This is a genomic window from Halomonas sp. IOP_6, assembly GCF_021151565.1.
GTDB lineage: Bacteria > Pseudomonadota > Gammaproteobacteria > Pseudomonadales > Halomonadaceae > Vreelandella > Vreelandella alkaliphila.
Genome location: NZ_JAIRBO010000004.1, coordinates 227,674 through 343,016 on the forward strand (window position 1 = coordinate 227,674; position 115,343 = coordinate 343,016).

At 53.7% G+C, this 115,343-nt stretch carries 108 protein-coding genes and 2 pseudogenes (2 of these 110 only partly in view); 49 read left to right on the forward strand and 61 right to left on the reverse strand.

The window, feature by feature from the left end; all coding sequences use genetic code 11:
- Positions 1-289 carry the 3' portion of a MerR family transcriptional regulator gene (locus K7H08_RS09460; protein WP_144979945.1) on the forward strand. 170 nt of this gene lie to the left of the window's left edge, so only the last 289 of its 459 coding nucleotides appear in the window; its start codon lies off the left edge, out of view; it ends in the stop codon at positions 287-289.
- A gap of 28 nt (positions 290-317) precedes the next feature.
- Here K7H08_RS09460 and K7H08_RS09465 read toward each other — a convergent pair whose 3' ends face one another.
- The 4 genes from K7H08_RS09465 to K7H08_RS09480 all read right to left on the reverse strand — a co-directional run bounded on the left by K7H08_RS09465 (position 318) and on the right by K7H08_RS09480 (position 3,907).
- On the reverse strand, positions 318-1,100 hold the full coding sequence (locus K7H08_RS09465; protein WP_016916429.1) for a ZIP family metal transporter: 783 nt from the start codon (positions 1,098-1,100) through the stop codon (positions 318-320).
- Positions 1,101-1,212: 112 nt separating this feature from the next.
- A complete protein-coding gene (locus K7H08_RS09470) occupies positions 1,213-2,202 on the reverse strand; it encodes a M23 family metallopeptidase (protein WP_016916430.1) in 990 nt (329 codons plus the stop codon).
- Positions 2,202-2,879 carry a DsbA family protein gene (locus K7H08_RS09475; protein ID WP_016916431.1) on the reverse strand — a complete coding sequence of 226 codons (678 nt, stop codon included), beginning with the start codon at positions 2,877-2,879 and terminating at the stop codon, positions 2,202-2,204. Before K7H08_RS09475 ends, K7H08_RS09470 begins: the two co-directional genes overlap by 1 nt.
- 113 nt (positions 2,880-2,992) lie before the next feature.
- A complete protein-coding gene (locus K7H08_RS09480) occupies positions 2,993-3,907 on the reverse strand; it encodes a cation diffusion facilitator family transporter (protein ID WP_016916432.1) in 915 nt (304 codons plus the stop codon).
- Between the two features lie 204 nt (positions 3,908-4,111).
- Between K7H08_RS09480 and K7H08_RS09485 the strand changes: the two genes are divergently transcribed.
- Positions 4,112-5,032 carry a bile acid:sodium symporter family protein gene (locus K7H08_RS09485; RefSeq protein ID WP_027957952.1) on the forward strand — a complete coding sequence of 307 codons (921 nt, stop codon included), beginning with the start codon at positions 4,112-4,114 and terminating at the stop codon, positions 5,030-5,032.
- A 110-nt stretch (positions 5,033-5,142) separates the two neighbouring features.
- Here the strand turns inward: K7H08_RS09485 and K7H08_RS09490 are convergent, their stop codons facing one another.
- A complete protein-coding gene (locus K7H08_RS09490; protein ID WP_027957951.1) occupies positions 5,143-6,912 on the reverse strand; it encodes a hypothetical protein in 1,770 nt (589 codons plus the stop codon).
- An 80-nt stretch (positions 6,913-6,992) separates the two neighbouring features.
- Positions 6,993-7,235, reverse strand: a pseudogene (locus K7H08_RS09495) (ATP-binding protein); the annotation flags it as partial.
- A gap of 26 nt (positions 7,236-7,261) precedes the next feature.
- Here K7H08_RS09495 and K7H08_RS09500 point away from each other — a divergent pair.
- On the forward strand, positions 7,262-8,821 hold the full coding sequence (locus K7H08_RS09500; protein WP_231657766.1) for a recombinase family protein: 1,560 nt from the start codon (positions 7,262-7,264) through the stop codon (positions 8,819-8,821).
- Positions 8,822-8,861: 40 nt separating this feature from the next.
- Here K7H08_RS09500 and K7H08_RS09505 read toward each other — a convergent pair whose 3' ends face one another.
- Positions 8,862-9,908 (reverse strand): helix-hairpin-helix domain-containing protein, encoded by a 1,047-nt coding sequence (locus K7H08_RS09505; protein WP_231657767.1) that lies wholly within the window; start codon positions 9,906-9,908, stop codon positions 8,862-8,864.
- Positions 9,909-10,233: 325 nt separating this feature from the next.
- On the opposite strand from K7H08_RS09505, the gene K7H08_RS09510 reads away from it, so the two are divergent.
- The 5 genes from K7H08_RS09510 (at position 10,234) to K7H08_RS09530 (ending at position 13,189) form a co-directional block, all read left to right on the forward strand.
- Complete coding sequence (locus K7H08_RS09510) at positions 10,234-10,677, forward strand: hypothetical protein (RefSeq protein ID WP_231657768.1); 444 nt, start codon at positions 10,234-10,236, stop codon at positions 10,675-10,677.
- Between the two features lie 10 nt (positions 10,678-10,687).
- Positions 10,688-10,978, forward strand: a complete 291-nt coding sequence (locus tag K7H08_RS09515) for a hypothetical protein (RefSeq protein ID WP_231657769.1) — start codon at positions 10,688-10,690, stop codon at positions 10,976-10,978.
- Positions 10,978-11,808, forward strand: a complete 831-nt coding sequence (locus K7H08_RS09520) for a hypothetical protein (RefSeq protein ID WP_231657770.1) — start codon at positions 10,978-10,980, stop codon at positions 11,806-11,808. The genes K7H08_RS09515 and K7H08_RS09520 overlap by 1 nt, the downstream gene beginning before the upstream one ends.
- 373 nt (positions 11,809-12,181) lie before the next feature.
- Entirely contained in the window at positions 12,182-12,805 is a 624-nt protein-coding gene (locus tag K7H08_RS09525) for a recombinase family protein (RefSeq protein WP_231657771.1), read from the forward strand.
- 210 nt (positions 12,806-13,015) lie between these two features.
- Positions 13,016-13,189, forward strand: coding sequence for a hypothetical protein (locus tag K7H08_RS09530; protein ID WP_231657772.1), 174 nt, complete (start codon positions 13,016-13,018; stop codon positions 13,187-13,189).
- A 197-nt stretch (positions 13,190-13,386) separates the two neighbouring features.
- On the opposite strand, the gene K7H08_RS09535 is transcribed toward K7H08_RS09530, so the two are convergent.
- The 4 genes from K7H08_RS09535 to K7H08_RS09550 form a co-directional block, all read right to left on the reverse strand.
- Positions 13,387-13,761, reverse strand: coding sequence for a hypothetical protein (locus K7H08_RS09535; RefSeq protein ID WP_231657773.1), 375 nt, complete (start codon positions 13,759-13,761; stop codon positions 13,387-13,389).
- A 53-nt stretch (positions 13,762-13,814) separates the two neighbouring features.
- A complete protein-coding gene (locus K7H08_RS09540; protein WP_231657774.1) occupies positions 13,815-14,186 on the reverse strand; it encodes a hypothetical protein in 372 nt (123 codons plus the stop codon).
- Between the two features lie 162 nt (positions 14,187-14,348).
- A complete protein-coding gene (locus tag K7H08_RS09545) occupies positions 14,349-15,206 on the reverse strand; it encodes an antA/AntB antirepressor family protein (RefSeq protein ID WP_231657775.1) in 858 nt (285 codons plus the stop codon).
- Between the two features lie 219 nt (positions 15,207-15,425).
- Positions 15,426-15,914, reverse strand: a complete 489-nt coding sequence (locus K7H08_RS09550) for a hypothetical protein (protein ID WP_231657776.1) — start codon at positions 15,912-15,914, stop codon at positions 15,426-15,428.
- A gap of 737 nt (positions 15,915-16,651) precedes the next feature.
- Between K7H08_RS09550 and K7H08_RS09555 the strand changes: the two genes are divergently transcribed.
- On the forward strand, positions 16,652-17,008 hold the full coding sequence (locus K7H08_RS09555; protein WP_231657777.1) for a KilA-N domain-containing protein: 357 nt from the start codon (positions 16,652-16,654) through the stop codon (positions 17,006-17,008).
- A gap of 478 nt (positions 17,009-17,486) precedes the next feature.
- Here the strand turns inward: K7H08_RS09555 and K7H08_RS09560 are convergent, their stop codons facing one another.
- Both K7H08_RS09560 and K7H08_RS09565 read right to left on the reverse strand, forming a co-directional pair.
- Positions 17,487-17,852, reverse strand: a complete 366-nt coding sequence (locus K7H08_RS09560) for a hypothetical protein (protein ID WP_231657778.1) — start codon at positions 17,850-17,852, stop codon at positions 17,487-17,489.
- An 865-nt stretch (positions 17,853-18,717) separates the two neighbouring features.
- The gene (locus K7H08_RS09565) at positions 18,718-19,032 is read right to left on the reverse strand and encodes a MarR family winged helix-turn-helix transcriptional regulator (protein ID WP_231657779.1); all 315 of its coding nucleotides are present in this window, start codon (positions 19,030-19,032) and stop codon (positions 18,718-18,720) included.
- A 715-nt stretch (positions 19,033-19,747) separates the two neighbouring features.
- Between K7H08_RS09565 and K7H08_RS09570 the strand changes: the two genes are divergently transcribed.
- The gene (locus tag K7H08_RS09570) at positions 19,748-20,272 is read left to right on the forward strand and encodes a hypothetical protein (protein ID WP_231657780.1); all 525 of its coding nucleotides are present in this window, start codon (positions 19,748-19,750) and stop codon (positions 20,270-20,272) included.
- A gap of 249 nt (positions 20,273-20,521) precedes the next feature.
- On the opposite strand, the pseudogene K7H08_RS09575 reads toward K7H08_RS09570, so the two are convergent.
- The 6 genes and pseudogenes from K7H08_RS09575 to K7H08_RS09600 all read right to left on the reverse strand — a co-directional run.
- Positions 20,522-21,169: pseudogene (locus K7H08_RS09575) on the reverse strand (magnesium chelatase domain-containing protein); the annotation flags it as partial.
- An 86-nt stretch (positions 21,170-21,255) separates the two neighbouring features.
- Positions 21,256-22,161, reverse strand: coding sequence for an ABC transporter substrate-binding protein (locus tag K7H08_RS09580; RefSeq protein ID WP_198348777.1), 906 nt, complete (start codon positions 22,159-22,161; stop codon positions 21,256-21,258).
- 170 nt (positions 22,162-22,331) lie between these two features.
- Entirely contained in the window at positions 22,332-24,449 is a 2,118-nt protein-coding gene (locus tag K7H08_RS09585; protein ID WP_370687207.1) for a TonB-dependent siderophore receptor, read from the reverse strand.
- 181 nt (positions 24,450-24,630) lie between these two features.
- The gene (locus K7H08_RS09590) at positions 24,631-25,599 is read right to left on the reverse strand and encodes a helix-turn-helix transcriptional regulator (RefSeq protein ID WP_231657782.1); all 969 of its coding nucleotides are present in this window, start codon (positions 25,597-25,599) and stop codon (positions 24,631-24,633) included.
- Positions 25,600-25,648: 49 nt separating this feature from the next.
- Positions 25,649-27,784 (reverse strand): TonB-dependent receptor, encoded by a 2,136-nt coding sequence (locus K7H08_RS09595; protein WP_231657783.1) that lies wholly within the window; start codon positions 27,782-27,784, stop codon positions 25,649-25,651.
- 187 nt (positions 27,785-27,971) lie between these two features.
- Positions 27,972-28,313 (reverse strand): accessory factor UbiK family protein, encoded by a 342-nt coding sequence (locus K7H08_RS09600; protein ID WP_038479490.1) that lies wholly within the window; start codon positions 28,311-28,313, stop codon positions 27,972-27,974.
- Positions 28,314-28,676: 363 nt separating this feature from the next.
- On the opposite strand from K7H08_RS09600, the gene K7H08_RS09605 reads away from it, so the two are divergent.
- From K7H08_RS09605 to glnK, 3 genes are all read left to right on the forward strand, one after another.
- Positions 28,677-29,015: a P-II family nitrogen regulator gene (locus tag K7H08_RS09605; protein WP_038479487.1), complete on the forward strand. Its 339-nt coding sequence runs from the start codon at positions 28,677-28,679 to the stop codon at positions 29,013-29,015.
- Between the two features lie 45 nt (positions 29,016-29,060).
- The gene (locus tag K7H08_RS09610; RefSeq protein ID WP_038479484.1) at positions 29,061-30,308 is read left to right on the forward strand and encodes an ammonium transporter; all 1,248 of its coding nucleotides are present in this window, start codon (positions 29,061-29,063) and stop codon (positions 30,306-30,308) included.
- Positions 30,309-30,511: 203 nt separating this feature from the next.
- On the forward strand, positions 30,512-30,850 hold the full coding sequence (glnK, locus tag K7H08_RS09615; protein ID WP_009098335.1) for a P-II family nitrogen regulator: 339 nt from the start codon (positions 30,512-30,514) through the stop codon (positions 30,848-30,850).
- Positions 30,851-30,993: 143 nt separating this feature from the next.
- Here glnK and K7H08_RS09620 read toward each other — a convergent pair whose 3' ends face one another.
- Positions 30,994-31,770: a ferredoxin--NADP reductase gene (locus K7H08_RS09620; protein ID WP_038479478.1), complete on the reverse strand. Its 777-nt coding sequence runs from the start codon at positions 31,768-31,770 to the stop codon at positions 30,994-30,996.
- 183 nt (positions 31,771-31,953) lie between these two features.
- On the opposite strand from K7H08_RS09620, the gene K7H08_RS09625 reads away from it, so the two are divergent.
- On the forward strand, positions 31,954-32,880 hold the full coding sequence (locus K7H08_RS09625; RefSeq protein WP_009723195.1) for a LysR family transcriptional regulator: 927 nt from the start codon (positions 31,954-31,956) through the stop codon (positions 32,878-32,880).
- Between the two features lie 36 nt (positions 32,881-32,916).
- On the opposite strand, the gene K7H08_RS09630 is transcribed toward K7H08_RS09625, so the two are convergent.
- The 8 genes from K7H08_RS09630 to phnD form a co-directional block, all read right to left on the reverse strand.
- Positions 32,917-34,773 (reverse strand): methyl-accepting chemotaxis protein, encoded by a 1,857-nt coding sequence (locus tag K7H08_RS09630; protein ID WP_038479474.1) that lies wholly within the window; start codon positions 34,771-34,773, stop codon positions 32,917-32,919.
- A gap of 320 nt (positions 34,774-35,093) precedes the next feature.
- Positions 35,094-37,211, reverse strand: coding sequence for a methyl-accepting chemotaxis protein (locus K7H08_RS09635; RefSeq protein ID WP_120386070.1), 2,118 nt, complete (start codon positions 37,209-37,211; stop codon positions 35,094-35,096).
- Between the two features lie 10 nt (positions 37,212-37,221).
- A complete protein-coding gene (locus tag K7H08_RS09640) occupies positions 37,222-39,093 on the reverse strand; it encodes a methyl-accepting chemotaxis protein (protein WP_231657784.1) in 1,872 nt (623 codons plus the stop codon).
- A 105-nt stretch (positions 39,094-39,198) separates the two neighbouring features.
- Complete coding sequence (locus tag K7H08_RS09645; protein WP_038479465.1) at positions 39,199-39,630, reverse strand: host attachment protein; 432 nt, start codon at positions 39,628-39,630, stop codon at positions 39,199-39,201.
- Positions 39,631-39,717: 87 nt separating this feature from the next.
- Positions 39,718-40,527, reverse strand: a complete 810-nt coding sequence (gene phnE / locus K7H08_RS09650) for a phosphonate ABC transporter, permease protein PhnE (protein ID WP_038479462.1) — start codon at positions 40,525-40,527, stop codon at positions 39,718-39,720.
- Positions 40,521-41,330 (reverse strand): phosphonate ABC transporter, permease protein PhnE, encoded by an 810-nt coding sequence (gene phnE / locus K7H08_RS09655; RefSeq protein ID WP_038479459.1) that lies wholly within the window; start codon positions 41,328-41,330, stop codon positions 40,521-40,523. The genes phnE (K7H08_RS09650) and phnE (K7H08_RS09655) overlap by 7 nt, the downstream gene beginning before the upstream one ends.
- Positions 41,317-42,123 carry a phosphonate ABC transporter ATP-binding protein gene (gene phnC, locus K7H08_RS09660; RefSeq protein WP_038479456.1) on the reverse strand — a complete coding sequence of 269 codons (807 nt, stop codon included), beginning with the start codon at positions 42,121-42,123 and terminating at the stop codon, positions 41,317-41,319. Before phnC ends, phnE (K7H08_RS09655) begins: the two co-directional genes overlap by 14 nt.
- 57 nt (positions 42,124-42,180) lie before the next feature.
- Positions 42,181-43,170 carry a phosphate/phosphite/phosphonate ABC transporter substrate-binding protein gene (gene phnD / locus K7H08_RS09665; protein ID WP_231657785.1) on the reverse strand — a complete coding sequence of 330 codons (990 nt, stop codon included), beginning with the start codon at positions 43,168-43,170 and terminating at the stop codon, positions 42,181-42,183.
- 157 nt (positions 43,171-43,327) lie between these two features.
- Here phnD and K7H08_RS09670 point away from each other — a divergent pair, with 157 nt between their 5' ends.
- Positions 43,328-43,921: a histidine phosphatase family protein gene (locus tag K7H08_RS09670; protein ID WP_095603449.1), complete on the forward strand. Its 594-nt coding sequence runs from the start codon at positions 43,328-43,330 to the stop codon at positions 43,919-43,921.
- Here the strand turns inward: K7H08_RS09670 and K7H08_RS09675 are convergent.
- From K7H08_RS09675 to hemE, 8 genes are all read right to left on the reverse strand, one after another.
- Entirely contained in the window at positions 43,918-44,307 is a 390-nt protein-coding gene (locus tag K7H08_RS09675) for a RidA family protein (RefSeq protein ID WP_095603450.1), read from the reverse strand. The two genes, K7H08_RS09670 and K7H08_RS09675, sit on opposite strands and share 4 nt — an antisense overlap.
- A gap of 102 nt (positions 44,308-44,409) precedes the next feature.
- The gene (locus tag K7H08_RS09680) at positions 44,410-45,138 is read right to left on the reverse strand and encodes an amino acid ABC transporter ATP-binding protein (RefSeq protein ID WP_009723183.1); all 729 of its coding nucleotides are present in this window, start codon (positions 45,136-45,138) and stop codon (positions 44,410-44,412) included.
- An 86-nt stretch (positions 45,139-45,224) separates the two neighbouring features.
- A complete protein-coding gene (locus tag K7H08_RS09685) occupies positions 45,225-46,325 on the reverse strand; it encodes an amino acid ABC transporter permease (RefSeq protein WP_095603451.1) in 1,101 nt (366 codons plus the stop codon).
- 21 nt (positions 46,326-46,346) lie between these two features.
- Positions 46,347-47,537 carry an amino acid ABC transporter permease gene (locus tag K7H08_RS09690; RefSeq protein ID WP_038479441.1) on the reverse strand — a complete coding sequence of 397 codons (1,191 nt, stop codon included), beginning with the start codon at positions 47,535-47,537 and terminating at the stop codon, positions 46,347-46,349.
- Between the two features lie 91 nt (positions 47,538-47,628).
- Entirely contained in the window at positions 47,629-48,654 is a 1,026-nt protein-coding gene (locus K7H08_RS09695; RefSeq protein WP_038479438.1) for an amino acid ABC transporter substrate-binding protein, read from the reverse strand.
- Between the two features lie 265 nt (positions 48,655-48,919).
- Positions 48,920-49,930 (reverse strand): amino acid ABC transporter substrate-binding protein, encoded by a 1,011-nt coding sequence (locus K7H08_RS09700; protein WP_038479435.1) that lies wholly within the window; start codon positions 49,928-49,930, stop codon positions 48,920-48,922.
- 92 nt (positions 49,931-50,022) lie between these two features.
- On the reverse strand, positions 50,023-50,883 hold the full coding sequence (gene speE / locus K7H08_RS09705) for a polyamine aminopropyltransferase (RefSeq protein WP_038479432.1): 861 nt from the start codon (positions 50,881-50,883) through the stop codon (positions 50,023-50,025).
- Complete coding sequence (gene hemE / locus K7H08_RS09710; RefSeq protein WP_231657786.1) at positions 50,883-51,995, reverse strand: uroporphyrinogen decarboxylase; 1,113 nt, start codon at positions 51,993-51,995, stop codon at positions 50,883-50,885. The genes speE and hemE overlap by 1 nt, the downstream gene beginning before the upstream one ends.
- A gap of 230 nt (positions 51,996-52,225) precedes the next feature.
- Between hemE and ribA the strand changes: the two genes are divergently transcribed.
- From ribA to trhA, 4 genes are all read left to right on the forward strand, one after another.
- On the forward strand, positions 52,226-52,861 hold the full coding sequence (ribA, locus tag K7H08_RS09715) for a GTP cyclohydrolase II (RefSeq protein ID WP_030071109.1): 636 nt from the start codon (positions 52,226-52,228) through the stop codon (positions 52,859-52,861).
- A gap of 226 nt (positions 52,862-53,087) precedes the next feature.
- Positions 53,088-54,317: a formamidase gene (gene fmdA / locus K7H08_RS09720; RefSeq protein ID WP_089040306.1), complete on the forward strand. Its 1,230-nt coding sequence runs from the start codon at positions 53,088-53,090 to the stop codon at positions 54,315-54,317.
- 90 nt (positions 54,318-54,407) lie between these two features.
- A complete protein-coding gene (locus K7H08_RS09725; RefSeq protein WP_038479420.1) occupies positions 54,408-54,740 on the forward strand; it encodes an FmdB family zinc ribbon protein in 333 nt (110 codons plus the stop codon).
- Between the two features lie 84 nt (positions 54,741-54,824).
- Positions 54,825-55,523, forward strand: coding sequence for a PAQR family membrane homeostasis protein TrhA (gene trhA, locus K7H08_RS09730; RefSeq protein WP_198348785.1), 699 nt, complete (start codon positions 54,825-54,827; stop codon positions 55,521-55,523).
- Here trhA and K7H08_RS09735 read toward each other — a convergent pair.
- The 5 genes from K7H08_RS09735 to K7H08_RS09755 form a co-directional block, all read right to left on the reverse strand.
- A complete protein-coding gene (locus tag K7H08_RS09735) occupies positions 55,520-56,146 on the reverse strand; it encodes a glutathione S-transferase family protein (protein WP_038479414.1) in 627 nt (208 codons plus the stop codon). The two genes, trhA and K7H08_RS09735, sit on opposite strands and share 4 nt — an antisense overlap.
- Positions 56,147-56,208: 62 nt before the next feature.
- Positions 56,209-56,970 carry a co-chaperone DjlA gene (gene djlA, locus K7H08_RS09740; RefSeq protein ID WP_038479411.1) on the reverse strand — a complete coding sequence of 254 codons (762 nt, stop codon included), beginning with the start codon at positions 56,968-56,970 and terminating at the stop codon, positions 56,209-56,211.
- A gap of 29 nt (positions 56,971-56,999) precedes the next feature.
- Positions 57,000-58,925, reverse strand: a complete 1,926-nt coding sequence (dxs, locus tag K7H08_RS09745; RefSeq protein WP_231657787.1) for a 1-deoxy-D-xylulose-5-phosphate synthase — start codon at positions 58,923-58,925, stop codon at positions 57,000-57,002.
- A 29-nt stretch (positions 58,926-58,954) separates the two neighbouring features.
- On the reverse strand, positions 58,955-59,851 hold the full coding sequence (gene ispA, locus K7H08_RS09750) for a (2E,6E)-farnesyl diphosphate synthase (protein ID WP_231657788.1): 897 nt from the start codon (positions 59,849-59,851) through the stop codon (positions 58,955-58,957).
- Positions 59,845-60,141 (reverse strand): exodeoxyribonuclease VII small subunit, encoded by a 297-nt coding sequence (locus tag K7H08_RS09755; protein ID WP_038479402.1) that lies wholly within the window; start codon positions 60,139-60,141, stop codon positions 59,845-59,847. Before K7H08_RS09755 ends, ispA begins: the two co-directional genes overlap by 7 nt.
- A gap of 283 nt (positions 60,142-60,424) precedes the next feature.
- Here K7H08_RS09755 and serA point away from each other — a divergent pair, with 283 nt between their 5' ends.
- Positions 60,425-61,669, forward strand: coding sequence for a phosphoglycerate dehydrogenase (serA, locus tag K7H08_RS09760; RefSeq protein WP_009723168.1), 1,245 nt, complete (start codon positions 60,425-60,427; stop codon positions 61,667-61,669).
- A gap of 74 nt (positions 61,670-61,743) precedes the next feature.
- Here serA and K7H08_RS09765 read toward each other — a convergent pair whose 3' ends face one another.
- Complete coding sequence (locus K7H08_RS09765; RefSeq protein WP_095603456.1) at positions 61,744-62,433, reverse strand: pirin family protein; 690 nt, start codon at positions 62,431-62,433, stop codon at positions 61,744-61,746.
- A 223-nt stretch (positions 62,434-62,656) separates the two neighbouring features.
- Here K7H08_RS09765 and trhO point away from each other — a divergent pair, with 223 nt between their 5' ends.
- From trhO to ybiO, 5 genes are all read left to right on the forward strand, one after another.
- On the forward strand, positions 62,657-63,616 hold the full coding sequence (gene trhO / locus K7H08_RS09770) for an oxygen-dependent tRNA uridine(34) hydroxylase TrhO (protein WP_038479396.1): 960 nt from the start codon (positions 62,657-62,659) through the stop codon (positions 63,614-63,616).
- A gap of 106 nt (positions 63,617-63,722) precedes the next feature.
- Complete coding sequence (locus K7H08_RS09775; protein ID WP_231657789.1) at positions 63,723-64,529, forward strand: enoyl-CoA hydratase; 807 nt, start codon at positions 63,723-63,725, stop codon at positions 64,527-64,529.
- 117 nt (positions 64,530-64,646) lie between these two features.
- Positions 64,647-65,468: an IclR family transcriptional regulator gene (locus K7H08_RS09780; protein ID WP_231657790.1), complete on the forward strand. Its 822-nt coding sequence runs from the start codon at positions 64,647-64,649 to the stop codon at positions 65,466-65,468.
- A 46-nt stretch (positions 65,469-65,514) separates the two neighbouring features.
- The gene (locus K7H08_RS09785) at positions 65,515-65,946 is read left to right on the forward strand and encodes a YqaA family protein (protein ID WP_231657791.1); all 432 of its coding nucleotides are present in this window, start codon (positions 65,515-65,517) and stop codon (positions 65,944-65,946) included.
- 228 nt (positions 65,947-66,174) lie between these two features.
- Positions 66,175-68,556, forward strand: a complete 2,382-nt coding sequence (gene ybiO, locus K7H08_RS09790) for a mechanosensitive channel protein (RefSeq protein ID WP_231657792.1) — start codon at positions 66,175-66,177, stop codon at positions 68,554-68,556.
- A 92-nt stretch (positions 68,557-68,648) separates the two neighbouring features.
- On the opposite strand, the gene K7H08_RS18505 is transcribed toward ybiO, so the two are convergent.
- Both K7H08_RS18505 and K7H08_RS09795 read right to left on the reverse strand, forming a co-directional pair.
- Positions 68,649-68,744 carry a BCCT family transporter gene (locus K7H08_RS18505; RefSeq protein ID WP_442908340.1) on the reverse strand — a complete coding sequence of 32 codons (96 nt, stop codon included), beginning with the start codon at positions 68,742-68,744 and terminating at the stop codon, positions 68,649-68,651.
- Positions 68,745-69,089: 345 nt separating this feature from the next.
- Positions 69,090-69,836, reverse strand: coding sequence for an SDR family oxidoreductase (locus K7H08_RS09795; RefSeq protein ID WP_231657793.1), 747 nt, complete (start codon positions 69,834-69,836; stop codon positions 69,090-69,092).
- A 204-nt stretch (positions 69,837-70,040) separates the two neighbouring features.
- Here K7H08_RS09795 and folK point away from each other — a divergent pair, with 204 nt between their 5' ends.
- Entirely contained in the window at positions 70,041-70,487 is a 447-nt protein-coding gene (folK, locus tag K7H08_RS09800) for a 2-amino-4-hydroxy-6-hydroxymethyldihydropteridine diphosphokinase (protein WP_231657794.1), read from the forward strand.
- A gap of 74 nt (positions 70,488-70,561) precedes the next feature.
- Complete coding sequence (locus K7H08_RS09805) at positions 70,562-71,383, forward strand: flagellin N-terminal helical domain-containing protein (protein WP_120387312.1); 822 nt, start codon at positions 70,562-70,564, stop codon at positions 71,381-71,383.
- Positions 71,384-71,412: 29 nt separating this feature from the next.
- Here the strand turns inward: K7H08_RS09805 and K7H08_RS09810 are convergent, their stop codons facing one another.
- Entirely contained in the window at positions 71,413-72,966 is a 1,554-nt protein-coding gene (locus K7H08_RS09810) for a BCCT family transporter (RefSeq protein ID WP_038479378.1), read from the reverse strand.
- A 343-nt stretch (positions 72,967-73,309) separates the two neighbouring features.
- Positions 73,310-74,053, reverse strand: a complete 744-nt coding sequence (locus tag K7H08_RS09815; protein ID WP_038486415.1) for a DUF481 domain-containing protein — start codon at positions 74,051-74,053, stop codon at positions 73,310-73,312.
- A gap of 208 nt (positions 74,054-74,261) precedes the next feature.
- On the opposite strand from K7H08_RS09815, the gene K7H08_RS09820 reads away from it, so the two are divergent.
- The 10 genes from K7H08_RS09820 (at position 74,262) to urtE (ending at position 86,200) form a co-directional block, all read left to right on the forward strand.
- Positions 74,262-75,947 (forward strand): ATP-binding protein, encoded by a 1,686-nt coding sequence (locus K7H08_RS09820; protein ID WP_198348794.1) that lies wholly within the window; start codon positions 74,262-74,264, stop codon positions 75,945-75,947.
- A 33-nt stretch (positions 75,948-75,980) separates the two neighbouring features.
- Complete coding sequence (locus K7H08_RS09825; protein WP_231657795.1) at positions 75,981-76,712, forward strand: response regulator; 732 nt, start codon at positions 75,981-75,983, stop codon at positions 76,710-76,712.
- Between the two features lie 193 nt (positions 76,713-76,905).
- Positions 76,906-77,901, forward strand: a complete 996-nt coding sequence (locus K7H08_RS09830) for a Bug family tripartite tricarboxylate transporter substrate binding protein (protein ID WP_038479367.1) — start codon at positions 76,906-76,908, stop codon at positions 77,899-77,901.
- Positions 77,902-78,007: 106 nt separating this feature from the next.
- Complete coding sequence (locus tag K7H08_RS09835; RefSeq protein WP_038479364.1) at positions 78,008-78,490, forward strand: tripartite tricarboxylate transporter TctB family protein; 483 nt, start codon at positions 78,008-78,010, stop codon at positions 78,488-78,490.
- 49 nt (positions 78,491-78,539) lie between these two features.
- Positions 78,540-80,039, forward strand: coding sequence for a tripartite tricarboxylate transporter permease (locus tag K7H08_RS09840; protein WP_038479361.1), 1,500 nt, complete (start codon positions 78,540-78,542; stop codon positions 80,037-80,039).
- A 386-nt stretch (positions 80,040-80,425) separates the two neighbouring features.
- Positions 80,426-81,778: an urea ABC transporter substrate-binding protein gene (gene urtA, locus K7H08_RS09845; protein ID WP_038479358.1), complete on the forward strand. Its 1,353-nt coding sequence runs from the start codon at positions 80,426-80,428 to the stop codon at positions 81,776-81,778.
- A gap of 101 nt (positions 81,779-81,879) precedes the next feature.
- Positions 81,880-83,493, forward strand: coding sequence for an urea ABC transporter permease subunit UrtB (gene urtB / locus K7H08_RS09850; RefSeq protein ID WP_120386088.1), 1,614 nt, complete (start codon positions 81,880-81,882; stop codon positions 83,491-83,493).
- A 24-nt stretch (positions 83,494-83,517) separates the two neighbouring features.
- Positions 83,518-84,660 carry an urea ABC transporter permease subunit UrtC gene (urtC, locus tag K7H08_RS09855; protein WP_231657796.1) on the forward strand — a complete coding sequence of 381 codons (1,143 nt, stop codon included), beginning with the start codon at positions 83,518-83,520 and terminating at the stop codon, positions 84,658-84,660.
- On the forward strand, positions 84,657-85,493 hold the full coding sequence (gene urtD, locus K7H08_RS09860; RefSeq protein WP_198348797.1) for an urea ABC transporter ATP-binding protein UrtD: 837 nt from the start codon (positions 84,657-84,659) through the stop codon (positions 85,491-85,493). The genes urtC and urtD overlap by 4 nt, the downstream gene beginning before the upstream one ends.
- Complete coding sequence (gene urtE, locus K7H08_RS09865) at positions 85,493-86,200, forward strand: urea ABC transporter ATP-binding subunit UrtE (protein WP_038479346.1); 708 nt, start codon at positions 85,493-85,495, stop codon at positions 86,198-86,200. Before urtD ends, urtE begins: the two co-directional genes overlap by 1 nt.
- 83 nt (positions 86,201-86,283) lie before the next feature.
- On the opposite strand, the gene K7H08_RS09870 is transcribed toward urtE, so the two are convergent.
- From K7H08_RS09870 to K7H08_RS09885, 4 genes are read right to left on the reverse strand one after another with little or no spacing between them, the layout of a single operon-like run.
- Complete coding sequence (locus K7H08_RS09870; RefSeq protein ID WP_231657797.1) at positions 86,284-87,204, reverse strand: metal ABC transporter permease; 921 nt, start codon at positions 87,202-87,204, stop codon at positions 86,284-86,286.
- A complete protein-coding gene (locus tag K7H08_RS09875) occupies positions 87,201-88,295 on the reverse strand; it encodes a metal ABC transporter permease (RefSeq protein WP_120386093.1) in 1,095 nt (364 codons plus the stop codon). Before K7H08_RS09875 ends, K7H08_RS09870 begins: the two co-directional genes overlap by 4 nt.
- Positions 88,296-88,298: 3 nt before the next feature.
- Positions 88,299-89,081 (reverse strand): metal ABC transporter ATP-binding protein, encoded by a 783-nt coding sequence (locus tag K7H08_RS09880; protein WP_231657798.1) that lies wholly within the window; start codon positions 89,079-89,081, stop codon positions 88,299-88,301.
- A 23-nt stretch (positions 89,082-89,104) separates the two neighbouring features.
- Positions 89,105-90,067 (reverse strand): metal ABC transporter solute-binding protein, Zn/Mn family, encoded by a 963-nt coding sequence (locus tag K7H08_RS09885; RefSeq protein WP_231657799.1) that lies wholly within the window; start codon positions 90,065-90,067, stop codon positions 89,105-89,107.
- 474 nt (positions 90,068-90,541) lie between these two features.
- On the opposite strand from K7H08_RS09885, the gene K7H08_RS09890 reads away from it, so the two are divergent.
- The 4 genes from K7H08_RS09890 (at position 90,542) to K7H08_RS09905 (ending at position 93,611) form a co-directional block, all read left to right on the forward strand.
- A complete protein-coding gene (locus K7H08_RS09890; protein ID WP_231657800.1) occupies positions 90,542-91,426 on the forward strand; it encodes an urease accessory protein UreD in 885 nt (294 codons plus the stop codon).
- Positions 91,427-91,523: 97 nt separating this feature from the next.
- The gene (locus K7H08_RS09895) at positions 91,524-91,805 is read left to right on the forward strand and encodes a hypothetical protein (protein WP_231657801.1); all 282 of its coding nucleotides are present in this window, start codon (positions 91,524-91,526) and stop codon (positions 91,803-91,805) included.
- A 19-nt stretch (positions 91,806-91,824) separates the two neighbouring features.
- On the forward strand, positions 91,825-93,339 hold the full coding sequence (locus K7H08_RS09900; RefSeq protein ID WP_231657802.1) for a PepSY-associated TM helix domain-containing protein: 1,515 nt from the start codon (positions 91,825-91,827) through the stop codon (positions 93,337-93,339).
- Positions 93,336-93,611, forward strand: coding sequence for a DUF3325 domain-containing protein (locus K7H08_RS09905; RefSeq protein ID WP_231657803.1), 276 nt, complete (start codon positions 93,336-93,338; stop codon positions 93,609-93,611). Before K7H08_RS09900 ends, K7H08_RS09905 begins: the two co-directional genes overlap by 4 nt.
- Here K7H08_RS09905 and K7H08_RS09910 read toward each other — a convergent pair whose 3' ends face one another.
- The 5 genes from K7H08_RS09910 to K7H08_RS18470 all read right to left on the reverse strand — a co-directional run bounded on the left by K7H08_RS09910 (position 93,612) and on the right by K7H08_RS18470 (position 99,873).
- Complete coding sequence (locus tag K7H08_RS09910; RefSeq protein WP_231657804.1) at positions 93,612-94,661, reverse strand: FecCD family ABC transporter permease; 1,050 nt, start codon at positions 94,659-94,661, stop codon at positions 93,612-93,614. It abuts the gene before it with no gap.
- A 3-nt stretch (positions 94,662-94,664) separates the two neighbouring features.
- Positions 94,665-95,666, reverse strand: a complete 1,002-nt coding sequence (locus K7H08_RS09915; RefSeq protein ID WP_231657805.1) for a FecCD family ABC transporter permease — start codon at positions 95,664-95,666, stop codon at positions 94,665-94,667.
- Between the two features lie 14 nt (positions 95,667-95,680).
- Positions 95,681-96,658 (reverse strand): iron-siderophore ABC transporter substrate-binding protein, encoded by a 978-nt coding sequence (locus tag K7H08_RS09920; RefSeq protein WP_231657806.1) that lies wholly within the window; start codon positions 96,656-96,658, stop codon positions 95,681-95,683.
- A 7-nt stretch (positions 96,659-96,665) separates the two neighbouring features.
- Positions 96,666-98,810 (reverse strand): TonB-dependent alcaligin siderophore receptor FauA, encoded by a 2,145-nt coding sequence (gene fauA / locus K7H08_RS09925; RefSeq protein ID WP_231657807.1) that lies wholly within the window; start codon positions 98,808-98,810, stop codon positions 96,666-96,668.
- Positions 98,811-98,937: 127 nt separating this feature from the next.
- On the reverse strand, positions 98,938-99,873 hold the full coding sequence (locus K7H08_RS18470; protein ID WP_231657808.1) for a helix-turn-helix transcriptional regulator: 936 nt from the start codon (positions 99,871-99,873) through the stop codon (positions 98,938-98,940).
- A 373-nt stretch (positions 99,874-100,246) separates the two neighbouring features.
- Between K7H08_RS18470 and K7H08_RS09935 the strand changes: the two genes are divergently transcribed.
- The 6 genes from K7H08_RS09935 (at position 100,247) to ureG (ending at position 104,711) form a co-directional block, all read left to right on the forward strand.
- Positions 100,247-100,549 (forward strand): urease subunit gamma, encoded by a 303-nt coding sequence (locus K7H08_RS09935; protein WP_009723133.1) that lies wholly within the window; start codon positions 100,247-100,249, stop codon positions 100,547-100,549.
- A gap of 38 nt (positions 100,550-100,587) precedes the next feature.
- Positions 100,588-100,908 (forward strand): urease subunit beta, encoded by a 321-nt coding sequence (locus tag K7H08_RS09940; protein WP_198348903.1) that lies wholly within the window; start codon positions 100,588-100,590, stop codon positions 100,906-100,908.
- On the forward strand, positions 100,905-102,620 hold the full coding sequence (ureC, locus tag K7H08_RS09945; RefSeq protein ID WP_231657809.1) for an urease subunit alpha: 1,716 nt from the start codon (positions 100,905-100,907) through the stop codon (positions 102,618-102,620). The genes K7H08_RS09940 and ureC overlap by 4 nt, the downstream gene beginning before the upstream one ends.
- Positions 102,621-102,770: 150 nt before the next feature.
- Entirely contained in the window at positions 102,771-103,343 is a 573-nt protein-coding gene (locus K7H08_RS09950; RefSeq protein WP_231657810.1) for an urease accessory protein UreE, read from the forward strand.
- A complete protein-coding gene (locus K7H08_RS09955) occupies positions 103,333-104,055 on the forward strand; it encodes an urease accessory protein UreF (RefSeq protein ID WP_231657886.1) in 723 nt (240 codons plus the stop codon). Before K7H08_RS09950 ends, K7H08_RS09955 begins: the two co-directional genes overlap by 11 nt.
- Before the next feature lie 23 nt (positions 104,056-104,078).
- Complete coding sequence (gene ureG, locus K7H08_RS09960; protein WP_038479289.1) at positions 104,079-104,711, forward strand: urease accessory protein UreG; 633 nt, start codon at positions 104,079-104,081, stop codon at positions 104,709-104,711.
- A 67-nt stretch (positions 104,712-104,778) separates the two neighbouring features.
- Here the strand turns inward: ureG and K7H08_RS09965 are convergent, their stop codons facing one another.
- From K7H08_RS09965 to K7H08_RS09985, 5 genes are read right to left on the reverse strand one after another with little or no spacing between them, the layout of a single operon-like run.
- Positions 104,779-105,018 (reverse strand): formate dehydrogenase subunit delta, encoded by a 240-nt coding sequence (locus K7H08_RS09965; RefSeq protein ID WP_231657811.1) that lies wholly within the window; start codon positions 105,016-105,018, stop codon positions 104,779-104,781.
- Between the two features lie 11 nt (positions 105,019-105,029).
- Positions 105,030-105,857: a formate dehydrogenase accessory sulfurtransferase FdhD gene (fdhD, locus tag K7H08_RS09970; protein ID WP_231657812.1), complete on the reverse strand. Its 828-nt coding sequence runs from the start codon at positions 105,855-105,857 to the stop codon at positions 105,030-105,032.
- Positions 105,854-108,745, reverse strand: coding sequence for a formate dehydrogenase subunit alpha (gene fdhF, locus K7H08_RS09975; RefSeq protein WP_231657813.1), 2,892 nt, complete (start codon positions 108,743-108,745; stop codon positions 105,854-105,856). Before fdhF ends, fdhD begins: the two co-directional genes overlap by 4 nt.
- Positions 108,742-110,298, reverse strand: coding sequence for a formate dehydrogenase beta subunit (locus K7H08_RS09980; protein ID WP_231657814.1), 1,557 nt, complete (start codon positions 110,296-110,298; stop codon positions 108,742-108,744). The genes fdhF and K7H08_RS09980 overlap by 4 nt, the downstream gene beginning before the upstream one ends.
- Positions 110,295-110,789: a formate dehydrogenase subunit gamma gene (locus K7H08_RS09985; protein ID WP_231657815.1), complete on the reverse strand. Its 495-nt coding sequence runs from the start codon at positions 110,787-110,789 to the stop codon at positions 110,295-110,297. The genes K7H08_RS09980 and K7H08_RS09985 overlap by 4 nt, the downstream gene beginning before the upstream one ends.
- A 129-nt stretch (positions 110,790-110,918) precedes the next feature.
- Between K7H08_RS09985 and K7H08_RS09990 the strand changes: the two genes are divergently transcribed.
- Positions 110,919-111,974: a substrate-binding domain-containing protein gene (locus K7H08_RS09990; protein ID WP_231657816.1), complete on the forward strand. Its 1,056-nt coding sequence runs from the start codon at positions 110,919-110,921 to the stop codon at positions 111,972-111,974.
- Between the two features lie 360 nt (positions 111,975-112,334).
- Positions 112,335-114,125, forward strand: a complete 1,791-nt coding sequence (locus K7H08_RS09995) for a methyl-accepting chemotaxis protein (RefSeq protein WP_415964756.1) — start codon at positions 112,335-112,337, stop codon at positions 114,123-114,125.
- Between the two features lie 166 nt (positions 114,126-114,291).
- Here K7H08_RS09995 and K7H08_RS10000 read toward each other — a convergent pair whose 3' ends face one another.
- Positions 114,292-115,343: the 3' portion of a TRAP transporter large permease gene (locus tag K7H08_RS10000; protein ID WP_125752651.1), read on the reverse strand. It continues 211 nt past the right edge of the window; the window shows 1,052 of its 1,263 coding nt (coding positions 212-1,263); its start codon lies beyond the right edge, outside the window; its stop codon occupies positions 114,292-114,294.

Genomic DNA, 115,343 nt, shown 5'->3' on the forward strand with positions numbered 1-115,343 from the left:
TCGTCATGCCCGTGACTTTGGCTTTTCGGTGGAGTCAGTGCGAGAGCTTTTGGCCATGTCAGATCAACCTGATATGCCTTGCCAAGAAGTCGATGCCATCGCCACGCATCACCTAAAGAAAGTGGAGTCCCGCCTTCAACGACTGTCCATACTGCGTGAGGAGCTTCAACGGATGATCACGCAGTGTGCCGGTGGTAAAGTGGAAAGCTGCCGAATCATTGAGGTCATCAGTGATCATCAACTCTGTATCACTGAAAAATCGCACGGAGGGGCTCTCGACTTGGGTTAGCACTAACGCTACGCCCCACGCCCAATGGTCAGCCCAGCGAAACATCCAAAAACAGCATGAGTACCAATCCGATGGAGAGGCCCAGCGTGGCCTTTTTTTGGTGCCCGCTTCGATGAGTTTCGGGAATAATCTCATGACTGATCACATACAACATCGCCCCCGCTGCAAAGGCCAACCCCCAGGGCAGTAGCGCTTGTGACATGCTGATGACTCCAGCGCCTAATAAGCCACCCAACGGCTCAACAAGCCCCGTAAGGGCGGCAATCGTCCATGACCGCCAACGTGAATAGCCCACGCCTAGCAGTGATACTGCTACGGCCAGTCCTTCTGGGGCATTCTGAAGTCCAATGCCAATCGCTAGTGGAATGCCTCCTTCGCTTCCCCCTGCGCCGAAGGCCACGCCAACGGCTAGCCCTTCTGGCAGGTTGTGTATCGTAATGGCAATAATAAACAACCAGATACGACGTAGTGAGGCAGCCTCTGGCCCTTCTCGCCCCTGTTCGAAGTGCTCATGAGGTAAGAGTTCGTTCAGTAGTGCGACCATTCCAATCCCTAGCAAGATGGCCGCACAGGCAATGGCAGCAGGTACCACGCTACCTCCGTAACGCAGCTCCGAGGCTTCTAAGGAGGGTATGATCAGTGAGAAGAAAGAGGCCGCTAGCATGACGCCAGCGGCGAACCCCAACGCTAAATCGCGAACACCACGATTCGGTCTTTTGGTAAACAAGATAGGAAGCGCCCCGACAGCCGTCATCAAGCCCGCGGCAAGGCTTCCCAATACCCCCATTGTGACGAGAGAAACCTCTTCCATACCGATTACCTGTCTTGTGGTAGATGAGTGATCACAGCGCTAGGGTTCCATAACGAGGCAAGCACACGTTCACGTTACTAACAATCCATGCAACGTTGCTAAGCACGGGTGGTTACGGCTCGTTAAACGAGATCAAGTCATAAATGGACGCCGTGCCGATAGCTTGTTCCAAGCGATCTCTTGCCTCGTAAAGTGACGCTTGATATTCACCTTGAGTCGGCTGCTCACCCAACATGATGCGTTGACCTTGACCAAGGGGATCAACAGGCTGGTTATTGACTCTCACTTCGTAATGCAGGTTGGGGCCCGTGGCGACCCCGGAGGAACCTACCTCTCCGAGCGACTCTCCCGCATTGACTAAATCCCCAACCACTAGCTGTGGGGAGAATCGGCTAAGGTGTGTGTAGCGACTAATGGCCCCTGTGTCGTGCTCCACCTCGATCACCTGCCCATATCCCCCTTGGCGACCCATAAAGAATACGCGCCCAGGTGCGGTGGCAATGACCGGCGTTCCTGTCGGCGCAGCCAAGTCAATTCCATTATGAGGACGCATCCCTCCATACACAGGATGTCGCCGATTCCCAAAGCGAGACGTTAAGCGGGCACTAAGCACGGGCAACCGCAACGTGCCTAGCAGGGTGTCGCTTTTGAAAAGAGCTACGTCCCCCTTTTGGGTGACCGGCCATATGACCTCCAAGGGCTCTGCCTGATCAGGCAGAGCGGCATAACTGAGGCGTGGTGGCCCAACACGGGCGCCGTCCTGGCGTCGATCTTCCTCCCACACTAATTGAATACGTTCACTGCCAGAAAACTCCAGCGGCGCTGCGATAAACTCGCTGAGCAGTGTTTCCAGTTTAGTGGCGAAACGCGTTGGGACACCTTCTGCTGCCAAGGCCTCGTAGAGGGTGGTATCAATGACGACATCACGCCCAAAGGTTAGGGTATCAACGCTATCGAGCGGTAATGTGCCTTCTTGCTCGCTAGCCGCCTGTAACTTGACAGGGCTAAGTTCAGACGGAGGCAATGACAGATGCGTTTGCCAATTGGCTTCGGCTAGCAAGGGGTAAAAGCCCACAAAGCCTAGTAACCACCAGCGCTGCATCACTGGCCATCCTCTTCCCCAGAGATCTCCGCTACTTCACTCTCAACGGCATCAATCAGCTCTTGCATACCAAAGGGGTCTAAAGGCTCGCCATTGACAAAAAAGGTAGGTGTTTGGCGAATCTGATTGGCTCTGACATCCGCCATGTCTTGGTCAATCACCGCCTGCACCTCAGCAGAAGTCAGTTGCTCTTCGGCAGCCGCTAAATCAAGGCCTCCTTGGCTCGCGATATCGAGGATAGCGGATTCATCAAAACTGCCATGTGAAGCCCATTGATCCTGGCGAGCCAGCAGCCTCTCCAGTACCGGTTCAAAGACGCCCTGACGACGAGCAACTTCTAATACCCGAATGGCCTTATCAGATACGTCGCCGTGGAAAGGAGTGTAGCGCACGATGAGCCGCACTTTTTCTGGGTAGGTTTCCAGAATACTTTTTGTCAGGGGATAGAAAGCACGGCAGGCTTCGCAAGCCGGATCGAAGAATTCCACAATCGTCACCGGCGCGTCTTCTCGTCCCAAGATGGGGGAGTGTGAGCGCACCAAGGAGTCCTCTGCCTGGACACTGCTCTCCTTTGCTGCCTGAGCTTGCATATCTAAGAGGGCAGGTTTCGATACGGCGACGATCGCAGCGGTCAGCATTAACGTACCGGCCAATATAAAAGACGCTTTTTTGAACATGTTTCTCTCTCTTTCTCAACGATGGGGTGGAAAAGTAGGGTTGAAAAATAAGCCAATCGCTATGGGAGTAAGCCGCTCGCTAACTACCTGAGCCGGGAGTCGGCCTCGGTCTATCACTCGTGCCCATATAGATTGGCATTTTGATGCGCGTGGTCACTATGCTCAAACTCTAGGCTGGAATGAGCAATACTGAAGCGCATTTTAAGCTGCTCCTTGATCTCTGCTTTGACGGATTCAAGCTGCTGCCAGCCGGTTTCTGTCAGAACCACGTGGCAGTCAAGGGCTGCCATGTTTTCCTGCATCTGCCATAGATGCACATGGTGAATATCCTGGACTCCCTCGATATCTCGTACGGTCTCAACGACTGCCTGCCCGTCAATGTCCGGGGGAGATCCCAGCATTAGCGTACGGATAGGGCCGCCAATTTCAGAGAAGGCTAGGTAAAGAATATATAGCGCAATCCCTATCGTGATCGCGGGGTCCACCCAGCGCATGTCGTACAGTAAAATAAGCGAACCACCGATAATCACGGCGATGGAGGCAAACGCATCCGATAAGTTATGCAGAAAAAGGGCGCGGATATTGACACTCTCTTTTTGCATTGACCACGTGAGCATGGCGGTAAGGGCATCGACGACGAGCGCGACGCCACCAATAATCACGATCGTCCATCCCTCTATCTCAGGGGGATCGACCATCCGCATAGCGCCTTCGTAAATCAGGTAGACACCGACAATAATGAGGGTGGTGTAATTGATGAGTGCTGCCACTATCTCGATGCGGCCATAGCCAAAGGTCATATGCGCATCGGCAGGCCGTCTGGCGATTTTACGAGCAGCAAAGGCAATGACTAATGCTGCCATGTCAGAAAAGTTATGTAACGCATCAGCGATCAGCGATAGGCTCCCCGCCATAATGCCACCGACGATTTGAGCGATGGTTAAGAGCCCATTGGCCCAAATGGAGATGCTGACGCGCCGGTCGCCAGAGGCAGGATCAATGTGGGGATGATCATGATGATGTCCCATCTGTTACCTTCTCTCGAATTATCTGTTCTTGGTACTATAAAACCTCTAGCAACTAAAGCTTCAACCCTTGAGCATTATCTATTTGCATCGCTGGATTGGGAAGCACGTCCCTAGCTACCAAGGAGCCTTTGTGTGCTGGGCCGAAGGTGATCATGTTTTAGGTGCGGGGCTCAATCCACTTCAACCGGTAACGTCCAATCCACCATGGGTAGATTCATTTATTTTGTCGAGGCGCACCTTGTCTGGTTTGTAATCGTCGTCGCGGGGGGAGGCTTACTCTTTCCGGCCACCGGAATAATGCTTAAGTTCGCGATTGGGCCATTACTGGCATTACTGATGTTGATTATCAGCCTCACATTCGATGCGCATGCAGTGCGCATCGTGTTCCGAAAGCCGTCACGGCAGTTGTTGGCATTGGGGCTGGTCTATGGGCCTATGTCGATTGCCGGGTGGCTAACGGGCCGTCTATTTTTTGGAAGCGGCCCGCTGGCTGCTGGCCAAACCTTGCTCGGCACGCTGCCGACAGATGTGTCTTCTCCTCTTTTGGTACTGATGGCGAAAGGCAATGTGGCGCTTGCCGCTGTTTTCAACGCAGTCAACACCGCGTTATGTCCGTTTATTGTTCCCTTCCTGTTTTTATGGCTCACCGGCCTTCAGTTAGACGTGCCGCTTGGATCAATTATTCTTGAATTAACACTAATCGTGCTTCTTCCTACCGTGATTGGGGTCAGCTTGCGTACAAGGTTCTCGGCTTTCTTTGCACGGCATGATTCAGCGTATGCAGGGATAGGGTCGATTCTGTATCTGCTGATCCTACTCGCCGTGGTCGGGCCGAATGCCACCACGATCATTGGCTATGGCTGGTATGCGTTTGTGATTGCGGGCGCGGCCCTGTGCCTCAATTTGATTGGGTACCTGGTAGGTATGTCCTCACGGTTACTCACCTCTGATCGCAAAGAGGTGATTACCTATCTTTTCACGGTCAGTAAAAAGGAATTCAGCATCGCTGCAGCGTTTGTCGCTGCTTCTGGCTTGCCATCAGAGATCGCAATTCCAGCCGCTTTTTTTGCCGTGATTCAAATGATCACTTCGCCCATCGCAGCGAAGATCCTCGCCCGCCACTGAAGGGATGGCCGTATCGGCTCTTCGTCAGAAGAGCAACCTGCACACGGGGTGTACAGGTTGCTCTTACCGACAAAACAGACACCGCTACTCATAAAGGTGGCAAATAGTACCTATGCTAAGTCACTGCGACCAATACTGACCTTGCTAAAAGCATTTAACACAGAGGCTTCGCAGGGTATCTGTTCCTTTTTGGATTTAGGGTGCTTGAACGTATCGGCGAATCCTGGGCAGTGACCAACTAGTTTTTGGACAACACCTTCTACGTGCCGCACGTTAGACAGCACTTGGCGTAACCACTGCTCGAAGCTGCCTTGGTGGCTCAGCGTGAAGACTAAACCTTTATAGGAAGGAGGCTTGGATGCCTCCTCGCTACCGCCAGCTCTGGGTTTTGGAGGGCGTCGTTGGATCTCCATGAGATAGAGCGTTTGATCTAACACATGCACCCGAACGACGAGCACCCCGCGAGGTACCTTGGTCTGAGTATCAATGTAAACCCAATTAGCGACTGACGTTTCCACCTCCTCGTCTATTTCGAAAGGTTCGAGGCTGATTAACCGAGGGTCAGGAGAAGTGCTGAATCCGTCTTCAAAGGTAAACCAGCTAACGCCACGAATCGTTGCGGGATAGGCCGATTGTAAATAGAGAAGCGCATTCCACATATCACGTAGAAAGCCCTGTGATTCCAGTGTAATAGGAGCATGAATAGACGCTTGTCCCACTCCCTTCCCTGACCCATGTGGCTCCCCAGTGGAGAAAATGGTTTCGTCACCCGGAACGGGGACGCCTCGTGTATCGGGCACGTTTTTTCGGGTATATCGTTTATCCAAGACGGCGCGAGGCTTACCTAAAATAACGAATTCGTCCTCAGTAAGGTCTAGCCAGGAAGAACCATGGTCGGGCTCGTCATCATCCGTCAGGTCAATGACATCGGGGATGTCTTGAAGCTGATGATAGGGGAACTGAGAGGGGGCATCGTCGCCATCGGTGGCTGGTACTGTCGTTGATTTCTCTCTTTCACGGTGGATCGTGGCACCATCGGGCTGCGTACAGCCTAATATCTGCAAGCCTAGGAATGTGTTGCCACCATCAATTGGAACGCCAGAAACAGAGATTTCCCCGCTGCCTTGAAACCATGGAGTGACTTTTAAAAGCATCTTATCTTGGGGGAAGCTGGCTTCAGTCTGCGCATAAATATCTCTGGCAGCTTGTTCGGCATAGGGGTCGTACAGCATGTGCGCGAGCAAAATCGCATCGTGCCTATGAACACGATATGTAAATCTGACAGGCCAGGTACCTGGCGATGGGGGCGCATTAAGCGGTCGATAAAGCCGTTCTTTGACCTCCTCCCAACAGTAAGTGGCGAGCACACGCTTGATTTCAGATGATCGACCGTAAACGCGTGCAAAAAATTCGGTGCAAGGGATGAGCAGATGTTTGCCATCTGGGAGGTCAAATTCAATCAGGTACGATTTGTGTTTTCTGTCCAGCGGTAAATAGCTTGCCTCATGAAAGGAGGTATAGAGGCTGCGCCCTGCTTTGTGCAAGTCGTCTAAGGAGACAATCCGCCAGCCGCCCGGAGAGAACGAAACAGGGAATGTTTTCTCCTCAAATGCGATGCGGGAGTTGCTCACGCCCTTTTCCCAGACGGAGCCGATTCTCAATAGTCCGACATGCGTTAAGACCGTCGTTCGCTTAATCACGTCTCCTAATTTGTTCTCCTGATCAATAGGTCTTAAAAATACATAAATTTTAGGGACGCTTTGTGAGCGGATATTTTTGAAGATAGGCCCGTACCACCAAACGACCAAGCGCTCAGTTTCGTCTTTAAGGGTGCCATCTTGAAAGCTAAAGGTTCTGGATTGTTTGAGAGAAACGGTCACAAGGGCGTGCTCTATGTAAACTCAACATAGAGATTGTCGCAGCAATTATTGTTTAGTCGCAACAATTGTTGAAAATGACACCCACCCACTAACGCGGCGGCGCTGGCGCTGTGGTGGGGCTGGCGAAAGGGGCGCTGGCCCCAGTCTGCTTCAAGCGGTAGCCCACAGACTGAACGTACAGCGGCCACCTGCAGCGCATCGTCTTCGCAAAGCGGCGGCAAAATGCCCGGTAAGCGGCTAGCGAGCATGGTTTTTCCGGTGCCAGGAGGCCCTGCTAGCAGCAGGTTGTAGGCTACGAGACCCATAATGTAGGATGCCCGCCTGAAGCGCACCAAAGCGGAGCCCAGCCATGACGGAACACCAACAGCAGAGCCCCAAGGCATACAGCTACCTCCGGTTTTCAACTCCTGAGCAAATGAAGGGGGATAGCTTTAGGCGTCAATCCCGTCTAGCGCAAGAATATGCTGACCAACACGGGTTAGACCTAGACGATCATAGTTTTGAAGACCTGGGTATTTCGGCTTATCAAGGCCGTAATCAGGAAGCAGGTTCTTTGCGACTATTTCTCAAGGCTGTCGAAGAGGGGGCAATCAAGCCCGGTTCGTATCTGCTAGTTGAATCGCTCGACCGGATTTCCAGGCAATCGGCTAGGAAAGCCTCCAACCTTCTTGGTGATATCTGTGATATGGGTATAACGGTTGTCACCTTGTTTGATGGCAAGTCGTATGATCAAGAGTCTCTCGACCGAGACCCAGTTGCCTTCATCATGGCCGTACTTATCTTCATGAGAGCCAACGAAGAATCAGCGACCAAGGCGCGTAGGCTACGCTCAGCCTGGGAGACAAAGCGAAAGAAGATCGCTGAAGGTGAATCTGTTCGCCTAACATCCAGAGCCCCCTATTGGCTCCGACCAGCTGAGGAAGGCGTATCTTTTGAAATCATTCCCGAGCGTGGAGAAGTTGTCCGGCATATCTTTTCGCTGGCGCTGCGAGGAGTAGGAAAAAAATCAATTGCGGAAAGTCTGAATAGTGAAGGCATTCCTGTGTTCGGGCGTGGCAAGCTATGGCACCCCAGCTACATTGACAAGGTTCTAAATAACCCCGCAACTTATGGAACTCTGACTCCATTTACTAGCCGAGCTGAGAGAAAGGCGGATAGAAACGCCTGTGAGCCTGTAGAGGGCTATTATCCTGCTGTGATTGATAGAGAGACCTTCGAGAGATTTCAGTCGCTCAAGGCCAGCAAAGCACCGAGACGCGGAAGGCACTCGACGCAAGAGCTACAGAACGTCCTTGGAGGACTCGCTAAGTGCCCCCTTTGCGGAAGTACCATGGCTAGGGTGGCAAAGAATGTTGCTAAGGGCTGGGTCTATCTCGCCTGTCAGCGAGCAAGGACAGGAGCTGGGTGTAGTTACAACGCAGTCCGGTATGATCTCATTGAGCCAGCAATTCATGCTCAGCTAGGCCAGCTAATAGCCGAATGCCCAACGGGCGATGACTCTGTGGATGACGAGATTGAACAGGTACGGAACAACCTCGAAGGTGTCGAGGGGGCGCTATCCAACATTCTAGAATCCATCGAAAACGGTCTAGACCCTAAGCTGTATCCTTCTCTGGGCGAGCGTCTATCCGAACTACAGAACCAACGGGACGAACTCAAGGAAGAACTGTCTGATTTAAACCAACGTCAGAAGACATTCAGTGGTGATATGGCAACCCGCCGAGCGGTAAATCTCGGTAAGGTAGTGCGAGACCATCCTGAGGACAAGACGTTAATCAACGCCCACATGCGGGAGTGCTTCTCTGAGGTTGTCGTGGACTTCCTCTCAGGTGACCTTGTGTTCCACTGGAAGCATGGTGGTGAGACTCGGCTACTATACAAGGTGCCAGCCTTTGAGATGGATTTGTAGATGAGGAGGCAGAGAGCACATGTCATTGGATAGCCTCATTTCAGATTCCACAAAGTAATCCACTATTCAGGACGTCTTTAAGATGGCCAGTACTAATACCACTAACCTGAGTGAGTTCAAGTGATGATGCCCAAGGACGTCCTTTCACGATTGAATCTGCTCGGGCTGGGCCGACATGAGGTAGTTCGGAGAGTTGAGACGGGGTGCTGGAATTTATATCAACACAGTCCCCAGCACTATCAGTTATAACGCTAGCTGCTGCTACAAGCCCAAGGCGGGCGCCATTAATACCTATATAAACTGGGGCATGGTCAGAGATTCGATCACGAGCCTCCAGATGTTCTATTTGTAATAATTCTGGGAATTTTAGTATGCCTCGGTCGCTTATATTGAGGCCTTTTCCCTCGTGCCAAATATTGTCATAAAGATTTGCGTACTCACCAGCCGTAGTAGACAAGGTGGTTTGACCGTTAACAATAGCTGGCACCGCACCCAGGCTAAGGAGTGATGCCCACTTTTCGTGATCAGGTTGGAGATTAAAATCACCCAGCAACAGTCGTGGTGTACCCGCAGCCACCTCTTTCAGCCAAGTCCAGTAGTCGGCTAGAGCTTCGATCTCAGGTAGCCGATCACTAATCGAGTCACCATAGACAACATGCACGGTTGCAACAGTTATTACCTGATCATCATCTAAGTCTCGGAAGCGAGCAGAGTATGGCTCTCGAGAAAAGACATCTCCATGATCCAGGAAGACAACGGCACTATCTTCATAAGCCACCTCGCTGTTCCTCCACAGGAAAGCATAATGTTCTGTATATGATGAATGGCCCAAATCGTGACTGGCCATTGATGACCATTCTTCGCCAGAAATTACTTCAACTTCGCGCTCTAGTTGAGCAAGGGCGGAAGTATCCATCAGCTCTTGGATTGCCAGTAGATCAAAATTATTGACTACTTGAGCTACATGAGCGAATGACTTGTCATTGTTCCAACCCAAATGTTTGATGTTCCAGCTTCCAATAAGTATTTCCGCTTGTGCTAGGGCTGGTAACAGAAGAAGACTGCCAAGGAAAAACCTTAATTTCATAACTTATCTCTAATAGGAAGAATGGGTTGTAAAAGGGTGTCTAGAATAATAGTTCAACAGTTATCTTCTAGAAAAATCCAGTATCCTTTAGCTTGATCAATGGAATTGCTAAGGTTGGGTATTAAATTTTTGCATTGGCTTTGCTATCTGAGTAAACAATTAAATCCTTATTAAAAAATCGCTTGCTGTAAGCTCTGTGGCCTCATGTGTCGCTCAATATAGCTTTTTATTGTCAGCCCTAACATAGCATATTACGATGTGGTTGATGCATTTTCAACTTGGCTTAATTTTTCATTAATCATTTTATAAAAGAAGGAAACAGATCATGAGTGAAGAACACAAAAGATCTCAAGTAACAGAACAAAAAAATAGTATCCCAACTGAAATTCATCTTGGGCCTAATACTTCATTAGATCTATCCTGGCTTTCTGAAGAAGAAAGAAAACAGTTGATGATAGAGCATACTAAAGGAATGCTTGATCTCGGCAGGAAATCTCAAGAATTACATGTGGATTCAGGGGCATTGAAAAGAACTCTTGATGACTTGTCAAGCACTTCACGTGAAGCTTCTGAAGATGGGAATTCAGTAACTATATCTCATACCCAAACGACTAGTATTGGGCGTACTGAAGTTCTAATGGGTAATACCGAAAAGGCTCAAAAGGGGCGGCTAACGAAAAGCCAAACAGGTGAGAAAGACTGGACGCCATACTATATTGCCGGAGCTGTAGTTTTAGTAATTGTAGTAGCAATGATAACAGGAGGGTAGATTACCTTTTATGAGTATAATACTAATTACAGAAAACAAAACAAGAGATACTGCAATGCAGGAGCTTGATGCCATAGCTAGAGTTCAGCATGATAACCATATTGATCCAACAGTTTATAAAGAAATAGTCGGTTGCATTGATAATTATTTTTCCCGTCTTGATAGGCTTAATAAAGAAGGAACAAGTATAGAGCTATTGCAGTCTTTTTTGATTAATGGGAAGGAGCTGAAAATTCGTTTAAAGCATCCTGCACCTTCAGGTTTTATTTACCAACTCTCACGTTTTTTTAGGAGAGGTTGATGGGGTATCGTCAGTCAAATAATCGCAAAAGATATAATGCTAGAAGTCGGAGTCGATATGCTTCTTCTGGTTATGAGAAAGCTCGTGAGCATATCATGCAAGCAGAGAAACTTACGAAAGAGCTTGGAGGCACAGACCAAGATGTAAAAAACTATTTCTTCTCTTTGAACAACCAGAAAATGAACGAGATATTAGATATTTATGAAGAGAACCATGGTGTCACGGCTAGAAATTATGCTGAACAGACCATTCCCAAGTGGCGTTCAGGCAAAGTAAAAATGAGTGGCATGGTAGCTGAAAGACTGTTCAGTCTATTGCCTCCCACTATGCCTATCGAACAGAAATACAAGCTGGCTGAAAACTTATGGCGCTATGTTGCTCCCTCATCCACGCGTTATGTTTATTTCGGAAAAGACGTTGATATTAATGAACTATCTTTGCTAGTCGAAACTCATTTTAAAAATAAAGCTACTGCGTATCATATACCAGATAGCATTCAAAACCGCTTCAATTGGTTGGCTTCTGGTGATGTGAATTTAAAACAGGAACTTCTTAACTACTTCATGAATAAAGAGAGAGATCTGGTAGCTCAAGAAATCCGTGAAAAAATAGCGATTTTGATTAATACCTTTAATAACAAGGGCGCTAACAATTCCTTCAACGCCAATATAAATCTTTCAGTTGGCAAGCATACCCTCCACATCATTTTCAATGAGCGCGTAGAGGGAGTGTCAGATTCAATACCACCCCCCAAGGCGTCTCCTTTCAATAACTGGTTCGTCTATTTAGGAATCGCAGCGGTCATACTTTGGTGGATGTCAGTCAAGTAGATAAGTTTTTCTAGGCTAATAACTTGTGGTCAAGCTCCAGCTTGTGCTTTGTAAGTGGAGTTATCAGTAGCTGTCAGTTGGGCTAAGTAGTGTGCAGTTCCGTTTGAAAAAAAAAAATCATCCCACCGCAAATAAAGAGCCGATAAAAATAAACAATGAGTTAATCTGTATCAATAGCTTATGTCGATTAGATGGCGACTCAAGTGGTTGTGGTATTAGCTGTGTAGCTAGTGCCCATTTGGGTACACCTCTAGGAACACATCTCTGAAGGCTCATTATCCGTATTCATATATGCGGTTTGACAACCCAAACGAGCACGCCTATTATGAACACACTCAAAAGAACACAAGGCGATCATTAGGGAGTCGTTAGAATGTCTTTCATCCGTGCTTACCTCCGAGCATCCACAGATGACCAGAACGCGAGCCGTGCCCGTGAGGCGCTGAGTACCTTCACTCAAGAGAAAGGCGCTAAGGTCGCATCGTGGTACATCGAGAACGCCAGCGGCACTAAAGCTGACCGTACCGAGCTGGCAAGGCTTATCGATGACTCACAGCCTGGAGACATTCTCCTCGTTGAACAGGTCGACCGCCTTACACGACTAACCAAAGGTGATTGGGATCGTCTCAAGGGAGCCATCCAGAGTGCTGGTCTAAGAGTTGTTTCGCTAGACCTACCCACCAGCCATACCGCCATGACTGTCGATGCCAGCGACGACTTCACAGGACGGATGATTGATGCCGTCAACGCCATGTTGCTAGACATGCTAGCGGCTGTCGCTCGGAAGGACTATGAGGACAGGCGAAGGCGTCAAGCTGAGGGCATCAACAAGGCGAAGGAACAGGGACGCTACAAGGGTCGTCCAGTGGATGAGCAGAAGCATCAACGTATTGCAGAGCTGAGGGAACAAGGCTTCAGCGTTCGCAAAACGGCAGAGATCATTGGTTGCGGCATCAGCACCGTTCAACGTGCCGATAAGAGAGCAGCCACTGGTTAAGGCAGGAGATGCCTGGACAATGTGAAGGGCAGGGCCACGCTAAGCCCTGTCTTTTCGTTGATATTGCATCCACCAAGCGAACTATTCCTTTCAGTGATTTAACCCACTAAATCAAAGGCTTGCTATTCTCTTGGTTTGGTCTTTAATGTTCTTTACGTGCGAGGAAATAAGTCCATCGCCATCGTAGGAAGACCAACAAGGAGAAACCCTATGAAGCTCAAGGTAGAACGATGGGGAATTGGTGCGGACGCTGGTAGCTTTATCGTTAGGCTAGTCGCTGGCGACATCTTCATCCGTGTCCCTCTGGTCGGCCAAGTAGCCTGGAACTCATTAGGTTTGTTCTTTGATCGATGGGAAGTCGCCAAGCATGATCCGGTACTGTAACGCCTGATTCTTAGCGCTTAAGAGGTGGGTGTCCATCAGCGTCGTTTACTCCCCATGGGTATCGAAAGGTCGGCTTTCTGATAGGCCACAGTGGCTAGCTAGGTAGGGCTATGGGGAGTTTTAGGCTCTCTATATCTATCAATACAGGCTCAGATTTTTGTGGTGAAATAGTCCGACCCTCTAACGCTCCCCGTTGGTTAAACCTCAAGAAAACCAGGGTCATTGGTATCCACAGCTTCCCCACGGACTAACAAAAAGTACAGGGCTATAGCTGTCTCCAGAGCCTTGGTCTCCTCTTTAAAGGCGTCACCAACGGAGCTTCTACACGGGCCATTCACTTGGGACTTTCTCAGCTGGAGCATAGCCCTTCGTCCAGGGCAGTCCTCACACTGGCTAAACGTCTGGGCATCAAACCGCATCAACTCATCAAGAACAGCCGGAGTTATCAGCAAGCCATTCTCGACGAGATGAACAGGAAGGTTTCTCCTACAGACGGTCTTGTAGAGATGCCGGAGTTTCGTCAGTGGGGCTTCACCCTTCAGTTTATCGACGGATTGTACTTCGAGTGTCATATTACCTCTCTCGCTTCTTCGTCTCTCACCACTTCAATATTGGCATCGCTCGGTTACTGCCTCGCTTTCGCTTTGAGCGACAGTTCAGCCTGATGAGCCTCCAAGTTAACTCCATGCTCCTGACAGGCACGAGTAACGGTAGTCCTACCGACGCCGAAGACACGGCACGTTTCAGTGACGCTGACCCGGTTCTCTCTCCGATAGTCAGCGATAGCCTTCCAGTCTTTCTTGAAGGAGGCTCCACCAGATGGGACAGGTGATTGGTAGGACATACCGGCTTTACGCCAGAGTTCTTGGACATAGGCGGCGCTGAGCCCGAAGTGTTCAGCAGTCTTCCGCTTGGAAGCCTTATTCTGAAGACGCCACTGAATGACGTCTTGATGATTGACCTTACGTTTTCGGCCTCGATTATTTGCTGTATTCATTGTTTTGTGTCTCCTTTATTGTCGTCAATGTCCTTTCGGTGAGGCGTCCTCGACGAACTGCTATCTCGGCATTCATAGCTGAAGGTTGCTGCCCGATGACAGAGCGGCGACCACAAAGCTCCCAAGCAGACCACGATCCAAACGATGGTAGTGCTACTCATTTCATGCTATCTCCTTCAAGTCCTCACTGAGGTACTTGCCAGGGTCAACTTTTTCCGCGAACACCTGACGAACCTTGTCCTTGATCTGCTCTCTATCGGTAATTCCTACTTGAAACAGGAAGGCAGCGGACTTGAGAGCGTCACGATAGATTTCAATGTCACCTGCATCGAGCACGTCCCGAATACCTTTACCCTTGGCTCCGGGGATTTCATTGAGAGCCTCACGCCACTCGCTACCGCTCATCCCACTAATTACCTCAGCGACCATCCCTTTCATGAACCGCTCGGTTTCTTCGGCAAAGCTCTTTGAGCCAGCCAGGGAAACAGCGGAATGGAAAATTTGCTTGTCAATTCTGTTGAGGTGTTCGATACGAATGGGCCTATAGCGTTCTAGTCTGAGAACACACTCTTCCATGTCGAGGAAATATTGGCGTATATCACAACCTTCAGCCGTGTTGGCTTGCATGGCGAGTTGGGCGGCCACATCACGGGAGAGACGATAGTCGGCTCGTGGACGTCCTCGCTTGCCGGTGACCTCATAGAAAGGAGCGATCTCGTCTGAGAATGTTTTTACGCTTTTTTCCGTAAAATTCTTTTGATCCATCATCGGCTTGATGTAGTGCTCAGCCCAGTCGTTGAACCTGCCGTGAGGCTTACCAATCTTCTCCCAGAGCTTCCGGGCGTCTATCTGTGGTTCTTGTCTGTCAGACTCTTCCACAATGGGAAGCATACGGCGAACCCTCATCAATCTGCTGGCCGTATCTTGGTTGAAACCGAGCGATGACGTCAGGGTCTTCTTCGGTAGCTTATTAATGTCGACCTTGATGGATCGACCAGTTCGAGTGAGTTTGTTACTCATGCTGTTGATTCCTTATTTGTGAACACACCGCTCCGGCAAGCACACCCCCTTACTGGCCCACGAACTCCCCAACAGTAGGGAAGCCAGAAGGGCAAGCCAGAGAGGTGTGCTCACAGATACGGGTTCGTGTGAAAAATGCGTCATGCGTTAGAAGCGTTTCAGCCTTTAGAGGCTCGATAGACCTCGCGCTTCAACTGGAGTAAGCAGTTGTGTGGTCTGCTAGCTTGTCAATGGAATAGGAAGGAGTTGCCATTCGCCCTCGTCCCATGCTTCTTTCGAGAGGAGGTCTATGGGATGAACGCCACACTCTTGCAGCTCGAAGTGATCCCTCGGACAGAAGTGTTCAAAGATGAGCTCGAAGAGTTCTTCAGGTGTAAGATTCAAATCATCCAGCGCCATATCGGTGGCGCGTTCTAGCGCAAATACATACCGAATGAAGTCTCCAGCGTGGCTAGTGGAAAGTGGGTATATATTCTTTCTAAACATATCTATATTGTCAGCCTCGAAAGAAAGGCCATGAGCGGCAGCCAGTACGATAGCCTGAAGAATACCTACCGGTACTCCATGCTTAGAGAGCTTGGCCTTCACTTTTTGTATTCTGCGAATACCTTTTATGAACATTTCTAGTTCAAATGCAGAAGTTTCCTCCGAGAAGATGCACTCGACCGGGATTAGTTTCATGGATGCGTCGTTAGAAAAGATGCTCATTGATTGCTCCATTTTGGTGGTTCACCTCAGCGAGCCCTCCACTCTCCAAACCACAGACAAGCCCAGCGATAGGCAGCCGATGAGGTAAGAGATTGGAGATACGACAAGAGGTATGAGGTTTAACGAGTAGTTAGCCAGCGGCAGAAGCTGGCGGGGTTACCCACTGGATGAGGGGAAGTTGTTTACTCCCTGAGTGGGCTGGTTCTTCCTTAGGTGCAGGGTAATTGTTTGGTTATATCGCTCGACGAGATTTATTCATTTTTGTTATGGCGAGATTGGCAATGTTTTGCCGACGGATTGGAGACGCACGCCAGGGGAAGGAACGCTGACTACAGGGCTCTGGGACTTCCGGTCAGTTTGCTCAGTCGGAGCAGCACATCGTGACTGCTGTAGATAGACCGAGAGGTAATGAATCAGGCTTACTGGAAGTTCTCGATCAGGAAAGAAACCTAACCTGTGTCCGAGCCAAGCGGCATAGCCGCCTTGCCGCCTTGCTTGACCCATCCTTAAGTTGTCCCGTCAGCGCAAACCTTGAACCTAACTGGCGTGAGTGACGGATGACCTTAAGGTTTTGCCTACGGAAGGCCCTGTTTAGTGGTTGGCACCACGGTTGATTACATCACCTACAGCGGAAACTGGTAGAGCAGCGTGGGACATTTTTTGCCCTTAAAGAGTGTGTGATAGGCACGTTATGGCCCATCCCACAGAAGATGTTTAGTCCGATGCGTCTTCAGTACATGACACCGAGACTCAAAGACTCCGCCGTTCGTATCGATAGCGAAGGCCGCTTCAACATCAACGATCTCCACAAGGCAGCCGGTGGTGAGAATCGTAAGCGTCCTAGCCTTTGGGCATACAACCAGAATACCCAAGAACTTATCGAAGAGTTAAAAGCAGGAAATCCTGCTAATAAACCCATCGTGGGTAAGCCGGGTCGATACGCTGGCACCTTCGTCGTTAAGGAGTTGGTCTACGCCTATGCCATGTGGATCAGCCCCAAGTTCCGCCTGAAAGACAGAACCAACCAACCCAACCGCAAGTTCCGCAGATTCCCAGAGTTACATCGTCCCGATGAACCTACAGGCTGGCGCTAAACTGTACGGACACATGGCCTCCAGGGACTTCCTGATCGCTATGGGAGTGAACAGTAGGAGGGGCTTCCAGATGAACAGCCAGAGCAGTCAAGTGGTGAGTCTTGTGGATCGACTGGCGTGACTAACTGGAAGCATCAGCTGCGGAGCAACGAAGTCCACATTGTCCGTACCCACGAGCGCTAGCGAGCTTACTGGTTCATGCAGTGAGGTTACTTCAAGATACCCACTGGACTTGCTTTCGGCCCTCCATGGCATCAACCAGTGAACAACCTTGAAGCCCCATCCTATCGAGGTCTGGTAAGTGGTGATGGTGGTACATCACTCATTACATCCATTCCTACCGATCAAGCCGAGAGGTTATATGAAGGTTGTCGTGGAGTTTTTCTTTTAGATTCATCTTGATGATCGTCCAATAGTTTCCCTAATACTGCGTCCGTTAGAAAAATCTATCAAGCATCTGATTTAAATACATTATTATCTATACTCCTGTTTGAATACACTCATCTAGCCAATCATCTGGGATCATATCCATGGGGGAATCGACAAGCCCTTCTTCAGCATTTTCTGTGGGGTTTTGCACATCTTCAGTCCCCAACGACTGTGCCAAGAAAGGAAGCGCTATCTCACAAGCCTTGACGTACTTACGTGCCTGACGGTCTCCCACATCAAGCAGCTCCTTGATTTCTTTCGTGGTGATAACACCAAGCTCTTGGAAGATAACGTACAGGCTGATTTTGTTGAGCGGTATGTTCCTCTCTTTCTGGTTGTGGTGATCGAGGTTCGCTATCCCAGACAGAATATCTGAGGCAGGACAGCCTAAATCACCGACCGCCCGTCCTCGCATGGCTGATCGTACGGTATTATTGATACGCTTCTCCCGATTGCTCCCCTTGCGGGATGAGTTAGAAGCCTTTTCGAGCGTCACCGCTTTACCACTGAACTGGGCACGGAGCTTGGCTGTTCGGCCCCTCCCTAACCGCCTCGTCAGGTTCGGCATCTGCTCTATCGGGTGGACTGGCCCATTGCATGTACCAAACGGCCACGCATCACTGGGCAGGTTGTCGATCTTTTGGAGGCTTCTCTCGTATCGTTCCTTGAGCGCCATCCCACGGGCCACCATTTCTTCATATCCCGGTGTCCCGCTTCTATTATGTATCTCAACATCAGACCGGGCATGACTGTTAGTGCTCCTAGCCGTTGCGGCATTCATGTTCATATCGCGTATTCCTCGCCAGTGGAACCTCCCACCAGCGAGCCCAACAGAATCCCATAGGCACAGGTCTACCTGACCGGACATACGAAAGGCCCAGTTATGCGCTTGGTTAGTTAAGTGGTGCTACTGGTGAGAGTTCAGGTAAGTGATAGGTGGTTGGTGGGGGAGATGTGCTCCTCCTTAGGTGCATGGTAATTACACGAGATGGGCACGCTCCTCCTTAGGTGCAGGGTAATTCCCAATAGGTGGGCGGCCCGGAGAGTGGGCTTGTGAGGCTCTGTGAGAGATTCTAGGGGAAAGCAGTAGGTTAGCAGCGGAAGGAGTTCTATGGGTGACAGAGAGCTTATAGGCGGGAGATATATTAGAGGGGCTGAATTGAAGCTCTGCTTGATGATAATCAGGTAGGAGTGAGGTCGTCTGTGAGTATGCTGGTTTAATACCCACAGACAGGGAGGGTGTAGGTCTTATCAGCTGTGGTCACTGTCATTGCTCAGGATCAGCGCAGCATGTTCGCAAGGGTCGCGGCCAGTTTCTCACCCTTCTCAGTTAGATACGCCAGTTTCCTTCTGCGCTCTTCAGGGTCTTCCTCCGTCCAGACCAAACCTAAGCCAGGCTTTTCGGCAGTCTGCCATTCAGACAACACAGCAACGCTTCGTGAGCAAGTTGATTGCTCGATATTGGTTTGCTTCTGAAGTTCACTTATTGATATCCCAGGATTAGCAGCGATATAGGCAAAAAGGTAAGCTACTTTCACTGGTAAGTCAGACTCAAGCTTGCGAAATTCCTCCACGATGTCCCATACGCGTTGCATGGAAATTCTTTCGCTAGGGGTCAAGCTTGATAGCTGATGTTCCATTAAACACCTCGGCTTTGTTGTCTAGAGAAATCGTAGGCTTTGAAACCTTACGTTTCAAGCTGTGTTGCTCCATTGGTAAGGGGGGCTTGTAGCTTCACATTGGCTTCTTGGAATACATTCTTAAAGTAAGACGATGGCTCATTCAGGAGTCAATCTTTACGTTATCTCATAATTTTATTAATTTACTTTAGCCGCTATTCTCAGGTCGTTCGGAACATGGCGTTCTTTGATAGTCGCCCGCTGCGTGTTAATTGACTGGTCCTCAGCGTTGGCTCAAACATAAGCGATATTGACTGACATTAGGTTGCTCCCGCATGGTGGCTCAATAACTATGGCTCACAATGCAGGGAATGGCTCAATAAATACCAACACCTATGAGCCAATTATCAAAACGGTTCAGAGGTTGGATCATAGGGTATACCTTTTGAGCTATGTAAATGTTGAGCTAGTGTATGCTAGGGTGTTTTGTAAAATTTTACCTTTAAGGTACATTGACGCAGAAAATATAAGTTATCATTTAGTTTCTATTATTTTCTATATGATTATTTTATAAATTACCTGCTTGACAAAGTGGATGTTACCTATCTTGATTAACCTAGAAGTGGATGCACTAGATAAACTGAGTTTTGCATACTTTTGTAAGCGGTATGTAGATTAATTGGAGTGAAAAATGATGAAAATACCATCTCTTATTTTGGCGACAGCCACTTTTACCTTTTCTAACTTTTCGCTATCGCAAGAGTTTTTGGGAGGCGTCGAAGTTGGCATGAGCCCGCAAGAGGTTGTTAGGACTGTAGAAGGAGCCAAGATGTTTGAAAATGGGAGCTTTCTTTCCAATGGAGCTACTGAGTTAGTTAGAAATAAAGATTACGAGGTGGTAGGTGAGACTTTTATACAAAATTTTTACTTCATTGATAATAGACTTGATCAAATTACACTGAACCTTAAAAGAGAAAGAAGTTTCGTGGATACCCTATTCGTTTTTGAGGCGCTAGTTCAAGCTTTGCGTGCCAAATACGGAAATGAAATAAACCACACTGTGAGAAGGAGGGGGGTATTCAAAAAGGCTGAAGCCGATTGGTTTACGGAGAATGGAGTTAACATCGGTATCTATTCAACGGCGGTTGAAGGTTATAACGCCATGTTAAATGTAAATTATCAAGCTAGAATATCAGAATCTGTAGACAAACTATAAAAATACCGCTGAGTTTAAACTAGATATTTATATAGTACCCATCAATCTAAATAGTGGTGTTACATATACATATACCGTCCACGTAAATTGCTTTATAGGCATTACGTCTTTTCATTGCGGCACAGGGGTCTTGAGAGCAGCTACTGGTACCGTCTTCTAAGACCGTGTTTTATGTGCCTCATTATCAATGAAATAGATTTTTCATATATAACACATTGATTTTTATGAGGGTCTCAAAAGGTATGGTATGAGCAGGTTATGGCCACCAGCGGCCGCCACTTCCAGTGCGCGGCGTGCCTGCTGCTGACCGCGAACGTCGGCTAAGTCGGCAATGGGGGCCGTGGATCTCACCGAGGCAGACAGTTGGTGGGGCGGTATTTTCTCTTGTCCCAGCAAGTGAGCAACGACCTGCCATAGGGTGTCGGCAGGTAAAACCGGTAAGTCGCCTGCTAACGCGGCTTCGTCGGCACAGGCGCGGGGAATAATCAGTGCTTTGTTGACGCGCCGCGTGGCGAGAGCAAAGGGTAATACGCCGGGTACGGCGCGTAGTTTGCCATCCAATGCCAGTTCGCCTGCGCACTCCATGCCTTCTAGCGCATCTACTGGAATCTGGCCAGAGGCGGCCAGAATACCGAGTGCAATCGGCAAATCGAAGCGGCCACCCTCTTTAGGTAGGTCGGCGGGGGCAAGGTTGAGGGTAATGCGCTTGGTGTTGGGGAAATCAAACCCGGCATTGATGAGCGCGCTGCGCACCCGCTCGCGGCTCTCTTTGACAGCGGTTTCCGGCAGGCCCACCAGCGTTAGTCCCGGCAAGCCGTTGGCTAGATGTACCTCGACATGCACGGCGGGTGCTTCCAGCCCAACCCCTGCGCGCGTGGCCACAATGGCTAGTGTCATGGCGCTCCCTCGCTAGTTTTTTATTCCTGACATAACCCTACGTTAATTGGAACGTTTAAAAATAGCGTGTGCCTGGAAAACTGACCTTAGTTAACAGTTGAGTCGGTTACTTGAGCTGGGCTGCCTGCCGACAGTGCAGCAAACAACTCTCTTGCAAAACGCTGGGCAGAGGGCAGTGCGCCAAAGCTCCATACCGGCGGTAGGCGAACTATCCTGTCATGCCTGACGCTGGGAAGTTGCTGCCACAGGCCGCTGTTTGCAAGCTGCTCTTCGACTCCGATGGGCAGTGGATCGATGATCACCAGCGTTGCTTCTGGGTAGCGCGCCAGCGCTTCAATCCCCACCAGTGAAAACCCCCAGGCATTGGTCGCTTGATCCCAGGCATTGGGGAGGTCGAGCTGCTCCAGCACGGCGTTGTATAAGCTGTTTTCCCCAAACACCCGCACGTGACGGGCATCCATAAACTGTACCATCAGCAGCGTCGCAGTTTCAGACTGAGATAGGGGGCGAGATTCGCGCAGCGTGGTCATCAATATTTGGGTCTCTTCAATAAGCTGCTCGGCCTGGGGCTGGTGCTTGGTTAACTCGCCCAGCTCACGGGTCAGGGTTTGCATCTCTTGCCAGGTATCGGTGCCGGGCGAGTAGAGCGAGAATGAAGTGACCGGGGCAATGCGCTCCAGGCGCGGTGTTAAACCGGCAAACATGGGCGAGATCAACGTCTGTTCCGGAGGCACTTGGGCCAGCAGTTCTAAATTAGGTTGGGCGCGTAGTCCCATATCGGTGGCACTGTCGGGTATCTGTGGCTCGCCCACCCACTGGTGATAATCACTCTGTTGGGCAACGCTGCTAACCGGCGCATCAATGGCTAGTAGTGTTTCAGCGATGGTCCAGTCCACCGTGGCCCACTGCGCCTGGGCAGTAGAAACGCTCAGCATACAAACGGCGAACAGCCCGCAGCGCGCGAGCAAAGAGAACAGGTTAGTGTGGCGCATGGTGGTGAGAGGCTATCCAGAAAATAAGAACTGTATTTAAACGATAATATTTATTGTTTGCAAACCTGTATTCAAGGAAAAATGCCCAGGCTGAGTGGCCTGGGCAGGTGGGGTTACAATAAATTAGCAATACTTAGATAAGTGCTTGGAACGTCGCTTAGCACAAGCGTTTAGAAACGGTAGTGAACGCTGGCGGTCACACCGCGCTCGGCGCCGAAGTAGCAGTACTCCAGCGAGTTGCAGGAGGCCACGTACTCCTTATCCAGCAGGTTGTTCACATTGAGGCGCGTTTCCACCCCTTCAACGCCGAGTTGGCTTAGATCGTAGCCAATAGTGGCATCCACCAGGGTGTAGTCAGGGACAGTTTCAGTGTTGGCTCGATCGGCGGCAATATCCGCATAGTGGCGTACGCCAACACCGACATCCACGCCGTTTAGCCAGCCCTTATTGGCCTCGTAGTGGCCCCACAGCTGTACTTGGTGGCGTGGGGAGTAAATCGCGTTGTTGCCCTGGTTGCCATCATCGCTTTTAGCGTAGGTGATGTCGGTGAAGCTATAGCCTGCCTGAACCGAGAGGGTATCCGTTAGCTGGGTTTGTGCTTCCAGCTCCAGTCCTTGAGATTCAATTTCACCTACCGCGCGGTAAGGGTCGGATGGCTGCACCTTGGTCGCGACATTCTCTTGGCTGATATGGAACAGCGCTGCACTGAATTGGCTGGCGCTGCCGTTAGGCTGGAATTTTAGGCCGGCCTCCCACTGTTCGCCTTCCATTGGTTGAAGCAGGTCGCCACTCTCATCGACGAAACTAGTGGGGGTGAAGGCAGTGGAGTAGCTTAGGTAGGGCGCTACACCATTATCAAACAAGTAGACCACACCGGCGCGGCCGCTGAACTGGGTATCGCTAAGTGAGCTGGTGTCACCGCTATCGCGGTTGGTATTGTCGATATTTACCCAGTCGTAGCGGCCGCCTAGCGTAAAGCGCCAGTTATCGACGGCGATTTGATCCTGTAGATAAACACCCGTTTGATCGATCTCGTGGCGTTCGCGGGTAGGTGCGTAAAATTCAATCGGCCCGCTACCATAAACAGGATTAAAGGCATTGACGGGGTGGAAATACCCAGTGGGCCACGATACGTCGTTTTCCCGCTGCTGGTAATCAACCCCAACGAGCAGTGTGTGATCCATAAAGCCGCTGCTGATAGTGGCTTCAAGCTGATTGTCGATAGTCCAAGCTTCTAGAGATTCATCGCTACCAGAATAGTAGCGGGTTAATTCGTCAGAGGTGGGTGACGTCCAGCCATAGCCATAGACTTGATTAAGCACCACATCGGAGTTGAGATAACGCAGTAGCTGGCGGCCCGTTACGTCGTCATTAAAGCGATGCTCCAAGGTATAGCCAGCCATGCGCTGAGTACGCTCGTAGGCGTTGTAGTCGGCTTCGCCATCAAAGAAGTTGTTACTGATCTGCTTGCCGTTCCTGGGTACTACCGCTCCTTCATAGGGCACGCCGGAGTGGTAGCCGCCTTCGGGTTCATCCTGTAGATAGGCCTCAACCGTTAGGCTGGTGTCGTCGGTGATATCCCAGCTTAGCCGTGGCGCAATGGCATAGCGCTCCTCTACGGCGGGGCCAAACTGGGTGTCGGCGGTACTGGCAATGCCGGTCAGGCGAAACGCTACTCGCTGCTCTGCGCCAATCGGCCCAGTGAGGTCAAAGGCGGCACTGCGCTGGTTATTATTGCCTACCCGAAAACGTAGCTCACCGCCTTGTTCAAATTCAGGGCGCTTACTGTTTAGCGCCACCACACCACCCGGCGACGCGCGGCCATAGAGCACCGAGGCAGGCCCGCGTACCACTTCAATGCTGTCTAGAAACCACGGATCGATGCGCATACTGCTATGGGAGTTGGCATCGCCCATCACTTTAAGACCATCTAAGAACGTGTTGCTCAAGCTGCCGTCAGAAAAGCCACGTAGTACCAGGTAGTCGAAGCGGTTGGAGGCACCCACCTGGTTGCTGTAAACACCGGGCGTGTAATCGGTGGCGCGCTGAACGGTGCTGACCCCACGGTGATCCATTTGTTCGCGGGTAATGGTAGAAACGCTTTGCGGCGTTTCAATAAAAGGGGTGGTGACTTTAGTGGCCGCCTGCTGGGCGGTTACCGTCACAGTGCCTAGCGCTGTACTTTCCAGTGTACTTTCCTGCGCACTTGCCTGAGCGTAAACCGATGGTGCCGCGAGCGCCGCGAGAACAGCGGCACTGAGCGGAGAGCGTAACAAACGGCGAGGCATAAAAGACATGGGGGTGTACCTGCAATAAGAAGCAATTAACTAATGTGTTAATGAGAATTATTGCGTTTAATTGCTTTGAAAAGGTATGCGCTATGACAAAGAGGTTATGCGTGCTGCCAAAAAATGCAGCGCAGGGGAACTTACGGCAAGACGTTATGGATAGTACGTTATGGATAGTACGTTAGCGATACTTGAAGACTTCATGCGGCGTGACACCAAAGGCCCGCTTATATGCTGTAGCAAAGTTGCTGGCGTGGCGGTAGCCGCAGGCGTGGGCAGTTTGCTGCACGCTATAACCTTTGCGCAAGTACGCCTGAGCTTGGGTCAGGCGACAACGCCGTAGGTAGTCGAATATCGAGCAGCCGTAACAGCGCTGGAACTTGGTGCGTAGGCTACTAGGGCTCATAGCGGCATTTCGGGCTAACTGCTCCAGCCGGTAATTCTGGTTGGGATAATGTTCGAGCTGCTTGCGCAAGAGCTCCAGGCGTTGGTGGTCGCGATGCAAAAGGTCTGGAGGGAGGCCTTCTTGTGTGTTTTTGTCACCGGGTTCCAGGCCAGCGGCAGGCAGGCCATGAGCTAGCAACTGGAACGCAAGGCCTTGCCATAATAGGCACAGCCGTTCTGCTGGCCAGTTCGATGCCAGTGCTGTCTCTAGGCTATGGCGAAGGAGCGGTGGTACTTGCCAAGTGTGTAGCACTGGGGTGGCTGGAGGGGCAACGTTAACAGGCGAGGAAGAGAGAGGCTCGAGACCATCTAGAATCGACACGTTGAGGGTGCTTAAGCGTTGTGGTGCAGGCTGGAATACCTCAAGCCTGGTCTGCTGGTTGAAGTGTGCACTGAAGGCGTCGCCAGCCTGTAACTGAAATGACTGGTGGCCGAGCCCCACATGGATGCAGCCCTCAAGTACCACACTGAGAAACCACGGAGCGGTACGACGGGAGGTGGAGGCATAAGCGTGCAGGACATCAAGATCTGAGTGCGTCACGCGTAGGGCCGGGGTGATCTCGATATCCATCACACGCCCGCGAGCTACGTAAGGCGATGGGGGGCGGTCAGGCGCTTCGGGAAAGCGGTAATCGATCCCGAAGCGCTGACCAAGGGCCAGCAGGTCATAGGTGGTGAGTGGCGCGAGTGTGTCGAGTGTCGCCATTCCCATTACCTCGCTGTTGAGCGGCTGCCTGCGAGTAGCGGGGCGGTGCTTAATACGCCATCGACCAGTTCAGGGTGTAGGTACGTCCGCGCCCTTGATAGTCGTAGAGGTATTCTGGACCGTAGTAGGGCGAATAGAACATGGCGGCCCGCTGGCCCCAAACGGTGGAGTACTGATCATCGAGTAGGTTCTGTATGCCCAGACTCACGGTGCCAAAATCGGTCTCCTGGCTGAGCGATAGATCGAGGGTAGTGTTGCCATCGATCTCACGATCCGCATCGTCTTTCAGGTCGAAAGTATGGCTGGCTTGCAAGCGCGCCGAACGCACGTAGTCGGTCCAGCCGATAAAGGCAGTGGAAGAGGAGAGCGAAGCATAGCGGGCGTCACGCTTCTCCCACTCCCCTTGGTCGTTCTCCTGCTCGGAGCGCACCAAGTGTAGGGTGCCGCCGACCTCCAGGCCGTTGTCGAAGTAACGGGTTACCGCGCTCTCTAGGCCAAAGTCGCGCTTCTTTTCGTCCACTACGCTGACGCTCAGATCCTGGGCGTTCTCTACCGCTTTGTCCGACCAAGCGTAGTAGAGTGCCGTTTGAGCCATCCAGTTACCCCCCTGGTAGCGCCAGCCTAGCTCCACCTGATCTGTCTCGATGGCAGATAGAGGGTTGTTATTGACACTCACCTCGGGGCTCTTGCCGTAGTATTTGGCGGGATCTGGCAGCTCGAAGCCCTGGCTAAACTGCAGCCAGTTCTGGTGACCGTTGCCGTAATCGTAGAGGGCGCTGGCATTCAATAGCGTGGCTTCGTAATCGTTCTTACCGCCGGGAATACCCTGGAAATCGTCCACTTCGACATCCATATGCTGCTGCCGCAACCCTGCGGAGAGCTTAAGCGCCTGGGTGGCTTGCCAGTCACCTTGGACGAAGCCCGAAAGCCCGTCCACCTGATAGCCTGGATAGCGGGGCTCAACACTTGAAGCCTGCTGCACCAGACCACCGGTGGTATCCGAGATATCGGTATCGAACAGCATCTGGCTGGCATCGAATTTTTCTCGATCCAGGTCGAGCCCGTAGGTCAACGAAACGTCATCACCCAGGCGCGACTCAAATAGCGCTTTAATGCCGCTTAAATCAGTGTTTTGTTGCGATGCGCGAAACTGCAGACCGTCGGCGACTGGGTAGGGAAATGCCTGAAAACTGGACTCTTCCTCCCGGTGAAACGCCTGCAGGTAGAAGTTTTGCCCCCACAGGTTAGCGTGGTGATAGTTGACGTTGACCAGCTTGCGGTCGGTTTCCGGATCGCGCTGTGAACGGTAGCCGTCGCGAATCTCGGCATCGTTCAAGTTGGGCGTGGCTGCGTCGAGGTTGGGAAAGTAAACACCCCGATTACCTTCGTAGCCGGAACGATACAGCTGGGCGCCCAGTTCCAGGCTCTGTTCGTCGGTCAAACGGAATGAGAGGTTGCCCAATACATCAATGCTGCGATTGTCCTGCAGGTCGGTCTGGGCAATATCGGGAAAGATCTCTTGGCCGCCGCCGTCGTAGTGACGGCCGTTGTCCACAATTGAGGTACCCAGGTAGCCCTGAACCCGCTCATTGCCGCCGCTGATCGATTGCGACAGGCGTCGATCCATATCATCGCTGTTGTTGAAGCCCGTGGTGATGCCAGCTTCGGTGCGCCAGTTCAGGCCTTCTTCGCCTTTGCGCGTAATGATATTGATCAAGCCCCCCGTAGCACCGCCGCCATACAGGCTGCTGGCGCCGGAAAGCACTTCTACACGCTCAATATTGAAGGGGTCAATGGCGTCGAACTGACGGGAAAGCCCACGCGAACTGTTCAGAGATACGCCATCGATAAGCACCTGCACGCCCCGACCACGCATGTTTTGCCCATAATTGGTGCGCCCTTGCGGTGCCAGATCCAGCCCCGGCACAAGTTGCCCCAATGCCGTCTTTAGGTCTGCACCATTGCGGGTCTGCTGTTGCAGCATCTCTTTGTCAATCACCCATACCGCGCCAGGTATCTGACTGATCTGGGTCGGGGTGCGGGAGCCAACCACTACCATGGTATCTTCAGCGTTTGCGTTTAGCGTGGATCCAGACGTTGTGTTTTGGGCGAAAACATTGCTGGAAAAGCCTAGTAATAGACCCGTGCCAATGAGTGCAGCCGTTGAAGAAGACCAGTCAGACATGATGAACAATCCGCGAGCAGTTAGGGAATAGGAGGCGGAGAGTATCACCACAACAGTCAATGTCAATGATATTGATTCGTGTTTATTGAGTGGGTATGACGCTCTTTACGTCATCAACATCAACGTATTAAGCCACCACTTAGTGTCGGCAATAGGCGTCGTAAGCCTATTGCCGTCCGTTCTGGGTTTAGGCGGGCTTGTTATCCTCTGAACCATCACTGTTCGGTTCAGGAGCGGGGGTTGGTGGTGCTTCTGCTTCAACGGGGGAAGGGCTCGTTGAGGTAGAAGCTTCCACGGCTGCCTCAAGGCTGGCCACTTGGCGCTCTAGAGCTTCAACGCGGGAGCGGGTGCGCTGTAATACATCCATCAAAATATCAAAGTCTTCCCGTGACACCAGCTCCAGCCTGTCAAAGGCACCACGCACTACCTGCTGTACGCCTTTTTGGATATCTTCCGGGGCTTGGGATGCGTTCTGTAAACGATCCCCAATTTGCTGGGCTAAACGGCTAATGCGATCTTGAGGCGCCATCGCTCTCTCCTTAAATGACCACGCATAAATGTGCACTGCTTACTAACTATAAGGATACGCAACCCGCAGTCGATGCGCATGCATCGTTTACAAATTAGCCTCTGGCTTCTCTTTATCGGCGGGGTGTATCGAAGGAGTGCATCGAAATGGAGCGCCGCGTTTTTATTAATGTTCTTTTATGGTGCAAGCAGGCAGTGGCGGCTGCTGCTAAGTCTTCCTTGCCACCGAATAATCTTGAGTTTTATAAAACAAACTGCTGACTTATAAGAAAAAAAAGTTGGGTGGCATGGTATGCGCATTAACGAGATAAGCAGTTAATTCGGGCGGCGCTGCCGCTACCTAATCCAGCAGGGGAGATCCGGGATGAAACTCATCACCGCTATCATCAAGCCATTCAAACTTGACGACGTTCGTGAAGCGCTCGCTGACAACGGCGTTCAGGGCATCACGGTGACTGAAGTTAAAGGCTTCGGTCGTCAAAAGGGGCATACCGAGCTGTATCGTGGTGCGGAGTACGTCGTCGACTTTCTACCCAAGGTAAAAGTTGAAGTGGCCGTGGACGACACCCGGTTAGAGAGCGTATTGGAAGCGATCTGTAGCGCGGCTAACAGCGGCAAGATCGGTGACGGCAAGGTGTTTGTGACACCGCTTGAAGACGTTATTCGGATTCGGACAGGCGAACGCGGTGCAGACGCCGTTTGAAGCTGTTTTTTCGGATCATTTCTATAGTTCAACGGGGAACTTAAAATGAATGAGTTGACTGATCTGAGCTACGCGCTCGACACGTTTTACTTCCTAATTTGCGGCGTGCTCGTCATGTGGATGGCCGCTGGCTTCTCAATGCTTGAGGCTGGCTTGGTACGTTCAAAAAACACCGCCGAGATTCTGACCAAAAATATCGCGCTATTTGCGATTGCCTGCACCATGTACTTGCTGGTGGGTTACTACATTATGTATTCCAGCAGCGCGGGTGGCTTCCTACCCAACCTTGGTTTCTTGATTGGCGCTGAAAACAGCGTGGATGCAGTGACCGCAGGCGGTGATGATGCGCCTTACTACTCAATGCGCTCTGACTTTTTCTTCCAGGTAGTGTTCGTGGCCACTGCCATGTCGATTGTGTCTGGTGCGGTTGCTGAGCGCATGAAGCTGTGGGCTTTCCTGGCCTTCGCAGTGGTGATGACAGCCTTTATTTATCCGGTGTCTGGCTACTGGACGTGGGGCGGCGGCTGGTTGTCTGAAGTCGGCTATTCCGATTACGCGGGTTCCGGCATTGTTCACTTAGCAGGTGCCGCGGCTGCCTTAGCGGGTGTATTGGTGCTTGGCCCACGTAAAGGTAAGTATGGTAAAGATGGGTCTATCCACGCGATTCCAGGCGCCAACATGCCGCTGGCCACACTGGGTACTTTTATCCTTTGGATGGGGTGGTTCGGCTTCAATGGTGGCTCTGAGTTGAAAATGTCTGATATCAGCTCTGCCAACAACGTTGCTCAAGTGTTTGTTAACACCAACGCGGCCGCTGCCGGTGGCGTGCTTGCCGCACTTATTCTTGCCAAACTGTGGTTCCGTAAAGCGGACCTTACCATGGCGCTTAACGGTGCACTGGCTGGTCTTGTCGCGATTACTGCGGATCCTCTGTCGCCCTCTGCGCTAGGCGCTGCGGTGATTGGGGCGGTAGGTGGCTTGATCGTTGTCGCTGCGATCGTCACGCTGGACAAGCTGAAGCTTGATGATCCGGTCGGCGCTATCTCGGTACACGGTGTGGTGGGTATCTGGGGCGTGCTGGCAGTTCCGCTGACCAATGGCGACGCTTCTTTCGGCGCACAGCTGATCGGTATCGTTGGTATCTTTGGCTGGGTATTCGTTGCGAGCCTGGTGGTATGGCTGGTGCTGAAAGCCATCATGGGCATCCGTGTCAGCGAAGAAGAAGAGTATGAAGGTGTCGATATTGCTGAGTGCGGTCTTGAAGCCTATCCCGAATTTAGCGTTAAGAAATAAGCTTACGCTAATGAAATGAGCTGGCGTGCTCTTTTGGCCTCCCCTAGCGGGAGGCCTTTTTGCCTTAGTGCATTGTTACAATCCATTGGCGCTGATTTTTTATTCTCTGCCTGTAGCGGTGTATGCTTAACGCTAACGGGCTTGGCTAACAGCAGTGTCCCGCCAACCTTTAATAAAAGGCCACCAAGCTAGAGGATGTCGCAATGAAATTGATCTCAGCCATTATCAAGCCGTTTAAGCTTGATGACGTACGCGAATCGCTCTCTGATATCGGCGTGCAGGGCATTACGGTAACGGAAGTGAAGGGCTTTGGCCGTCAGAAAGGTCACACAGAGCTATATCGTGGTGCAGAGTACGTGGTGGATTTTCTGCCCAAAGTAAAGCTAGAAGTTGCGGTAGATGACGATATGGCGGAACAGGTTATTGATGCCATTACGCAGGTTGCCAATACAGGCAAAATCGGCGACGGCAAAATCTTTGTCATGCCGCTGGAGCAGGTGATCCGTATTCGTACCGGTGAAACCGGTAAAGACGCGGTTTAATCGCGACGGGTGCTTCGCAGCCTAAAATTACCAAAACGCCCCGCTAAGCGGCCTGCTTAGCGGGGCGTTGCGTTGTTACTTCCGAGTTGGCAAACCTTTCCTTGCCTTCTATTTCTGACTCTTCACTTCTTACTTTTCACCCCTTACTTCTCAACAAAGGCACGCTCAATCACGTAATCGCCCGGCTCGCCCATCCGCGGGGAAATATTCAGGCCCAATTCGTCTAGCAGCGCGCTAGTGTCGTCGAGCATGGCGGGGCTGCCGCAAATCATCGCGCGGTCTTGGCGCGGATCAATCGGCGGAAGACCGGTATCTTCAAACAGCTTGCCGCTGCGAATGTGATCGGTCAGGCGCCCCATGGTGTGGAATTCTTCACGGGTAACCGTGGGGTAGTACACCAGCTTCTCGGCAATTTCTTCGCCTAAATACTCGTGAGCAGGCAGCTCTTTGGTAATAAAGTCGGCATAGGCAAGTTCAGATACTTCGCGCACGCCATGTACCAGCACAACTTTTTCAAAGCGCTCGTACACTTCTGGGTCTTGGATCAGGCTCATAAACGGTGCAAGGCCTGTTCCGGTGGAAAGCATGTAGAGGTTGCGGCCGGGAAGTAGGTCATCGCATACCAGCGTGCCCGTAGGCTTGCGGCTGACCATAATTTGGTCGCCAACTTGAAGGTGCTGCAAGCGCGAGGTGAGCGGGCCATCGGGTACTTTGATGCTGAAAAATTCCAGATGGTCTTCGTAGTTGGGGCTGGCGATGGAGTAAGCACGCATCAACGGTTTGCCGTTCACTTCCAGGCCAATCATCACAAACTGACCATTTTTGAAGCGTAGGCTACGCTCGCGAGTGGTGCGGAAGCTGAACAGGGTGTCGTTCCAATGGTGAACGCTGAGGACTTCTTCCAAGGCAAACTTGCTCATGCTAACTCCTCCAATGGGCAGAGTGGCCTAAGCCTCGTCTGCCATATTCTAAAAAAGCATAAAAGATGGCTAAATATGTTGCTGCTAATTCTAAATAAAGAGAGATATATCTGTTAAGCAAATTATACTGATAACACTTATCTAAAAAATAGATATGCCGCCGAAACAAGATAGGTTGTCTCTATGCATTACACCCTGCGCCAGTTGGAAGTCTTTGTGGCGGTCGCCCAGCACGAAAGTGTTTCTCAGGCGGCGCGTGCTCTTGCTATGTCCCAATCTGCTACCAGTACGTCGCTCGCGGAGCTTGAGCGTCAGTTTGACTGCCAGCTTCTCGACCGCATGGGAAAACGGCTGAAGCTTAATGCGTTAGGCTTTCAACTGTTGCCAAAAGCGGTGGCCTTGCTGGACAGGGCCGAAGAGGTAGAGGAACTGTTGCGCGGCCAGCAGGGCGTAGGCGCATTAGATGTGGGCGCAACGCTAACCATTGGCAACTATCTAGCCACTCTGTTGATCAGCGATTTCATGCAGCGCTACCCCGGCAGTCGGGTGCGGCTAGCAGTGCGTAACACGCGTCACATCATTGAGAGTGTACGCCAGCACTCGCTTGATTTAGGGCTGATTGAAGGGCAGTGCGACGACGATATGATTATCAGCCAGCCATGGGTAGAGGATGAGCTGTGCGTCTTCTGCTCGCCGCGCCACCCGTTGGCGGGTCGCGAGCATCTTGAGCTGGAACAGCTGTTGCGTGAAGACTGGATTATGCGCGAGGAGGGCTCTGGCACCCGCATGACCCTTGAGCACGCCGCGCGGCATCGGCGTAGTCGGTTTAATACCCTATTGGAGCTTGAACATACCGAGGGTATTAAACGGGCAGTAGAATCAGGCCTGGGGATTGGCTGCGTTTCCAGGCTAGCACTGCGTGATGCTTTCCGGCGTGGCAGCTTAGTGCCTCTGCCAACACCGGAATTAGACTTAAAACGTCAGTTCACTTTCATCTGGCACCGCCACAAGTACCTTACCACGGGGGTACGAGAGTTCTTGCGACTTTGCCGCGAGATGACCGCGGGTGCCAAGCGCAGCGATGATATTCCACTGCCGCCGATTCCTTAGTCACTCAATACGATAGTCACTCAATACGATAGTCACTCAATACGATGGCAAAACGTTGGGCGAGTTGACTGCTAGGGGAGCCGAAGGGTGTCGAGACAGCTTGAAGCTGCTGATGGTGCCCTTAAGATGATCAGCTTGCTCTTTCAGCTGTTCAGCGGCAGTGGTGGACTCTTCCACCATGGCAGCATTCTCCTGGGTCATACGGTCAAGTTCAGACACGGCGATATTGATCTGCTTGATGCCATCGCTCTGCTCACTCGTGGCGGAGTTGATTTCTTCCAACACATCGGTGACGCGAGTGATATGAGCGACTATATCCTGCATGGTTGCGCCCGCGTTTTGCACTAATGCGGTACCGTTATTGACTCTGCTTTGTGAGTCTTCAATGAGTTTTTGAATATCGTTGGCGGCTTCACTGCTGCGCCCTGCTAATTTGCGTACTTCATCAGCAACTACTGCAAAACCACGGCCATGTTCCCCTGCCCGGGCGGCTTCTACGGAGGCGTTAAGGGCCAGCAAGTTGGTTTGGAAGGCAATACTGTTCATTAGCGTGACGATTTCGCCAATTTTATGGGAGGCCTGGGAAATATCTTCCATCGTGGTAACCACATTGGCGACCACTTGCCCGCCTTCTTTAGCTACTTTCGAGGCCGTTTGAGAGAGCTTGTTGGCTTCTTGGGCCGAGGCCGCGGTGTGCTCCACGGTGCTGGTTATCTGCTCTACTGAAGCGGAGGTCTGCTGCAGGCTAGAAGCCGCGTTATCGGTACGGCGGGATAGATCCTGGCCGCCCAGGGCAATTTCGTTAGCGGCATGGTGCACCGATTCACTGCTGGTGCGTACATCGACCAATACCGCTTCCATTTTGCCCACAAAGCGGTTGAAAGCACCGCAAATCTGGGCCACTTCATCACGGCCCTGCTCGGGAAGTCGTCGGGTTAGATCGCCTTCGCCGCTGGCAATGTCATCCAGGGCATCACGCGCCCGTTCTAGGCCAGCGAAAGTACGTTTAAGCCACAGGCTCAACAGCAGAGCCGTGACAGCAATGATGGCGATTAGCGTCAACAATGAAGACTTGAGGATGGCACGCAGCCCTGCAGTGGCTTCATACTCGTCTAATGCCACGCCGAGTTCCCAGTCGGTTCCTGTGATGGGGGTCACTGAGAGTCGTTTATCCAGGCCATCGACTTCGATAGGCTCCCACGCGTCTTGCACAGCACTTAGCTGTTCGATGGACGCAGGGGACAGAGTGTCGCTAATTCGGCTCAGCGGTTTGAGCGTCAGTGCAGTATCGGGGTGGGCAATCACTGTCTCGCCACCGCTACTTAGAAAGGCGAAACTCGAAGGCGTTGGCCGAATAGCGTTGACCTGACTGACTAGATTGTCGATGACGACATCGCCGCCGATTACCCCATACAAACGGCCATTACGCTTGACTGGCGTAGCAAAGGTAACCACTAGCTGATTGCTATTAGCGTCCACGTACGGCAGCGAGACGATAGTACGATCCTGCTTTGTTGCTGCTTGGTACCAGTCACGCTGGCGTGGATCATAATCGCTGCCTGGTACCCAGCCATCGGACGAAAGGTGGCTACCATCGGCTTGGCCGAAAAATGCCGTTAGGAAACCGCCTGACGCTGCTACCTGAATGAGTGGCGCAAGCGGGTCATTATCGATCACTGGCGTGCGCGCGGCTTCTAGTATGGCGGCTCGGGCATCAATCCACTCCTCAATGGCCAGGGCGTTACCCTGTGCAATTGAGGCCAACTGCTGAGTTACCTGCTGGTCATTATGTGTTTGCAGGGTCAGGTAGCTGACTGAGGCATTAATAGTCAGTGCTAGCGTAATTACCATTAACGTGATGATAAGAATACGCAAGCGTAGGGACGACAGCATGAATATAGTCTCGCTAGTTAGGAAAGCTAAGGCCTGAAATAGGCCACTTTGTATGTACTATCTGCTATGTACTATCTGATAAGTACTATCTGCAGCCCTACTATCGGCATCAATGATTACGACTTTAGGCGTATGCTTAAGATCGTGTAGTTATCGGTTCGCAAGGGGGAGAACACGCCCTGAAGCAAACTGAGCTAAGGCAGGATGGATAACGAGGTGGGCCTCGAAATGAGGCCTGGCAGGATAATGACCGCCGGAGCCCAGCGTAGCGATAAACCTGCGCTACTGCCGATCTCCTGGCGGCCTGATTTAATAGCTGTTTAGTACTGTGCCAGCGTTGGCGCAGGCAGTGTGTGTTGGCTCTGTGAGTGGCGGCTGTCATGTGCTTCAAGCGTGAAGCCACCCACCAGTGCATCGAGCCGATCCGCCTGATCTTTTAGCTGTTCGGCGGCGGTGGTGGACTCCTCCACTAGGGCTGCGTTTTGCTGAGTCATCTGATCTAGATCGGTGACGGCAATGCTTACCTGACTGATACCATCGTTTTGCTCTCGCGCGGCCGTACTGATATCGCCGAGCATTTGAGTAACGCGCGTCACGCTTTGAGCCAGTTCATGCATGGCAGCTTCGGCATCACGCACCATTTGTGTGCCGCTTTCTACCTTACCTGCCGAGGCATCGATGCGTTGGCGAATATCTTTAGCGGCGTCGCTGCTGCGCGAGGCGAGTTTACGTACCTCATCAGCTACGACGGCAAAGCCACGACCATGCTCCCCTGCACGGGCAGCCTCTACGGATGCGTTTAGCGCCAGCAGGTTAGTTTGGAAAGCGATGCCATCAATGACACTGACAATGCTCTGAATTTCATCAGAGTTGGTGCGAATATCCGTCATCGTGGCGACCACCTGCTCAAACGCACTGTCAGTACGGGACGCGAGCTCCGAGGCGGTTTGGGAAAGCCCGCTGGCTTCCTGAGAGGCGTGGGTGGTGTGGCCAACGGTACTGCTGATCTCTTCCATGGCTGAAGAGGTCTGTTGCAGGCTAGCGGCGGCCTGTTCGGTACGCCGAGAAAGATCGTGCCCTCCTTGGGTAATCTCATTGGCTGCATGGTTGACTGCTTCGCTGCTGCGCCGTACATCCAGCAAGATGGTTTGGATTTTCTCCGCGAAGGCATTGAACTGTTCTGCCACTGCTGCGCTCTCGTCGCGGCCATGAACTGGCAAGCGTTGGGTAAGGTCACCATGCCCTGTTGCGATCTCTTCCATCCGGTTGGCCAGGCGTTTAAGAGGGCGCGCGATTCGTCCACCAATCCACCATAGTGCGCCGACACCAATGGCTGCCAGCAGTAAGCCCACCAGTGTCATGCCGAACGTGTTTTGCTGGCGCTGCTCACTGAGCACGTCTTGCAAGGCATTCAGTTCGGCCAGTACCACCGACTCGGGAAGCTGCAGTACCAGCACCCAGGGCTGACCCGTATTGCCAAGAGCGATAGGCTGATAACGCTGGAACATACCGTCGGCCGTGCTGCTGTGTAGGTTGCCCTGCGTTGTTGCCTGCTCAATGCCTGCCAACAGCGTGTCACTTAGCGAATCGCTAGCGGGCAATCCTAAAGCTTGCCCCCCAGCGGTATCAGCTACCAAACCGCCACGTCCCGCCACTAGTGTCATCCGGCCAGCGCCGTTATAAAGCGCCTGGTTAGCATCGCTTAACAGGGTTTGGATAAAGTTAAGCGCTAAATCAATCCCCGCCACACCGCGAAACTCGCCATCTACCAAAATCGGTGCGTTGAACGAAGCGACTAGCTGGGTTTCGCCGCCGAAGTCGTAAGCTGCAGGGTCGATAATACAAGGAGCTAAGGTTTCCCGCGGACACAGATAGTACTCGCCTTCGCGCACGCCGCTTGCCAGGGGCGTTTCGCTCTCTATGTCCTCACCTAGCGGCAGTATCGCCAGCTCGCCATCATCAGTGCGGTACCACCAAGGCATAAAGCGGCCGCTGGCGTCATGGCCGTAGCGCTCGTCACCTGCGTAGCGAGCGTCATCTCCAAAGGCGTTGGGCTCCCAGCCGATATAGGCATCCAATAGGTCTGGGTTATCGGCGACGGTTTGGCGCACAAGGTTTGATAGCTGTCGGCGGCTTAGGTAGAGCGCGCGTTGGCCTTCTGCATCGTCCATGCCCATTAACGCATTGGTTGTGGCTAGTTGGCTGGCCAGCGTCATTGCTTTGTCCAGCTCGCGCTGAATGCGCTGGCCTTCCGCTTCGGCAATGGCGTTTAAGCGAGCATTCAGCGCGCCTTCCATGAGCTCACTGGTGTGGTCATCCACGGTTTGTTGGGTATGAGCGGCGGCGATCAGGTTATACACCACCAGGGCTGCCACAATGGCTAACAGGCAAGGACCTGCAAGTGCCACGACAAAAGAGCGTAATGAGCGAAAATGCATAGTGTAATCCCTAGGCGATATGGCGACGTTGGTTGTCAGGTGTTTGATAGGGCACTTGCAAAGCAGGCGTAGCAGCGTGGGACAGTTTAAAGCTGCTGATCGTCCCTGCGAGATGCTCTGCTTGCTCTTTCAGTTGCTCAGCAGCAGTAGTGGACTCTTCCACCATGGCAGCGTTTTCCTGGGTCATGCGATCAAGCTCGGCAACGGCAATATTGACTTGATTAATGCCATCGCTCTGCTCGCTGGTGGCTGCGTTAATCTCCTCCAGTACATCGGTAACACGGGTGATATGGGTAACAATATCCTGCATCGTCGCACCCGCATTTTGTACCAGAGAGGTGCCATTGTTGACTTTGCTTTGTGAGTCTTCGATTAGCTTTTGAATATCGTTGGCAGCTTCGCTACTGCGTCCCGCCAGTTTACGGACCTCGTCGGCCACTACGGCAAAGCCGCGGCCATGTTCGCCGGCACGGGCCGCTTCTACAGAGGCGTTGAGTGCCAGCAGATTGGTTTGGAAGGCAATGCTGTTCATCAGCGTGACAATTTCACCAATTTTATTAGAGGCTTGAGAAATGTCTTCCATTGTTGTGACGACATTTGCCACCACTTGGCCACCTTCCTTCGCAACGTTTGATGCTGCATGGGAGAGCTGGTTGGCTTGCTGGGCGGATGCGGCAGTATGCTGAACGGTGCTGGTTATTTCCTCGATCGACGCAGACGTTTGCTGCAGGCTTGCGGCCGCGTTATCGGTACGGCGTGATAAATCCTGACCACCCATGGCAATTTCGTTGGCCGCGTGATGAACCGCTTCACTGCTTGTACGGACATCAACTAATACGGCTTCCATTTTGCCGACAAAACGGTTGAACGCGCTGGCAATTTGGGTCACTTCATCGTTGCCTTCTTCTGGCAAACGTAGGGTTAAATCGCCATCTCCCGAGGCAATGTTATCCATCGCGCTGCGCACGCCAAGCAGTCGACGAAGCATCAATGAAAGCAGAACTCCAAATATAACGGCGGTGATGGCCGCGACAATCAGCAAAGTGATAATCGAGGTAGTCGCAATGGCACGCAGGCCTGCGGTGGCTTCGTGCTCATCAAGCGCCACTACTAACTGCCAGCCACTACTGCCGCCCACTGTGCTGCCCATCAGCAGCTTGCCACTGTTTTGCAGCTCAAGCGCTTGCGGCTCTTCGGCTTGGATAATCTTGGCCAAGCTGTCGTTGGTTAGATCGCTGCTCAACACTGAGGACGGCTCAAGCGTTAACTCGGCGTCAGGATGCGCTACGAGCGTGCCATCTTCCGTCGTCAAAAAACCAAAGCTTGAAGGTGTCGGGGCGATACTGGCCACAATATCAATGACATCTTCAATGGTGATGTCTGCGCCAATGACAGCAGCGAGCTGCCCGTTACGGTAGAAGGGGCGTGCAAAGGTAACGATTAACCCCCCTGTTTGGGCATCGACATAAGGCGTTGTGATAATGGTGTCTTTGGCGTTGGCAGCGTCCTGATACCAGGGGCGTTGGCGAGGGTCATAATCACTAGGTGGCTGCCAGTTATCAGAAAAAACAGCATCAGACGTGGAGGGATAAGCCATATAGGCCGTCATGAAGCTTCCAGAATCAGCCAACTGACGCAATGCGGCAAGTGGGTCGCTGCTGCCAACAGCATCATCCATGCTGGCCAGCATGGTATAGCGAGCGTTAAACCACTCATTAATTGCCTGGGTGTTACCGTTAACGACGGCACTGAGATTGCGGCTTACTTGTTGATTGTTGTGATGCTTGACGGTGGTGTAGCTGGCTATGCCATTAATGATGAGGGCTACAATAATGGCCGTGAGGGCGGCTAGTAAGATGCGGGCTCGTAGGGAGGAAAACATGGTCGCTCTCTAAATCGTCAGGGGTCAGACGACTATCGGCAAAAGCGACCACTTCTTTAGCAGAAAAGCGTGCTTAGTGGGAAAGCGAGAGTGACGTAGAGAGCATTAGCGTAAGTCGCTAACGGCGTTTTGAATATCGGCCAGGGAAGCTTTACTCAAATCTTTTGAAAGCGTGTGAATGACCAACTTGTGGGTGGTGTTATCGAGCTTTTCTCGCAGTAGCCCAAGAAATTTCGGCGGCGCGACCATAATAAGCTTTTCCATGCTGTTATCGACGCGTGCGTCATATAAGCGCTTGGCAACTTCTTTGGCAAACAACTCATTTTCATGCTGCGAGGCGGCGCCCTCCTCTCCTGACGAGCGCGATGAGGTTGACGTAGATTCATGAACATCGGCACCGCGGCGATCGGTGATTAAATCACCTTCATGCAGCCTGCCTGCTGCGTGTACAAGGCTCTCATGCTCAGTGAGATTCAACGCATCACGGGTGAAAATACGCGCGCGGGCGGCGTCAGCTACCACGATATAGGTGGTCATCGTCGTACGTCCTCCTTGTCGTTAGTTACTCTCTAACCATGGCAATCATTTGCCGTTTGGTCAAACACTTGCGTAGCTAAAAAGGGGTTAAAGCACTTTGCTGCGTAGTAGGCTAGTAATGGCTTCGCCTATCAGTACCAAAATGATAATCGCGATCAAAATAGTAGCGACTGTCGGCCAAGCAAAGGTGTCGATAGCGCCTTGTAGAATCACGCCAATGCCACCTGCGCCAACGAGTCCCAGTACGGTGGATTCCCGGATGTTGATATCCCAGCGCAGAATCACGATGGCAAAAAAGGCTGGCATCACCTGGGGCACAATGGCGTAGGCGACCACTTTTGCCTTGGAAGCACCGGTGGCTTCCATTGCTTCCACCGGTCGGCGGTCGATTTCTTCAATGGCTTCACCCATTAATTTGCCAATAAAGCCTATCGAGCGAAACACAATCGCCAGGATCCCTGCTAATACGCCGGGGCCAAAAATAGCCACGAATAACAGCGCCCATATAATCGTATTAACCGAGCGGCTGGAGACCAGAATAAAGCGCCCCAGCCATAGGCAAGCACGATTGGGGGTGGTGTTCTGGGCGGCGATATAGGCGACTGGCAAGGCGAGAAAAATAGTCAGAAATGTGGCTAACGTTGCGATATGTACCGTTTCGAGCAGCGCGTTCAGAATATTGCTTAACCCGGCAGCGCTGGGCGGCCACATGCGCGCACCCAAATTAGACATTTGGTTGGGAGCGTCCCATACCCAGGGCCAGAAAATATCAATATCGCGAACCGCCCAGAACACCAGCATCAGTGTGCCTAGCAATACAGCGTAGCGGATTAAGCGTTCTTTACGGTCGTAGCGATGCCAAACACGGTCGGCAAGTTGCTGAGCGTGATCTACCATATTTTTTTCCTCACCCAGCCGCTGATGCCTTCACTCAGTAAAATAACCGCAATAATGACCAGTAGAATCGCAAAGGCGAAGTCGTAATCATAGCGACCAAAGGCATTCATTAATGTGCCACCGATACCGCCTGCACCGACGATGCCGACCACCGCAGAGGCGCGTAGGTTGCTATCAAGCTGGTACATCGATAGACCGACCTGACGGGGCAATATTTGTGGAAAGACGGCGTAATAAAGCGTGGCAATGTAGCCTGCTCCTGCCGCGCGCATGGCTTCTACCTGCCCCCAGTCAATCTCTTCGATCTCTTCTGCTAGCAGCTTTCCAACAAACCCGATGGAGTAGAGAGTCAGCGTTAAAATACCTGCCAGCGGCCCAAAACCAACGGCCGCCACGAATAAAATAGCCACGATCACGGGGTGAAAGCTGCGCGAGATAATAATGACCGCGCGGCCAATCACGTAAATGGGCATCGGGGCGATGTTACGAGCGGCCATCACCGCAAAAGGAATCGATAAAAAAACGCCTAGTAATGTGGCGAGAATGGCAATTTGGAAGCTCTCTTTAAAGCCTGTCAGCAGCAACTCGTAACGTTCCAGGCTGGGGGGAAAGCCCCCGCTAAAGATGCGTGCTGCCCGCGGTAAGCCTTCTGAAATGCGCGCCCAGTTAAACGGCAAAGAACCGAAAGCCCACACCAGATAAATCGCAGCGACAATAAAAATGCCGTAACGGATGATGGGGTTGGCAATAAATGGCGGCTTTTTCCAGATGCGCGGGGGAGAAGGGGAGTCAGACGGCGTCATGTCGTGGCTCCTCTACGCGGGCATCGGGCTGCTCAGTAATGGCATCGTCAGGCGCTTCAATACCACCATAAATGGCATCTAGCGCGTCTTTGTTAAAGTCCGCAGGCACTCCATCAAAAATCATCTTGCCGTGGCGTAAGCCGACAATGCGCTCAGTGTAGGTTTTTGCTTGCGCAACGTTGTGAATATTGATCAATACCGGTAGCGAAAGCTCACTGGCAAGGCTCTGCAGCAGTATCATGATCTGCTCGGACGTGCGCGGGTCGAGCGATGCCGTTGGCTCGTCGGCCAGCAGCAGGTCAGGTTCTTGCATTAATGCCCGTACCACCCCGACGCGCTGGCGCTCACCGCCGGAAAGCTCATCGGCACGTTTATTAGCGTAATGAGCAATTCCAACGCGCTCCATGAGGGTAAATGCGCGCTCTATATCAGCTTGGGGGTAGCGACGTGAGATTGCTTGATAGAGATTAACGTAGCCAAGCCGTCCAGCAAGTACGTTCTCCATGACGGTGAGGCGGTCAAGTAAGTTAAATCCCTGGAAGACCATGCCAATTTTGCGCCGAGCACGGCGTAACTCAGCGCCTTTCACATTCACCAGTTCGGTGCCGTTGAGTTTGATAGAGCCCGATGTAGGTTCTACTAAGCGATTGATACAGCGAAGCATGGTGCTTTTACCAGCACCGGACGCGCCGACAATAGAAACAACGCTGTTGTCCTCTACCTTAAGGTCGAGTCCCTTCAGCACCGCCTCGTTGTGGCCATAACGTTTGACCAGATTGGTAATTTCCAGCATGTGATTGTTTCCATCGAAAGGCGAATAATTGCGCCGCCGGAGACGGCGCAATCGCTGTTACTCCAGGTTTTCTCGTGTATAGCTCACGTCATTAGCCGCCTGGATGGTACGAATCACTTGCCAGTTATCTTTGTAATTAATCGGAATAAACTTTTCGACGCCTTCAAACTCTTCGCCAAGCTCGGTGCCAACAAAATCGAAGGTAAAGAAGGCTTCCTCGATTTTTTCTACAAGATCTGGGTGTAGGTTGTGGGCGTAGTTATAGGAGGTAGTGGGGAATCGGTCAGATTCGTAGATCAGACGCACATCTTCCTCATCGTAAAGACCACGTGCTGCCATACGCTCGACTACTTCAGAAGCCACCGGCGCGGCATCGTAATCCCGAGCGACTACGCCCAACATTGATTGGTCATGGCTGCCCGAGTAAACGACGTCGTAATCCTCTTCGGGGGTGATGCCAAGCTCTGGCAGTAAGGCACGCGGCGCTAGATTACCGGAGTTGGACGTTGGTGAGGTGTGGGCAACACGCTTGCCCTTGAGGTCTTCCAGGCTCTCAATATCTGAGTCTACGTGGGTAAATAGCTGCAGGGTGTAGCCGAACTGACCATCATCTGACCCCATCAGTGCGAAGGGTACCGCGCCTGCTAAGTTAACGGCAAAGGGGGTAGGGCCAGTCGAGAAGCCAGCAATGTGTAAACGCCCGCTGCGCATGGCTTCGACTTGTGCGGCGTTAGATTGAACAGCAAAGAAGCGCACATCGCGTTCGGTAACCTCGGATAGATGATCAATAAAGGGCTGCCAGATATCCGAATAAATGGCCGGATCTTCTACTGGGGTATAAGCAAAAATAAGGGTGTCCGGGTTTGCCCACCCAGACTCGTCGCTTGGCCGATCAGCCACCATGTCGCCGTTTTCATCGCAGTACAGCGGATCCAAGTCACCGCGCTCGCACTCTGCCAAAGCATGGGTAGAGAGGAGTGCGAAGGGGAGCAGTGATGCAGCCGCTAGCATGGCAAGCGGGCGCTTGCAGAAACGTGGTGTTTCCATAGTTAGCCTCTTATGTGCGTTATTTTTGTGTTGTGCTATCCACTATCGAATTCAGCGCTTCTTTTACTTCGCGTGCGTTTCGCAAGTGGACATTTGTAGCGCTAGATGTTTATTTTTCGAAAACGATTCCTCTCAATCTAGGATTTATTACAAAGATATGTCAAACACTTTCACAGCCACTTTCTACCATTGGCGAAATCGCTATCTTTTGATGCGCCATGGCCATAGCCAAGCGAATGAACAAGGCCTCATTATTAGTTCGCCTGGGCGTGGGCTTTGCGATTTCGGCTTGTCACCTTTGGGCGAAGAGCAGCTCTCAACCGTCATTGATCAATGGCGTTGGCCGACGCCCACCAAGGTGGTGCACTCGGACTTTTTGCGGACAACACAAACCGCTGATCGAGTCGCTAAAGCGTTTGGCTTAACGCTGGAGAAAGAGGAGCGCCTTCGTGAGCGCTACTTTGGTGAGCTCGATGGCCAATCGGATCGGCATTACCCTGACGTATGGGCGTTAGATGCCCAGGATGCTGGCCATCAACAGCATCAGGTGGAGGCGGTAAGTAACGTCGCCAAGCGTATGTGCGCAGTTGTTGAGCAGCTGGAGCGTCGCTGCGAAGGCGAGACGGTGTTGGTGGTGAGTCATGGCGACCCATTACAGATACTGCTCACAGCGCTCGCCAATAAACCGCTGACGCAACACCGCGAGCAACCTGCCCTGCAGCCTGCCAGCATTACTCCGCTGGGGAGTTAGTCGGGTGAGGGTGGAATCCAGGCAATCATATCCACTTCTACATCGGCCCCGCCGGCAAGACCGGTGACGCCAATACAGGTGCGGGTTGGCAGCGGCTGTTTGAAGTAGCTGGCATACACGCGATTAACCTCGTCAAAGTGGCCCATATTGGTAATAAATACGCGTGACTGCACGACGTATTCAAAGCGACTGCCCACTTCTTCCAACACGATGGCTAGGTTTTGCATGACGCGATGAGTTTGTTCGGTAAAGGTGCCCAACAGCATTTCGTTGGTTTCAGGTACGGTGGGCATCTGGCCGGTAATAAATACCAAATCGCCCACTCGGCAAGCGTGCGAAAAGGGAGCAATCGGCTGTGGGGCGCGGTCAATAAATAGCTTTTCCATCTTGAACGGTCTCTCTTGTGTCGATGAGTTGGCGCCGCTCGATATAAGCGAAATACAAAGATGGGCCTTCAATGAGGCCCATTGCTTTATCAATTGCTTTACTTAGTGCCCCAAAATTTGGCTCAAGAATAGCTGGGTACGTTCTGACTGCGGGTTATTAAAGAACGGCTCAGGAGCGTTTTCTTCGATAATTTGCCCTTGGTCCATAAAAATCACCCGGTCGGCGACGGTTTTGGCAAAGCCCATTTCATGGGTCACACACAGCATGGTCATGCCTTCATTAGCAAGCTCCACCATGACGTCGAGCACTTCCTTGATCATTTCTGGATCAAGCGCCGACGTTGGTTCGTCGAATAGCATCACGTCAGGGTGCATGCACAGTGAACGGGCAATGGCGACCCGCTGCTGCTGGCCGCCGGAAAGCTGCCCCGGGTACTTAAGCGCCTGTTCAGCAATACGCACCCGTTCTAAGTACTGCATGGCCATTTCTTCCGCCTCGCGGCGCGGCTTTTTTTGCACCCACATGGGCGCTATACAGCAGTTTTCCAGCACTGTTAAGTGAGGGAAGAGGTTGAAGTGCTGGAATACCATGCCCACGCTACGGCGGATTTGCTCGATACGCTTAACGTCTTGGGTAAGCGGTACGCCGCCCACCACGATATCGCCTTGCTGGTGCTCTTCCAGGTGGTTAATGCAGCGAATCAAGGTTGACTTGCCTGAGCCTGAAGGCCCGCAAATAACGATACGCTCGCCGCGCTTTACTTCCAGGTCGATATCGCGCAGCACGTGAAAATCGCCGTACCATTTATTAACGCCGCGCATTTCAACCATCAGGTCAGAAGTGGGGGTGCCAGAGATGTTGGTGGCTGCTTGAGTCATGTCTCTATCCTGCTAAAAAATCGTTAATAAAAGCGGCGTTAGCGCTTATGGCCGGTGTGCAGCTTGCGTTCTAAATACTGGCTATAGCGCGACATGCTGAAACAGAAGATCCAGAACATGAAGGCGGCAAAGACATAGCCTTCTAGCGAGAAGCCTAGCCAGCGTGAGTCAGCCAACGCCGCTTGTACGATCCCCAATAGGTCAAATAGCCCGATGATCATGACCAGGGTGGTGTCTTTAAACAGCGAAATGAAGGTGTTCACGATGCCGGGGATCATCATCTTCAGCGCCTGAGGAAGCACAATCAGGCCCATGCGTTTCCAGTAGGTCATGCCGAGCGCAGCGGCAGCCTCTTCCTGACCCTTAGGGATGGCCTGCAGGCCACCACGAATAACCTCGGCCATGTAGGCACTTTGGAACAGTGTTAAGCCGATTAGTGCGCGTACTAGGCGGTCGACGCTCATATCGGAAGGCAGGAAAAGCGGCAGCATTACCGAAGCCATGAATAGCACCGTAATCAGTGGTACCCCGCGCCAGAACTCGATGAATACCACGCAGAAGCTTTTCACAATGGGCATATTGGAGCGTCGCCCCAATGCCAGCACAATGCCGATTGGCAGCGCGCCAACCATACCGACGGTGGCCAGCAGTAGGGTCAGCATTAAGCCACCCCAGCGGTGCGTGGGCACGCGAGGCATGTCAAAGTAGCCGCCGTGCAGCAGCACATAAGCAACGATGGGGAAACCGACGAGAGCGAATACCGCCACCCAACGTTTGAGGGGCAGGCGGGGAATTGCTAGCCAGGCTATCAGCGTAAAGAAGCCAGCAAAGACGATGTTGGCTCGCCAGATTTCTTCACGGGGATACAAGCCGTAGATAAACTGGGTAAAGCGTGCATTGATGAAGACCCAGCAAGCTCCTTCCCGAGAGCAGTCATCCCGTGTGGTACCTATCCAGTCAGCATTCAAAAACGCCCACTGAACGGTGGGAACAACAAGCAAATAGAGTATGTAAAGCCCGATCAGGGTAAAGATGGTATTGATCGGGCCATTGAACAGATTGGTACGTAGCCAAGCAATCGCCCCGACAGAACTACTGGGGGCTGGCCGCTCTTTAATGATTGTTTGATTATGGATCATGTAAACATCCTCACCGTCGGCCTAGCGTTCAACCAGTGCCACTCGGGCGTTGAACCAGTTCATAAACATGGACACCAGCAGGCTGATGGTTAGGTAGACCGCCATGGTCATTGCAATGACCTCAATGGCTTGGCCGGTCTGGTTCAGCGTGGTGCCTGCAAACACCGAGACAAGGTCGGGATAACCGATGGCGGTTGCCAGCGACGAGTTCTTAATCAAGTTCAAGTACTGGCTGGTTAGCGGCGGAATAATGACGCGCAGTGCCTGAGGGATAACCACCAGACGAAGTACCAGGTTACGTGGCAGGCTTAGTGCCTGGGCAGCTTCCGTTTGCCCGTGCGAAATTGCTTGAATGCCAGAGCGGACAATTTCAGCAATAAAGGAGGCGGTATAAATCGACAGTGCCAGCCAAAGCGCGAGGAACTCAGGGATTACCGTAATACCGCCACGGAAATTAAAGCCGCGTAGTTCCGGCATTTCCCAGGTAACCGGCACGCCAGTGGCAACTAGCACTAACAGCGGTAAGCCAAAAATCAGCAAAAACGAGATCCAGTAAGCCGGCAGGCGTTTGCCTGTGGCTTCATGGCGACGCTTGTTCCATATCACCAGGGCAATACTGGCAACAATGGCGACAAGGAAGGTAAGAGGGATCAAGCCAAAGCCAGACTCAAACAGCGGCTGGGGTAAATACAATCCGCGTACGTTGAGAAAGAGAGCCTCGCCAAATGCCAGGCTATCTCTGGCGCTTGGCAACGTGCGTAATACCGCAAAGTACCAGAAGAAAATTTGTAGTAGCAGCGGGATATTGCGGAAGGTTTCGATATAGGCGGTGGCTAAGCGCGCCAGCAGCCAGTTAGGCGACAGGCGGGCGATGCCAACAATAAAGCCAATGATGGTCGCGGCCAATACCCCTAGGCCACCCACCAACAACGTATTCAGTAAGCCAACCAGGAAGGTACGGCCATAAGTGCTCTGAGATGAGTAGTCGATCAGACTCTGCACAATCCCAAAGCCTGCGGTGTTGCCCAAGAAACCAAACCCGGTGGTGATACCACGTGCGGATAAGTTGTCTTGGACATTACCGACAATGTAGAGCAGAAAGGCTGCCACAGCGGCGACGAGGAGTAGCTGGAAAATAAGCGCACGTTTGGCGCGATCTCGCCAAAACGGCGGCTTGTGGCCAGCGGGACGAGTGTTAGGACTTACGGACATGGAAGGCGTCTCCGCGATACGGACGGTCAATCAAATGGCCCGCCGATGCCCTTGGAAGAATGGGGCGGCGGGCCGGGGTCAAACGAGACGCTTAGCGAATCGGCGGTGCGTACTGGAAACCACCTTGATTCCAGAGGGCGTTAACGCCGCGCTCAATTTCAAGCGGAGAGCCCATACCGACGTTGCGCTCAAAGCTTTCGCCGTAGTTACCAACTTGGCTCAGGATGTTGTAAGCCCAATCGGCTTCTAAGCCCATACCTTCACCGTAGTTGCCATCTTGGCCAAGTAGGCGGGCAACATCAGGATTCTCAGAGCTGAGCATCTCTTCGGCATTTTCGCTGGTGATGCCGTACTCTTCGCCGTTAAGCATGGCGAATAACGACCACTTCACGATGTTAAACCATACATCGTCACCTTGACGCACCACCGGGCCGAGCGGCTCTTTGGAGATAACGTCTGGCAGAATCATCGCGCCAGACGGGTCATCTAGCTGAATACGCAGTGCGGCTAGCTGGGAAGTATCGGAGGTGAGAACGTCACAGCGGCCAGCCTGGAAGCCACCCACGGTTTGCTCAGAGGTATCGAAAACGATGGGGTCGAATTCCATGCCGTTGGCACGGAAGTAGTCTGCTAGGTTTAGCTCAGTCGTGGTGCCAGACTGAATACAAATAGCGGCACCGTCCAGTTCAGATGCGCTGGAAATACCCAGGTCGCGGGAGACCATAAAGCCTTGGCCATCATAGAAGTTAACGCCAGTGAAGTTGAGGCCCAGCGTGGTGTCACGAGTGGTGGTCCAGGTGGTGTTGCGTGAAAGTACGTCGACTTCGCCAGACTGCAGGGCCGTAAAACGCTCTACAGCGTTCAGAGAAATGTAGTTCACCGCATCAGCATCACCGAGAACGGCAGCTGCAACAGCACGACATACGTCAACGTCGAGTCCTTGCCAGTTACCTTCATCGTCCGGGGCGGAAAAGCCTGGCAGGCCGTCACTGACGCCGCACTGTACGGCGCCACGTTCCATCGTGTCTTCTAACGTATCAGCTTGAGCAGTGGCGACACCGGCCAACGTGATAGCACCCGCGGAGGCCAGCAGTACCAAGTGTTTTTTATTCATCATGGTCGTTCCCCTTACTCGATTTAATGTCGTTATGCATGCAGATGCATGACACTAAAAGCTAGCAAGGAAGGTGCCAGAAAGGATATGTCGTCAAATTCAGCGCTTTTCAACGCAAAATGCCAGCTGTATACGAAAGTATTGGTGCAAAAAGGAACATTAGCGACTAGCGATTGCTCTATTTTGGTGCGAGTCGCTAACGTTGCTGATAGTTTTAGAATAGTAGGTTTAAGCGTTACAGATTAACGGGTTTGAAAGATAAACAGGATTAGCGAATAGGGGGTGCGTATTGAATGCCACCATCTTTCCACAAGGCGTTTAAGCCTCTGGCAATCTTGAAGTCAGAGTCAGCACCGACGTTTTTATCAAAGATATCGGCGTAGTTACCCACCTGCTTGATGATTTGGTACGCCCAATCGGTATTGATGCCCATTGGCTCACCAAAGTCACCATCTTGACCAAGCAGGCGCATGACATCAGGATTCTCCGAATTAAGCTGTTCATCTACGTTAGCTTGTGTAATGCCTAGCTCTTCCGCATTTAGCATGGCAAACAGCGACCACTTCACAAGATTGAACCATTGGTCATCATTTTGACGAACGGCTGGGCCCAGCGGTTCTTTCGAGATAATTTCAGGGAGCACGACCGCCATGTCGGGATCAGCAAGCTGCATCCGTTGGGCATACAGTTGGGAAGCGTCGGAGCTTAAAACATCGCAACGGCCCGCTTCAAAGCCAGCAATAGATTGCTCAGGCGCATCAAAAACGACAGCATCATAAGTCATGCCGTTGATACGAAAGTAATCAGAAAGATTGAGTTCGCTGGTGGTGCCGGACTGGGTACAAACTGCCGCGCCATCAAGCTCTTTAGCGCTTTGCACGCCTAGATCGCTGGCCACCATAAAGGCTTGGCCATCGTAGTAACTTACGCCGGTAAAGTTCATCCCCATCGTCGTGTCACGGCTCGAGGTCCAGGTCGTGGTGCGTGATAGGACATCGACTTCGCCAGACTGCAGCGCGGTGAAACGTTCTACCGAGTCGAGTGGCACGAAGTCTACTTTTGTCGCGTCGCCAAGCGCCGCAGCGGCAATGGCACGGCATACATCGGTATCCAGGCCCCGGTATTGGTCGTCGTCATCTAATGACGAAAAGCCTGGCTGGGCAGCGTTAACGCCACAACGTACGCTATCGCGCTCCTGAACGGTTTCCAGCGTACTGGCCATGGCCATCGCAGGTACTAAAACACCAATTCCTACTCCCAACCAACGAACGGTTTTCATTTGTTATTCCTTAACGTGAAAGGGCAAGTAAACGTAAGCACATAAAAAAAGCCGAGCAATGCTCGGCTTTTTGGCTATTCGCAGGCGCTAAGTTATGCGAAGGCTTTACGCATAAAAGGCGGCAGCGATAGTGCACCACGGTGAGCATCACCAGTGTAGTACTGTAGCGGCATTTTATGCTCAGCGGCAGCCTGTTCGCGGAAGCTTTCAACGCTGGTCGCTTTACCGGCCAAGGTAACGCTCCACCAGCCAGAAGGGTAAACCGGCTGTGGGAAGGGCAGTGTGGCCACGCTATCAAAGCCCGCTTCACGCATGTCGTTACGCAGTTCGCGAATAATAGAGCCGCTGTGGTAAAGCGGTGATTCGCTTTGCTGCACCATCACGCCGCCATTTTTTAGAATACGGTGGCAGCGCTTCAGGAAGTCGGTTTTAAACAGCCCTTCGGCGGGGCCGACCGGGTCGGTAGAGTCGATAATCAGCACGTCGATGCTCTCATCGGCAGCGTCGTCTACCCACTTCACACCATCTGCAAACAGCAGCTCGGCACGCGGGTCGCCGTTAGCTTCTACCAGCGCTGGGAAGAAGCGCTCGGCGGCCTTAGTCACTTCTTCATCGATGTCGATTTGCGTCACTTTTTCAACGCCCGGATGACGCAGCACTTCCTTCAGCGTGCCACAGTCGCCACCACCAATAATCACTACCCGTTTGGGGTCTTGATGGGTGAACAGCGCCGGGTGGGCAATCATTTCGTGATAGAGGAAGTTGTCGCGATCGGTCAGCATCACGCAGCCATCGAGCACCATCAGGTTGCCGTAGGTCTCCGTGGTATACACTTCCAGGTGCTGGTAGGGGCTTTGCACATCCAGCAATTTCTCAGTGACTTTCAGCGAGAAAGCGCTGCCGTGGCTATCAAATACTTCGGTAAACCACTGGTCGTCGCGTAAATCGCTCATTACTTTGCTCCTGGGCGCGGGGCGTTCGTTTGGGTAGGAATGCCTTGATGATACTGCGGGCTTAAATCGTGCAGCGCCTCCATAAAGGCGGTGACGTGGTCAGGGTTAGTGAACTGGCTGATGCCATGGCCCAAGTTAAAGACGTGGCCCGGGCCGTGGCCGTAGCTCTCCAGTACGCGAGCCACTTCGGCGCGAATGGCCGAGGGGCGGGCGAACAGCACGTTGGGGTCCAAATTGCCCTGCAGCGCGACTTTATGGCCCACGCGGGAGCGGGCGTCGGAAAGCTCGGTCGACCAATCGATGCCCAGGGCATCGGCTCCGGCACAGGCGATGTGTTCCAGCCATTGGCCGCCGTTCTTGGTAAACAGAATAACCGGCACGCGGCGGCCATCGTGTTCACGAATCAGGCCGGAGACAATTTGCTCCATGTAGCGCAGCGAAAATTCCAGGTAGGCGGGGGTTGAAAGCGCACCGCCCCAGGTATCAAAAATCTGTACCGCTTGAGCGCCAGCGCGAATTTGCGCGTTTAGGTAGTCGGTTACCGACTGCGCCAGGATGTCCAGCAATTGGTGCATGGTGTCTGGCGTATCGTAAAGCATGGTTTTCAGGTGACGGAAATCTTTGCTAGAACCGCCTTCCACCATGTAGGTGGCTAGCGTCCAGGGGCTACCCGAAAAGCCAATCAACGGCATGCGGCCGTTCAGCTCACGACGAATGGTCGATACGGCACGCATCACATAATCGAGATCGCGCTCGGCGTTGGGTACCGTTAACGCTGCAACCTCTTCTGGGGTGCGCACGGTTTTTCTGAATTTAGGGCCTTCACCGGTTTCGAAATAGAGCCCTAGCCCCATCGCATCTGGGATTGTGAGGATGTCGGAGAATAGAATAGCGGCATCTAGCGGGTAACGCTCAAGGGGCTGTAGCGTTACTTCACAAGCTAGGTCATGGTTGCGACACAGATCCATAAAACTGCCAGCATCGGCGCGGCTGGCGCGATATTCTGGCAGGTAGCGGCCTGCTTGGCGCATCATCCACACCGGAGTGCGGTCGACGGGCTGGCGAGCCAGCGCACGAAGAAAACGGTCGTTTTGCAAAGGTGTGGTGGTCATAAACACTTGCTCTTGAGAAGTTTGCCCGCATTGTAAGGGAGTCATTGTACTTGAAGATAACGGTACTTGAAGATAACTGTATTTGAAGGTGGCCATTGTACTTAAAAACGTACTTAAAAACGCCTCTCCCTGTTGAGACCGTGAGGCTACCGACGCTTCCTGGTAGAATGTTTTCTTATTTTTCCAACACCGGTGTGGTTAGCTGGTTTGGTTAATCAACGAGGTAACCTGTGACCATTCGCTTCATTGCCGCTTCCCGGCTGCCCACACCTTGGGCCACATTCACCATGCACGGCTTCGAAGACGAAGCCACGGGTAAAGACCATATCGCCTTAACGCTAGGTGATGTGAGCGGCGGCGAGCCAGTACTGGGGCGCGTGCATTCTGAATGTTTAACCGGCGATGCACTGTTCTCAATGCGCTGCGACTGCGGCTATCAGTTACAAGAAGCGCTCAAGCGTATTGCCGAAGAAGGGCGTGGTGTGCTGTTCTACCTGCGCCAGGAGGGGCGAGGTATTGGGCTGTTGAATAAAATCCGCGCTTATCATCTGCAAGACCAAGGTGCTGACACGGTTGAAGCCAACGAGCAGCTTGGTTTTGGTGCGGACATGCGTCGCTATGACCTGTGTGTGCCGATGCTTAACCACTTGGGTATCACGGCACTAAAACTGATGACCAATAACCCTAGAAAGGTTGATGCCTTAACCCGAGATGGCGTGAATGTGGTTGAGCGCCTGCCGATTACCACAGGCCTAAACCCCCATAATGAGCACTATCTCTCAACGAAAGCGGGCAAACTTGGCCATATGATGGCGCTGGACGATTTTACCCAGGCCAGCGACGTCGATATTGAGCGTAAAGGGTGACTAAGCCCTTTTGTCACGCTACTGAACCGCTCTTCTGTCTGAAAGACCCTAAAGCCTGCTCCCCTGAGTATCTGTTGAGCAGATGCTTGGCTGAGTTTAGTTAAGGCTGCGTAAGAGTCGAGATGTAATTAGCTTATAACTGCCTGAGTGACTATTTTGCATAGTGGGGTAGGGGAAACGATCTTCTCTACACTGACTATCCGACGTTACGTGACAGAGGTTTGTTATGGCTGAAACAATTATTAAAATTGACCTTAAACAATCGCCTTACGAAAACGAACAGATCCATAATCGCTGGCATCCCGATATACCCATGGCCTGCATGGTAAAGCCTGGCGACGACTTTATTGTCGAGTGTCATGACTGGACTGGCGGGCAAATCCATAACAATGATAGCGCCGACGATGTGCGTGATGTGGACCTAACTCAGGTTCACTTTTTATCAGGTCCCGTGGGGGTTGAAGGTGCTGAGCCTGGTGATTTGTTGGTGGTCGATATTCTCGATATTGGTACCTTTGAAGAGAGTCAGTGGGGGTTCAATGGCTTTTTTTCTAAACAGAATGGCGGTGGTTTTTTAACCGAGCACTTCCCAGAGGCTCAAAAGTCGATCTGGGACTTTAATGGCATGTTCACCAAATCCCGACATATTCCTGGTGTAGAGTTTGCGGGTTTAATCCACCCGGGTTTGATTGGCTGCCTACCGTCAAAAGAGATGTTGGCTGAATGGAATAAGCGAGAAAAAGCACTTTACGATACCGAGCCTGACCGTATCCCTCAGTTAGCCGCGCTTCCCTACGCCGATACGGCGCATATGGGCAAATTGTCAGGCACTGCAAAGCAACAAGCTGCCGCTGAAGGCGCGCGAACCGTACCGCCCCGTGAACATGGTGGTAATTGTGATATCAAAGACTTATCGCGCGGGTCGACAATTTATTTTCCCGTTTACGTTAAAGATGGTGGCTTGTCGGTAGGTGACCTGCACTTTAGTCAAGGTGATGGGGAAATCACCTTTTGTGGCGCTATTGAGATGGCCGGTTGGATCCACTTGCGGGTTAACCTGATCAAAGGCGGGATGGAGAAGTACGCCATCAAGAACCCTATTTTCAAACCGAGTCCTATCACGCCGAAATACGATGATTACCTGATTTTTGAAGGAGTGTCGGTAGACGAGCAGGGTAAACAGCACTACCTGGATGTACATGTGGCTTATCGTCAGGCTGTTCTCAATGCCATCGAATATCTCAAAAAGTTTGGTTACACCGGTGCTCAAGCCTACTCCCTGCTAGGCTGCGCGCCCGTACAAGGGCATATCAGTGGCGTTGTCGATATTCCCAATGCTTGCGCAACACTTTGGCTGCCAACGGATATTTTTGATATTGATGTGAAGCCGAATGCCAATGGGCCTGGAGCGCAAGTCGCCCAGGGAGCTGATCTGCCGCTCTCCAAGGACAAGTAGAGCGCCCTCAGCCACCGCTGCATTGAGAAAGGCAGCGACACGCCAGTATCGCTGCCTGTTTAAAGTGGATGCTAACAAGGAGAAAGTGGTATGCCTCTCTACGACTATAAATGTGCTACCCATGGCTTGTTCCACGAACTGGTTCCACTGCGCGAAGTAGGTGATGCTTGCGCTTGCCCAACGTGTGGAACCTTGTCACCACGAGTACTGCTGGTCGCCCCTCAGTTATTAACGATGGATCCAGCGCGGCGCAGTGCCTTTGCGCGGAATGAAAAAGCCGCACATGAGCCCAGGCATGGCAACCAGCATAGTGAGCACGAAAAAGGCTGTTGTCATCAAGAACGTCATAAGCCCCAAGTATTTTATACGGCGGAAGGTAATAAAATGTTCCCTTCCGCACGGCCTTGGATGATAAGTCATTAAAGCCACGTTACCTGCGCCAGCGTTGTAGGTATTGAACGCATGGAGTGATAATGGTGGGGCGTGGCATATCAGGAGCGCCCCAGGATGAAAGCTCTAGATGAACAACGGCATGACGTGCTGCCTCAAGAGCAAGGCGAGTTCAGCATTGTCGAAGAGTGGTTACATAGCGTTACCCACGGGGTTGGTGCTGTGCTCAGCTTGGTGGGTATGGTCGTACTGCTGGTAGTAGCGAGCTTAGCCGCCCACGTCGACCCTTGGAAAATTGTCAGCCTGAGCCTGTACGGCACCACGCTAGTCCTGCTTTATACTGCCTCGACTTTCTATCATGGCATTTCTCATCGACGCTGGAAGCAACGCTTCCAGCTGCTTGACCACTGCGCAATTTACTTGCTTATCGCGGGCACTTATACGCCTTTTCTGCTCGTTAATATGCGCGGCACCACGGGATGGGTCTTATTTACCGCCGTGTGGTCGCTAGCGCTAGTGGGGATTGGCTGCAAACTGCTATGGCCACAGCGTTTCGCGGTACTACGCGTGGCTATATATTTACTGATGGGCTGGATGATCGTCCTGGCTTCTAGAGAGATGGCGGCCAGTTTATCGATGACCGGCATCGCTCTGCTTGCCGCAGGGGGAATCATCTACACGCTAGGGGTTATCTTCTATGCCGTGCGTGCCATTCCCTACAATCACGCTATTTGGCATCTGTTTGTGATTGCCGGAAGTATTTGCCACTACTTTGCTGTCTACAGCGCTGTTCTACCTCATGGGGCGGTTACCTAGCGATCAACTGCCGCTTCTTGCTCTTTTTCCATGGCACGGGCTAGCGCTGGGCGATCAGCGTGACGTGCGCGGTAGACCGCTAGGGGTTCAGGCAGTCGGTGTTTCATACTGGCTGCCCACGTTAACGTATGGGTAAGGAAGATATCTGCCAGGGTGAACGTCTCGCCGACTAACGTCTCCTGGCCCTTGTAGCGGCGTTCTAGTGCTAGCAGTGCCCGCTGAAATTCCCAGGCGGCGGTAGGCAATACTGAAGGCACGCGCTTATCTTGGGGGAGCGCAAATTTATGCTTGGCCTGAAGCCACAGCGGTTGCTCGAGTTCGGTGACGATAAAGCTTAGCCACTGGTCGACTTGCGCTCGCTCAGCGGCGCTTTCTGGCAGAAGGCTGCCATCACCGTATTGCTCGGCTAGATAACGGCAGATAGGTGCCGATTCAAACAGCGTTAGCTCGCCATCTTCAATCACTGGCACCTTGCCATCTGGATGGCGGGCTAGGTGCTCAGCGGTTTGTCCCTCGCCTCTATCCAATGCGACATGTTGGCAACGGTACTCTAGGCCGAGTTCTTCAAGTGTCCAGGTAACCCGCATCGAGCGAGAGTTCGGAAAACTGTAGTTCGTTATCATGAGGCAGCTCCTAAGCAGCGCGGTGAGATTTTACTGTAGCGAGTGCTTAGAAACCTGTCGAGCTACCGGTCTCGGGCGCTACGGATGCGTTCGTATGCGTTGCCAATTTCGCTGGTGCGCGCCTGGGCTACTTCACGCATGCTTTCTGGCAGCCCTTTACCAGCGAGTTTGTCGGGGTGGTTTTGGCTCATCAGGCGGCGGTACGCTTTTTTAATTTCGGCGTCGCTGGCATCTTCACTCACCCCTAGTACTTGATAGGCGTCTTTCAATGCCTCTTCGCTGGAACCCTGCGAATTCGCGGCGGCACCGTGAAGCATGGCTTCAATCTGCTGCACTTCCGCTTCACTACAGCCAACCCCACGGGCCACGCGCAAAATCATCTCGTGCTCGGCAGGATGCAGCACGCCGTCGGCAGCGATGGCGGTTAACTGAACCTGCAAAAACACCTGGCGTAAAACCGGTTGGCGCTGGGTTAGTCGGTTAACGTTCGCCAGTTCGGCATCTAGGTTGAAGTCGTCGGCGCGTCCGCGCTCGAAGGCGGCTCGCGCTTTGGCCCGCTGTTCGCCTTGAAGATGCATTTGGTCGAATAGCTTTTCGGCCACGCCAAGCTCGCCATCGGTGACCTTACCGTCGGCTTGGCACAAGCAACCCATTACCGAGAAGATCGATTCTAAAAAGCCTTCTTGGATTTGTGTGCGGGCAGCGTTTAAGCGGCGGCTAATGCGGCGCCCTAGCCACCAGCCCAACCCGCCGCCTACCAGCAGGCCAATAGGGCCGCCGACAGCAAGGCCAATCAGGCCAAACAAAATAATCAAAAATAGCATGGTGTTCTCAACCGTTGAAAAGTTAAAAGTTACGGGAGACGAGCGCGAATAGCGCGCTCGATACCGTCGGCATCCAGACCGCAGTCGCGTAGTAACTCTGTAGGGGTGCCGTGTTCAACAAAGGTGTCAGGCAGGCCTAAATTAAGCACTTCGATTTGTACCCCTTCCGCGTGCAGCAGCTCGTTCACTGCGCTGCCTGCGCCACCGGCGATCACATTCTCTTCCAGAGTGACCAGCAGCTCATGTTCATCGGCGGCATGCAGCACGGTGTCTCGGTCCAGTGGCTTGATAGAGCGCATATTGATATGCGTTGCGTCGAGCTTTTCGGCAACCTCAGCGGCGGCGCTGTTGACGCTACCAAATGCCAGCAATGCAATGCGCACACCTTCAGTCCCAGCATCGCGGCGTAGCTGTGCTTGGCCAATGGGCAGCGGCTCTAAGTGTTCAGGAATGGCTGCGCCCGGGCCTGTGCCACGCGGATAGCGAACCGCTGCTGGGCCTGGGTGATGGTAAGCGGCGCTAAGCATGGCGCGGCACTCTGCTTCATCAGCAGGGGCTAAAATCACCATGCCCGGAATGCAGCGTAAAAAAGACAAATCCATGCTGCCGTGATGCGTTGGCCCGTCTTCACCCACAAGGCCTGCGCGGTCAATCGCAAATGTTACGTCTAGATTCTGGACGGCAACATCGTGAATAAGTTGGTCGTAGCCGCGCTGTAAGAACGTGGAATAGATCGCCACAACAGGCTTCATGCTCTCGCAGGCCATACCCGCAGCAAGCGTTACGGCATGTTGCTCGGCGATCGCGACATCAAAATAGCGCTCAGGATACTGCTGGGAGAAACGAATTAAATCCGAGCCTTCGCCCATGGCGGGGGTAATTCCCATCAGCCGTGAATCGGTGGCTGCCATATCGCACAGCCAGTCGCCGAACACGTTGCAGTACTTTTTCTTAGCCGGTGCCTTGGGCGCTGCTGGGGGCTTCACCAGTGGTGCACTGGCAGTGGCGCTGGGCTTTTCTAGCTTAGTGATGGCGTGATAGCCAATCTGGTCAGCTTCGGCGGGCAGAAAACCTTTACCCTTAACTGTTTTGATATGCAGAAACTGAGGGCCATCCTGGTCGCGCAGGTTGCGCAATGTTTCGGTGAGCGCCTCCAGGTCGTGACCATCGATCGGACCGATGTAGTGAAAGCCCATTTCTTCAAATAGCGTGGCAGGGCTCACCATACCTTTCATGTGCTCTTCGGTGCGCTTAGCAAGCTCGAGTGCGCCCGGCAGATGGGAGAGCACTTTTTTGCCTTCTTCACGCATCTTAAGGAAGGGCTTGCTAGACAGCACGCGGGCTAGATAGGTCGCGATGCCGCCAACATTTTCCGAGATCGACATCTCATTGTCGTTCAGCACCACCAGCATATTGGCGTTAACGTGGCCCGCATGGGCCAGTGCTTCAAACGCCATGCCCGCAGTGAGTGCGCCATCGCCAATAATGGCGCACACACGACGAGGGTCGTTTTGCGCCTGGGCGGCTAGCGCCATCCCCAGGGCAGCTGAAATCGACGTGCTGGAGTGGCCTACACCGAAGGTGTCGTAATCGGATTCTGCGCGACGTGGAAACGCTGCAAGGCCGCCATGCTGGCGAATGCTGAGCATCGCTTCGCGTCGCCCAGTTAAAATTTTATGCGGGTACGCTTGATGGCCTACGTCCCACACCAAACGATCTTTGGGCGTATGAAAGGCGTGGTGCAGCGCTACGGTCAGTTCCACAACGCCCAGACCTGCACCGAAGTGGCCGCCTGTCACACCCACGCTGTATAGCAAGTAGGCACGTAGTTCGTCAGCCAACTGGGCAAGCTGCTTAGCATTCATGGCCCGCAGCGCAGCGGGATGATCAAAAGAGTCGAGCAGCGGCGTTGCCGGGCGCTCGCGGGGAATCTCGTCGAACAGCTTCATAGGCATGTTTTCATGGACAGGGTCATGGACATCGTTTAGTGGTCGCGCTCGATCATATAGTGGGCAAGGTCGGCCAGCGGTGCGCCTTGCTCGCCAAGCGGGGCGAGGGCGGCAATGGCCTCTTCGATAAGCATATTTGCTTTGTGCTGTGCGCCGGAAAGTCCCAGTAAGCTTGGGTAAGTCGGCTTGGCACGTGCAGCATCAGCGCCAGAGATTTTACCCAGTGTGACGGTATCGCCCGTCACATCAAGGACATCGTCATGAATCTGGAAGGCTAGACCAATGGCGCGGGCGTAGCGAATCAGAGCGGCAAGCCGGGGGTCGTTTTCATCCACTACGACTAAGCCGCCTAAGCGCACTGCGGCCACAATCAGCGCGCCGGTTTTGTGGGCGTGCATATGAGCTAAGGCATTCACGTCCGGATGGCCCCCCACGGCGGCTAAGTCTAGCGCTTGGCCTGCGACCATACCTGCCCGGCCAGAGGCAACGGCCAGCGTGGTGACCATGCTGCTAAGCCGTGGATGGGGCTGGCTGGCAAGTACCTCAAAGGCCAGTGCTTGCAGTGCGTCTCCCGCTAAAATCGCGGTGGCTTCATCGAACGCTTTATGTACGGTGGGTTGGCCGCGACGCAGGTCGTCATCGTCCATGGCAGGCAGATCGTCATGAATCAATGAGTACGCATGAATCAGCTCAATGGCTGCTGCAGGGGCGTCCAACGCGTCGTCCCGCGCCCCTAGCGCGTTACCTGCGAGATATACCAGCAGTGGCCGCAGGCGCTTACCACCTACCAGTAGGCCGTGACGCATAGCGGCTTCCAGGCGTGGCGCGACGGCTGGTTGGGAGTCAAACAAGGCTGAAAGTGTGGCATCCACCCGTGCGTTACTCGCATGGCGCAGCGTCGCCAGTTGAGAAGCATTAGCCGTCGTTACCATGGCGGCGTTTCCTCGCTGTCGTTGCCGTGATTAGTGGCATTGTCCGTTTCTGGCACCGTCGCGAAAGAGGTAACGTCAAGCTTACCATCGCGGTCTTCACTTAATGCGCGAACTTTTAATTCGGCGTTGTCGAGCCGCTGCTGGGCTTCACGCGTGAGTCGCACGCCTTGTTCAAACGCGGTCAGAGCGTTCTCCAATGAGAGTTCGCCGGACTCAAGGCGTTCCACAATGGTTTCAAGCTGTGAAACCGTTGCGGCGAAATCTTGCGCTGGTGGAGTGTTATCGCTCATTGGGTAAGGCCTACTATTTTGCTGGCGCCCTGACGCTGATTACGGGCGGCGAATGTGACGATAGCCGTGTTATCAAAAAATAAACGCCCAGTATACACCGAGCTAAGGGGGTGGCGTCTGCCCTCATCCTGGGTCAATTCTGCTACTTGCGTCTGGTTCATCTTGTAAACGCACACTTTTCATCATCTCAAGACGCCGAGAGCGGCAGTGATTGTGCTACCATATGGGCCTTCCGTGAACCGATACACGGCGCATGCCGCCGACCATAGAGGTTGATTCAGCCATGGCCAAAACGTCCCTGGACAAGAGCAAGATCAAGATCCTGCTGCTCGAGGGCGTCCACCAAAGCGCGGTGGACAATTTTCACAACGCAGGTTACGAGAACATCGAGCACCTGCCGACATCGCTAGATGAAGCGTCGCTGATCGAAAAGATTCGTGATGTGCACTTCATCGGCATTCGCTCGCGTACGCAGCTCAATGAGCGCGTATTTGACGCGGCAGAAAAGCTGGTGGGCGTTGGCTGTTTCTGTATCGGAACGAACCAGGTTGACTTGACGGCAGCCCTTAAACGCGGCATCGCGGTGTTTAACGCGCCGTACTCCAATACCCGTTCGGTCGCAGAGTTAGTGCTGGCGGAAGCCATCATGCTACTACGTGGTATCCCCGAGAAGAATGCTCGCGCCCACCAAGGCGGCTGGCTGAAATCGGCGAAAAACTCCCACGAAGCTCGGGGCAAAACCCTGGGTATCGTTGGTTACGGTAGCATCGGTGCGCAGCTTTCAGTGCTGGCAGAATCGCTTGGTTTCAACGTTATCTATTACGATGTGATCACCAAGCTAGGCATGGGGAACGCGAATCAGGTAGCGAGCCTGGAGCAGCTGTTAGCACGCTCTGACGTGGTCAGCCTACACGTTCCTGACTTGCCTGCTACGCGCTGGATGATTGGCGAGAAAGAGATCGCAGCCATGAAACAGGGTGCCATCCTGATTAACGCAGCTCGTGGTAGCGTTGTTGAGATTGAACCACTGGCAGAAGCGATTAAAGCTGGCAAGCTGAACGGTGCCGCTATTGATGTCTTCCCGGTAGAGCCGAAAGGCAATGATGAAGAGTTCCAAAGCCCGCTACGCGGCCTGGATAACGTGATTTTAACGCCCCATATCGGTGGTTCTACCCTGGAAGCTCAGGAGAATATCGGTATTGAAGTGGCTGAAAAACTGATTACTTATTCAGATAATGGCACCACGGTTACCTCTGTTAACTTCCCAGAAGTAGCGCTGCCTGCTCACCCGGATAAGCATCGTCTGTTGCACATTCATGACAACGTGCCTGGCGTGTTATCGCAAATTAACCGCGTACTATCTGAAAACGGCATCAACATTTCAGGTCAGTACCTGCAAACCAATGACAAAGTGGGCTACGTGGTCATTGATGTCGATAAAGCCTACGGCCCACAGGCCCTAGAAGCATTGAAACAAGTTGAGCACACGCTGAAAATTCGCGTGCTGTACTCGGCGCATAACAGCTAAACACTGCTGTCAGCGTGATCATCTATAACGGCCCCACTTTCGGGGCCGTTATAGGTTTCAGGGCTGAGGTTGCGCTAGGCTAGGTCAAACAACAGCACTTCGGCTGCTTGTCCGCCTGCCACGCTAAACGTCTCACCCGGTTGAAAGGCAGCGGCATCTCCAGAGCTAAGAGTTTCGCCGTTAACGTCGATCGTGCCTTTCACCACATGCAGCCAGGCATAGCGTGACGGTGGGGCCGCCGCCTGCTCGCCAGCGTCGAACAAGCCAGCGTAAAGGTTAACGTCTTGGTTAACGCTCACCGACCCTTCGCGACCATCTTGAGAAGCGACTAAGCGCCACTGGCCTTGGCGTTCAGCGGTTGGAAAGGCTTTCTGCTCATAGCTAGGGGCAATGCCGCGTTTGGCAGGCTCGATCCAAATCTGCAGGAAATGCAGCCCGTTCTCTTTTGAATGATTAAACTCGCTGTGCAATACGCCAGTACCTGCGGACATACGCTGTACATCGCCCGGGCGCATGACTTCACCGTTACCCATATTATCGCGATGCTCCATTTCCCCTTCCAGCACATAGGAGATGATCTCCATATCCTGGTGAGGGTGGGCGCCAAAGCCATTGCCAGGGGTTACCCTGTCTTCATTAATTACCCGCAGCGCTCGGAATCCCATATGGTTAGGATCCACATAGTTGGCGAACGAAAAGGTGTGGAAAGAGCGCAGCCAGCCGTGGTCGGCATAGCCTCGCTCGTTAGAACGACGGATGTGCATGGTGTTCTCCGAAAGCGTCGTAAGGAATAACACCAATATACGCCCGCTCGCCTGGCGCGTGGGGTGAAGCTTTTTAGATGATCAGATCGAATAAATCGACGATTGATCAGCGCCCCCCTAGCCATCGTTAGGCAGAGCAGCACTTTGCCTGAATTGTTTGCTAAACTATGCGCGTTTATTTACCCGGTCCGCCCTTTGCGAGGGCGACTACCAGGAGTATTCCATGACGGAAACCACCCAAATGCCGCCCATTGTGGTCGCGGCACTGTATAAGTTTGTCACTCTGAACGACTTTGAAGCACTGCGTGAGCCACTGCGCCAGACGATGATCGATAACGGCGTCAAAGGCACGCTGCTGCTGGCCAAAGAAGGTATTAACGGCACCGTGGCGGGTACCCGAGAGGGCATTGATGCCCTGCTGGCCTGGCTGACCGCCGACCCTCGCTTAAGCGATATTGACCATAAAGAGTCCTACTGTGACGAAACGCCGTTTTACCGTACTAAGGTGAAACTGAAAAAAGAGATCGTCACCCTGGGCGTGCCGGATATTGATCCTAACGACACCGTTGGCACCTACGTGGAGCCGGAAGATTGGAATGACGTGATTTCCGACCCGGACGTGCTGGTGATTGATACCCGCAATGATTACGAAGTGGCGATTGGTAGCTTTGAGCGGGCGATTGACCCGAAAACGACCACCTTCCGTGAGTTTCCTGAGTACGTGCGTGAGCACTACAACCCGGAAAAGCACAAAAAAGTCGCGATGTTCTGCACCGGCGGTATTCGCTGTGAAAAGGCCTCCAGCTTTATGCTAAAAGAGGGCTTTGAAGAGGTCTATCATCTTAAAGGCGGTGTGCTGAACTACCTCGAAAAGGTGCCGGAAGAGCAGTCTTTATGGCGTGGTGAGTGTTTCGTGTTTGATAACCGCGTCACCGTGCGTCACGACCTTAGCGAAGGTGATCATGAGCAGTGCCATGCTTGCCGTATGCCTATTTCGCTTGATGATATGCAGTCGTCGGCCTACGAGCCGGGCATCAGTTGCCCTCACTGCATCGACTCACTCCCCGAAAAAACCCGTGCTGCTGCCCGAGAACGTCAACGCCAAATCGAACTGGCTAAGGCCCGCGGTGAACCCCATCCTCTAGGTTATAATCATCGCAAGGGCAACCGCGCAAACGCATAACTCACGAGGCCTCCTGCTCTTCAGGAGGCCTCTTTGGTCGTATCTCGCTAACATTAGCCTTTGTACGCGCTAGACTGAGCAACACTCGACTGTCTAGGAGCTTTCTATGCCTGCCTCTTCAGGTGCGCCACTGGCGTCTTCAGATCTTCTGCAACGCACTGATTATCACGGGGTAACGACCCTTACTTTAAACCAGCCTGAACGCTTTAATGCATTGTCTGAGGATATGTTGACGGCGCTGCAACGTGCGCTTGATGACATTGCCGAGGATGAGCATGTGCGCTGCGTGGTGTTGGCCGCGAACGGCAAGGCATTTTGCGCAGGGCATGACTTAAAGCAGATGCGTGCGAACCCTGACAAAGCCTACTACCAAACACTGTTTGCTCTCTGTGGCGCGGTGATGCAGTGCATCGTTAACTTACCTGTTCCTGTGATTGCTAAAGTTCAGGGCATTGCGACGGCCGCTGGCTGCCAGCTCGTCGCTAGCTGTGATTTGGCCGTGGCGGCTAGCAGTGCCCGTTTTGCCGTTTCAGGAATCAATGTGGGGCTTTTCTGTTCGACACCGGCGGTAGCGCTGTCGCGTAACGTATCGCGTAAACGGGCGATGGAAATGCTGTTGACCGGGGAGTTTATTAGTGCTTCTCAGGCTGCCGACTGGGGGCTTATTAACCGGGTTGCCGACGAGAGCGAACTCGATAGTGCCGTGGACGAGCTCACTGCGAGCATCTGCGCCAAGAGCGCTGTGGCGGTGCGCACTGGCAAAGCTATGTTCGCCCGCCAGCTCGCGATGCCACTAGAGGAAGCCTATGCTTTTGCTGGCGAAACCATGGCGTGCAACATGTTGGCAGACGATGCCGCTGAGGGTATTGATGCCTTCATCGCCAAGCGCCCCCCTCAGTGGCGCCATCGCTAGCAACTCTTGAGATATCATTGGTGGAATTTGTTTCCGTAAACGCGACAGCGGCCCCGCTGGCGCGTTATCCTCCCTCACTTTATGCCTTCAGGAGAGGCGCTTTCAGGAGAAAGTAAGGTGAGTGATGTAAAGCGTAGGTCAGTCGGACGTCCGGCGGGGGCCACCAAGGCGAGCGGTGGGCACAGCCAATCATTAGTACGTGGCCTCACGCTGTTAGAGCATTTGTCGGCAAGCCCATTAGGGCTGGCTTTATCGGAGTTGGCGGAAATGGCTGATCTCGCGCCATCCACCACTCACCGGTTGTTACAAGCGCTACAAAGCCAAGGGTTCGTGACGCAAGAGAGTGAGCAGGGACTTTGGCGCATTGATGTTAAAACCTTCCGCATTGGTAATAGCTTTTTAGAAGCACGTGATGTCGTCGCCCAAAGCCGGCCCTTTTTACGCCGTTTAACTGCAGAAACGGGTGAAACCGCGAATCTGGGGATTCGGGATGGTGCAACGGCGGTCTTTCTTGCCCAGCATGAGTCACCGCAGATGATGCGGATGATTACTCGTTTAGGCTCGCGGGCGCCGCTGCATGCTTCTGGGGTGGGCAAAGCCCTACTGGCTTGGATGAGCGAAGACGAGCGTATCGCGCTGCTTAAAGGTTACGACCTTGCCCGTGTGACTGAAAATACCCTGCATCAATCCGATGAGCTGTTGATCGAAATGGCGACTATTCGGACTCAGGGGTTTGCCTGCGACCGTGAGGAGCATGCGGTGGGTTTACACTGCGTGGCCGCCTGTATTCACGATGAGCATGGCACGCCGCTGGCGGCCATTTCAGTCTCTGGACCCATGGCACGTATTCCTGAAGAGCGTCTATTGGCGCTAGGTGCGTTAGTGCGCACAATTGCCGACGAAATTACTCTACAGCTGGGCGGCCAACTGCCCCGATGAGCAGTGCTTCGCGGACCAGTAGTGACTGATAAAGGCGGCACTCATTATGTTTAGCCTATTCTGGGTGGCGCTAGCGAGTGCCACCTTACTGCCTGGCGGCTCAGAGGTGTGGTTGGCAAGGCTGTGGTGTTTAGGCGAGCCTGCGCTTGGGCTGTGGCTCGTCGCAACCGTTGGCAATACGCTGGGCAGTATGATCAATGTGGCGCTGGGACGTTATGCTCGCCAGTTTCAACATCGCCGCTGGTTCCCTGCATCGCCCACTGGACTAGCGCGCGCAGAGCGTTGGTATAAACGTTTTGGTGAAGTTAGCTTGCTGCTTTCGTGGACTCCCGTTCTGGGTGATCCCCTTACTGTACTCGCAGGTATCTTTAGACTGCCCTGGTGGCGTGCGTTGCTCTGGATTGTGGTGGCTAAAGGGGCGCGCTATGCGCTGCTGTTGGCGCTAGCCCACCAATGGCTGGCGCCGCTTTGCGGATAACTCTACAGATGATGACAACTTAAGTGGCGTTGACGTAATAAATATTGACGAAGCTAGTGGCGAGCCACACCCTTTTTCTCATGTTACCCTGTTTGTCTTTTATACAAATCTTGCATCCTCGTGGAGTGCAATGTGAATAGCGTGCACTATGATGTGCATAAAACGACGTACAAAAAATGAGTTAGTAATGACATTGAGTAAAAGACTCACCCAAAGGGAGGTTTAGGTGTGACGCCATTACGTTTATTCCCCTGGCTAGGCATCTGGTTATTGATGCTATTCGCCTTTCTGACAACGCCAGCACTGGCTCAAACTACGCTAAGTGCGCAGAGCGAAGACGTCGCTAACGCAGAAGAGCAGCCCTCTTATTCGGCACTTGCCGATCTGCTGGAAGATGAGCAGGCGCGCCAAGAGCTGATTGAGTTGTTGCGAAACCAAGCGTCAGCGTTACCCAATGAGCTTACCAGTGAATTATCACCGGAGGCCGCCGCCCAGGGCAGCAACCTTGCCCCTGAGGATGTGTCGCTGCCCAGGCAGCTTGCAGAGCTAACCAGTCGTGTGGTTGGCGATGTGGGTGGACAGATAGAGCAGGCAGTGGCCGTGGTGGGCAACCTGTTTACCGGCCAAGGCGCCAGCTCGTTCGACATGGCCGCGTTTGTTAGTGCGGCAATTAATCTGGGTATCGTGATTGTTGCGACGTTCGCGATATTTTTGCTTTGCCGCCGTTTGGCTAAACCGTTATTCACTAAAATTAGCGGCTGGTCTCAACAGGGCAGCGGTTTAACGCCCGTGCTGCGTTTGGTGTTGTGTGTTGCTATTGCTGCCGTCGTAGATGTGTTGGTGGTTGCTTTTGCTTACGTTGGCGGTAACTTGTTGGCGGCATTTGCGGTGGGGGAAACTGGAGAACTCTCTACTCGTGCCTCGCTATTCCTGAACGCTTTCTTGGTTATTGAGCTGTTGAAAGCCGGTGTGCGTATGCTGTTCTCTTCCCGCTATGAAGGGCTGCGCTTGTTACCTATTTCAGCAAAAGAAGCTTCCTACTGGAATCGCTGGTTAGCGCGTTTAATTGGCATGGTCGGCTATGGCTTGATGGTGGTCGTGCCGCTGGTTAATTTCTATATCGCGGCAACCTTAGGCCAAGCCGTAGGCACCTTTATTATGTTGCTGGCCTTCATCTACGCGGTCGGCGTCGTGCTTAAAAACCGTGTACGCCTGCGTGATAATCTTAACCAGATGGCAGCGCGAGCGACGATGACCGCTAGCCGCGTGTCGCTGCGCTTATTTGCTCGAACCTGGCACTTATTCGCGTTGCTCTACTTCCTGATGGTGTTTGTGCTGACGTTGACACGCCCTGGGGATGCATTGCCGTTTGTACTGTTTGCCACATTGAAGACATTGGCAGCCGTGGTCATCGGCCTTTTGATCTCGGCGTTCCTTACGCAAACGATTGGCCGTCGTATTCAGCTATCCGATGATCTGCGTCGTAAGCTACCGATGCTGGAAGTGCGCTTAAATAGCTATGTGCCCAATGCCCTACGTGTGCTGCGTACCGTGTTATTAATAGCGGTCATTATGGTCGTCTTGGATGCCTGGGGAGTGTTTAACTTAGCGGCATGGTATGCCTCCGAACGTGGCGCGAACCTCGTCGGGAAACTTACCAGCGTCGCCATAATCTTGATCATTGCGTTCGGTGTGTGGCTGGGGCTAGCAAGCCTGATTGAGCATAAGCTCAACCCAGAAACCGGCCATGGCGAACCCTCTGCGCGTGCTAAAACGCTGTTGAGCCTGTTCCGTAATGCCTTAGTGATTGCCATGGTGACAATTACCGGCATGATCGTGTTGTCGGAAATAGGCATTAATATTGGGCCGCTCATTGCTGGTGCCGGTGTGCTGGGTTTAGCGATTGGTTTTGGTGCTCAAAAACTGGTTCAGGATGTTATTACCGGTATCTTTATTCAGGTAGAGAACGCCATGAACACCGGTGATGTGGTGACGGTAGGCGGTGTCACCGGTACTGCCGAGCGATTAAGTATTCGTTCGGTAGGGATACGTGATTTGTCTGGCACCTATCACATTGTGCCGTTTTCCAGTGTTGATACTGTGTCGAACTATATGCGTGAGTTCGGTAACCACGTCGGTGAATACGGTATTGGCTATAACGAGAGCATTGACGAGGCGATTGAACAGCTGCAGTTGGCGTTCGAAGATCTGAAAGAGAGCGAAGAGCACAGCCATAAGCTGCTGGCTGACCTGACGGTCGCAGGCGTTACCGCGCTGGCCGACAGCTCTGTCAATATTCGTGTGGTGATCAAGACGACGCCGGGCGATCAGTGGGGTGTTGGTCGTGCTTATAACCGTTTAGTGAAGTTGCGCTTTGATGCAGCAGGCATCGAGATTCCATTCCCGCATACCACACTCTATTTCGGTGAAACTAAAGGTGGCAAAACACCTCCCGCTAATGTGCGCGTGTTGGACTCCACTGCTGAACGGAAAAAGGTAGAAACATCGCCAATCCGTCAGGAAAGCGAACAGCCATCCAATCAGTCAGTGCAGGCCACAAAAGAGTCTGATCATCTAAAACCTGATCATGGTGATGTTGACGGTGTGTAATAGAATGCCGGTTATTGACACGGCTAACTAAACAACAACGCCGCCCCAAGGGGCGGCGTTGTTGTTGAAACATCCGCTTTAATTCATATTCGTCAGAACGTTAGAACGCCGTACTCCGGCCGATCGTCTTCGCCGCCCAAGCGAATATTGCCGTAACGGCTGAGTGCTATCCACAGCAGGAGAATCAGCCAGAAACAGCAGCATCAATCCTGCAGAGACAAAGAAAATAGTTGGGTCTGTGCGCAGCCCCAGTTGTTGCGCGAGTTTGTCCAAGAGAAATTTCTTTTTATTGTTGGAACAGTCGCCTAGATGAGCTGTATGCCAGCTGAAATAAGACGACTTTCAGGAGTCTACAGACAACTCTTCTGCCCATGGAAGGCGGGAAATGTGGCCTTTGGATAAATTGTGCGGAGCTTAATCTACCATCAACGAAAAACTGCCGAATGTGGTCAATAAGCATCGGCAGTGTATGGCGTAAGAAGGCGTTGAAGACCGGTTTGAAAGATAGGTTTTAAAGATAGGTTGGAATGCTTTCAGCCTGGATAGTTTTCGGAATGTTGCCCTTCAAGATTGATCGACTCACCCCCATCGACAAATAGAATTTGCCCAGCAACAAAGTCATTGTCTAATAAATAGTGCAATGCTTGTACAAGGTGGGAGGGATCACCCTGGTGTTTAACGGGTATACCTTCAATTCGCCATTGAATATAGTCGCTGGTGCGTTGAGAAGCGGGCAGTACCACACCGGGAGCAATACCATTAATACGCAGGCGTGGTGCAAACTCTAGCGCTGCCATACGCGTCATATCAGCAAGGCTCTTTTTCGATAATAGATACGCGGCATACGGGTACTGGTGATAGGCCACTTTATTATCAATAATATTAATGACTTGGCCTCTGTCGACGGCGTCTGCAAAGTAACGTGTGAGCAGCAATGGTGTAAACATATTGACTCTAAACTGCGTTTCCAGCATGGCCATGTCAGTGTCTGAAATGGGAGCAGGTTCATATGCAGAGGCGCTATTAAGAAGCACGTTTAAGTTTGGGAAGTGTTGTTTGGCGGCTGTCACAAGCTCTTCGAGAGAGTCGCTTAGGAAGTTGCATGGCAGTATTTCGCAGCGCTGTCCTTTGGCGCGAATCGTCTTGGCAACGTCTTCGGCTTCACCACGTGAGTTATTCACATGTAAGGCAATATCATAGCCCTTAGCCGCTAGGGCTTCGGCGAAATAGCGTCCCAAACGTGTTGCGCCGCCAGTGATCAGTGCAGCTGATGAACTCATGCAAGTTCCCCAAGTGGATTAACGTTAGCGTTGAGTATGACTTTCTGCGTGAGCGTAGCGTTTGTCAATATCTTGTACACAGCTTGAACAAAATAGCAGGCAAGCTAATCTTACGTATCATCAATATGACCTGACAACCGCCTTCGAATTTTGACGCTAAGCGCAGGGTTTCTAGAGCAGGGTCTACAAGATTAGGATGCAGTTATGCCACTCTCATTGTTAAACACTACGCCAGATACGGCCCTCCATGAATGCTTAATCTCTCTCGGTACCAATATTGAGCCAGAACACCACTTTCACGAAGCACTGACTATTTTGCGCAGCGAGTGTGAGCTGATAGCCAGCTCAGAAGCGATTCGCACAACGCCGGTTGGCTATCAACACCAGCCGGACTTCCTGAATGCCGCGTTACTCGTGCGTACCTCCCTTGATCACGACGCTTTCCGTGCTTACTTAAAAGAGGTGGAAAACCGTCTGGGACGTGTGCGAGGTCCCATTAAATCAGGGCCTAGAACCATGGACTTGGATATTGTGGCGTGGGACGGAGACGTCATCGATGAGGGGTACTACCTGCATAGTTACGTGCGTCGCCCGGTAGATGAAGTACTTGCTGCCAGCCGCCGCACACTTAAACAACGAACATGTTCATGATTTTTGCGTCGCGGCCGATAATAGCAATGTAGCCTCCTATCCTTGGGCAGGCTGACCTTCCTCGGAGACGAGTGTTGCTAAGCCTAAACACAAATCTGATGTCCCTTATCGTGCAGAATAATCTGCGCAGCAGTCAGCAAGCGATGCAGACCGCTATGGAGCGTCTTTCTTCTGGGCTACGCATCAATAGTGCCAAGGATGATCCGGCAGGGCAGGCGATTGCCAATCGCATGGGGGCTCAGCTACGTGGCATGGAGCAAGCCATTCGCAATACCAATGATGGCATTTCCATGGCGCAAACAGCGGAAGGTTCGCTCGATCAAATTAACGATAACTTGCAACGTATTCGTGAATTGAGTGTTCAAGCGGCTAATGGCACTAACTCTTCCGATGATCTTGGTTCAATTCAAAATGAGATCGATCAGCGTCTAGAAGAGATCGATCGCCTTGCCGAGCAGAGTAATTTCAACGGCATCAAGTTGTTTGATAGTAGCAAAGCGGTAAATATTCAGGTGGGTGCTAACGATGGCGATAGCATTGCGGTGCGCTTCGCAGCCATGAATAGGCAGGCATTGGGACTGGATAGCTTTAGTGTTTTAGATGATGGCAGCGCCACGGATAACCCGCTAAAGGCGATGGATGATGCTATTCAACAGGTGGATCGCCAGCGGAGCTATTTAGGCGCGGTGCAAAATCGCTTCGAAAGTGTGATCGATGGACTCAATACCAATATTATTAATACGTCTGCTGCTCAGTCGCGAATCCAAGACGCTGATTATGCCCGTGAAGTTTCCAATCTAATTCGCGCGCAAATTCTACAGCAGGCCGGTATCGCTATCTTGGCTCAAGCCAACCAGCAGCCGCAGATGATTCTGCGCCTACTGGAAGGTCTATAACATAAGGGCTACATAAGGACTATTAACCGTTACTCGATAATGCCTTGCTCGCGCGCCATGGCGTAGGCTGCCTGTGGGCCATTCCACAGCGATGGCAGTAAAATCAGTGAAACGGGAATCGCGGTAATCACGATAAATTGCTGTAAGGCGCCAATTTGTCCTGCTCCCATATACAGCAGCACTGCCGCCATTAGCGCCATGGCAATCCCCCAGAAAGCACGCACGTATGGGCTTGGGTCATCATGGCCAGCACCTACTACAGCAATGGCATAACTCATCGAATCACCTGTGGTGGCCACAAAAATTGTCGTCAATAATAATATTGCCAGTGCCATCCAGGTGCCGCCGGGGAGCGCTTGGGCCACGGTAAGCGTCGCTACATCAAACTGGAAATTATTTAGTGCCTCTGCCAGATCAATGACGCCCGTGAGCTGATAATAAATGCCTGAGCCACCCAGCAGAGTGAACCATACGGTAGTCGCAATCGGGGCGAGTACCGCCACGGCAAGAATCATTTCGCGAATACTACGCCCGCGTGAAATACGCGCTACGAATATCGCCATCAGCGGTGCATAGCCAATAAACCAGGCAAAGAAAAAGACTGTCCACCACTGCATCCACCATGCGGGAGCGGTGTCGGCGGTCATGGTTGCCATGGTGAAAAAATTACTAATGTAAGCGCCCATGCTCGATACATAAGTGTTGACCAAAAACAGCGTAGGGCCAAACACGATGATCACCGCGCCAATGGCAAGTGCCAGCAGTACGTTAAAGCGGCTAAGCAGTTGAATGCCTCTATGAACACCACTCATCGAAGAGAGCACGTAAATGCAGCCTAGTACCGCAAGGATAATAAGTTGCCCAAGGTAGCCTTCGGGAAGGCCGAACAGCTCATGCAAGCCAAAACTTACCTGAGTGGCTAGAAATCCAATGGGGCCGACAGTACCTGCTACCAACGCAATCACGCAGCAAGCGTCTACCACGCCACCTAGCGGGCCACGCATAAGCCGCTCGCCAAAAACCGGGTAAAGCAGTGTGCGTGGCTGCAGTGGCTGGCCTTTCACATAGTGGGCGTGGGCAAGCACCACCGCGGTTAGCGAGCCAAGTACCGCCCAGGCCAAAAAGCCCCAGTGCATGAACGATTGGGCAAGGGCGCTTGAGACGGCTTCGGCGGTGCCGGCTTCGGTGTCAAAGGCAGGGGGTGTTACCACAAAATGATATACCGGTTCTCCGGCGGCGAAGAAGACACCACCCCCTGCTAGCAATGTGCACAGAATAATGGATAGCCACTTGAATGTACTCATTTCTGGTGCATCGAGATTGCCAATCTTGGCTTTTGCCGCTGGCGTAACTGCCAGACCAATGGCAATAAAAAAAGTCAGTAACAGTAACAATTGAAAGTAGCTGCCTAGCACCAGGGCTGTCCAAGCAAAACCGGCGCTGATTGAGTTGGCGACAAGATCAATGTCATAAAAGGAGAGGCCAAGAAACGCCAAGATGAAACCGATGCTAAGCACCAGTACGATGGGGTCGCCGAGGGAAAACCGCGAAGTACCCTCGCTTGTGTTGGCAGGGTGGTTCATTAAGAACACCTATGTTTAATGAGGGGGATGGGTAAGCAGAGCACTGAGCTTAACAAAACCGTGCGTGAGTAGGCGTAACGCCTAAAAGCATTCGATTTTCGAAACAAAAAAAAGCGCCATTCAATGAATGGCGCGAGGACAGGAAACTGTGGGTAGTATATCTTGTCCATAGACCAAAGTCTAATGCTGAGAGGGAAATTGCATAAAAATGGCGCGAAAAATAAGCGAGATGCACCATTATGAATAGGTTAATGGCAGTCATAACTGGTTAGGCTGTTATTTAAATATTTGATAATAAATGAAAAATAATGCGGAGCTTGTTTGGGGAGGAAGCTGTAGCGCGTTACCAGTGATAGAGCAGTGATGCGCTGGTGGTACTGTCAGTGCGTTCGCTGGTATCTTCAGGCGGCTGCGAGTTGTGTTTTATTTCATGGGAAAGGCGTAGCGATAGTCGTGAATTTAGCCGAGCCGTGAGTGCCGTTAATGAACGCGCTGTGGTGTTCTTGCGGGTATATTCCACCGACATTTCCTGGGCGATATCAGCATAGTCTGAGAATCCAAATTGATAGTCGAGTGCTGTATAAGCAACTGCCAATTGCTCATTATCGGCGTCGCGTAATCGGTCATTACGATACCCTGGGCCTGCTTCTAACGATAGTGAGTGTTGCTCACCGGATAGCAATTGACGGCCATAGCCACCAATGGCAGAAAGCTGCTGATCGTAGCCAGCAAAGCGGTCTTTTTCCCAGCGGGCAAAGCCAAACAAATAGTGGGGCCCGCTAAAGTCAAAACGCTCTCTGCCCGCCACTAAATATTGCTCAGCACTGGTTTCTCCATTTTTGCTCACATTGCGGACTTCACCGCGCAGCGAATGAGTGAAATCTCCCGTCAGCCACGTCAGGCGTGTCTTGCCGATCAATGTTTGGCTATTGGTATTGCCGGAAAGGTGGGTAAAACCAAGTTCGGCATCGCCGCTGAACACCGGCGTATCATCTTGTGGCGGTGGTGGGGCGTAAAATGGATAAGCGGCGGCGGAAGTTGCCCATAGCGACAAGCTAGCTAATAAGACATTTCTTAAGAAACTCAACACGTAACTCCTCCTGAGTAGCGGTCTTTGTGAGCGGCTGCGATGTTGCAGGATGAGAGTTCGTCATGCACGCTTTAAAAGCGCTGAGTATATCGATAAAAACAAAATCAGTGGCTGCTAAATAAGCAAATAGTCGAAAAAGCGCAACGGCTAACGCCGCTTGGCGCTGCATGCCATAATGACGCTGTCGCGCCTAGTGAGTTCCTTTATGACCGCCCCACGCCCACGTACGTTGGCCGAATTACAGCGCTGGCGCCGTACTCGTGCCAAACGCCGCTGGTACAAGCGAAGTTTTCGCCTGCAAGTCATGCTGCTGGTCGGCTTTCTGCTGGCGGGTATGTTGCTAGCGCAAGGCACCTATCTGAACCACCGTAAAGCAGAAATTATCACCCACCAAATGGGCGAGCGGGCATTGGCAGTGGCCAAGACCGTCGCGGGCATGCCGCAAATTGTTAATGCTTTCTCGACACCCGATCCTGCGCTGATTATCCAGCCGCTTGCTGAACGCGTTCGTCATGAGACCGGTGCCCGTTATGTTGTGGTAGGTAATGCCCAGTCGATTCGTTACTCGCACCCAGTGCCTGAGCGTATCGGCCAGCCAATGGTGGGCGGGGATAACGATCAGGCGCTGATTTATGGTCAGTCATACGTATCGGAAGCTACCGGAACGTTAGGCACCGCCATGCGGGGCAAAACGCCCATCTGGGATGAAGAGGGCAACATCATCGGGGTGGTTTCGGTGGGCTTCATGCTAGAACGAGTAGATATGGATGTGGCCCGTTATACCAGCTTAGGGTGGGCGCTGGTGGCGCTGATGATTTTGCTAGGATTTGCCGGGGCCTATTGGCTGTCGCAGCATCTTAAAAAAGTCATCCTTGGTTTAGAGCCTTATGAGATAGCCCGCTTGGCCATGGAAAAAGAGGCCATCCTGCAATCTATCCACGAAGGTATCCTGGCGGTTAACCGCGATGGTCAGATCACGTTAGTGAATCAGCAGGCACGCCGTTTTCTAGGGCTATCGGATGAACAGGTTTTGCTGGGGCAGCCAATCCGTGAGGTGGTGCCCAACTCGCGCTTAAGCGAGGTGTTAAAGCACGGCGAGCAGGAGTTTGACCAGGAAATGTGGCTGGGCGACCATCCTGTGGTGGCCAACCGCGTGCCTATTTTGCACGAAGGTGAGATCGAAGGTGCCGTTGCGACATTTCGCAGTCGCCGCGAAATTATTGATCTTTCCCAGGCACTTACCCAGGCAAGTCGTGATGTCGATATGCTGCGTGCCCAGGCCCACGAGTTTTCCAACAAGCTTTACACCATTTCTGGTCTCCTGCAGCTTAACCGCGTTGATGAGGCGCTAGCGCTGATTCACCACGAAACCGAACGTGCTCAGGCGCAAATGAGCTTTTTAATGCGTCACGTGGCTGACGCAGTACTCAGCGGCATCTTGTTGGGTAAATTGACGCGAGCACGAGAGCTAGGCGTCGCGCTGGAAATTGATGAACAGAGCTCGCTCTCTTGCCCACTGACGGTCACTGGGCAAGAGGTCATGATGAGCGTTGTGGGCAACTTATTAGATAACGCCTGTCATGCGGCGCTTAATGGTCCAAACAGTGACACCCCGAAAGTTCGCCTGTTCTTTACGGATCTGGGCGAGCAGCTGTTGATTGAAGTAGAGGATAACGGCTCAGGTGTGCCCGGCGAGCATGCGGAATCGATCTTTCAAGATGGGTTTTCTACCAAAACCGGTAAACATCGTGGCATTGGTTTAGCACTGGTCGCGCGGTTGTGCCGTCAGCATGGCGGCGAGGTGACATTAGAAGAGAGCGAGTTAGGCGGCGCGTGCTTTATTGCCGTGCTGGATCGCGCGCTTTGCGACCCAATAGCCACAACGCCTTAAATCATAATAACGACGCCAGGAAGAGGAAACACTATGTCTGCGACGCAGTACGGTATTTTGGTCGTCGAAGACGATTTTCGCATTGCCGATATCCACAAAGCTTTTATTGAGCAGAGCGACGGCTTTTATGTGGTGGGGTTGGCACGTAACGGCAACGAAGCAAAAGCCTTGATGGCTCAGCATGCTGATGCTGTTCAACTCATCTTATTAGATGCTTACTTGCCTGATGTGGAGGGCCTGGAGCTGCTATGGGCCATTCGCCGCGACTATGTGCATGTGGATATCGTCATGGTGACAGCCGCCCGCGAAGTAGAAACCATCAGCGAAGCGTTGCGTGGTGGCGTCTTTGATTATCTGATTAAACCAATTGAAGCGACACGTATGACGCAAATGTTGACACGTTTTCGCCGCGAGCGAGAGGCATTGGCGAATCGGGCTGAAATGAGTCAAGACGAGCTGGATCAGGTGCTTGCTCGCTTACAACCAGGTGAACCTCCGCGGCTAGCTACGCGCACGTTACCTAAAGGCATCGACCGCTTGACCCTGCGCTGTGTGGTGGAGTCGCTGGCAGCCGAGCATGATTCCCAAACGGCGATGCAGGTAGCTCAGGCAATGGGCGCAAGCCGTTCAACAGCGCGGCGTTATTTGGAGTTTTTAGTAGCTGAACAAGCGGTTAATGCAGAAATTGGCTATGGCGATGTCGGCCGCCCTGAGCGCCGCTATCGGCTGCTGGAATCCTCTTCCACATGGCTGGAATCACTGTAAACGAGCCGTTCTAACCAGCCGTGAACAAAATGAACAAAACGCACAAAAAGCACTTTTTGCCATTAATGGTCATAAGCTTGTCGCGAGGAGTAGCGGTCTTCTAATGTGAAGGGTGTAACCACACAAAGATACGTAGATAACAACCATCTATAACACAGCTAATATAACAACATAGCTAATGTGGAGAACGCCCATGACCATGCTTCCCCTAAAGCGCTTTGCCGTGCTTGCTTTACCGATGGCAGCCCTTGCCATGACAACGTCTGCCAGCGCCCAAGAGTGGACACCGAGCCGTTCGATTGAGTTTGTTGCACCCGCCAACCCCGGTGGCGGTTGGGACACACTAGTGCGCACCATGTCCCGCGTTATTCAGCAAGAAGAGCTGGCCGACGAAAGCTTTGCAGCCATTAACGTGCCTGGCGGTGGCGGTGCAGTTGCCTGGGCTCAGGTAGCCCGTGATAACGGCAATCCGCATAAACTTTTCGCCACCAGCCCGCCGATGATTTTAGTACCCCTGGCAGGCGCATCGCGTTACGACCACACCGACTTCACCCCGATTGCGCGTATCAATACCGACTATTCGATTATTTTGGTGGCGGCAGATTCCGAGTATCAAAACCTGGATGATCTTTTTGCAGCGCTCAAAGAGAACCCTAGCTTAAGCGTGGGCGGTGGTAGTGCGCCGGGCTCGATGGATCACATCTCGGTTGCTGGTCTTGCTTCCGCGGCGGGTATGGAAGCCTCCTCGGTCAACTACATTCCCTTCTCGGGTGGTGGCGACGCCATGACTAACCTGATGGGTGGCCATATTGAGGCAGTGGTTGGCGGTGCCGGTGAAGCGGTAGGTCAGTTGGGTGAAGGTAGCCAGCTGCGCGCGTTGGGTGTCTCTTCCGAAGAGCGCCTGGGCGGTGGACTGGCCGATGTACCCACTTACCAAGAGCAGGGTTACGACTACACCTTCGATATTTGGCGTGGCGTAATGGGTGCGCCGGAAATGCCTGAAGAGGCGGTTGAATACTACGAGACGCTCTTCGCGGAAATGCTCGAAACTGATGCATGGCGCGAAGCAAGCGACCAGCTGGGCTGGATTGATGCCTACCAGGATAGCGACGCCTTCGCTACCTTCCTGGATGAGCAGCAAGAGCAGTTCAGCAGCGTGTTGACCGACCTGGGGCTGATGCGCCAGTAAGCGCTCGTCCCAAAGGCTCCCCCGGTGGCAGCGTGCCACCGGGATCTTCTGTCTGATACCGCAAGGGTCTTGCTGTTCAGCAATGACGTCTTCGGAGAACTTTCCCATGACTCGATTCAATACCAACCAATGGCTAGCGCTTGTGTTGGCGTTAGTGGCGGCTGCCTATCTGGCAATGGCCTGGCAAATCCCCAACTTTCCGCTGCCCCGCCCAGTGGATTCAGACCTATTTCCAAAAGTGCTAGGTGTTTCCTTGCTATTGCTGTCGGCGTGCTTGTTTTTTGAGCGTCCTGGTCCTATTGCGGGGGCCGATCAGATTGATCAAGCCGAAACCCAGGGGCCGCTACTGCTAACGCCTTGGGCGCGGGTGATCGTCACCGCCATCGCCATTGCGGCCTACGCGTTCCTGCTCGTGCCGTTAGGCTTTGTGCTGGCTTCGACGCTACTGTGTGTTGGCCTAACCGCTTACTACGGCTACCGCCGCCATGGGGTCAATCTGGCAACATCGCTTGGGGTGGTGTTGGCGCTGTATTTGACCATGACGCGGGTAATGGATGTTTACCTACCCACTGGCGTGCTGCCGTTTTAACTAAGCCGCGCTTGCCCACTGTTAGCGGGTTTAAAAGAGAGACACTCCCATGGATGCCTTTAACAATCTAATGTACGGCTTTGGCATCGCGCTTGAGCCTATCAATATCGCTTACGTCTTTGCCGGCGTCTTTGCTGGCACCATTATCGGCATGTTGCCCGGCCTTGGGCCGATCAGCGCGTTGGCGCTGATGATCCCGATTACCTTCGCTATGGAGCCCTCTTCAGGGCTGATCTTGATGGCCGGGGTGTATTACGGCGCTATTTTCGGCGGCTCCACCTCATCTATTTTGCTTAACGCCCCCGGCGTGGCGGGAACGGTTGCGACCTCTTTTGACGGCTATCCGATGGCCAAGCAAGGGTTGGCAGGCAAGGCGCTGGCGATTGCCGCTTACTCCTCCTTTGTTGGCGGTACGATCTCCGTTGTTTTCTTGATGTTGATTGCGCCGCTGCTCTCCAAAGTCGCGGTGAGCTTTGGCCCTGCTGAATACTTCGCGTTGATGGTGCTGGGCTTAACCGCGGTTGTGTCGCTATCCGATAAGTCGCTGGTCAAAGGCTTAATTGCCGCCGTTATCGGGGTAATGATCTCGATCATTGGGATTGATATGCAAACCGGCACCGAGCGCTTTACCTTTGGCTCTATCCACCTGCTCGACGGTGTCGATTTTCTGGTCGTCGCGCTGGGTATCTTCGCGTTAGCCGAAGTGTTCTACATGTTGCTGCGCGGAGGCGGTGGTAAAGAAGCACCGCGTAATGCGATTGGTTCGTTAAAATTGACCCGCAGTGAAGTGAAGCAGATTGCAGGGCCGGTTAGCCGCAGTTCAGTATTGGGCTTCTTTACCGGCGTTCTGCCGGGCGCAGGCGCGACCATCGGCTCGTTTCTTGGCTACAGCATGGAAAAACGCATTGCCAAAGATGGCGATACGTTTGGTAAAGGCAATATCAAAGGCGTTGCTGCGCCAGAAGCGGCAAATAATGCGGCGTGTACCGGTTCGTTTGTACCGCTGTTAACCTTGGGTGTGCCGGGGTCTGGCACCACCGCCGTACTGCTTGGCGCACTGCTGGTGATGGGCGTTAATCCTGGCCCGATGATGCTTGAACAGCGCCCGGATGTGTTCTGGGGCGTGGTCGCCAGTATGTATATCGGCAATATCTTCCTGCTGGTGCTTAACCTGCCGCTGATTCCGCTGATCGCCAAGATTCTCGATCTGCCCAAACCGTTGCTGCTATCACTGATTTTGATCTTCTGCATGATCGGTGTTTACGGTATGAGCTTCAGCGTGTTCGACCTACTGTTACTGCTTGGTTTTGGCTTGGTTGGCCTAGGGATGCGCTTGTTCGGTTTCCCTGCCGCGCCGCTGATTCTGGCGCTCATTCTAGGCAACATCATGGAAGAGTCCATGCGTCGCGCGCTGCAGATCTCCGGTGGGGATTGGACGACCTTTATCGACAAGCCGATTTCGCTGTCTTTACTGGTCATCGCTGTACTGTCGCTTGGTTTACCGTTGCTGAAAAAGCGCCGCACTAAGCGTTTGAATACTGCGGAATAGAACACAGGTATGCGTGTAAAGCGTCCTAGGGTCTCCTAGGGCGCTTTTTTTTGTGCAAGAAATAGGCGGGATTAATAGGCGTATGCAACAGAAAGCGCACTATTGGTGCGAGGTGTCGTTGTGGTGCATAAACAGCGTGCATTTTTTGGATGCTGGCGCGCCACGATAGTGCGGCCGGTGAAGATGGGGCTGCTTTTTTTAAAACTAACCTTTTGATTTTAAGCTTTTTAGTGTTTCTTTTTGTAGTGTGGCGCAAACCTTGCAAAAGCTAGGAGCTAGTGGATGCACCAAGCCCCGTAATAACCGTTCCCACGTTACATAACGGGAGTCCTTGGCCGCGAAGCTCAAATAACGAGCCCCGTCATAAGGGGCGCAAGGAGGTTCAAGTGACCACATTGCAGCGCAAGACACACCCTCGTACCGTTGGCCGTTTCGCTACCGCCTTAATGGCCGCCGCCGTCATGGGGGCCAGTACACAAGCTATTGCCCAGGATGACGACCCGATCAAGGTCGGTATCCTTCACTCACTCTCTGGCACCATGGCGATCAGTGAGACGGTTCTTAAAGACACCGTTGAGATGCTTATTGAGCAGCAAAACGATGCGGGTGGCTTGCTGGGCCGCCAACTTGAAGCAGTTGTTGTCGACCCAGCCTCTAACTGGCCGCTATTTGCCGAGCGTGCTAGAGAGCTATTGGCGCAAGAAGAGGTCGACGTGATCTTCGGCAACTGGACCTCCGTTTCCCGTAAGGCAGTACTGCCGGTAGTGGAAGAGCTTAACGGCCTGTTGTTCTACCCGGTGCAGTATGAAGGTGAAGAGTCCTCAGAAAACGTCTTTTATACCGGTGCCGCCCCCAACCAGCAGGCGATTCCTGCGGTTGAGTATCTGATTAATGAAGTCGGCATCGAGCGCTTTGCGCTGGTCGGCACCGACTACGTCTATCCGCGTACCACCAACCGTATTCTCGAAGCGTTCCTCAAAGATGAGCATGGCATCGCTGATGAGGACATCATGATCAACTACACGCCGTTCGGCCATTCAGATTGGCAGAACATCGTGTCAGAAATACGCCGCTTTGGTGAAGAGGGGAAACCCACGGCGGTTATCTCCACGATTAACGGCGATGCCAATGTACCGTTTTACACCGAACTCTCTAACCAAGGCATCGATGCTGCCGATATTCCGGTCATCGCCTTCTCTGTGGGCGAGCAAGAGCTCACCGGCATTGATACGGGGCCGTTAGTCGGCCACTTGGCGGCCTGGAACTACTTTATGAGCGTCGATACTGATGACAACTACGACTTTATCGACGCTTGGATTGACTACACCGGCGACGAAGAGGCCGTCACCAACGACCCCATGGAAGCGCACTACATTGGTTTTAACATGTGGGCCGAAGCGGTGCGTAAAGCAGGCACTACCGACGTGGATGCGGTAAAAGACGCGATTATCGGTGTCGCTGTGCCTAACCTTTCCGGTGGCTATGCGGCGATGATGCCCAACCATCACATCACCAAGCCGGTGCTGATTGGTGAAGTTCAAGACAATGGCCAGTTCGATATCGTCTGGCAAACGCCTTCTACCGTAGCGGGCGATGCATGGTCTGACTACTTGCCTGGCTCACGTGATTTGATTGCCGATTGGCGCAAGCCCATGGAGTGCGGCAACTTCAACGTGGTGAACGGCTCGTGTGGCGGCAGCACCGCCGCAGAAGAGGCTGAAGCGGCCCTCGCTGAGTAAATGATGACCCCTCGCTGCTTGGCTAAACGCTGAGTGGTGGGGGAGCACGCTACCTCCCTTTTTTAGATCACTGTTTCTAATATAACCAAAGGAAGAACCCCATGAGGCGTTTCTTTTCCTTAGGGTTGCTGTGCCTGCTGTTGTTAAGCGTCACAGTCACCGCCCAAGCACAAACAAGCGCCACCGTTGAGGCTGATGACGCAGCGGCGCTTGAGCTACTAAACGCGCTGGACGTGCGTTCCTATTCCGCCAAAGGCGAAGCGATCAACGCTATTTTGCAAAGCGATGATGAGCGCGCGCGTGATTGGCTGCAGTCCTTGTTGGATGGTCGCTTGCAGCGCACTGACGACGGCCGCTTTGTGGTGGTGCTCGATAATCAAGGTCGCGATTGGCCAGTTGCAGATGCGCTGACCAATGAACCGCTGGGGGAGATGTCCCGCCGTGACCTGGATCGTATTGGCATTAATAACAATTTACGCAACCAGCTACGCAGCGCTATTGCCGTAGTAGATTTGTATTCGCCAAACGTTGAGCGTCGGCGTATTTCAGCCAGCCGACTACTGGGCGAGGTCGATGAAGAGCTGGCCGAACCGCTCAGTCAACTGATCGCTGAAGAAGAAGATGCCGAGGTAGCGCGCAGGCTTACCCAGGCGCTGGCGATTTACCAAGTTGAAAGCGGCGAGCTTGAAGGCGTTGAAACGCTGCGAGGCAGTTTGCATCCACGTGTTCGAGTAGCGCTTAGTCGGGCAGCGAATAGCGATGACTCTATTATTGCCGATGCCGCCAATGAAGCGCTGAGCAGCATTGAGCAGAATCTCAAAATTAACCGTGGCCTGGAAACGCTCTACTTCGGGCTTTCGCTTGGCTCGGTACTGGTGTTGGCGGCGATTGGCCTGGCCATTACCTTTGGCGTAATGGGCGTTATCAATATGGCTCATGGTGAGCTAATCATGCTGGGTGCTTATACCACTTGGATGATGCAGCAACTGTTACCCGGCCAGCCGGGGCTGGCGCTAATTCTGTCGATTCCTGCAGGCTTTATGGTGGCCGCGCTGGTGGGCATTGCCATTGAACGAGGCGTTATTCAGTTCCTGAAGGGCCGTCCGTTGGAAACCTTGCTGGCGACGTTCGGTATCAGCTTGATTTTACAACAGCTGGTGCGAACGGTGATTTCACCGCTAAACCGTACGGTCATAACGCCCGAATGGATGAGCGGTTCATTAGTGATTAACGATGCGCTGTCGCTGACGCTTAATCGTATGTTTGTACTCGGTTTTGCACTGGTAGTGTTTGCCGCGCTGATGCTGATTATGCGCCGCACGCGGCTAGGGCTTGAAGTGCGTGCAGTGACCCAAAACCGCGCCATGGCACGCTCCATGGGTATCCGCGCCACGCGGGTCGATATTATGACCTTCGCATTAGGGTCTGGCGTCGCTGGTTTGGCAGGCGTTGCGTTATCACAACTGACCAACGTCGGCCCCAATCTGGGCCAGAACTACATTATTGATTCCTTTATGGTCGTAGTTTTCGGCGGCGTAGGAAATCTATGGGGCACCCTGGTGGCCGGGCTTTCCCTGGGCATTATCAACCAAGTGTTGGAACCCTGGGCAGGTGCCGTGCTGGCCAAAATTATTGTCCTGGTGTTCATCATTCTATTTATTCAAAAACGCCCGCGTGGACTCTTCCCGCAGAAGGGCCGGGCTGCGGAGGGCTAAGCGATGTCATCAACGATCTCATTAATGACGCAATCATCTTCACGCCAGTTTTGGCTAACCCGCCCGTTTAGCGAACGGGCCACGCAGATTTTTCTTGGCGTGCTGTTTGCCGCCCTGCTACTGGTTACGGTGCTCCATTTAGCGCTGCCCCAAGGCCACCCGTTGCACGTTAATGCTTACACCGTGAACCTGTTCGGTAAGTACTTAAGCTACGCGTTGCTAGCAGTGGCGGTGGATTTGGTATGGGGCTATTTGGGCATTCTGAGCCTGGGCCACGGGGCGTTTTTTGCCATTGGCGGTTACGCCATGGGTATGTACCTGATGCGCCAAATTGGTGACCGCGGTACTTACGGCGACCCGGTACTGCCGGATTTTATGGTGTTTCTCAACTGGGACAGCCTGCCCTGGTACTGGCTCGGATTTGATATGGCCTGGTTTGCGTTTGCCATGGTGCTATTGGCCCCTGGGTTATTGGCATTGGTATTCGGCTTTTTAGCGTTTCGCTCGCGGGTCACTGGGGTGTATTTGTCGATTATTACCCAGGCGCTGACCTTTGCCCTGATGCTGGCATTCTTCCGCAATGAGATGGGCTTTGGTGGCAACAACGGGCTGACCGATTTCCGCGAGCTGCTGGGCTACAACCTACGCAGCAACGACACCCGCTTAGGGCTGTTTATTGCCACCGGCGTTGCGCTGGCGCTGGGCTATATCCTGTGTCGAGCGATTGTTACCAGCAAGCTAGGTCGAGTGTGTGTGGCAACTCGGGATGCTGAGGCACGCACGCGGTTTATTGGCTACCGGGTCGAACGCTTCCAGCTATTTGTATTCGTGGTTTCCGCCATGCTGGCAGGCTTGGCTGGCGCGCTTTATGTCCCTCAGGTAGGGATTATCAACCCCAGTGAGTTCTCACCGATTTTCTCGATTGAAATTGTGCTGTGGGTGGCACTGGGTGGCCGCGCCACGCTTTATGGAGCGGTTATCGGGGCGATCTTAGTCAACTACGCCAAAACAATTTTCACCGGCGTGATGCCGGATGCCTGGCTGTTTGCCCTGGGCGCGATGTTTGTCTTGGTCACCGTGTTGCTACCCAAAGGCGTGGCGGGGTTATTGCTTCACCTAAAACGCCGCAAAAAATCCGATACCTTGCCGAAGGAGGCTACCGCATGAGCTTGTTGCAATCGCTAACCACGCGGGATCGGGTATTTGATTTTATGGCTCCTCAGGCCTCACCGGTGGATGTGCGCCATGGCCCGATTCTGTATATGGAAGATGTCTCGGTGAGCTTCGATGGCTTCAAGGCAATCAATAACTTAAACCTGACTATTGATGACGGTGAACTGCGCTGCATTATCGGCCCTAACGGGGCCGGTAAAACGACCATGATGGATATCATTACTGGCAAAACACGCCCCAACGCAGGCAGCGTGTGGTTTGGCAGCCGTCATAATCTACTGCAAATGAATGAACCGGATATCGCCAGCTTGGGAATTGGTCGTAAGTTCCAAAAGCCCACGGTATTTGAAGCGCTGAGCGTGTTTGAAAACCTGGAGCTGGCGATGGCCGCCGACAAGCGTATTTTTCCCACGCTGACTGCCCGTATAACTGATGAAATTAAAGATCGTATCAATGAGGTGCTTGAAACGATTGGCTTGGCCGAGCTGCGCTACCAGCCAGCAGGGATTCTTTCCCACGGTCAAAAGCAGTGGCTGGAAATTGGCATGCTGTTAATGCAGCGCCCGCGTTTACTGCTGGTAGATGAACCCGTCGCCGGGATGACGGAACAGGAGATGGAGCGCACCGCAGAGTTACTAACAGGCCTGGCGGGTAAACAGTCGGTGGTTGTGGTAGAGCATGACATGGGGTTTGTACGTTCCATTGCCCGTAAAGTGACCGTGTTGCACCAAGGCGGCGTGCTGGCAGAAGGCAGTATGGATCAGGTATCCAGCGACCCGAAAGTGGTCGAGGTGTATCTGGGTGCAGACGACGAGGAGGCTGCCTAATGCTGGCGATTGAAAAGCTTAACCAGTTCTACGGGGAAAGCCACACCTTGTGGGATTTAGACCTCGACGTGCCTGAAGGCCAGTGCACTTGCGTGATGGGCCGTAACGGGGTGGGTAAAACCACCTTAATGAAAGCCATTATGGGCGAAGTGGCCGTAAAGAGTGGCCAGCTACGCTATCAGGGTGAGGGTAGCGACATTGAGCTGACCAAAAAAGCCGTTGAGGCACGTTCCCGTTTGGGCATTGGCTTTGTCCCCCAGGGACGGCAGATTTTTCCGCTGCTCAGCGTGGAAGAGAATCTACGCACCGGCTTGGCAGCGCGCAGTGATGGGCTGAAAAAAATCCCCGAGCGTATCTATGAACTGTTCCCGGTTTTAAAAGAGATGAAGCATCGCCGTGGCGGTGACTTATCCGGTGGGCAACAGCAGCAGCTCGCCATCGGTCGCGCGCTGGTGATAGAACCCAAGCTGCTGATTTTGGATGAGCCAGGGGAGGGGATTCAGCCCAATATTGTGGCGCAAATCGGCCAGGTGATTCGCCAACTGATCAAGGAAGATGGCTTAACGGTATTGCTGGTCGAACAGAAATTGCCCTTTGCGCGCAAATACGCCGACCGCTTTGTGATTATGGATCGTGGCCGTCCGGTCGCCAAAGGTGAAATCGCCGAGCTTTCCAATGAACTGATCAAGCAGCACCTGACCGTTTAAGTTATCCACACCCGGTTGCCTCAACCAAGTAAAGCGCCCGCCATCAGGCGGGCGCTTTGTTGATGCAGCGGAGAAACCGGCGTTCACAGATTGGCAGGCGGCTCCACCGGTGACTGACGGTCGCGGCGGCGTTTGAGAAGCTGCGTAGCGAGGCCATAGCGCGGGCCCAACAGAAAGGCGAGTATCAGGAATACGCCGGTCATGACGGCCATCATGCCGCCGATAGAAACGTTCAGGTAAACGGCGAGATAATAGCCGGAAATGCTGGCGGCAATGGAGATGAGTGCGCCGATGATAAACATCATCCACAGGCGGTCGGTGAGTAGGTAGGCGGCTGAGGCGGGCACAATGGCAAAGGCGATAAACAGCACCGCACCTACCGCATCAAAGGCGGCAACGGCAGTGGAACTGGTCAGCATCAGTAGCACGTAGAACAGAATGGTTGGCATAAAACCGAAGGTTTTTGCCAGCGCCGGGTCGAAGGTGGCAAGTTTCAGTTCTTTGTAGAACAGGCCGATAAAACCGTAATTCAGCAGTGTCATGATGCTCATCGAGACGAGCGCCTGGGGGATGGGCAGGCCAAACAGGTCGATGGTATCCAGCCATACAAAGCCGATCTCGCCAAGCAGTACGGTGTGGGTGTCGATATGTACATCGTTGGCGTAGACATTGAGTAACAGCACGCCGATGGAGAAGAGGGCGGGGAAAACCAGACCGATGGCGGCATCCTGTTTTACTCGCTTGGTGTTGGCCAGTGCTTCGGTGAGCAACACGGTTAATAGCCCAGTTAATGCGGCGCCTATTAGCTGCACGGGCCCGCTCTGCTGCTTTGTCAGCAGCCAGACAATCACAATGCCAAACACAATTGAGTGGCTAATCGCATCAGTGAGCATGCTATTGCCGCGCAGCACAAGGAAGGTACCCACCGCCGAGGAGGCAATGCCAACCATGGCACCTACCAGAATAATGGGCAGCGCCGTGTCGGTCAGTAATTCAGCAATCATGTCACGACCTCTTCGAAGGTGGCGACCACCTGTTTCGCTGCCTTTTCTCCCCGCGACGTTAGCGCCCATCCGGTTCCGCCATCAGGAGAGCGTATAAGGTATCCTTGACGCTTAAGTTGACTCAACACCCTGCGCACGCCGAATGTTGTGCGGTAGTGTTGTGAAGCGGAGGGATGCTTGTAAAGCGCGTAGAGCAATTGCTGCTTCTGCAATGCTTCTTTTTGGCGGTAATGCTTGATGAAGCCCCATAGCAGGCCCCGGCCGGGGGCAAGCGCCAGTGAGATGATTACAATAGCCGTTGCGGTGAGAATCACCAGCGGGCCGGTCGCCAGACCACGGGATAGGGTACTAATGGTTGCTCCCGAGACCCCACTGACAATACCGATACCAGCGGCAATAACCAGCATCCCCCCCAGATGACGGCTCCACTGCCGGGCCGCTGCTGCTGGCGCCACGATCATGGCGGCCATTAATATCACGCCAACCATTTGCAAGCCGACCACCACGGCGAGCGCCACCATAGCGGTAAGCGCGGCTTCGATAGCGTTGACGGGCATGCCGAGCGAGCGGGCGTACTGCCCATCAAAAGTGACCAGCTTGGCTTGTTTCCAGAAGATGGCGAGCAGCGTGAGTGTGACAAGGGTGATGCTACCCATTACCCACAGATCCGAGCGTAGCGTAGCGGCGGCCTGACCGAACAGAAAGGCTTCGAGCCCCCCTTGGGAGGCGTTGTTGGTACCCTGGATATAGGTCAGCAGCACGATGCCAATGGCAAAGAAAATGCTTAGGCAAATTCCGAGAGCGGCATCGGTTTTCAAGCGGCTTTTGCGGGTCAGCAGCAGCATCGTCAGCGCGGCTAACGAGCCGGTGGCCAGTGAGCCAATGATAACGCTGCCCATATCCCGACTGCCGGTGATGATGAAGCTTAAACACACGCCGGGCAGCGCCGCATGCGAAATGGCGTCACCGAGCAGACTCTGGCGGCGTAACACCGCAAAACAGCCCAGAGGGCCGCTGATCAGCCCCAGTAGCGAGGCACCAATCACCACGTTTTGAAAGGTGTAGTCAGACAGAAGGTCGAGCCACTGCATGGGTTATTTCACCTTTGAAGCAGTGAACATCAAGGCGTCGCTATCGTTCAGCAGGGCAATCTGGCCACCGTACGCCTGACGCAGATAATCAATATTAAACACGTCTTCAGCCTTGCCGCTGGCAATCACGCGTACGTTAAGCAGCAACAGCCAGTCGAAGTAATTACGTACGGTTTGCAGGTCATGGTGGACAACAATCAGCGTTTTACCCGCATCGCGCAGGCGGCGCAGAATGTCGATAATGGCGCGCTCGGTGGTGGCATCAACCCCGGCCATGGGCTCGTCGAGAAAGTACACATCGGCCTGTTGTACCAGTGCGCGGGCTAGAAACACTCGCTGCTGCTGGCCGCCAGAAAGCTGACTGATCTGGCGGTCGGCATAGGCGCTCATTCCCACCATCTCCAAGGCTTCCAGCGACTCCTCACGCTCTTTACGCCCTGGGCGCCGGAGCCAGCCCAGGCGACCGTAAAGACCCATGGTGACCACATCCAGCGCGGTGGTCGGGAAGTCCCAGTCGACGCTGGAGCGCTGCGGCACATAGCCAACGCGTCTGCGCTGTGAGGCGTAGGGGCGCCCATGCACCATGACCTCGCCGGAAAGCGATGGTACAAGCTCCAGCAGGCTTTTGATCAGCGTACTCTTACCCGCCCCGTTAGGGCCGACAATGCCTGCCATCACGCCGGTAGGAATCTCCAGATTAATATCCCAGAGAACGGGCTGATTATGATAGCTGACGGTCAGGTTCTGAATACTGAGCGCCGTGTCGGTCGTTACGGGTGTCGCCATTGTTGCAATGCCTTGTTGAGTGATTAGAGCGTCCACTCGGTAGCCCAATCGTTCATTTCATCGGGAAGCGGTGCCAGGGTACCGCCAAGCGCTTCGACAATATGCTGGGTGTTGCGGTAGATCATCCCCATATAAGTGCCATCGACCGTGTCCGGGTCGCCCATGGCATCGGAGTAGAGTTCGCCGCCAATTTCGACAGTCTGGCCCCGTTGTTGGGCGGCATCAATAACTGCCTGAACCGTGCGCGGGTTGATGGTGCTCTCGATGAAAAGGGCTGGAACCGCGCGATCCACCACAATATCTGTCATGTTGCGAATATCAGCAATCCCCGTTTCCGTTTCTGTGCTAATGCCTTGTATGCCTTCCACGTCGATATCGTAGGCGCGGCCAAAGTAACCAAAGGCATCGTGAGCGGTGACCAGAATGCGTTGCTCATCGGGAATGCTGGCAATACTGTCTGCCACCCATTCGTGCAGGGCAAGCAGTTGCGCCTGATAACGCTCGGTATTGGCATCAAACGTCGCGGCGCAGTCGGGGCGCGCTTCACTCAGCGAGGCATTGAGCGTGGGCAGTGTTTGCGCCCATAAAGAAACGTCCATCCACAGATGAGGATCGATGCCGTACACATCCTGTGAGGTAATCAATGACGCGGGGTCAATCGAGGCAGGGGCTACGGCAAGCGTAGGTGTGCGCTCGGAGAACCTTTCCAGTACGTCGCCTAGCTGGCCTTCCAGCGAATAGCCTGAGTAGAAAATCTGTTCTGCGTTTCGCAGTGTTGCCACATCGCTAGCGCTTGCCTGATACAAATGGGGGTCTACGCCGGGGCCCATCAGCGCGTCTACGCTAACGCACTCACCGCCGATCTCCTGGGCGATATCGGCAATCATCCCAATGGTCGCGACTACATTGAGCGGCGCCTCGTCGGCGGAGGCGATATTGCTTAGCGGAAGTAAGCTTGCCAGAGCAATTGCGTATCTTGTTGCCATGATTCCCCCCAGCCGGAAAGCCAGCTTAAACGATAGGTTGAGACAGATTGGGTTAAGGATTGATGAGTGTGTGATCAATAAGCGTTTGACCGATGTGTGTTAAGCAATGTGGTAAGGCGTCATTGATTTTGCATGAAGCAAGAAGTATAGCCTTGGCTAAGTTTCTGGCGTTCTGCATCGAATGTCAAGAGAACCAAAATATCGCCGACGGTACTTATGATCACCAAATACGGCCACCAAGTACGTCCAGCGAGCCAAGCGGGCTGACGTGACGGCGCGAGCAAAACGGATTAGTGTGCAGCCGTGGTGCAGTCTGTCTTTAGATTGACTCTTTTTGGTGCGGAATGGGCAGGTTGAAACTATCTTTTTCCATCTCATACGGGCGCTATGGCGGCGCATAAGCACTTTTCACCATTTTGGCGCATTCCTTGCATTTCAAGTTGAAATATTGACCAACAGGAAGCGATAGCGCCCATGACTCTGTGTGAACTTGCGACACCTGCTGCTGGCTCAGGCCATCGCTTTGATGGCGAGCGCCACTGGGCGGCATCGCTGGCGCTGCGTTTTGCTAACCGTGAGGGCACAACCCGGTTGGTGCAGGCTCGTCACCAAGGGCCTCTACGAGTACAGCGCCCGTTTTACCCAGAAGGCAGCACGGAAGCTTGCCATGTGTACGTGCTGCATCCACCCGGTGGTTTAGTCAGTGGCGATGCCCTGACGATTCGCGCCCACATCGAGCGTGGTGCTCATGCGCTGCTCACCACGCCTGCGGCTAACAAGCTTTATAAAGCGGACAGTCAGGGCGTCGCCTGGAACCAACAGACGGAACTGAACGTGGATGATGGCGGCATCCTTGAGTGGCTGCCTCAGGAAACCATTGCCTTTGATGGCTCCAAAGGCACTCAGCGAACGCATATTGCGTTGCATGGCAGTGCCCGTTGCCTGGGTTGGGAAATCATGGCGCTGGGCCGCCCCGCCAGTGAACTTCCCTATGTAACAGGCCGAATTGAGCAGCACTTTCGTTTAACCCTAGATGGCAAGCCGCTGTGGCTTGAACGCCAACCGTTGGATCCTGCACATCCGCGTTTTAACGGGCGCTGGGGGCAGGGGGGCGCCACGGTGCAAGCCACGCTGTGGGCGGTTGGTTTAGAAGATGCCGGTGCGGCGATTGATGAACTACGCGAAGCGCTGCCGGACAACCCGCGTTGGGCGGTCACCGTTCGCCAGGGCGTACTGTTATTACGTTACCTCGGAAACTCACGTAATGAAGCCTGGGCACTGTGTGAGCAGGCTTGGCATTTACTGCGCCCGCGCTGGATTGCTCGCGCCGCCCACACGCCGCGCATTTGGTTAACCTAAACGTTATGCAGCAGGTGCTAAATAAGTTATTGTCACTAATGCAAATGAAAACCTTTTGCATTAAGATGGCTGTTTGTGACCTGCACCGAGATGCACCATGCTGCTTAACGTTTTACCCTCTTCGTATTGGCTGCTTATCTTACGCATCCTGGCCGCGACGCTTGGCGGCTATACAGTCGCTGCACTGTTCTCGGTGGCGGCGCTTGGCTTACCGCTAGATATCATGATGTCTCTGCGTATCGGCATGATGGGGAGCTTCATTATTTGGGCGGGTGTGGCGATCTGGTCGTTTATCACGCCAAGTTTGATACGTCTTTGGGGGGTTATCGGTTTAGCCATTTGCGGCCTTCTAGTGGTGGCTAACTATGGCGTCCACTAAGCGCAGCGTGAGGCGTAACATGGCTCAGCTGCACACATGGTGTGGCTTGTTAGCCGCTTGGCTGCTGTTTGCCGTTTTTCTGACGGGAACACTGAGTTACTTCAAAGAGAGTATCTCGTTTTGGATGCAGCCCGAACTACCGAGTGTCGCCGCGAACGCTGAGTGGGATAACCGACGTCTGGCTGATTACTGGCAGCACTATCTTGCTGAACATGCCTCATCGGCGAGAAGCTGGCAGATTACCTTTCCTAATGAGCGCATGTCGGTCTCGACAGCCGTTTGGTTTGGGGCGGATGGGAGAGAGCAGTCGGTACTTGACCCAACCACTCTGGCGTTGGTTACCCCGCGAGAAACGCGTGGGGGGGATTTTTTCTACCGATTCCATTTTCAATTGCATCACCTCCCCGCCGTTTATGGCCGCTGGCTCATTGGTATCGCCACCATGATGATGTTCGTGGCAATCATTAGCGGCGTGATAACCCATAAAAAAATCCTGCGCGACTTTTTTGCTTTCCGGCCCCAAAAGGGCGCCCGTAGCTGGCTTGATGCGCACAATGCATTTTCTGTGTTAACGCTGCCTTTTCAGCTAATGATTACCTATACCGGCTTGATAACGCTCATGTCGCTCTATATGCCTTGGGGAGTAGAACACGCGTTTCCCGATGCTGACGCGCGCCGCCAAGCGACCAGTGAACTGCATGCTTTTCCCCTCTCTGGCTCAGCCACGGGGCAGCCTGCAGCGTTATATGCCCTTAGTGAACTGGTCGATGATGCTGAAGCGCATTGGCAGAAGCCGGTGCAGTCCCTGAGGGTCAGCCACCCTGGCGATGCAGGCGCGCGTGCCGTGGTTTGGCAGAGTGCCCACGAGGCGTTGTCTGCACACCGCCCACAACGTATTTATGAGGCCAGTTCGGGCGCCTTGTTAGCAGAGACTCAGTCGCAACGTGTCGATGAACAAGCACACGGCGTCATGGTGGGGCTACATGCAGGCCGTTTTGCTAACTGGGGCATGCGCTGGATCTATTTTGCCTTGGGCGCTGCTGGGTGTGGCATGGTGGCAACCGGGCTACTGCTATGGACGTCAAAGCGTAAGCATAAGAAGGGCAGTGTGGTGGGGATGTGGTGTGTCGAGCGGCTTAATATAGCCACGCTGGCCGGCATGCCGATTGCCGTATTGGCCTTTTTAGCCAGCAATCGACTTTTACCGGTGGCGCTTAGTGGGCGTGCCCAATGGGAAATCCATTGCTTCTTTGCCGCCTGGCTGCTGGCGTTGCTACACGCTGTTTTAAGGCGCTCGGCCTCGCAGGCGTGGCGGGAGCAGTTAACACTGACCGTTATCTTGTTGCTTTGCCTGCCAATACTGAACCTCCTGGCTCCTTCCTATAGTGTTCTAGGTGATCTTGCCGCAGGTAATTGGCAGCGTGTTAGCGTTGACCTGATGTGCTTGGTCGGCGCGCTGACCATCGTCTGGCAGATGAAACGAGCTGCTAAAAAAGCGAGCACCCGTGTGCAGCCCATTCAGGTGGCGTCATGATGCTCACCACGATTCTGGCACTCTGTACGCTGGGTTTTGCATTAATTGCGCTGTCGGATAGCCGCCATCGACGCCGTTGTGGCCTTAAGCCTGTTCAACAAAAACCTTGGTTCTGGGCGGGCAGCGCGATACTCGGTTGGCCGCTTTGGTTGGCGATGGAAACCTGGAGCACAGGGCTGGCAATAACGCTATGGCTGGGCTGTCTAAGCATCTCGGCGGGAGTGGTATTTCTTGTTCTGGCGATGTTTGAGCGCTTCCGCCAGCAGCCGTAATTACCCCCGCCGCTGGCGATTCAATAAATAAACCAAATAGACGCCGCCCAGCCCGGCTGTTAAAACCCCGACGGGTAACGCCCCAGAAGGTAAGGAGTACTGAGCCGCTAAGTCTGCCGCTAACAGGAGCAGGGCTCCGACCACACCTGCCGCTAAGGGGAGCGGCCCAGGTTTTCGCCACAGGCGTAACGCCAACTGGGGCGCGGCAAGGGACACAAACGCAATCGGCCCTACCGTCGCGACCGCGCCACCCGCCAGAAAAGCCCCCATTAAGGCACTTAATAAGCGTGAGGCTGCCAGATTAACGCCGAGGCTTTTGGCGACAGGGTCGCCAAGCGCCATCAGACGCAGCCGGGGCGCTATCAGCACAATACCGGGCAGTAACAGCAAACACAGGCCAAGCATTGGCCAAAGATCGTGCCATTGGCGTCCTGCTACGCTACCGCTAAGCCAAATCATCGCGTCTCGCGCTTGCTCTTGGCCCAGCCAGGTCAAATGTAGCTGCACGCCTGCTAGGGCTAAGGCATTGATAGCGATGCCAGCAATAATCATTGAAGAGGGGTGGCGAAAACCGCGCCCAGAGCCGCTATAGACCGCCAGCGTGCCGATGATCGCGCCCAGCGCGGCCCCCGTTGTGGTAGACATAATGCCCACCAGCCAACTGCTTGCCAGCAGTGCTCCCAGGCTAGCGCTGGCAGTAAGGCCGATAATATCGGGACTGCCTAACGGGTTGCGGGTGATGCCTTGAAACAGGGCACCCGATACACCCAGCGCAAAGCCAGCACACAGCGCGACGAATGCCCGTGGTAAGCGCAGCGTAAACGCCTGCCACTGTTCAAACGGTGTCGCATTACCTTGGATAAGGTGCCCAAGCGCTTCCTTGCTAAGCCCTTGGCTTCCCAGCATGAGAGAACCCAGTAATAGCCCTAAAGCGATGATGCTGGCCAACACGTAGGGGGCTAAAGCACGGGGTGGCAAAAGACAGGGTGGCAAACGCCAGGGGAGCAAAAGACGGGAGGCTGGCAGTAACGTATTAAAGCGTTTCATCATAACTCACACACCGCGCTGGTTAATGCGCACAGCGACTAACAGAAATGGCGCGCCTAGCAGCGCTGTCAGAATCCCTGTCATGATTTCAGAAGGGCTTAGCAAAAGGCGTGCGAGCAGGTCTGCAAGTATCATCATCAGGGGGCCCATCACTAGCGCGATGGCAAGTTGCCAATAAACGTAATGACCGGCAATTTTTTTGGCTAATAACGGCACGGCTAAGCCCACGAAGGCGATAGGGCCCACCGTGGCGGTTGAAATCGCCGCTAGCAGCGCGCTACCGCTAAGCACCGCCAGCCTTAAACAACCCGCATTCAGTCCCAGCGCTTTGGTCACGCCGTCACCCATTTGCAGGACGTGCAAAAAGCGCGGGAGGATAAACGACAGGCCTAGCCCGACCGCTATCCAGCCCAATAGCCGCTGAGCCTCATCTAACGTATGCCCATTGATGGACCCAACGATCCAGAAGCGATAGTTGGCAAATAAGGCGGGGTGAGTAAGGGTGATGGCTTGTACGTAGGCAAAGAGAACGGCGTTAAGCGCCGCCCCTAACAGCAGCAAGTGCGATGGGTCATGCTGGCGATAAGCGCTCTGCACTCCGACTAAAACAGCCACGCAAAGCGCCCCAGGTAGCGCTAACCAAAAAGCGCCTGCAGGCAACGAGCCAAGCACCAAACCAGCGGTGACTAGAGACGCGGCTGCGCCTGCATTGATACCTAGAAGCCCAGGCTCAGCCAGCGGGTTGCGAGTTAAATTTTGGAGCAGTGTACCGGCGACAGCAAGCGCCGCGCCGGTAGCGATGGCGAGCAGTGTGCGTGATAGGCGTGCTTCCACTAAGTCGTTGGCGTAGCTAGTGTCTAGCGCTTGAAGTGCCCGCCATACTTGATAAGGGGAGAGGTGTTCTGCTCCCACCGAGAGATTGACCCAGCCAAACAGCAGTACCGCCCCCATTAGCCCGACCAGCCAGCGTGTTCGTTGCCGTAAAGAGGGAAATAGGCCGTTCTCCATACCCGCTCCAGCATTCATCGCTGTTCTGCTGCCTCGGCAAGGCGTGGCAAGAGCCGCTCGATCATCCATTGAGTCGCTAGTGGCGAACCGGCAGAACTAGCCACGATTAATGGCTGATCGGTTAGCGCCAGATAACGGCCATCTGAAATGGCTGGCAATGAGGCAAACAGCGGTAGCTCAGCGACTCTATCGCGCTGCTCTGCGCTGTGATACCAAGAGACCACTAAATCGACATCTTCGAGCATGGGCAGATGTTCAAACCCTAGGTAGTGCGCAAAGTGATTACCGCTTGGAGAAAGGCCTTCAACCGTTGGTGACAAGTGAAGCCCAAGGCCTGTCAGTGTGCCAACACGAGGGTCGTCTGCTAAATACACAGAGACGTTTCCGGAGGCTGGGTCGGGCCGAACATAAGCAAAAGTGGTCTCCGCAAGACTTGGATAAGACTCGCCTGCAGTCCTCAGTGATGTGTCGAGATGACGTATTAAAGCAGCGCCTTGTTCCGGCACGCCAAGCGCTTGTGCAATACGTTCAATCTGCTCATCAACAGAGGTGAGATAAGGGCGCTCTGGGTAAGCGACAATGGGCACCAGTGGCGACAGCAGATCATAAATAGCGTCTGGAACACCACTGGAAGGTGCCAGAATGACATCCGGCTCCAGCGCGAGCAGTGCTTCAACATCCAGCTCGGGGTATTGCGTAATCGTCGTGGGGAGCGGCGCTGCTTGTGCTTCCAGAGCGTCTCGTACCCATGGCCAATAGCCGTCTTCATCGCCGCCCCACTCCGCACGGCTGACGCCTACCGGCACCACGCCAAGTGAAAGAGCAATATCATCAGCACCAACGCCAAGGGTGACGACGCGCTGCGGTGGCTCGTCAATGGTGGCTGTTCCCAGTGGGCTTGGGATGACAACGGGAAACCGATCGGCATCAGCCACTGCCCCCGTCATGGGGGCAGCCGCAATTAACAGGGTGATTAATGAGCGTAACAGCATCAGCTTCTCACCAATCCCAGTTGATTGACATAACGGCACTACGCGGTTCGCCAAGCCAGTACTGGCTGTAGAAACCAATTTGCTCGTAGTAGTCCTTGTCAAACACGTTGTTGATGTTCAACTGCGCGCTTAATTGATCGTTGAAGCGATAGCGTGCCATCAGATCAGCAACGGCGTAAGCATCTTGCCCAACCTTAACCTGGCCATTGGGGCTGGATGTGTTCCGCCAAATATCGCTTTGCCAACGTGCCCCGCCGCCCAATGTTAAGCCACTCCATGCACCCGGCAGTTGGTAAGTGGTAAACAATTTGACCTGTTGGCGCGGATGGGTCGTGTTAGTCCGCTCGCCGTCGGAATTTTCTGCATTGGCTAGCGTGTAGCTGGCGCTCACATTCCAGCCAGAGGCCACTTCGCCAATCAATTCGACTTCAATGCCATTGACCTGATTACCATCAACACTGCGGTGGGCGGACGTACCCGGCTGGCCGATCACATCAACGCCAGGAATAGCTTCGGCCACACCGTTCTGCTCTGTTCTAAACAGTGCAATACTGCTATCCAAGTGGCCGTTCAGAAGGGTTGCCTTAGCCCCCAGTTCATAGCTGCGACCCTGAATAGGATCAAGCAGAGAGCCATCCTCACGGCGGGCATTCTGAGACTGGAAAATCTCGGTATAACTCGCGTAAACAGAGGCGTAGTCATTAATATCGTAGATAATGCCTGCATAAGGCGTTATTTCGTTGCTATATCGGTACTGCCGCTCAGATCCATAATAAGTCTGATCCAATTCCCAATCGCTCAGGCGTGCACCAAGAATGAGATTAAGCGGGTCACTCAACGAAAAGCGCGACACCATAAAGCCGCCGCTTTGCGTTACCTGCATATTATCTGAGCTGTTGAATTGCCCCCATTGAGGCTTGGCCACCACACTGTCTCGCCAATTAAGGTAACTACCCGCGGAAGGCGGCGTGCCAACCGGGGTGGCCAGTTTTATCTCAAAGTCATCTTCGTTATGCATCCAGCCAAAGCCCAGCTCGTGTTGGCGGCCAAATAAGCTGAAATCACCTTCGGCCGTCACGTTAACGGTTTGTTGAGTGCGGTTGCCGCGGTAATTTAAGAAGGAGCTGGACATACCAAGGCCTGTCTCCCTGTCTGGGAAACCGCCGCGATAAAGGTACTCTAGGCCATAGTTACCATCGTTATGGCTGACCGCGGCGCGTAACGTCCAGCCGTTATCCAGTTGGTGGCTAAGGTCAGCGAACACGCGAGTGGTCTCGTTGTAAAACGTTGACCAGTCGGTGTTGTTAGATGCGCTGCGGTCAAAGTCCGTGCGGCTGCCGTCAGCATAAAAAGCCGGGACACTGGCCCCCGCGCCGAGCGTCTCGTTGTGCTGATATTCAACCCCTACGGTTAATTGAGTAGCGGGGGTAAGCTCGCTACTGATAACACCGTAAAGCGTCTCATGGTCATCTTCGAGATGAGAGATAAAACTATCGTTCTGGTCTTTGGCGACGACAAAGCGGGCCCCTGTCGTGCCATCGCTGCTTAATGGGACAGACACATCCGCGGTGACGCGGCGCCGGTCCCAACGGCCGATGCCTGCGGAAACAGAGGCAGCCGCTTCGGACAACGGGCGTTTGCGAATAAAGTTAACGCTTGCCGAAGGTTCGCCAGCGCCGGTCAATAAACCGGTTGCCCCGCGCACTACTTCAACACGATCATAAATCGCCGCATCCCAGTCGGTATCGCCAAAATTCCAAAAACCGCTGAGCGGAATGCTGAGTCCGTCAAACTGCACGCTACGGATTGAGAAACCACGCGCGGCATAGCTAATTCGGTTGCTGTCAGCTCGGCTTGGCGAAACGCCGGGTACTTGGGCTAAAACATCACCGCCTGTCTGTACCGCACGGTCGTCGATCTGCTGGCGAGTAATAACACTTGTTGATTGGGGCGTCTCGCGAGGCGTTAATGACAGCCCGACCGCACTGCGGCTGGCGGGAACTGTATAGCGTTGAGTGCCTTCACTGCTGGTGCTGAGGCGCTCACCGGTCACTAACACATCATCCAGTGTTTCGTCAGGAGCTTCAGCGAAGGCAAGCAGAGGGTAGCAAAGAATAAGCGCAGTGCATTTTGATCTATATGAAAGGGGCATGGAGCGGTTTTCCAAAGTGGATGTTGCCAATAGTTAATATTTCATAATGAGAATTATTCCACTTATGCTGGACGGGCGGTTATGCTCACCGCGCAATTGATTATGCGCAAACGTCAGCCGTATCGCTTCAGGAGCGCTCAAGGGAACTTTCTGTCAAAGCACCCGGTGAAATGCCGTAGTTTTTCTTGAATGCAGTAATAAAGTTGCTGGCATGACGGTAGCCGCTTAAATGTGCCGCTTGTTGAACGCTGTGGCCGCTCAGCAGCAGCTCGCGGGCTAGCGCAAGCCGACGCTTGCGCAAATAGTCGATAGGCGCTAGACCGTAAGCCATCTTGAAATGCCGCATTAGCGTACTTGGGCTCATGGCCGCGCGATCCGCTAAGCGTTGCAGCGTGTGGTCAAACGACGGCTCTTCATCCAGCCAGCGGCGTATCAGCGCCAAGCGCTGTCGATATAGTGCGCCACTGTCAGCCGTATATGGCGAACGGCAGTCCAGCCCCTGGGCGATGATTTGCAGTGCCAGTCCTTGAAAGCGCATGCGTTGCGACTCATCGCTACTGGAAGCACAGCACGCTTCATCGATGGTGAGCTGTAATCCAGGACTGAGTTGCCAGACATGGGGGGAAGTCGATGAAATGTAAGAACCATACCAAGCCTGCATCGCTGGTGCGTCGAGCGATAGGCATAGCGTGCGAAGCCGTTGATTAGCAGGATGAAAAGCGCTTAGCGTTAAACCTGTGTCCAGCCTTAGCCAGCAAGCTTCCCCTGCCGTTATCCAACGCTTTTGGCCATCAATATCGAAATGTGCGCAGCCCTCTAACATCACCACAATCAGCAGGTCGGTATTGCCCTTAGAGAACGATTGATAAGGTCGCAGCACATCCAAATCGGAAATAAAAAGCTCCACACCCGCCGCTAGGCTAACTTCTTCTACACGCCCTTGGGCGATTGATGTTTTCGGCGTGCAGGCAGCGTTGGAAGTGATGGGAAAGCAGTAATCGATACTGTATCGGCGTCCGTAGCCTAAAAAATGATCAACGGTATAGCGGGTGCTAATGGTCACGTGGTGTGTCTCAACCTGGTGTAGAAACAAAGGTTCAACAAACAGCCTTATTTAAAAGACGCGCACAAATAGTAATGTGTTTTATTTCTATTTGATAGTAAATGCTAAGTGGGAGTTTTGTTGCACTGTTTTGGTGCGATTAAAGGGTTGGTTAATTGGCGTGGTGCAATTTTGGTGCGAATAAGGGAAAGTCGGTATTTTTCAAGCTATTGAATAATAATGACTATTTTTTCTATTCACCATTTTGGTACGGCGGTTGCGCTGCATTGCTTCAAATAGGCGTGCTCGGTTTCGATAGTCTGGGAGCGTTGTTCCAAATCCTGCACCGTCGTTTCTGTTGAGCGCTCCCACTGATCGAGCCAATGGAGCCCCCATGGAACTGACCCCACGAGACAAAGATAAGCTGCTGCTATTTTCTGCTGCCCAGCTTGCCGAGCGCCGCAAAGCACGCGGCCTAAAGCTTAATTACCCCGAGGCTGTCGCGCTGATCAGCTTTGAAATTATCGAAGGTGCCCGTGACGGCAGAAGTGTCGCCGACTTAATGAGCTACGGCCGTGAAATCCTTAGCCGTGATGACGTCATGGATGGCGTGGCGGAAATGGTGGATGAGGTGCAGGTAGAAGCCACCTTTCCGGACGGCACCAAACTTGTGACCGTTCACACGCCAATCAACTAGTCGTCAGCAACCAGGAGGCTGCCATGATTTCCGGCCCAATGATTCCAGGACAGTACCAGTTAAAAGACGGTGATATTGAGCTATGCGTGGGCCGCGAGCGGATTAGCGTCGAAGTGGCCAATACCGGCGACCGCCCCATTCAGATCGGCTCTCACTACCACTTCGCTGAAGCCAACCCCGCGCTGGTATTTGATCGTAGCAAATCCCGTGGCTTTCGCTTAGATGTGGCAGCGGGCACCGCGATTCGCTTTGAGCCAGGCCAGACCCGCGAGGTCACGCTAATTCCCTTCGTTGGTAAGCGCGAAATTTACGGCTTCCGTGGCGATGTGATGGGTACGCTCGATGGAGATAAACAATGAAGCCGGTTAACAAAATCAGTCGGCAAGCCTATGCCGATATGTATGGCCCCACTGTGGGCGACCGCGTGCGCCTGGGCGATACCGAACTGTGGATCGAAGTGGAGCAAGACGCTACCCACTACGGCGATGAGGTGAAATTCGGCGGTGGTAAGGTCATCCGCGACGGCATGGGGCAAAGCCAGCGTAACGACGCCACGGTGATGGATACGGTGATTACCAATGCGCTGATTTTAGACTGGTGGGGCATTGTTAAAGCCGATGTCGGCCTGCAAAACGGGCGCATTGCCGCGATTGGCAAGGCAGGCAACCCCGACACCCAGCCCGATGTAGATATAGTGATTGGCCCCGGCACTGAAATTATCTCAGGCGAAGGCAAGATTCTCACCGCTGGAGGTATCGACGCGCATATTCACTTTATTTGCCCCCAACAGGTAGAAGAAGCGCTGATGAGCGGCGTGACCACCATGCTGGGAGGCGGCACTGGTCCTGCAACGGGCTCTAATGCGACAACCTGCACTCCCGGTGCCTGGCATATTGGCAAAATGCTGCAAGCGGTGGACGACCTGCCGATGAATATTGGCCTGTTGGGTAAAGGCAACGCCAGCTTGCCGGAAGCGTTGGAGGCGCAGCTGGAAGCCGGTGCCATGGGGCTTAAACTCCACGAAGACTGGGGCACCACGCCTGCTTCCATTGATACCTGCCTCAGTGTGGCAGAAAAGTATGATGTGCAGATCGCAATCCACACCGACACACTCAACGAATCCGGCTTTGTGGAAGACACCCTGGCGGCGTTTAAAGAGCGTGGCATTCACACCTATCACACCGAAGGGGCAGGCGGCGGTCACGCGCCGGATATCCTGACCGCCTGCTCAAAAGAGTACGTGCTGCCGTCTTCCACTAACCCGACGCGGCCTTATACGGTTAACACCATCGACGAACACCTGGACATGTTGATGGTCTGCCACCACTTGGACCCCAACATTCCCGAAGATGTGGCCTTTGCTGACTCACGTATTCGCCGTGAAACGATCGCCGCCGAAGATATTCTCCACGACTTGGGCGTGATCTCGATGATTGCCTCGGATTCCCAAGCCATGGGGCGAGTGGGCGAAGTGGTCTGCCGTACCTGGCAAACGGCCCATAAAATGAAAGTGCAGCGCGGTTTATTGCCCGAAGATGAAGCATTGGGCGCTGATAACCTGCGCGCCAAGCGTTATATCGCCAAATACACCATTAACCCTGCGATTACCCATGGCATTGCCCATGAGGTGGGCTCCATCGAAGTTGGCAAACTGGCTGATTTAGTGCTCTGGAAACCGGCATTTTTCGGTGTAAAGCCCTCGCTGATTTTAAAAGGCGGCATGATTGCAGCGGCGCCCATGGGCGACCCCAATGCGTCGATTCCCACGCCTCAGCCGGTGCATTATCGCTTTATGTTTGGGGCGTTTGGAAAGGCCGCCAGCCAAACGCGGCTCAACTTCGTAAGCCAAGCAGCGATTGACGCAGGCATTAAAGAGCGGCTGGGCCTGCAGAGCACGCTTTCCGCCTGTAAAAACGTACGCGGCGTGCGCAAAAAAGATATGAAGCTCAACGACGCCTGCCCAGAACTCACCGTCGACCCGCAAACTTATGAAGTGCGCTGCGATGGCGAGCTACTTACCTGCGAGCCCGCCACCGAACTGCCGCTAGCCCAGCGTTATCACTTGTTCTGATTGACGCAATACGAGGAGCGCCGAGAGGTAGGACTACGTGAGGGCGCTGTGAATACATCCTTGTACGCTACTTTTGCCATCCATGGCAAAAGACCCTCACTTCGACCTACCTCCGGCTAGGCGTTGGGTGGTTTTAATAGGAAGAGATAGATGCTGAAACTGATAGAACGTTTAGGGCCGGTGGAAGAGAGCACCGCCAGCGACACGCTGACGCTGCCCTTTGAGCTGCGCATTCGCGGGCGCCTAAAAGCCCAAAGCGATAGTGGCCGCGATCTGGGGCTGTTTCTAGACCGTGGCCCAGTGCTGCGCGATGGCGAAGGCTTAAAAGCGGAAAATGGCGAAGTGGTGCGCATACGTGCCGCCATCGAGCCGATGGTGACCGCGCGAGTTAGCACCGGCTTACCCCTGGCGCGGCTGGCGTACCACCTTGGCAACCGCCATGTACAGCTGGCGCTGGGCGAAGACGAGAAGGGTGGCTGGGTGCGTTTCCCACCCGACCATGTGCTAGAAGAACTGGCGGAACTACTGGGGGCTGAGCTTGAGCACCACAACGCCACCTTCGATCCAGAACCAGGGGCCTATAACCAAGTAGGTGGCGGTGGGCACTCTCACGGACATTCTCACGGGCATTCTCATGGTCATGGGCACTCCCACGACCACGCTCATGACCACGCTCATGACCACGACCATTCACACGCGCATGAGCATCATCATGCCCACTGAGTATGCCGCACCAGAAAGCCATGACTTAGCCCTGCTAGGGCTAATGCAGCTGGTCAGCCCCGCGCTACCCATTGGTGCCTTTGCGTTTTCCCAGGGGCTGGAAAGTGCCTTTGAACTCGGCTGGGTAAGTGATGAGAAAAGTCTGGCTGAGTGGCTTTCGGGCGTACTGGAAGATGGCCTAACCCGCTGTGAACTGCCGCTGATCGCGCGCTTTTACACTGCCCTTGAGCAGCATGACAGCGATGCAATCGCTCAGTGGGACGAGTGGTTGGCGGCCACCCGCGAAACCGCTGAATTAGCCGCTGAAGATAGCCGCTTGGGTGCTTCGCTCAAGCGCCTGCTGGGCAGCCTGGATTTATTACCCCGCCAGGATGAGCGAAGTGAATGCTGTCTGCCGCCTTTATTACCTGCCCATGCAGGCTATGTGACGCTATTTAGCTACGCCGCTTTTATGCGCCGTGTGCCCCCGCGCCAAGCGCTATTAGGGTTTGGCTGGGCGTGGCTGGAAAACCAGCTGGCAGTGGCCTGCAAAGCACTTCCCCTGGGCCATACCGCCGCCCAGCGGGTGATTGAACAGCTGCGCGGGGAACTGGTGGCGGCCGTCGATCAGGCACTATTGCTGAAAGATGATGACCTTGGCCCGGTACTGCCCGGCGTGGCGCTGGCAAGCGCTCTGCACGAAACACAATATTCACGCTTGTTTAGAAGTTAAACGCTTATGAGTAGGAGATGACAATGACGCACTGTTTACGTGTAGGTGTGGGTGGCCCGGTGGGTTCCGGCAAAACGGCACTGCTTAAGCAGCTTTGTTCGGCACTACGGGATTACTACGATATCGCCGTCGTAACCAACGACATATATACCCGTGAAGACGCCGACTTTCTGCTCAAGCACGATGCGCTGCCTGCTGACCGCATCTTAGGTGTGGAAACCGGCGGTTGCCCGCATACCGCCATTCGCGAAGATGCCTCGATGAACCTGGCGGCCATCGATGAGCTACACGCTCGCCATCCAAAACTAGAGCTGGTACTAGTGGAGTCCGGCGGTGACAACCTCTCTGCGACGTTCAGCCCCGAGCTTTCTGACCTCACGCTGTACGTGATTGACGTTTCCGCAGGCGATAAGATCCCCCGTAAAGGCGGGCCAGGCATTACTAAGTCAGACCTGCTGATTATCAACAAAATCGATATTGCCGAACAGGTTCATGCATCGCTTGAGGTGATGGAGCGGGATTCGAAGAAAATGCGCGGCGAGCGTCCCTTTGTGTTTACCAACCTCTACGACGGGGTTGGGCTTGAGGAGATCATCCGTTTTATTCTCGATAAAGGCATGTTGGATGAGCGTCGGCCCCAGGCGGCAACAGCATAATCGGTAGAAAGTTGCTGCAATAAAATAACAAGTACTCGCTAGCAGTGGCTTGCCAAGTGGCAAGCCACTATGTCGAGCGGGTTTGTCGCTCAGCCAATAACAAAGCAGCGCGCCGTGCCAACGGTGACAGTTCATCATCCTCACGTTTCAGTGAGGCCACCAGGCGCTGCTTCATTGGTCTTGCCCAGAAGGTTTCCAAGTGTCGACAGATGGCTGTTGCCGCCGTTTCTTCGTCGTGGCCGCCGCGCAAGTTCACGGCGATTTGGTTAATCATGTGAATCAGGTTTTTATCGTTATGCGTCGACATTGAGTGTCTCCTCAGCCGTGGGCAATCGCCGTTGTAATGGGGCGGTGGTAAATCAAGTGGCGACCAGGTCGCGCAAAGCCTGCCAGTAGTAAGCCTGACGCTTGGGCCTGCTCCACGGCCAGCGCGGTGGCCGCCGAGACAGCCACCAGTGCGCCGATGCCCGCGCTAGCGCACTTGTGCACCATCTCGTAGCTGGCGCGGCTGGTGACTAGCGCGAACCCTTCTTCTAGAGGGGCAGCCTCGCGGGCGAGCGCGCCGATCAGTTTGTCCAACGCGTTGTGGCGGCCAACATCTTCGCGTAGTCGTTGGATACGACCCTGGGTATCGCACCAGGCGGCACCGTGGCTAGCGCCAGTGGCTGCTTGCAGCGGCTGGTGGGTGGCCAGTTGCTGCAGGGAGCGCTGAATGGCGGCATCGCTAAGCGACGGTGCCACGACAGAGGGGATCGGACGAATGGCTTGTTCCAGGGCTTCGGTGCCGCACAGGCCGCAGCCGGTACGCCCTGTTAGGCTGCGCCGCCGCTGTTTGAGCTCAGCTATCCGTTGGCTGGCAATGGTGAGGTGAACGGTGAGGCCCTGAGGCGCTTCGTGGATATCGAGGTCATAGCACTCGGTGATATTGGCCAGGATACCTTCGGAAAGGCTGAAGCCGAGGGCAAAATCCTCAAGGTCGGCGGGGCTTGCCATCATCACCGCATGGGAGATGCCGTTGTAGACCAGTGCCACCGGCCTTTCCAAGGCCAGTAGGTCCTCCTGAGTATCGGTGTACCAGCCGTTAGCGCCACGGCGCACCTCCACCGGCTGGCGCGCTACCGCGTCGCGTGTGTGGTGGGTGCTCATGGCGCCTCCTGATGAGCGTTGGCCAGGTGGTCACGCTGAATCAGGTCGAAAGTGTTAAAGCGCTGCTGCCAGGCGGAGGGTTGGCTGACTTTTTCCACCTGCACCGCCGTGACCTTATATTCCGGACAGTTGGTGGCCCAGTCCGAGTTATCCGTCGTGATAACGTTAGCGCCGCTGCCGGGGTGGTGGAAGGTGGTGTAGACCACCCCCGGCTGCATGCGTTCGCTGAGCCTTGCGCGTAGCACCGTCTGCCCCGAGCGGCTGGTAATACCCAGCCAGTCGCCGTCACGCACGCCGCGCAGTTCCGCATCTGAAGGGTGCAGCTCCAACACATCCTCGTCGTGCCAGCGCTGGTTGTCGGTACGCCGGGTCTGGGCGCCCACGTTGTATTGGCTGAGAATCCGCCCGGTGGTGAGCAGTAGTGGGAAGCGGCGGTTAGCGCGCTCTTCAGTGGCCACGTACTCGGTAATCGCAAAGCGCCCTAGGCCAATGGGGAAGTCAACCTCGTGCATGGTTGGCATGCCCAACGGGTACTCGGCGTTGCAGGGCCACTGCAGGCTGCCGCGTTCCTCCAGCTTGGCGTAGCTGACGCCCGCAAAGCTTGGCGTTAACTGGGCGATCTCGTCCATGATCTCGGACGGATGGGTGTAGTGCATCGGGTAGCCCAGCGCATTGGCCAGGTCCTGAGTGATTTCCCAGTCTTCCTTGCCAGCAAGCGCAGGCATTACTTTGCGTACCCGGTTGATGCGCCGCTCGGCGTTGGTGAAGGTGCCGTTTTTTTCCAGAAAGCTTGAACCGGGCAGCAGCACGTGGGCGAACTTGGCCGTTTCGTTGAGGAAAATATCTTGCACGATCAGGCAGTCCAGCGAGCGTAGTGCGGCCTCAACATGCTGGGTGTTGGGGTCGGATTGGGCGATGTCCTCGCCCTGCACGTAGAGCGCTTTAAAGGTGCCTTCGATGGCGGCGTCGAACATATTGGGAATGCGCAGCCCCGGCTCGTCGTCGAGCTTCACGCCCCACACGGACTCAAAGCGGCCGCGGGCGATGGGGTCGGCCACGTGCTGGTAGCCCGGCAGCTCGTGGGGGAAGGAGCCCATGTCGCAAGAGCCCTGCACATTGTTTTGACCGCGCAGCGGATTCACGCCCACACCTTCCCGGCCAATATTGCCGGTGGCCATGGCTAAGTTGGCAATGCCCATCACCATGGTGGAGCCCTGACTGTGTTCGGTCACACCCAAGCCGTAGTAGATCGCGCCATTAGCTGCTTTAGCATAGGTGCGCGCCGCTTGGCGTACGGCTTCGGCGGGCACGCCGGTAATCGCTTCGCTGGCCTCCGGGGAGTGGCGTGGCTCACTGATAAAGGTGCGCCAGCTGTGATAGGCCTCGGTATCGCAGCGTTTGGCCACGAATGCCTGGTCTTCCAGGCCTTCGGTGACCACCACGTGCCCCAGCGCGTTGATCAACGCCACATTGGTGCCCGGGCGCAGCGGCAGATGTTGGGCCTCGCTCATGTGCGGAGTCTTTAAAAGGTCGATGCGGCGAGGGTCAGCGACGATCAGCTTCGCGCCTTGACGCAAGCGTTTGCGCATCAGCGAACCAAACACCGGGTGGGCGTCGGTGGGGTTGGCGCCAATCACGATAATCGCATCGGCCTGCATTACCGAGTCAAAGGTCTGGGTACCGGCGGATTCGCCCAGCGTGGTCTTCAAGCCGTAGCCAGTGGGCGAGTGGCAGACCCGCGCGCAGGTGTCGGTGTTGTTGTTGCCGAACGCGGCGCGAATCAGCTTCTGCACCAGATAGGTCTCTTCGTTGGTACAGCGCGATGAAGTGATACCGCCGATGCTCTCGCGGCCGTGCTCGGCCTGAATCGCTTTCAAACGGCTGGCGGCAAAGCTGATTGCCTCTTCCCAGCTGGCCTCGCGCCAGGGTTGGTCGATGCTGTCGCGGATCATCGGTGTGGTCAGGCGATCCGGGTGGGTGGCGTAGCCAAAGGCGAAGCGGCCCTTGACACAAGAGTGGCCATGGTTAGCGTCGCCGCCCTTGTAGGGCACCATGCGTACCAACTGGTCGCCTTTCATTTGCGCTTCGAACGAGCAGCCCACACCGCAGTAAGCACAAGTGGTCACGACGCTGTGCTCGGGAACACCGTGGTCGATGACGCTCTTTTCCATCAGCGTGGCTGTTGGGCAGGCCTGAACGCAGGCACCGCAGGAAACACAGTCTGAATCCATGAACGAATCCGCCTGTCCCGCTGACACCTTGGATTCAAATCCGCGGCCATCGATGGTCAGGGCAAAGGTGCCCTGCACCTCTTCGCAGGCGCGCACACAGCGTGAGCAGACGATGCATTTTCTAGGATCGAAACTGAAGTAGGGGTTGGTTTCGTCTTTGACGGCTTCAAGATGGTTCTCGCCTTCGAACCCGTAGCGCACTTCGCGCAGCCCTACACTACCGGCCATGTCCTGCAGTTCGCAGTCGCCGTTGGCGGGACAGGTCAGGCAGTCCAGCGGGTGGTCCGAGATGTATAGCTCCATCACATTACGCCGCAGCTTGGCCAGACGTTCGTTCTGGGTGGTCACCTTCATACCTTCAGCCACCGGTGTGGTGCAGGCCGCGGGCATGCCTCGTCGTCCCTCTACTTGTACCGCGCACAACCGGCAGGAGCCGAAAGGCTCCAGGCTGTCGGTAGCGCAGAGCTTGGGGATATTAATATCCGCCAGCGCGGCGGCGCGGAGTACCGAGGTGCCCTCCGGCACGCTGATGGTCACGCCGTCAATATTGAGGCTCACCAAGGCAGCGTCAGCAGCCAAGGCAGGGAAAGGCGTACCGAGGTCTTTGGTGACCTCAGCGTTGCTAGAGTGCTGACGGGGGTCGAAATGGTTAATCATGAGTTATCTCCGTTCGCCGTCCGCTGAAAATCATCAGGAAAATGCGCTAGGGCGCTTTGTACTGGAAAGGGCGTCATACCACCCATGGCACAGAGCGAGCCATCCACCATTGTTTCGCAGAGGTCATGGAGCAGGGCGAGGTTGGCCTCGCGGTTTTGGTTGGAGCGGATACGGTCAATTACCTCCACGCCACGGGTTGAGCCAATACGGCAAGGTGTACATTTGCCGCAGGACTCCACCTTGCAGAACTCCATCGAGAAACGCGCCTGTTCAGCCATGTCGACGCTTTCGTCAAACATCACTACGCCACCGTGGCCCAGTACGGCGCTCTCAGCAGCAAAGGCTTCGTAGTCCAGCGGTAAGTCCCACTGAGATTCCGGCAGATAAGCGCCTAGCGGGCCGCCCACCTGCACGGCGCGTAGTGATTTGCCGCTTAGCGTGCCGCCGCCGAATGTCTCCATCAGGGTGCGCAGTGTGGTACCGAACGCCAGCTCTACCAGTCCGCCGTGCTTAACGTTGCCCGCCAGTTGCAGTGCCAGCGTGCCTCGCGAGCGCCCCATGCCATGGGTGGCGTAGGCCTCGGCGCCTTCGGCAAGAATGAAGGGTACGGCAGCCAACGAGAGCACGTTGTTGACCACTGTGGGGCGGCCAAATAGCCCTTCAATGGCGGGCAGTGGTGGCTTGAAGCGAACCAAGCCGCGCTTGCCCTCTAGACTTTCGAGCAGGGAGGTCTCTTCGCCGCAGATATACGCACCAGCGCCCAGGCGTACTTCCAGGTGAAAGTCGCGGCCGCTGCCCAGTAGGTTATCACCCAGGTAACCGGCTTGTTCGGCGCGGGCAATCGCCTCGTCAAGAATCTCCTTGGCGAGCGGATATTCAGAACGCAGGTAGATATAGCCCTGGGTCGCCTCCACCGCGAGCCCGGCAATCGCCATGCCCTCGATCAGCATGTAAGGGTCGCACTCCATTACCAGCCGGTCGGCGAAGGTGCCGGAGTCGCCTTCATCGGCGTTGCAGACGATATATTTCTGGTCGGCGGGTGTGTCGAGCACGGTCTGCCACTTGATACCGGTGGGGAAGGCGGCCCCGCCGCGCCCGCGCAGGCCGGAGGCTTTAACTTCCTCGACAATATCCTGCGGTTCGCGTTGTACGGCTGACTCCAGACCATAAAAACCGCTGTGGGCGCGATAATCCTCAATCGACAGCGGGTCAGTAATGCCGATACGCGCGAAGGTCAGGCGCTGCTGACGGGCGAGGTAGTCAATCTCCTCTGTGGGCCCCAGCGCCAGGGGATGGCTGACGTTACCCTCTAACAGGCCGCTATCGAGCAGCGCCGCGACGTCGTTGACGGTGACTGGGCCATAGGCGAACCGCCCGATAGGCGTCTCAACTTCCACCAGCGGCTCAAGCCAAGCAAGCCCGCGGGAGCCGTTGCGCACCAGGGAAATCGATTGGCCTCGGGCGGCCACCTCTTTTACCAGTCGGTTGGCGACGGCATCGGCACCCAGGGAAAGAGCGGTGGTATCGCGAGGGACAAAAATGCGGATGCTCATGCGATTATCTCCAGCGGCCGGGTTTGCAGCTCATCCAACAGTGCATCAAAGGCCTCTGGGGTTACCCGTCCGCGCACGCTGTCGTCCACGCGGATGGACGGCCCGCAGGCACAGTTGCCTAGGCAGTACACCGCCTCAAGGGTGATTTCACGGTCGCTGGTCGTCTGATGGTAATCGACCCCTAGGCGCGTCTTAGCATAGGCTTCGAGCTGGCGTGCGCCCGCCGCCTGGCAGGCCTCGGCGCGGCAGATCTGAACCACGTGGCGGCCTGGCGGCGCGGTGCGAAAGTGGTGATAGAAGCTGATGACACCGTGTACTTCGGCGCGGGTTTGATTGAGTGCTTCAGCGATGATGGGGACTGCTGCCTCGGGGATAAACCCGAAACGATTTTGGAGGGCATGGAGGATCGGCAGTAGGGCGCCGGGCTTGTGCTTCAGGGCGTCGACTTCGGCCTGAATAGCCTGTGGCGCCCACTCCTGGGAATGGTTCATGGTGCCTGCCTCGCGACTGCTTATTATGTTTTAAATATGCACTACTTTTCATATTTAAAAAGGCGTGCATCACGGTTACGACAAAGCTAGCATCAAGTTATCGACTTAAAAATATGAAATAGTGTGCCTATGAAGCGAATCAAGGTAACGCCCACCTGGTGCTTTAGCGATGACGATGGGCATCGGCTCGATACCAACCTTTTGCGCCTGCTGGGGGCAGTGCATCGTCATGGCAAGTTGACTCTTGCCACCGAGGAAGTAGGGATTTCCTATCGTCACGCGTGGAATTTATTGCGCCAGGGCGGGGATTTTTTTGGTGTCTCGCTTGTTGAACTTGAGCGTGGGCGTGGGGCGCGGTTATCGCCGCTGGGGGAAAAGTTGCTATGGGCCGAACAGCGAGCCACTGCACGGTTAAGCCCACAGCTTGATAGCCTGGGATCTGAGCTTAATCTTGCTATCCAACAGCATCAGGAAGGTATTCACCCCGTTCTGCGCCTGCATGCCAGCCATGGTTTTGCGATAGAGCTATTGCCACAACATCTGGGTGAGCTCCAGCTTGATCTGCAGTACTGCAGCCCTTTGGAAGCGCTAGCCGCGCTTAACCGCAATAGCTGTGATCTGGCAGGCTGCCATCTGCCCCGGGGGAAGGTGGGTGAGAAGGCGCGGCGTAAATACCGTCGTCTGCTCAAGCCCCGCAATCATCGACTAATGGGATTCATCGCACGTCAACAGGGGTTAATGGTGGCGCCGGGTAACCCGTTGGAAATTGATGGCGTTGCCGCTCTAGCCAGCAGGCCGGTAAGGTTTATAAACCGTCAGGCGTCGTCGGGTACCCGGGAGCTGTTAGATAACTTGCTGGCCGAAGCTGGTATTTCAGCAGCCAACGTGGATGGTTACGAAATTGAGGAGTATACCCACTCAGCAGTGGCGGCCTATGTAGCAGCGGGAATGGCGGATACAGGCTTTGGTGTAGCGGCTGCCGCGCAACGGTTTGGGCTTGATTTTGTGCCGCTAGCCACTGAGGACTACGTATTGGCCTGTCACTATCACTCCTTAAAGGAGCCGAAGTTCTATGACTTCTTGCAGGCGTTACGTAGCGCTTCCTTTCAAGAAGCGGTGCACCGTTTGCCGGGCTATAGTCCCCATCAATGCGGTAGTGTTATTGAAATTCCTGATTTCTTATAACGTTAGGGACGGAGGTTCCACGTTTACCACACCGTGTTTAGAGGCGGAAGCTAGAAGCGACTGATGGTGACAATCTCGCCCATAATAAAAAACTGCCCTGCCCCAATAGGGGGCAGAGCAGTCAAAAAGACGTGGCTAGCGGCTTGCTAAAACGGGCCGTCCTTGGCCACCACACCCCTACAGTGAGCGGATAGGGCAAAGATAACCTTAACGCAGGTTATGAAAGTCCTATTTAGCGACGTTAATTCGCTGTTCATAAACAAAAAACACGAGAGATGGCTCAAGTCGACACAGGTTAGGTCGATAAAGAATGCATAAAACTACTAAAAATTCTTCCGATGACCTACTGAGAAACACTTTATGGCTACTCCTCCTGCTTCGACCTCGCCAAAACGGAACCTTAGCTTACAGGCTAAGGTGCTGATGCTTGTCCTACTGCCACTTTTCATAGTGACCGCAGGGTTAGTCGCGTTTGACGCCTACGGCCGCATTCAAAACACCCATGAGACGCTGGCGAATCAGCGTGAGGTGCTGATTGAAGAGCGCCGCAATGCAGTACGCGACATTGTGCAAATGGCGACGACCGCTATTTCTCCTATTTATGAGCAAGCAGGTGCCAATGATGAGGAAGCCAAACAGCAGGTAGCCGAGATCGTGCGCGCCATGCGCTTTGAAGATAATAACTACGTTTTTATCTACGACTTCGATGGTAACAACATCGTGACGGCCCCTGCGCCAGAGCGTGAAGGTACCAACATGATGGACGTAAGAACCCCAGACGGAAATTACCTTATTCGCGATATTCTTCAGGTTGCCAAGAACGGTGGTGGTTTTCATAGCTACTTATGGGAATACCCAAGCACTCGTGAAATTGAGCCGAAACACTCCTACGTCGATAGCCTGGAAAAATGGGGTTGGATGATCGGTGCCGGGGTTTACGTCACCGATGTTGATGCGGTTGTTGCAGAACTGGCGGCGACTGCTAACGCGGATCTACGCCAGTCTATCTTGTTCGCTATTTTGCTGGGTGCCGCCTTGTTTCTAGCAGTGGCGCTGCTAGCATTTGGCTTTGTGCGTCGTACCGTTGGGCCGATTAAACGCACCGCCAGCGCTATGCACGATATCGCCCAAGGGCGTGGCGACCTTACCCGCCGCTTAGCGGTAGAGAGCAACGACGAAGTGGGTAACCTAGCGGTTCAGTTCAATGCCTTTGTCGAGCGCATGCAGGAAACCCTGCGTGATGTGCGCCGTAGCACCATGAGTGTTTATCATTCGGCGGGGGAAATTTCCCATAGCTCCGAGGAACTGGCCACCCGTACCGAGCAGGCCGCTGCCAACCTGCAAGAAACGTCAGCTTCCATGGAAGAAATTACCTCGACCGTGAATCACAGTGCAGATAATGCCCAGCAGGCCAATCAGCTGGTGCAGTCCACTGCTGAAGTAGCCCACCATGGTGAAGAAGCCATGGGACAGGTCGAACGGACGATGCACGATATCAACGACTCGGCGACGCGTATCAGCGAAATCATCACCATGATTGATGCCATCGCTTTCCAAACCAACATTCTGGCGCTTAACGCCTCGGTGGAAGCCGCACGGGCGGGTGAACATGGCCGTGGCTTTGCGGTCGTCGCGCAAGAAGTACGCACACTGGCTAGCCGCTCTAGCAACGCGTCAAAAGAGATTCGTACGCTGATTGATAGCTCTGTTAAGCACACCCACACCGGTGCCGAGCTAGTACGTAAGGCGGGTGCGACGATGCATGACATTGTGGAAAGTGTCTCCAAGGTGACCGATGTGATCGGTGAGATTACGGCGGGTGCCAAGGAGCAAAGTAGCGGTATTGGCCAGATCAACACCGCCGTCGCGGAAATGGATACCATGACCCAGCAAAACGCTGCCATGGTGCAGGAATCCACCACAGCTGCTAGCAACATGCGCCGTCATGCCGAGCACCTTAATGAGCTGATTAACACCTTTGTGCTTGGCGACGATGAGCCACAAGCTTCATCGACACGGCCAGCGTTAAACCAACCGCGTCAGTCTCTGCCTTCTAGCACACCAAGTGCGCAACAGGCGCTCAAGCGCCCCGTGCTCTCTTCTAAGCCTGCTCCGGTTAACGCTGGCGAAGACGACTGGGAAGAGTTTTAAGCCTAACGCTATGCTCCTGCTGGCTGGAAATACGCCTTGTTAAACAGCCAGCAGTAGCAAACACGCCCAGTAGACGAAACGTCGTCGCAAAAAACGTAGTAGAAAGAACGTAGTAGAAAAAAAGGGGCTGCCACATGGCAAGCCCCTTTTTCATTTCAGCCCAGCGTTAACTTCCCGACCAGCCCAGCAGAATCGGTACATAAACCACTAATAGCAGCACCCCAATCAAGCCTAAAAGATACGGGATAATTGCCCGGGTGATGCGCTCCAGCGGTAGTTGAGTCACTGACGAAGCCACATAAAGGTTGATTGCTACTGGTGGGGTAATCATGCCTATCGACAGCCCCACCACAATAATCAAACCAAAGTGGATCGGGTCGATGCCCAGCTGCAGTACCAGTGGCAGCAGCACCGGGGTAAGAATAATCAAAGCGCTAGCGGTCTCGATAAATACCCCCGTGAGCAGAATTACGGCCACGACCAGCAGCATAATCACGTAGGGGTTGGTGGAAAGCGACAGCACTGCCTGGGCGATGGCGCCGGGTACCTGCCAGCTTGAAAGTGTCCAGCTGAGTACTGCCGACATGGCAATCACCAGCATAATCACCGCGGTGGTCATCGCCGAGCGAATCAGCAGCTTATACACCTGGGGCAGGGTTAAATCCCGATACACAAACAGCGACACCAGCAGCGCATAGTTGACTGCGACCACGGCCGCTTCTGAAGGCGTGAAAATGCCCGAGAAGATACCGCCCAAAATAATTATCGGCGTCATCAGCCCCCAGCTAGCCGCTTTCAGCGTGCGCCAAATGGTCGGCAGCGACAGCGGTGTGCCTTTGGGATACTGACGCTTATACGCTTGAGTGATCGCAATGGCCATCAGCCCCAGCCCCATTGCCAGCCCCGGCAAAAAGCCGTTCAAAAACAGCTTTGATACCGACTGCTGAGCAATCACCGCGTAGATAATCATCGGCACCGAAGGGGGAATCACCACCCCGATAGTGCCGCTGGCAGCAATTAAGCTCGCCGCTGAAGCAGGGTCGTAGCCTTTGCGCTTAAGCTCCGGCACTAGGCTTGAACCCACCGCTGCGGTGGTGGCTGCACCAGAGCCGGAGATTGCCGCGAAGAACATGCCTGCCATTACCGACACCACCGAAAGCCCGCCGCGCATAAAGCCGACTAGCGAATCGGCAAAGCTCACCAGCCGCTCGCTGACCT

Coding starts and splice junctions, on each gene's coding strand:
- K7H08_RS09465 (WP_016916429.1), bottom strand. CDS start 1,100: ATGGAAGAGGTTTCTCTCGTCACAATGGGGGTATTGGGAAGCCTTGCC.
- K7H08_RS09470 (WP_016916430.1), bottom strand. CDS start 2,202: ATGCAGCGCTGGTGGTTACTAGGCTTTGTGGGCTTTTACCCCTTGCTA.
- K7H08_RS09475 (WP_016916431.1), bottom strand. CDS start 2,879: ATGTTCAAAAAAGCGTCTTTTATATTGGCCGGTACGTTAATGCTGACC.
- K7H08_RS09480 (WP_016916432.1), bottom strand. CDS start 3,907: ATGGGACATCATCATGATCATCCCCACATTGATCCTGCCTCTGGCGAC.
- K7H08_RS09485 (WP_027957952.1), top strand. CDS start 4,112: ATGGGTAGATTCATTTATTTTGTCGAGGCGCACCTTGTCTGGTTTGTA.
- K7H08_RS09500 (WP_231657766.1), top strand. CDS start 7,262: ATGACGGAACACCAACAGCAGAGCCCCAAGGCATACAGCTACCTCCGG.
- K7H08_RS09505 (WP_231657767.1), bottom strand. CDS start 9,908: ATGAAATTAAGGTTTTTCCTTGGCAGTCTTCTTCTGTTACCAGCCCTA.
- K7H08_RS09510 (WP_231657768.1), top strand. CDS start 10,234: ATGAGTGAAGAACACAAAAGATCTCAAGTAACAGAACAAAAAAATAGT.
- K7H08_RS09515 (WP_231657769.1), top strand. CDS start 10,688: ATGAGTATAATACTAATTACAGAAAACAAAACAAGAGATACTGCAATG.
- K7H08_RS09520 (WP_231657770.1), top strand. CDS start 10,978: ATGGGGTATCGTCAGTCAAATAATCGCAAAAGATATAATGCTAGAAGT.
- K7H08_RS09525 (WP_231657771.1), top strand. CDS start 12,182: ATGTCTTTCATCCGTGCTTACCTCCGAGCATCCACAGATGACCAGAAC.
- K7H08_RS09530 (WP_231657772.1), top strand. CDS start 13,016: ATGAAGCTCAAGGTAGAACGATGGGGAATTGGTGCGGACGCTGGTAGC.
- K7H08_RS09535 (WP_231657773.1), bottom strand. CDS start 13,761: ATGACACTCGAAGTACAATCCGTCGATAAACTGAAGGGTGAAGCCCCA.
- K7H08_RS09540 (WP_231657774.1), bottom strand. CDS start 14,186: ATGAATACAGCAAATAATCGAGGCCGAAAACGTAAGGTCAATCATCAA.
- K7H08_RS09545 (WP_231657775.1), bottom strand. CDS start 15,206: ATGAGTAACAAACTCACTCGAACTGGTCGATCCATCAAGGTCGACATT.
- K7H08_RS09550 (WP_231657776.1), bottom strand. CDS start 15,914: ATGAGCATCTTTTCTAACGACGCATCCATGAAACTAATCCCGGTCGAG.
- K7H08_RS09555 (WP_231657777.1), top strand. CDS start 16,652: ATGACACCGAGACTCAAAGACTCCGCCGTTCGTATCGATAGCGAAGGC.
- K7H08_RS09560 (WP_231657778.1), bottom strand. CDS start 17,852: ATGCGAGGACGGGCGGTCGGTGATTTAGGCTGTCCTGCCTCAGATATT.
- K7H08_RS09565 (WP_231657779.1), bottom strand. CDS start 19,032: ATGCAACGCGTATGGGACATCGTGGAGGAATTTCGCAAGCTTGAGTCT.
- K7H08_RS09570 (WP_231657780.1), top strand. CDS start 19,748: ATGATGAAAATACCATCTCTTATTTTGGCGACAGCCACTTTTACCTTT.
- K7H08_RS09580 (WP_198348777.1), bottom strand. CDS start 22,161: ATGCGCCACACTAACCTGTTCTCTTTGCTCGCGCGCTGCGGGCTGTTC.
- K7H08_RS09585 (WP_370687207.1), bottom strand. CDS start 24,449: ATGCCTCGCCGTTTGTTACGCTCTCCGCTCAGTGCCGCTGTTCTCGCG.
- K7H08_RS09590 (WP_231657782.1), bottom strand. CDS start 25,599: ATGGCGACACTCGACACACTCGCGCCACTCACCACCTATGACCTGCTG.
- K7H08_RS09595 (WP_231657783.1), bottom strand. CDS start 27,784: ATGTCTGACTGGTCTTCTTCAACGGCTGCACTCATTGGCACGGGTCTA.
- K7H08_RS09600 (WP_038479490.1), bottom strand. CDS start 28,313: ATGGCGCCTCAAGATCGCATTAGCCGTTTAGCCCAGCAAATTGGGGAT.
- K7H08_RS09605 (WP_038479487.1), top strand. CDS start 28,677: ATGAAACTCATCACCGCTATCATCAAGCCATTCAAACTTGACGACGTT.
- K7H08_RS09610 (WP_038479484.1), top strand. CDS start 29,061: ATGAATGAGTTGACTGATCTGAGCTACGCGCTCGACACGTTTTACTTC.
- glnK (WP_009098335.1), top strand. CDS start 30,512: ATGAAATTGATCTCAGCCATTATCAAGCCGTTTAAGCTTGATGACGTA.
- K7H08_RS09620 (WP_038479478.1), bottom strand. CDS start 31,770: ATGAGCAAGTTTGCCTTGGAAGAAGTCCTCAGCGTTCACCATTGGAAC.
- K7H08_RS09625 (WP_009723195.1), top strand. CDS start 31,954: ATGCATTACACCCTGCGCCAGTTGGAAGTCTTTGTGGCGGTCGCCCAG.
- K7H08_RS09630 (WP_038479474.1), bottom strand. CDS start 34,773: ATGCTGTCGTCCCTACGCTTGCGTATTCTTATCATCACGTTAATGGTA.
- K7H08_RS09635 (WP_120386070.1), bottom strand. CDS start 37,211: ATGCATTTTCGCTCATTACGCTCTTTTGTCGTGGCACTTGCAGGTCCT.
- K7H08_RS09640 (WP_231657784.1), bottom strand. CDS start 39,093: ATGTTTTCCTCCCTACGAGCCCGCATCTTACTAGCCGCCCTCACGGCC.
- K7H08_RS09645 (WP_038479465.1), bottom strand. CDS start 39,630: ATGACCACCTATATCGTGGTAGCTGACGCCGCCCGCGCGCGTATTTTC.
- phnE (WP_038479462.1), bottom strand. CDS start 40,527: ATGGTAGATCACGCTCAGCAACTTGCCGACCGTGTTTGGCATCGCTAC.
- phnE (WP_038479459.1), bottom strand. CDS start 41,330: ATGACGCCGTCTGACTCCCCTTCTCCCCCGCGCATCTGGAAAAAGCCG.
- phnC (WP_038479456.1), bottom strand. CDS start 42,123: ATGCTGGAAATTACCAATCTGGTCAAACGTTATGGCCACAACGAGGCG.
- phnD (WP_231657785.1), bottom strand. CDS start 43,170: ATGGAAACACCACGTTTCTGCAAGCGCCCGCTTGCCATGCTAGCGGCT.
- K7H08_RS09670 (WP_095603449.1), top strand. CDS start 43,328: ATGTCAAACACTTTCACAGCCACTTTCTACCATTGGCGAAATCGCTAT.
- K7H08_RS09675 (WP_095603450.1), bottom strand. CDS start 44,307: ATGGAAAAGCTATTTATTGACCGCGCCCCACAGCCGATTGCTCCCTTT.
- K7H08_RS09680 (WP_009723183.1), bottom strand. CDS start 45,138: ATGGTTGAAATGCGCGGCGTTAATAAATGGTACGGCGATTTTCACGTG.
- K7H08_RS09685 (WP_095603451.1), bottom strand. CDS start 46,325: ATGATCCATAATCAAACAATCATTAAAGAGCGGCCAGCCCCCAGTAGT.
- K7H08_RS09690 (WP_038479441.1), bottom strand. CDS start 47,537: ATGTCCGTAAGTCCTAACACTCGTCCCGCTGGCCACAAGCCGCCGTTT.
- K7H08_RS09695 (WP_038479438.1), bottom strand. CDS start 48,654: ATGATGAATAAAAAACACTTGGTACTGCTGGCCTCCGCGGGTGCTATC.
- K7H08_RS09700 (WP_038479435.1), bottom strand. CDS start 49,930: ATGAAAACCGTTCGTTGGTTGGGAGTAGGAATTGGTGTTTTAGTACCT.
- speE (WP_038479432.1), bottom strand. CDS start 50,883: ATGAGCGATTTACGCGACGACCAGTGGTTTACCGAAGTATTTGATAGC.
- hemE (WP_231657786.1), bottom strand. CDS start 51,995: ATGACCACCACACCTTTGCAAAACGACCGTTTTCTTCGTGCGCTGGCT.
- fmdA (WP_089040306.1), top strand. CDS start 53,088: ATGGCTGAAACAATTATTAAAATTGACCTTAAACAATCGCCTTACGAA.
- K7H08_RS09725 (WP_038479420.1), top strand. CDS start 54,408: ATGCCTCTCTACGACTATAAATGTGCTACCCATGGCTTGTTCCACGAA.
- trhA (WP_198348785.1), top strand. CDS start 54,825: ATGAAAGCTCTAGATGAACAACGGCATGACGTGCTGCCTCAAGAGCAA.
- K7H08_RS09735 (WP_038479414.1), bottom strand. CDS start 56,146: ATGATAACGAACTACAGTTTTCCGAACTCTCGCTCGATGCGGGTTACC.
- djlA (WP_038479411.1), bottom strand. CDS start 56,970: ATGCTATTTTTGATTATTTTGTTTGGCCTGATTGGCCTTGCTGTCGGC.
- dxs (WP_231657787.1), bottom strand. CDS start 58,925: ATGCCTATGAAGCTGTTCGACGAGATTCCCCGCGAGCGCCCGGCAACG.
- ispA (WP_231657788.1), bottom strand. CDS start 59,851: ATGGTAACGACGGCTAATGCTTCTCAACTGGCGACGCTGCGCCATGCG.
- K7H08_RS09755 (WP_038479402.1), bottom strand. CDS start 60,141: ATGAGCGATAACACTCCACCAGCGCAAGATTTCGCCGCAACGGTTTCA.
- serA (WP_009723168.1), top strand. CDS start 60,425: ATGGCCAAAACGTCCCTGGACAAGAGCAAGATCAAGATCCTGCTGCTC.
- K7H08_RS09765 (WP_095603456.1), bottom strand. CDS start 62,433: ATGCACATCCGTCGTTCTAACGAGCGAGGCTATGCCGACCACGGCTGG.
- trhO (WP_038479396.1), top strand. CDS start 62,657: ATGACGGAAACCACCCAAATGCCGCCCATTGTGGTCGCGGCACTGTAT.
- K7H08_RS09775 (WP_231657789.1), top strand. CDS start 63,723: ATGCCTGCCTCTTCAGGTGCGCCACTGGCGTCTTCAGATCTTCTGCAA.
- K7H08_RS09785 (WP_231657791.1), top strand. CDS start 65,515: ATGTTTAGCCTATTCTGGGTGGCGCTAGCGAGTGCCACCTTACTGCCT.
- K7H08_RS09795 (WP_231657793.1), bottom strand. CDS start 69,836: ATGAGTTCATCAGCTGCACTGATCACTGGCGGCGCAACACGTTTGGGA.
- folK (WP_231657794.1), top strand. CDS start 70,041: ATGCCACTCTCATTGTTAAACACTACGCCAGATACGGCCCTCCATGAA.
- K7H08_RS09810 (WP_038479378.1), bottom strand. CDS start 72,966: ATGAACCACCCTGCCAACACAAGCGAGGGTACTTCGCGGTTTTCCCTC.
- K7H08_RS09820 (WP_198348794.1), top strand. CDS start 74,262: ATGACCGCCCCACGCCCACGTACGTTGGCCGAATTACAGCGCTGGCGC.
- K7H08_RS09825 (WP_231657795.1), top strand. CDS start 75,981: ATGTCTGCGACGCAGTACGGTATTTTGGTCGTCGAAGACGATTTTCGC.
- K7H08_RS09830 (WP_038479367.1), top strand. CDS start 76,906: ATGACCATGCTTCCCCTAAAGCGCTTTGCCGTGCTTGCTTTACCGATG.
- K7H08_RS09835 (WP_038479364.1), top strand. CDS start 78,008: ATGACTCGATTCAATACCAACCAATGGCTAGCGCTTGTGTTGGCGTTA.
- K7H08_RS09840 (WP_038479361.1), top strand. CDS start 78,540: ATGGATGCCTTTAACAATCTAATGTACGGCTTTGGCATCGCGCTTGAG.
- urtB (WP_120386088.1), top strand. CDS start 81,880: ATGAGGCGTTTCTTTTCCTTAGGGTTGCTGTGCCTGCTGTTGTTAAGC.
- urtC (WP_231657796.1), top strand. CDS start 83,518: ATGACGCAATCATCTTCACGCCAGTTTTGGCTAACCCGCCCGTTTAGC.
- urtD (WP_198348797.1), top strand. CDS start 84,657: ATGAGCTTGTTGCAATCGCTAACCACGCGGGATCGGGTATTTGATTTT.
- urtE (WP_038479346.1), top strand. CDS start 85,493: ATGCTGGCGATTGAAAAGCTTAACCAGTTCTACGGGGAAAGCCACACC.
- K7H08_RS09870 (WP_231657797.1), bottom strand. CDS start 87,204: ATGATTGCTGAATTACTGACCGACACGGCGCTGCCCATTATTCTGGTA.
- K7H08_RS09875 (WP_120386093.1), bottom strand. CDS start 88,295: ATGCAGTGGCTCGACCTTCTGTCTGACTACACCTTTCAAAACGTGGTG.
- K7H08_RS09880 (WP_231657798.1), bottom strand. CDS start 89,081: ATGGCGACACCCGTAACGACCGACACGGCGCTCAGTATTCAGAACCTG.
- K7H08_RS09885 (WP_231657799.1), bottom strand. CDS start 90,067: ATGGCAACAAGATACGCAATTGCTCTGGCAAGCTTACTTCCGCTAAGC.
- K7H08_RS09890 (WP_231657800.1), top strand. CDS start 90,542: ATGACTCTGTGTGAACTTGCGACACCTGCTGCTGGCTCAGGCCATCGC.
- K7H08_RS09895 (WP_231657801.1), top strand. CDS start 91,524: ATGCTGCTTAACGTTTTACCCTCTTCGTATTGGCTGCTTATCTTACGC.
- K7H08_RS09900 (WP_231657802.1), top strand. CDS start 91,825: ATGGCTCAGCTGCACACATGGTGTGGCTTGTTAGCCGCTTGGCTGCTG.
- K7H08_RS09905 (WP_231657803.1), top strand. CDS start 93,336: ATGATGCTCACCACGATTCTGGCACTCTGTACGCTGGGTTTTGCATTA.
- K7H08_RS09910 (WP_231657804.1), bottom strand. CDS start 94,661: ATGATGAAACGCTTTAATACGTTACTGCCAGCCTCCCGTCTTTTGCTC.
- K7H08_RS09915 (WP_231657805.1), bottom strand. CDS start 95,666: ATGGAGAACGGCCTATTTCCCTCTTTACGGCAACGAACACGCTGGCTG.
- K7H08_RS09920 (WP_231657806.1), bottom strand. CDS start 96,658: ATGCTGTTACGCTCATTAATCACCCTGTTAATTGCGGCTGCCCCCATG.
- fauA (WP_231657807.1), bottom strand. CDS start 98,810: ATGCCCCTTTCATATAGATCAAAATGCACTGCGCTTATTCTTTGCTAC.
- K7H08_RS09935 (WP_009723133.1), top strand. CDS start 100,247: ATGGAACTGACCCCACGAGACAAAGATAAGCTGCTGCTATTTTCTGCT.
- K7H08_RS09940 (WP_198348903.1), top strand. CDS start 100,588: ATGATTCCAGGACAGTACCAGTTAAAAGACGGTGATATTGAGCTATGC.
- ureC (WP_231657809.1), top strand. CDS start 100,905: ATGAAGCCGGTTAACAAAATCAGTCGGCAAGCCTATGCCGATATGTAT.
- K7H08_RS09950 (WP_231657810.1), top strand. CDS start 102,771: ATGCTGAAACTGATAGAACGTTTAGGGCCGGTGGAAGAGAGCACCGCC.
- K7H08_RS09955 (WP_231657886.1), top strand. CDS start 103,333: ATGCCCACTGAGTATGCCGCACCAGAAAGCCATGACTTAGCCCTGCTA.
- ureG (WP_038479289.1), top strand. CDS start 104,079: ATGACGCACTGTTTACGTGTAGGTGTGGGTGGCCCGGTGGGTTCCGGC.
- K7H08_RS09965 (WP_231657811.1), bottom strand. CDS start 105,018: ATGTCGACGCATAACGATAAAAACCTGATTCACATGATTAACCAAATC.
- fdhD (WP_231657812.1), bottom strand. CDS start 105,857: ATGAGCACCCACCACACACGCGACGCGGTAGCGCGCCAGCCGGTGGAG.
- fdhF (WP_231657813.1), bottom strand. CDS start 108,745: ATGATTAACCATTTCGACCCCCGTCAGCACTCTAGCAACGCTGAGGTC.
- K7H08_RS09980 (WP_231657814.1), bottom strand. CDS start 110,298: ATGAGCATCCGCATTTTTGTCCCTCGCGATACCACCGCTCTTTCCCTG.
- K7H08_RS09985 (WP_231657815.1), bottom strand. CDS start 110,789: ATGAACCATTCCCAGGAGTGGGCGCCACAGGCTATTCAGGCCGAAGTC.
- K7H08_RS09990 (WP_231657816.1), top strand. CDS start 110,919: ATGAAGCGAATCAAGGTAACGCCCACCTGGTGCTTTAGCGATGACGAT.
- K7H08_RS09995 (WP_415964756.1), top strand. CDS start 112,335: ATGGCTACTCCTCCTGCTTCGACCTCGCCAAAACGGAACCTTAGCTTA.